This is a genomic window from Collinsella sp. TM10-22 (genome assembly GCF_003466125.1).
Taxonomy (GTDB): Bacteria; Actinomycetota; Coriobacteriia; order Coriobacteriales; family Coriobacteriaceae; genus Collinsella.
Genome location: NZ_QSOC01000003.1, coordinates 173,015 through 288,357, shown reverse-complemented (window position 1 = coordinate 288,357; position 115,343 = coordinate 173,015). Strand labels below are relative to the sequence as shown.

Below are 115,343 nucleotides of genomic sequence, written 5' to 3'. Positions count from 1 at the left end.
GACTTTGGCATCGCGCGCGCCAAGAACAGCCACCTCACGCAAGACAACAACGTGCTGGGAACCGCCCACTACGTCAGCCCCGAGCAGACCCGCGGTCAGGACCTCGGCCCCACCTCGGATATCTACTCGCTGGGCGTCGTGATGTATGAGTGCGCCACCGGCCGCGTTCCCTTTGACGGTGACGACGCTATCTCGGTCGCACTCAAGCAGGTCAACGAGCTGCCTATTCCGCCGAGCCAGATCAACTCCGGTGTCGATGCCGACCTTGAGCGCATCATCCTTAAGTGCATGGAGAAGGACCCGGCAAACCGCTTCCAGACCGCCGACGAGCTGCGTCAGGTGCTCAACAGCTACCTGTCCGGTCGTGCCGTCAACATTTCAGAGCCCACGCGCATCATCGGTGCCCCCGGTGAGCTGGGCGCCACCAAGACTCGCGAGCTTTCCGATCAGACGCGCGCCATGGTGCGTCCCGTCTCGGGCGTGAGCGGCCAGAATACCGCCCGTAGCTCGGTTTCGGGCTCCACCGGCTCCTACGAGGTCGAAAAGCCCAAGTCCAACAAAAACAAGATCATCGCCGCCGTGGTGGCAGCTGTTGCCGTCATCGGCATCGTGGTGGCCTTTGCCACAGGACTCTTTGGCGACGAACAGGTCACCGTGCCCGACGTGCTGGGCAAGGACCAGCAGACTGCCGTCGAGCTGATCAAGGAGGAAGGCCTTGAGGTCGGCACCATCGACCAGAGCTATAACGACGATGTCGACGAGGGCAAGGTTGCCGAGCAGACCCCCAACGGCAACACCAAGAAGCCCAAAGGCACCAAGGTGAACCTGGTGATCTCCAAGGGCCCCAAGCCCTCCGAGAAGGTTGAGGTTCCCCAGCTTGTCGGTCTAACCAAGGACCAGGCAGAGGCGGCACTGGCAAGCGTTGGCCTAAAGGGCAACGCCACCGAGGAGGCCAACGAGGCCGATGAGGGCCAGGTCTTTGAGCAGGTCACCGAAGCCGGTAAGGAAGTCGAGAAGGGCACGACCATCTCGTACAAGGTCTCGAGCGGCCCGGATACCACGTCCGTCCCCGACCTGACCGACATGACCGAGGCCCAGGCGCGAAACGCCCTCGATATGGCAGGCTTTGGCGTCGACGTGAGCTACCAGGAGAACGACTCGGTTACCGAGGGCACCGTGATCAGCTGGAACCCCAGCGGCAAGCAGAAGCCCGGTGCCACGATTACCGTCGTCATTGCCAAGAAGTCCGGCAAGGCCAGCGTTCCGGGCAACCTGTACGGCAAGAGCATCTCTGCCGCCGTCACCGCGCTCAACAACGCCGGTTTCTATAACATTGGCTTCTGTGACCAGAACGGCAATCCCGTGAGCGGTAACGAGGATGCCACCGTTACGGGCGTCTCCCCCACCGGCAAGCAGTCCACCGACAGCACGATTACGCTGACGGTTGCACTTTCTGGCTCGGGCTCGGGTTCGGGCACGAGCACGGGCGACGATTCCGGTACGACCAACTAGTCGCCACCCAACCGCTCATTACGGCTCTCGCCGCAAACATATTCGCTCACAGGCGCCCGCTTGCTCCCCCAGCAAGCGGGCGCTTTGTTTATCGACAGACCAGGGCTCCATAGCAACGCAAAGAGGCCCGCAAAAGCGAGCCTCCCAGGTGACAACAGAATATGTGATGCAGTAATTACTGGCCGCAGAACTTCACCATGATCTCGACCACGAGCTTCTCGGAGTTGAGCTGCTGTATCATGATGCCCTGCTGGAACAGCGGGATGTTGGCGCGCGTGTGCTCCGGATCGGAGTGCTCGACGAACTCCTTCTTATCCAAGGTGCAGACCGAGCGCGACAAAACGACTTCGAAGCGACCCATTACGGCATCGCGCATGCGCTACAATCTCGGTTAATCTGTTAACCACCCGAAAGCAGCAGGAGGCCCCATGCCCACACCAGGCAAGCGCCCATCCATGCGCCAGATTGCCGTCGCGGCCGGCGTATCCGTCGCCACGGTCTCCCACGTCATCAACGGCAGCGGCCGTTTTTCCGAAGACACCCGCAAGCGCGTGGAAGCCGCCCTCAAGGAATACGGCTACGTCACGAACATGGCGGCGAAGAGCCTCCGTATGGCCCAGTCCCGGACCATCGGCATGATCGTGCCGGACATCTCCAACGACTTCTTTTCCAAGATCGCCCTGCATGTGGAGCGCGAGCTGGCAACCGAGGACTACTCGGTCTTTGTTTGCAACAGCGCCAATGACCCTGCCCGCGAGCGCGACTACTTCCGCACGCTGGCAAGCAAGCAGGCCGACGGCATCATCTGTATCTCCGGCCTGCGCAGGCTCGACGGCGAGTTCGTCCCCCACGGAATCCCCGTGGTCTGCATCGACCGTGCGCCCGAAAACGACCTCGGTTTCCCACACGTGGGCTCCGACAACATCGGCGGTGGCTACATGGCGACCGAGCACCTCATCGAGCGCGGCTGCAAGGACATCCTGAGCATCTCGAGTTTTACCGCCAACTACCCCGGCAACGAGCGCCAGATGGGCTACGAGCGGGCGCTCGCCGCGCACGGAATGCCGCTACGCCGCGACTACCAGCTGTTTGTCTCGGGTAAGCAGCCGAGCATCATCGAGTCCGAAGAGCTCGTGACCGACTTCCTCTCCACGGGCTACCCCGTCGACGGCATCTTCGCCCATAGCGACCACGCAGCCGTGGGCGCGCTGCGTGCGCTCGTTGCCGCCGGCAAGCGCGTACCCGAGGACGTCCGTCTCATCGGCTTCGACGATTCCGTCTATGCGCAGCTTCCGACGCCGCAAATCAGCACTATCCGCCGCTTCCCCGAGCGCCTCGCGCACGAGGGATGTCAGGCCCTGCTCGCCCTGCTGCGCGGCGAAGAGCCCGAGATGGAGACGCTCGTCCCCGTTAAGCTCGTGCAACGCGCGAGCAGCTAGACAGCGGGCAGCGAATAGCCGCGTTTTTCTCTCGCATGTGTTCTATCCCACGCGCGACATGCAAAAAGCCCGCCACCACATTGAACTGCGCCCCAAATCTTGGACGCCCTAAATAGCGACTAGGCCGCGAGGGCCTGATTCCGGTACTCCTCCGGGGTCAGGCCCTTCAATCTTACCTGCCTCCGGCTCGTGTTCCAGTGGACTATGTATTCCTCCAGGTCGCGTTTGAAATCCTCGAACGTCTTCCACTCGCGGCCCCTGTAGAACTCGTCCTTGACGTGGCCGAAGAGCTGCTCGGTGGCGGCATTGTCGATGCAGTTCGCCTTCCTGGACATGCTCTGGACGATGCCGGCGGCCTCGAGCCTGGATGTGTATGAGGCGTGCTGGTACTGCCAGCCCCGGTCCGAGTGCATGGTCGGGGCGGCGCCCTCGGGGATCTTGGACAGCAGCTCGTCGAGCATCCTCACCTGCTGGGCCATGTCGGGCGTGGTCGATATGTCGCTCGCCACAATCTCCTTGGTGCAGAAGTCCAGCGTCGGGGCCCAGTAGGCCTTGCCGCCAGCCACCTTGAACTCGGTGACGTCCGTCCCCAGCTTCTGCCACGGGGCCCCGGCGTCGAAATCCCTCGCGATCACGTTCTCGAACGTTCTGCCGACGACGCCCTTGTACGAGTTGTACCTGTGGTAGGCCGTCTCGCGTCTGATCCCGCAGCGAATCCCCATCTCGCGCATCATCTTGAGCACGGTCTTGTCGGCTATCACGGCCCCCTCTTCCGCCCTGAGGCACATCGCTATCTGCCGGTGCCCGCAGCCGTTGGCGGTGCGCGAGAAGATCTCGGCGGCCGCCTCCCGGAGCTCGGGGCGCGTGGGCCTCGGCGGGTGCGCGAGGGCGTAGTAGTAGGTCGACCTCTTGAGCTCGGCGCATGCGAGCAGGTGCCCGAGTGCGTGTCCCTCGGCGCGCAGGGCCGCGACCGCTTCGGCCTTCGCCCTGGTCAGAGCCCGTCCCTCTCGACCAGGGCGCGTAATTTTTTTAGGTAGGCCACTTCGGCCTCGAGCCTACGGCACCGCTCCTCGAGCTCCTCCTCGCGGGTCCGCGGCCTCGCCCTGGAACCGCTCGGCCGGCCCTTGGGCCTCGGGCGCAGGGCCTCCGCGCCGCCCCGGCGGTATAGCGCGCACCACTTCTTGAGCGGCGACATCGACATTATGCCGAACGCCGCCATCGCCTCGGTCTTCGTCATGCCGCCGTCGACGACGGCGGAGGCGGCGACCTTCTGCTCGTATGTGTACCTGCCCTGCTTTCCGTCCATGCGCAGCAGCACCTCGCTCCCGAACGCGCGGTATATCTCCTGCCATCTTCTCACGGCTTCCGCGGGAAGCGAAAGGGCAATCGCGGCAGATTTATACCCGTGCCCGAGCTCGAAGAGCCCTATGGCCGCCTTCCTGGCCTCGACATCATGCTTCACCCTCAAATCAACGCGCATAAAGAAAGCCTCCCATTTCTCATGTCCAAGAAATGGGAGGCAGTTCACATGGGTGACGGGCTTTTCCACTACCAGCCGCGTGCTTCCTCCGCACACACGAGCTGACGAGCCTCGATCTGGCGAATCATATCGATGCGGCGCTGGTGACGGCCGCCCTCGAACTCGCCGGTGAGCCAGGCGTCGACGATCATCTTGGCCAGCTCGATGCCCACCACACGAGCACCAAATGCGAGCATGTTGGTGTTGTTGTGCTCGCGTGACAGACGAGCGGAATACGGCTCAGAGCAGGTGCAGCAACGGATACCGCGCACCTTGTTGGCGGCGAGCGAGATGCCCACACCCGTACCGCAGATAACGATACCGCGATCAACCTCGCCGGACATGACAGCGTCCGCCACGGCCTCACCCGCGATGGGATAGTCAAAGCGCTCGGTGCTGTCCGTGCCGAAGTTCACGACTTCGTAGCCGTACTTCTCCTGGATATACGCCGTGATGGCCTCCTTATACTCGACTGCGACGTGGTCGTTTCCAATACCGATCTTCACAAGAGACCCCTTTCCATAAGAACCATTCGCGCATGCCGCGCGCTCAATCCGCCCTAATTCGCCCTTCCGCTTCTAATACACCTCGCCGGCGCGCAGACGGCGCAGGCACTCCTCGTAACCAGCGTCCTTGCCAAACAGCGCACTGGTGCCCAGGATAAATCCGTCCGCGCCGATGGCGGACAGGTCGCGCACGCGCTCGGGCGAGCAAGCGCCGTCGATCATGAGCTTGAAGCCGAAGCGCTCCTTCAGCGCGGCAAGGCGACGCACCTTGTCGTTCGTGAACTCTATAAAGCTCTGACCGGCAAAACCCGGATTCACCGTCATGACCATCACGTAATCGCAGAGGTTCAGCATCTCCTCGATCTCGGAGATAGAGGTGTCGGGGTTCACGGCGATACCGGCGCTCTTGCCGAGGGACTTAATCGCGGCGAGTGTCTTGACCACGTAACGCTCGGACTCCGGATGGATGTAGATGATGTCCGCGCCGGCGGAGGCGAAAAGTTCAACCTTGCTGGAGGGATTCTCGACCATAAGGTGCACGTCGACGAGCTTGTTGGTGGCAGCTCGCACGGCCTTGATGTCTTCGAGACCCATGGCGAAATTGGGAACGAAGCTGCCGTCCATCACGTCGCAATGGAAGATGTCGATGCCGGCGGCGTCGAGGTCCTCGACGGTCGCACGCAGATTGCCGTAGTCGGCGCACATGAGACTGGGGCAGAGCAGCATGGTGAACTCCTTATCTGCTCGGTGGTTATCTACTCGTTGGTAATTAATCGTTTAACCTTTATCTACAGTCTGGCTGATTAATCGTTTAACCACGTTGTTAACCTGTAGTCTTTTCCAGATTCACAACGTTGCCATATTTGCCTATCTAGCTGGCATCATGCAGGAGCCCGCACCACGAAACGCTATCGTATTCCCTAGGAAGAAATCCCGCTACGCGGACAGCAGCAGCCAGGGGGCCGCAATCGCGCAGACCTGAGCCCGGACCCCCTACACTCCAGGCGTGATCAGGCGCGCGCGCTGGGCGATCTTTTCGTCATAGGACTCCGCGATAATCGCCACACCGTCAAACCCAAACGCGCGAACATTCGAGAACTGATGGAACTTCGAGCTGTCGCACAGCACGTACGCCTTATTCGAGTTTTCACGCACGATGCGCTTCTTCGCCGCCTCAACGTAGGAGGGCGTCATGACGCCGCGGTCCTCGTCAATCGCGTTGGTCCCGATAAACGCTTTATCGAAGTACAGGTCGCGCAGGATCGATTCGGTCATAGAACCGCAGAACGAGGAGTTCACATAGTTGAACTCGCCACCCACCACGATGAGCTGGGCGCGCGTCTCGCTCTTAATCAGGCACGCCGAGGCATCCGTCGTGTAAATTGTCACGTCGCGGTCGACCAGCAGGCGCAGCAGCGCCGTGCAGGTGGAACCCGAGTCCAGGTAGAGCGTGTCCCCGTCCTCAACAAGACGTAGGGCGACCTGGGCGATCTGGTCCTTCTCACTTCCGTGTAGGCCCGAACGCGTCGAGATGCTCACCTCGTGGACAGTCGAGACGAGCTTCACCGCGCCGCCCGAAAGATGCTCAACCTTGCCAAGCGCCTCCAGCTCTTTGAGGTCGCGGCGTAGCGTCGAAATAGAGACGCCCGGCAGCTCCTCCTGCAGCTCGGAAATCCTCACGAGGTCCGACTTCTGCAGGCACTCTACAATTCGCTCCTGGCGCTCATACGGGATCATATTGGGAACCTCTCCAAACCGCTCTGCTTCACGCTCGTTCATTTCTTTTCGAAAAGTGTAACGCATGCGCAGAAAAGTGGCCGCCACCTGTTGCGATGACGACCGCTTTAATCGATTGACCAACCCTCTCGTTCACAATTCGAACGAAGGTGAGGCGCCTCACGCAAGGGCGGGGCTCCTCGAGCGAGGATAACGAGCCCCAGGCGAGGCAGCGCGCGTCGAGTGAAATAGCATCCCAGAGGCGGCGCACCTCAAGCTCTTAGGCGAGCTGATCCTCCTTGCCGGTGAAGGCGAAGGCAAGAACACCGGCCACGACGGCGGAAATGAGCATGCCGACCATAGCCCAAGCGAAGTTCATGGGGTCGGAACTCACGAAAGCCGGGAACGTAGTGACGGAACCGAAGGTGAACGCAGTGGTGACGACCTTCATGATACCGAGGAACGCGCCGCCGACGGCACCGCCGATGATCTGCGCAAGCCAGACCTTCTTGTTCTTCACGAGCATACCGAACAGCGTGGGCTCGATGATGGCGGACAGGGCGATCGATACGACACCGGTCATCGCGAAGCTCTTGAGCTTCTGGTCGCGGGCCTTGAGGAACACGCCGAAGGCGCAGCCGATAACGGCGAAGTTGCAGGCGAAGGTGAAGGGGCAGATGTAGTCGAAGCCGTTCTGAGCGATGTTGTTGATCATGATGGGGTTCACGGCCCAGTGGATGCCCATGGACACCAGCACGGACCAGCCGCCGCCAACCAGCACGCCGGCGAACACGGAGCTGCGCTCGATCAGCCAGTTGACCACGAAGGCGATGGCCTCACCAGCGTAGACGCCCAAGGGACCGATGACGAGCATGGTGAGCGGAACCATAACGATCAGGGAGATGGCGGGCAGCACGACGAGCTTGAGCATCTCGGAAACGTGCTCATCGAGCCACTTGTACAGGTACGAGTAGACCCAGACAGACAAGATGGCAGGGATAACCGTGGAGTTGTAGTTCATGAGAACCACGGGGATGCCGAAGAAGTCCGTCATGGCGCCGTTGCCCGCGTCGCCCATGAGGGCGATGAAGTCCGGGTAGAGCAGGCACGCGCCGAGCAGCGCCGACAGGTACGGGCTCGCGCCGAAGCGCTTGCCGGCGGAGAAGCCGAGCAGCACGGGTAGGAAGTAGAACACGCTCATGGCCAGGGTGTACAGGATGGTGTAGGTACCCGTGCCCTCAGCGATGATGCCGAGCTGGGCGGCCAGGATAACGAAGCCGCGCAGGATACCGGAGCCGGCCATGGCGGGCAGCAGCGGGGCAAAGATGCCGGAGATCGCGGAGAAGACCTGGCTGACGATGCTCTCGCCCTCGTCCTTGGCAGCAGCGGAGATTTCCACGCCCGAACCCTTGACCAGCGGCTCAAACTTCTCGTACAGCTTCGGGACCTCAGTGCCGATGAGAACCTGGTACTGACCGGCCTTGTTCAGCGTGTTCACAACGCCTTCGACTTCCTTGACCGCAGCGTCGTCGCAAGCCGCGTCGTCTTTGAGATTGAGGCGCAGGCGCGTCGCGCAGTGCGTCATGCCCGAGATGTTCTCGGGACCACCGACGGCGTCCAGAATCCCCTGAGCCATCGCGTTCCAGTCGCGTTTCATTGGTTACCTCCCCATTGCGCAGAAGAGCTCGCGGACAAGCTCGGCTGCCTTAATCGCGTCGTTTGCATCGATAACGGATTGGATCTTCTCCATGCTTACGGCCTCGATGGCGTCGTTGAGCAGATGGATCATCTGGTCGTTCTGTGCAGCCTCGCCGGCAGCGGGCTCGATGACCGGGAACGTGTCGAAGTAGATTGCGCTGTCGTAACCGTGCTTCTTCACGTAGTAGAGGAACTCGAGGGTCTTCACCGGCGTGGACGTACCAATCATAAGGCCATCGTCGAAGCGACCGTTGCCGTCGTTTAGGTGAATGCCGTAGAGCTTGCCCTCGCGGCCGAACAGGTCGGCGGCCATGGCAGGGTTCTCGTGCTTCATGAGCATGTGGCAGTAATCCAGCGTGACGCCCAGGTTCGGGCGGTCTGCAGCGTTGAGAATCATGCCGGTCATACCCATGGAGTCGATGAACGCGTACGCGCGCTCCTCGTAGGGTTTGTACTCAATCGAGATCTTGAGGTCGGGCGCGTAGTCGCAAACCTTCTGGAATGCGGCTACGAGCTGGTCGAAGACGCGAGCGTAGGCGATCTGGAAGCTGTAGTCAAAGCCGTCGTGGCCGAGCCAGATGGTCACCGTGTTGCCACCGGCAGTGCGGCAGTAGTCGCACGCCTCGTAGCAGAGCTCAAGGGCTTCCGCGGCAAGGGCATCATCGGCATTGCCCAGGTCACCGTTGAGGAAGGCGTTCCGGAAGCGCAGCGCGCAGCCGTTCAGCTGCAGGTCGTGAGCTGCGAGCTTGGCGGCCATGTCCTCAGCCGTGACACCTGTGCAGTGCTCGGGGTAGTTGAGGTCGACGTGCGTGAGGCCCACGCTCTGGAACTCCGCGAACACGCGATCAAGATTCTTGTCGCCATCGCGAAAATAGGAGTTGATACGAGTTGCAAGCTTCATGCTTCTACGTCCTTTACCTTCGTCCTTGATCGTTTCTGCCCGTTCGAGCACCTGATCTATATCCGTAATTCGATAAGGGCCGCCGCCTGCGCGCCGGGGCTTACCCTGTGACATGTAGATTACTGCCACATAAGTTCATTTTCAATCAGTATTTTTCACTCTTTTTCTTATTGTGTCAGAGTTTTTCACCGTATAAAGCCATCTACCTTGTGGTTTTGCTGTTAATCAAGTTTGACCATTCTTGAAATTACCTGATTTTTTCTGAATTAATTTGCCGTTTATCGGTAAAAATCGACCGCTCACGGCTGACGGCGACGCAAGATGGAAGATACTTGCATGAGGAAAAGCACTGAATTCCCAGCGCCGATTCGAATGACGCGATTGGTGACGCGAGCGTCGACGGCCCGAATCTGCCGTCGGCCCCCACTAACCAAAAACGGCGCCGCTCACGCGACGCCGTCATATTCCCTGGTGCCCCTGGGCGGATTCGAAAACTCCCCCCCGCGGGGAAATTGGTGACGCGGGTGTCGACGGCGCTGAGCGCTCCGTGTTTTGGTATGTGGATATGGCAGCCATCAACCTTTCTCGGCATGTGAAACTCTAGGCACATATGAGCATACCTGAGCGACGCAACACATGCGCTCCATCTATCCCAACAAGCTCCAGCGGTACCCGCACTTCCCATTTCGTGTAGAAAAGGGCCTGTATATACTTCCCATTTCGTGTATTGAATCAGGTAACCACACTTCCCATTTCGTGTATACAGCAGCTAGATTGGGCAATCATGTCAGTATTCAGACGTACGGCCTACAATAAACTCCTCGATTGGAAAGCGAGCAATGGATCCCGAGCCATCATGCTCGAGGGGGCCCGCCGCGTTGGAAAAAGCACCCTTGCCCAAGAGTTTGCGCAGTCCAAATACAAATCCCACCTCGTGATCGACGAATCTGTTGCGAGTGAAAAAAGAAGACCGGAGACTCAACTGGTCTCCGGCCTCATTTCTAAAAAACGTCTCGTGGTTCTACTCGTGCTGTCGGGCTTCTACCAGCCTGCAGAAGTCGTTGACGCTCATGAGCCATTCCCTTTGCGCGGGCGTGTAGGTTTCGAACAGCGATGAGGGCACAACGAGGCTGAGCCTGTCCTTAGCCATAGCTCGTGTGTAATCCTCACTTACGGCGGGCTCAAGTGTTACAAGATGCTTGTCCTCGATTCTGTCAGCCTCATCAAGCACCTGACGCCAACGCTCCTTGATGGTTGTCTTGGCACCGAGCATCGTCAGTCGAGCGACAGGGAACTTGGGGTCCTGGTAATCGTCAATAGAGGGAAAGATGAAATCCGGCTTTGATTTGCCCTCGGTGTATTTCTGCGCCGAGTAGCGTATGCCCCTAGCATCGAATAGCATCGAGAGTTGATTCTCGAACGCCGTCCCCGCACGGGACTTGCGGCGCTGGAAGGCCGACATAGTGGTGCGCAGCACGCCATCAACATCAAGCGCCGAGCCAAGGTATGGCGCGAGGTCGCGCTCCAAGAGATGCCGCTCGAAGACGCGGAACAGCATCTCTTCGCGTTCGTAACAAGCGACCAAGCAGCCATCCGGGTCGCCCGTCCAATCGAGCTTTCCAAGGGTGGAAGCTGAGTAGGCTGAGAAGTCTGCCCCTTTGGGGAAGGACTCGCCGAATTTCTCGATCATACCGTCGAGGAAGTTCTCCGCTGCGATCGGCATGCTAACTTCGATGCCGATGGACTCCAAAATCCTTGCGGCGATCGACGTGATGCGCGTATCCTCCCGAGCAGAGGGCGTAAAACCCTTCTCGCCAACCCCGTCGAGCGCGAAGAGCCAGCGAACTTGAGATTCCGCCGTACTCCCCGCTCGGGCAAATAGGATTACGACCTCCTTGGCTTCGTGTAGGGCCAAAACCATGAGGTCGCCCGGACGGGCCATGCCCATGGCAGCATTATCGTTGTAGTAGAGCCTATACTCAGTTCTAGTTGGATGCTTCCTGCGGGCGTCGTACCAAGTGGTATAACCATGGTCGAATATAGGGTCTGCACCATCATCGAGATATGCGAAGGTAGTTCGCATCCCCTTTATGTCATCGTCTCCGAAAAGCGCGCGCAAAGGCCCCACGCCGTTGAATTCGTGCTGGTGGCTTTTATTGGCCCCCATGATGTCAACGCCCGCGAGGGTTTTCGCGACAGCACCGTCAAAATACGCGCCAAGTACTCCATAGTCCATCCTAGAACACCTCCATCATCAACTTCGCGACCGAGCGCACGACCGGCACGGTCACGGAGTTGCCGAACTGCCTGTATGCCTGAGTATCCGACACCGGGATGATGAACTCATCGGGAAATCCTTGCAGGCGCGCGCATTCGCGGGGAGTGAGTTTACGAGGGTTTTTTCCTTCCTGCCCGACCAGAATCTCGCTGCCATCCTTGTGGTACCGGGCGGAAAGCGTCCTTGTCGTGTCCTCTGGGCCGACCATCGAGTATCCAAAGCCGTGGCCCGCCGCCTCATGCTTTTCGCGATAGGCGCGCAGATAGGCCCATAGCTTATCCGAAATGGTGTAGCGTTCGTTTGGTTGCTCTTCGAGGATTTCCCCTAGCGTATGTCCCGGTCCCGGCACCTCAAGGTCATCCCACGAGAAGGGAACTTCCTCCCTGAACCCCACGATGTAGATGCGCTCCCTGTGCTGGCACGTCCAGTTTTTTGAATCAAGCACTTTCCAGAAAATATGGTATCCAAGGTCCTCCTCAAGCGTCTGTCGTATGACCTTGAAGGTCTTCCCGCCGTCGTGACTCGTAAGGTTCTTAACGTTCTCAAGCAAGAAGGCCTTCGGGCGCTTGTCGCGTATGATGCGAGCGACCTCGAAAAAGAGGGTTCCCTGCGTTTTATCCTCAAAGCCGGTGGGTCTCCCCAAAGATTGCTTCTTCGAAACGCCTGCAAGGGAGAATGGCTGACAAGGAAAGCCTGCGAGCAGGACATCGAAGTCCGGTATATCGTTTGATGCGACCTGACGGATGTCGCCCGCCGGGGTCTCTCCATAGTTCATCCGGTAGGTTTTCTGGGCGAACTTATCCCACTCGCAAGAGAAGACGCACCTACCGCCAAGCTCCTGGAACGGCATTCGTATACCGCCGATGCCCGCGAAGAGATCGCAGAAGGTAAAAGGCGCGTCGCTGCGCTCCCCTTGGTCAAATGGAGCCCCCGCATCGAGCGATGCGATAAAGGCGCATTCAGCCGCCGTTGGACTAGTATCCCCAGACTCCCAGCGCCGAACGGTGCGTTCACCAGACGAGCCCATACCAAGGGCGGCGGCGAACTCCTTTTGGGTGAGGCCGAGGTCAATTCTCTTTTGCGCTATATCAGCTGCATTTAGTTGCATGGGACGCCCATCTTGGTTGAAAAACGGTCAAACTGTCCTGTATTTACCACAGCGTTAGTCTATCACCCCGAGCGGACATGTCTTCCCCTTGCTTCAGTCCGCCTCTAAACCCCGTAGCATCAACTGGGCTTTAGGGCTTGGACACTCTACCGGAGGGCTCTAGACGCAATTGGTGACGCGGGTGTCGACGGCCCGAATCCGCCGGCGGCCCCCGCAAACCAGAAACGGCGCCGCTCCCGCGACGCCGTCATATTCCCTGGTGCCCCCGGGCGGATTCGAACCGTCGACACCCGCTTTAGGAGAGCGGTGCTCTATCCCCTGAGCTACGGAGGCATGTTGTATTAGTGTAGCAGATTTGCGCCACTACCATGCAGCGCATAGCCGCTCTTCGAGATAGTCATCTGCGACGTTCTTTAATGACTAGTCGTTTAAGAACGTCCCCAATGACTAGTTGCCTTTGTGAAAGAGGTTTTTGATGACGGAGGGGATGCTCTTGGCGCCTTTAGCGGTCACGTCGATAAAATCGGGCGAACGAACGAGCTTGTCCTCGTCAATGTACTTACGCACCGCGCGTAGCGTTTCCTTGTCATTGCGCGTCGAAAACGTAAAGTGGCCGTTCTCTTTGGTAAAGATCGCAAAACGCGTGATCTTCTTGGTGCCGCGCAAAACCTCGGCGGCGATATAGTCGATCTCGTCCCACGGGATCTGAATAAAGTCCTCGGGATTGCGCTCGTTATAGTACTCAAACGCCTTATTGCCCACCATTACGTTACCGTGACTGGTAAGACCCATCAGACAGGTTGCCGGCGTTGCCAGATCGACCGTGCTGTTCTGAGATTGCGCCATGCGCGCCTCGCCCTCCAAATAAAACAATCGGACCGCATCCAGTGTACCAACCGGGTGCGGTCCGTTTCAATGGCTTAAAAGCCCTTGCCTAGCAACTCTCTGTCTTAAGCCGAAGCGTGCTTACATGAAGCCGCAGACGCGACCGATGATGCCGACGGCGAAGAGAGCCAGGATGATGATGATCGGGCTGACCTTCTTCTTGAGGAGCTTGCAGACAAAAAGGGTCAGGCACACGGCAGCAAGGCCGGGGATGAGCTGATCGAGGTTAGCCTGAAGCGTGGTGACCTTCACCTGATCAAGGGCGTTAGCACCGATGGAGTTATACATCGTCAGTGCTTCCTTGACACCCTCAGAACCGGAGGGCAGGTTAGCCCAGTCGATAAAGGCGCCAGCAGACTGCGTGACCTTGGAGACGACCGGGGTGAAGGAGATGGACACCCAGCGCTCGACCAGGGCACCGATGATGAACATACCCAGGATGGAAGCACCCTCGGTGACCTTGCCCATCAGACCGCCGGAGAGATCCTTGGCGATGGAAGAGCCGACCTTGTAGCCAAACTCCTGCGTGTACCACAGGAAGGCGTAACGAATGATGTTCCACGCGAAGAAGAACAGCAGCGGACCGGCGATGCTGCCGGACAGGGCCAGGGAAGCGCCCAGAGCGCCCAGAATCGGGCGAAGGGTGAACCAGAAGGCGGGGTCGCCGACGCCGGCGAGCGGGCCCATCATACCGACCTTGACGCCCTGGATGGCGACGTCGTCGATCGGAGCACCGTTGGCGCGCTCCTCCTCGAGGGCGAGGGTAACGCCAATGACGGGGGCGGAAACATAGGGGTGAGTGTTATAGAACTCCAGATGGCGCTTAAGCGCGGCAATCTGGTCGTCCTTGCTGGTGTAGAGCTTCTTGATCGCAGGGATCATCGAGTAGCACCAGCCACCGTTCTGCATACGCTCGTAGTTCCACGAACCCTGAAGGAACTGATGACGGAAGCAAACCTTCTGACGATCGGACTTAGAAAGCTGAATCTTGTTCTCTGCCATATGTATCACTCCCTTCCTACTCGTAGTCATTCAAAATGTCGCCGAGCGGGTCGCCGGAGCCACCGCCCATGCCGCCACCCTGCTTGGCCAGGTCCTTAAGGCCAAGGTAGATGAGGGCGAGGGAGATGCCGATGAGGCCCAGGGCGATCAGCGTGAGCTGAGGGATGGCAGCCAGGACGAAGCCGAGGATGAAGAACGGCCAGGTCTCCTTGGTGGCCATCATGTTGATGACCATGGCGTAACCGACGGAAGCGACCATGCCGCCGCCGACAGCCATGCCGCCGGACAGCCAGTCGGGCATAGCGTTAAGCGCGTTGGTAACGGCCTCGGCCGGGATGATGCACAAAAGCACTGCCGGGATGGCGATACGAACACCCTGCATGAGGATGCCAGCGTACTGCCAACGCTCGATACCGGCGAAGTCGCCCTTCTCGGCGCAGGCGTCCATGCCGTGGACCATAGCGGTGGCCAGGGTACGGCAGATCATGGTCAGGAACAGGCCGGCGACGGACAGAGGCACGGCGACGGCGATGGCGGCGGTAACGGCCTTGCCGGAATCAGTAACACCGCCGTTGAGGGCAAGTGTCATGATGATGGCAGATGCGACAGAAGCCAGGGCGGCGTCAGGTGCGACGGCGGCGCCGACGTTAGCCCAACCAAGGGCCATCATCTGAAGCGAACCGCCCAGGAGGATGCCCTCCTGAAGGTGACCGGTTACGAGACCGATAAGCGTGCACGCAACGAGCGGCTGATGGAACTGGAACTGATCCAGAACGCCTTCCATACCGGCAAGCAGCGCGATAATCGCGATTAGAACAATAGTAAGCGCGGACATGTATCGGACCCTCCTTTACTATGCTTGAGCGGCCAGTTCGGCCTTAGCTTTCTTCAACATGGCGTCGAGATCCTCGGAGGAATCCGAAGGAACCTTGCGGACCTCGAACTTGACGCCCTTTGCCTTGAGAGCCTCGATGGTCTTGACATCGTCATCGCCCATAGCGACAGCGTTGGTGACGACGACCTTGCCCTTGGAGTGAGCCATAGAACCGATGTTGACTTCCTTGATATCGACGCCGGCCTCGATGGCCTTGAGCAGATCCTGCGGGTTCTCAAAGAGCAGCATGGCCTTGGTGTCACCAAAGCGCGTGTCCTTGACGACCTCGGCCATCTTCTTAATGGGCACGACGTTGGCATGGACTCCCGGAGGGGCAGCCTGCTCGATCATGGTCTTTCGAAGCTCGTCGTGGGCAACGCCGTCGGAAACCACGATGATGCGGTTGGGGTTGATCTGCTTGGTCCACGTGGTGGCCACCTGACCATGAAGCAGACGGGTGTCGATACGGACGTGGGCGATCTTGATGTGCCCGTCGCCGATGACCGTTCCCGGAGGGATGGCGCCTGCAGGAGCAGCAGCGGCCGCAGCCGGCTTCTTCTCCTCGGGCTCCAGAGACTCGGGCTTGACGCGCACGCCGGCCTTAGCCTCAGTCACGAGATGTTTTGCGATCGCATGTGCAGTGTTCTTTGCGTCAAAGCGCTGCGAATATGCCTCGATGAGCATAGGCAGGTTGACACCGGTGACGATAGCCCAGGAATCGTGGCCCTCGATGAGCCCGCTGATCTGGTTGAACGGCGTGCCGCCCCACAGATCGACGAGGAAGAGCACCTGCTCCTGGTCCTCGAAGGAAGCGATTGCCTCCTCGACCTTGGCGCGGAAGTCGTCGGGGCCCATGCTCGGCTCGAGCGAGACCACGGCTACAGACGGCTGATCGCCAAAGACCATCGAGCCCGTCTGCTTGATTCCAGCCGCCAAGTCACCATGGCTAGCAAGAACAATACTTACCATCACATAACCTCCTTTTTGTCTACGTAATTCCTACACGACAAAAAAGAGTATAGCTGCAAATACAGCAGAATTATATGAAAAACTGCAAAAGCTAGCATTATTTGTTTAAACGTCTTGTTTTGTTACAAGCTGATTACATTCCAGTATTTTGACTGATTTGCTGCTGAGGATTGATAGCTGATCTATTTACATGACCGAATTGAGCACGCTGTTCATTATTGCCGGTTTTAAACAGACACAAATGTGCTCGGGTTGAGGCCATTTCGTTTAAACAGATGGTGCTTGACTAATGGTAAGAAATATGCTCTAGCAAAGTAGTCGTTGGGGACGTTCTTTAATGACTAGTCGTTTAAGAACGTCCCCAACGACTAAATTAGGCGATGTGGAGGGGGTTGGCGGCGTCGACGGCATCGGGGGCATCGGAGAGGCCATCGGGGGCAGCGTCTGTCGGGTCCTCGTCGGGGGTCTCGATCTGCTTGATCATGACCTCCTGGCCCTGCAGCAGATAGGTCTCGCCGCTACCGCAATGGGGGCAGGTCTTGCCGTGCTCGACCGTCGCGTAGTCGCAGCCGCACGCGTCGCAATGCGTCACGGCCTCGACGGGCTCCACGATAAGCTCCGCGCCCTGCGCGATGGGCTTTTTATCTGCCGCCCAACGCCAAGCGTCAAGCAGCAGATCGGGAACGACGCCCGAGACCTCGCCCAGGAGCAGCGTCACGCTCGAAACGCGACTCACACCATTGGCGCGCGCCACATTCTCGACATCGCGAATGATATGATAAACGATTCCCAATTCGTGCAAGGTAGAAACCTTTCAACAACGGTTGATGCGATGTCAACTAAACGTCAGTGAGCGACGCTCCGCGCCGCTCACTGACTTGTTAGTTTCTTTTACTTCTTCCCAAATTTAATCTTGATCGCGCGTTTCAAAGCGTACTTGCCGAGGCTGGGGAGCTTTTGCTCGTACTTGACCATCGTGGAGCACTCGGGGCGGTCGCGATCCAGATGGATGGCATCGAACGCGCACTTGGTGGTGCACAGACCACAGCCGATGCACTTATTGGGGTCGACGATCGAGGCACCGCAGCCCAGGCAGCGAGCGGTCTCGGCGCGCACCTGCTCCTCGGTAAAGGTCTCGACGTACTCGCTAAAGGGCGCAGCCTTCTCGCGCTCGCGGTCGACACGTGCCACCTCGCGGCTCGCGTTGTCATAGCTCTCAATCACAACATCGTCGCGGTCGAGCGCGGTGTAGCGGCGCTGGTTGCGGCCGATGGTGAGCGTGGAGCCCGGCTGCACAAAGCGATGGATGGACACAGCGGCCTCGTGACCGGCAGCGATGGCGTCGATGGCAAAGCTGGGGCCGGTGTAGACGTCGCCGCCCACAAAGATGTCGGGCTCAGCGGTCTGGTACGTCTGCGGATCGGCAAGAGCACCCTGGCCGCGGCCAAGCTCCACCTTGGAGCCAGCCAGCAGGTCGCCCCACACAATGGACTGGCCAATCGACATGACGACGCGGTCGGCATCGACGCGGCGCAGGTCGTTCTCGTCGTACTCGGGCGCAAACCGGCCCTCGTCGTCAAAGACGCGCGTGCAGCGCTTGAAGGTGATGCCGCACACACGACCCGCATCGTCCAGGTGAACCTCCTTGGGACCCCAGCCGCAGCTGATGTGAGCACCATCCTCGATGGCTTCGCGACGCTCCTCCTCGCTGGCGGGCATCTGAGCCTCGCTCTCCAGGCAGAACATCTCAACATGCTCGGATCCCAGACGGCAGGCGTTGCGCGCGACATCGATGGCCACGTTACCGCCGCCCACCACGATGGTGCGACCGAGCAGTGCGTCGATCTTGCCACTGTTGACCTCGCGCAAAAAGTCGACGGCCACCGTCACATCCTCGGCGTCCTCGCCCGGAATACCGGCTAGGCGGCCGCCCTGGCAGCCGATGGCCACATAAAAGGCCTTAAAGCCTTGCTCGCGCAGCTCGTCGAGCGTCACATCGCGACCGACCTCCACGCCATAGCGGAACTCGGCACCCATCAGGCGAATAACCTCGACCTCGGCCTCGATAACGTCCTTCTCCAGCTTAAAGCTGGGAATACCGTAGGTGAGCATGCCACCCGGGCGCTCGTTCTTCTCGAACACGACGGGCTTGTAGCCCTTCTCGGCCAGATAGAAGGCGCAGGACAGACCGGCCGGACCGGCACCGATGATGGCGATCTTCTGATCGAAGCCGCCGGCGCGCGTCGGCGTCACCACGGGCGGGACATAACGGGTCGCGGCATCCAAGTCGCGCTGGGCGATAAACTTCTTGACCTCGTCGATCGCCACGGCGGCATCCACGCGGCCACGGGTGCAGGCGTCCTCGCAGCGGCGGTTGCACACGCGGCCGCAGATTGCGGGCAGCGGGTTCTCGCGCTTGATGAGCGCCAGCGCCTCGTCATAGCGACCCTGCGCCGCAAGCTTCAGATAGCCCTGAACAGCGACATGCGCGGGGCAGGCCGTCTTGCAGGGCGCCGTGCCGGACTCATGCGTCTCGATGCGGTTGACGTTGCGGTAGTTGGGCGACCACTTGGTGTGGTCCCACTTGGTGGCATCGGGCAGCTCCTGGCGCGGATACTCGGGCACCTGTCCGCCAGCCTTTTTGCTGCAGAGCTTCTGGCCGAGCTTGGCGGCCCCGGCCGGGCATACCTCAACGCAGCGACCGCAGGCCACGCACTTGTCCTTCTCGACCTTGGCGACATAGGCAGAGCGCGACAAGTTGGGCGTGTTGAACAGCTGCGAGGTGCGCAGGGCGTAGCACACGTTGACGTTGCAGTTGCAGATAGCGAAGATCTTGTTCTCGCCGTCGATATTGGTAATCTGGTGCACAAAGCCGTTGTCCTCGGCCTGGCGCAGAATGTCGTAGACCTCCTCGCGCGTCACATAGTGACCGCGGTCGGTCTCGACCACATAGTCGGCCATATCGCCCACGGCAATGCACCAGTCGCGTGGATCGTCGGCGCAGCCCTCGCCCATCACGCGACGGCTCGCGCGGCAGCTGCAGGTGCTGGCGGCATACTTGCCGTCGTATTTGTCAAGCCAGTGCTCGATGTGCTCAATCGGCACCGAGGTGCTCGAGGCGTCGATGGCCTTCTCGACCGGGATCACGTGCATGCCAATGCCGGCGCCTCCGGGCGGCACCATCGGCGTAGCACGGGACAGCGGACCCTTGGACGCCTGCTCAAAGAACTTGGCATAGACCGGATGCTCCTCGAGCTGGCCCATGCGCATGTTGAGGAACTCGGCAGAACCCGGCACCAGCATGGGCAGCACCCACTGCTTGGCGCGCTCGGGATTTTCCCAGTTGTACTCGAGCAGACCCGTGTAGCTCATGTCGTCGAGCATTTTTTCGATCTGGGCCTCGGGCATACCGGTGATCTTGACCATCTCGGGCAGCGTATAGGGACGGCGCATCTTCATCTTGCAGAGCACTTCGGCCTGCTCGTCGGTTGCGGCCTCGGCAAACGACCAGTACTCGTAGCCCAGCAGCTCGTCGCGGTGCAACAGGCGGTTGGTGCAGTGCTCGCACAGTTTGACGATAGCCTCGCGCGGATGCTCCGGCAGCGGCGGCACAAACTCCGCTCCGATATCGGGCTCGGTATAGCTAATCCCCGGTCCGTTGAGAATCATAGTCGTCCCTTCTCTTGCCACAGCCCGGCGAGACCGCGGCGCCCCTCTTTGTACGGGCTCGACATGCCCCCATGCCGTTCACCCGCTATTGTTGACATTGTGTCAAAAACAGTATTGACGAACCGTCAACAATATTCAAGACTGTTAGGCGAACGGTCGGGCCCAAACGGATGAAAGGCGGCAAACGTATGAGCGATAACACGGCAAACATCTCTGTCGCTGATGCCGTCCTCGCGTCCGACAGCACGGCAAAGCGCCTGACGGGTGACGAGCGCCGACGCGAGATTCTCGCCGCCGTGAGCGCCGTGAGCGCTGAGCTGGGCGTGTCCCATCTTTCGGTATCGGCCGTGACCAAGCGGGCTGGCTGCACGCGCTCACTGTTCTACCACTACTTTGCCGATATGGACGCCGCCGTCACCGCCGTTATGGACGAGGCGATCGACGGCTTTATCGCCGAGCTCGAACAGTGGAACGCCAGCCGCACGGTTGGCGACATCGAAGGCGCACTCGACACCGTCGCTCCGCTCTTTAAACGCCTGGTCGTGAGCGGCCACGAGTTGCCGAGCACCCTGACCTCCAGCAGCGGCGCGCTCTACGGCGGCTTTCTGCACAACGTGGTCCAGCGCGTGGCGCAATACATCTGCGACACCACCGTGGTGGATTTTGTCGCCCATCATGAGCTCCGCATTGACCATGTCTACGAGACGTTCTACACCCTCATTATGGGGTTGTTGATGTATATCCGCACGCACCCCGATGTGCCCGACGAGACGGTCAAGGAAATCATCGCCTCGACACTCCATATCGAGGGCTATACCGCCAAGTATCCGGAGCGCAAACCCCAGAACTGACGACATTTGGCCAAACTGCCCGCGATCAGAAGAGGGGCCGCGGGCGTGTGAAAGGAGAGCAGCATGCTGTTCGATGTTTGGGGTAGCAATACCCTTATCCACTGGGCCGGCTGGGCCATGGTCTTTATTGGCCTCATCGTGCTCAACGAGGTCGGCCGCCGCACCAAACTCGGCGCGGCCATCATCTTTGGCGTGGCTCCGCTGGCCATGACCATCTACTGCGTCGCCATCGCCATCGGCGTTTCGCAGGGTGCCGAGTGGGCGCTCACCAACCCCACCCATGTGTACCAGAACAGCTGGTTCCACTACGCCAAGGTGTACGCAGCGCTCGCCGGCTGCTGGGGCTTCATTGCCATTAAGTACCAGTGGGGCAAGATCGGCAAGGCGCACTGGTTCCGCGCATGGCCGTTTGTGATCGTCGCCATCAACATCATGATCGCCGTCGTGTCCGACTTTGAGAGCGCCTATCACTTCTTTGTCCTGGGCGAGTCCACCTGGGTCACCTCCGAAGGTGCCACGCAGCTGGCCGGCTGGAACAACGTGTTCAACGGCATCGCCGGCATCATCAACATCTTCTGCATGACCGGCTGGTGGAGCGTCTACGCCTCCGAGGACCAGACCGACATGCTGTGGCCCGACATGACCTGGGTCTACATCATCGCCTACGATATCTGGAACTTCTGCTACACCTACAACTGCCTGCCCACCCACTCCTGGTTCTGCGGCTTTGCGCTGCTGCTGGCGCCCACCGTCGCCGCCTTTATCTGGAACAAGGGTGGCTGGATTCAGAACCGCGCCTTTACGCTGGCTATTTGGTGCATGTTTGCCCAGGTGTTCCCCTACTTCCAGGAGGAGTCCATCTTTGTGACCCACTCCACGCTCGACGCAGGCGCCGCCACCGCGGTCTCGGTCGTCGCGCTGATCGCCAACATCGCCGCGATCATCTACATCGCCTACCGCGCCAAGAAGCTCGGCCGCAATCCCTACAAGCAGGATGTCTTTGAGGGCACCAGCGACTGGGAGAAGGCTACCGCCCGCCGCGCCAAGGTCGATTACGCGCACGCCGAGTAACGTGCCTGACGCAAACGCCGCTTGAATGTGAAGTCGCCTGGCCGACTCCGCGCAATGCAACGTATTGCATGCCCCCGGAAAGCGATTCGTCCGCTTTCCGGGGGCTTTTTGTTGTTGCGCGCATCCACGCACATATTCAAAACCTCTCGCACAGATAAAATCAGATTTCCAATTGCCTGGCAGCTCTATATGACCCTGTTTTTGGGTACATTGTTGTCCCGATATTGAGCTTGGGGGATATATGAAAGATGAGACGAGGGGCCAAGAGGACGCGGCCCAAGATGCAGAAGCTTGCGCTGAGGCCTTGGAGAGCTTAGACCGGATTTCACTCGATGAGATTGCGTTTGACGATTCGGACGTTGACGTGCAGGATGAGCCGGAAGCCGAGGCGCAGTCCGATGATCAGGATGCAGACGATGTTGAGCCTGCCGAAGATGAGGCAGATCACGAAGACACCGAAAGCGAGGCCGGCAACCAGCCCGAATCCGACACGGGCGAGGAAACCGTCTTGCTCAACAGCTTGCCGGCCGAGGATTCGCTGACCCGTGAGCTTCCTGGCCTAGGTTCCGCACCAGCCGTGGACGAGACCATCGCCATGGGCGATATTCCCCTGCCGTCCGTTCCCTCGGCACGCGAAGCCGAGGTTCGTCATCGCAAGATGTCGCCCAAGCGCCGCAATCTGATGGTCGCCGGTGTCGTGGCCGTCGCGCTCGTCGCCGGCGGTGCAGGCTATGCTGCCTGGAACGGATATCAGCAAGAGCAGGTTGCCGCTGTCGCCGCCAATGCCCACACGATGATGTCAGTGCAGATTGGCGTGCATGCCGCGGGCCTCGACTGTTCCACTGGCTCCAAGATTCCCGTACAGGTGAATGGGCAGGATTCTGACGGCTCCTCCGTGAGCGAAACGCTCTATGTTGACGAGCACGGCCGCGGCATCAAACTGCTGCCCGGCGATTACACGCTCTCCATCGCTGCCTCCCCCATCGCGGCCGACGGCACCATCTATACCGTCCCGACCACCAAGACGCAGGTCACCGTTAAGAGCGATGAACAGGATTTAAGTGCCCAGGCTACCTTTAAGCTCAAGGTGCCTTCGGCCGACACGGTAACCGACGACCAGATCGATGCCGCCGCCAAGTATGCCGAGGAGGGCGGTGCGAGCTCCGCCGCGGCTGCCAAGATACTTCAGCAGGCGGCAACCGCTCGCCGTGATGCCGCCGCTAACGCCGTGAGCGCAAGCGAGGCGCAGGCAGCCCGCGACGCCGATGCTCGGCATAAGGCAACGAACCTGTATCAGCTCGATATTCCCGTTGAGTGGTACGGCAAGGTCGCAACTTGGCAAAACGGCAGCACGCTGTGCATCTATCTTGCCGGCGATAGCAATACGCCGATTGTGACGCTCGTCGCGGTGCGCGACGGCGAGAGCTTTACGCCCGATGAGGGCGATACGGTTTTGGGCACGGCAAACCTTGGTAACGGCTACACGGTCTACGCCAGCGGCCCCGTCTATCCGTATGTGGTGCCCCAGACCATCAACGGGCGGGCGCAGAATCCCGTGTCGACCTACCCCATGGACACGGCCATTGAGCTTGTCGAGCTCACGACCGGCAACCGCTACACCTACAGCCAGATTAAGAACGTGCTGGTCGGCAAAGACGGCAAGGCCGACGCTGCCACCAAGCTCGAGTGCGACTACCTCGCCCAGATTCTCCTGCCGAGCATCAAGGCCCAGGACTAGCCGGGCGCATCATGGTGCTCCCCAACCGTGATGAAGGGGCCAGGAGGTCCTGGCCCCACAGATCCGTAGATGATTAGGCAAGGAGCCACTTCCATGCGGGAACAACGTGTACCACACCGTGCTCGCATGGAATATCGGCCTGCTCATCCATGGTAACGATTGCCGACTCACCAAGATCGAACTGGGCCATCGAGGCATCAAGCGCGGCAATTTCGCGCTCGCGCGTTTTCTCACTTGCCATATCCACACTAACCTGGATCAGGCTATAAGCCCGCATGAGAAGTGCGTCCCCAGCCACAAAGTCCACCTCATGGCTTTTGCTCTTCTCTTTGATCAGCAGGCGGCAGACCGATCCGATCCTCACCGCGGGAGTCCTTCTTCTTAGCGCGTTGAACACTGCGGTCTCGAGCCTCTGGCCCTGGTCCAATGCCGATGCGGGAGAGAATGCTCCAAACATCGCAGGATCGACAGCGTAGACCTTAGACGCAGACCGCATGTTATTTGCCAGTGAACGCGTGAACTCCGGCACGGAGAACAGCAGGTAGGCATCCTCATAATACTCAAGTAAGTCGCTGAGCGAATTACGACTGACGGGTATCTGCCTGCTCTTGAACTCGTTGTACACTTTGTTCACCGACAGCTCTCGTCCCGAAGATGCCATACACCGCGTTAGGAACAGCGATGCCAGGCGAGGGTTCTTGACGTCGTAACGCTCAACGACGTCCATAGCGACCGTTCGCGAAGCATATTCCTGTAGCAGCTGAATCGCGTCTGCGGGCGTCTGCTCAAGCGTCGCGATGAATCCCCCTCGTTCAAGATATCCGATCAGATGATGTCGAAGCAGCGCTGCATCGCTTGGGGAAAAGGTCGCATCTGGCTCGAAAACGCTCCCCGTCTTATATCGAACGTATTCCGAAAAGCTCAACGGAAAAAGCTCTCGTATAAGAGAACGACCCCTGAACTCGCTCTTAAGTTCTGAGGACAGCATCTTAGAAGAAGATCCCGTCACATAGACGGTCGCTTTCTCCGTATCGACTACACGCCGCAAAAACGCACCCCATTCGGGAATTTCCTGGATCTCGTCAAAGAAAATGTAAGCGCCCTCGGTTCGAGCAGCAGGATGCAGCGCATAGAACGTGTCGAGCACGTCCGCCAGCAGCGATGGCTCATACGGGCGCAAGCGCTCGTCCTCAAAATTAAAGTAAAGCATCCGGTCAAGCTCGACGCCCCGGCCCCGAAGCCGCAGCATCTCCTGATACAGGCGATACGTCTTTCCACAACGGCGGGCCCCCACAACCACATTTACGATGTTGTCGCGCTTTGGCTCCTGTGGGTTTCCCAGATCAAGGTCTCGCTCAAAGACCTGTGGAACCCCCTGCTGTTCAAAGTCCTTTATTTTCTGGGCGATCAAGTCGTTGAATGCCATGATTCTCCAATCTTGCTCTCTAGCTAATCAAAATTATACTGATTCTTGATTAGTAAAAGAGCAAGATTACGTGCAACTTGATTAATGGAGAATCAAGTTTTACTGTTGCCGAGCATCAAGGTCCAAGACTAGCAGCCCACGACGCCCAAATTAGCTACTTAACGCCAGGGGTCGGCCTCGAACATCGGCTCGCGCTCGGGGCGGCGATCGCTGTAGGGATCGTAGCCGTCGTCGTCCTCGTTCTCGGCACGGATGTAGGGGTCGCGCGGCTTGGGTGCCGGCTTAGGCGCAGGCTTGGGTGCGGCGGGTGCGTCATCGGTCGCCGGCGTGTTCGTCTTATTCTTGTCTATCATCTGCATATCTCCTCGCCATGTACTCATGCTCAACATCATCGATTGTCGCACGAAAAAGGGCAGCGGACCCATTGGATCCGCCGCCCTTGGCGTTTAGAGACGGCTGGTAGATTTTAAGGCATGTCCCGAAAATCTACTCGGCGTCGGGGACCTCGTAGGTGGCCGTCGGCGTGTTGTCGCACACGACGGTAAAGCCGCCGTCCTTGTCGACATCGACCGTCACCTGATCGCCCTCGCGCACCGTGCCGTCGATGATAGCGACTGCGATCGCATCCACGACCTCGCGCTGGACCAGACGCTTGAGCGGACGGGCGCCAAAGACCGGGTCCAGGCCGCCCACGGCAAGCATCTGCTTGGCCGCCGGGGTGATGGCAAGCGTCATGCGCTCCTTGGCCAGACGTGCGCGGACATCGGCAAGCTGGATATCGACGATCTTTTCGATTTGCGCCATGCCGAGCGGATGGAACACCACGATATCGTCGATGCGGTTGAGGAACTCGGGGCGGAAGGTCTGAGCCATGGCGGCGTCGACCTGATGGCGCATCTCCTCCTCGTCCTTGCCGGACAGATCGGCGATGGCCTTGGAGCCCACGTTAGACGTCATGATGATAATCGTGTTCTTGAAGGACACCTGGCGACCCTGACCATCGGTCAGACGGCCGTCGTCGAGCACCTGCAACAGCACGTTAAAGACATCCGGATGGGCCTTCTCCATCTCGTCGAGCAAGATCACGGAGTACGGACGACGGCGCACGGCCTCGGTGAGCTGGCCGCCCTCGTCGTAGCCCACGTATCCCGGAGGCGCACCGATCAGACGCTGGACGCTGAACTTCTCCATGTACTCGGACATGTCGATACGCACGAGCGCGCGCTCGTCATCGAACAGGCACTCGGCCAGCGCCTTGGCGAGCTCGGTCTTGCCCACGCCGGTGGGGCCCAGGAAGAAGAAGCTGCCGATGGGCTTGTCCGGATCGGAGAGGCCCGCACGGCTGCGGCGCACAGCTGCGGCGACGGCGGAGACGGCTTCGTCCTGGCCGATGACGCGCTTATGCAGCTCGCCCTCCAGACCTTTCAGCTTGTCGAGCTCGCCCTGCATCATCTTGGACACGGGCACGCCGGTCCAGGCGCTCACGACCTCGGCGATCTCATCGGAGGTCACCTGTTCGTTGAGGCCCTCGCCGTCCTGCTGCTTTTGCGCCTCGAGCGCGGCCTCGGAATCCTGAATCTGCTGCTGCAGGCCCGGAATCACGGAGTAGCGCAGCTCGGACGCACGGCCCAGGTCGCCGCTGCGCGTCGCGCGCTCCTCTTCGCTCTTGGCCTCGTCGAGCTGACCCTTGAGCTCCTGCACGTGGTCGATGGCGTTCTTCTGGTTGAGCCAGCCGGCCTTTTGCACGTTGAGCTTTTCTTGGACCTCGGCAATCTCCTGGCGCAGGGCTTCCAGACGCTCCTTGGAGGCGTCGTCGGTCTCCTTCATGAGCGCCTGCTCCTCGATCTGCAGCTGGGTGAGCTGGCGCGTGGTGGCGTCAATCTCGACCGGCATGCTGTCGAGCTCCATGCGCAGGCGACTTGCGGCCTCATCGACCAGGTCGATGGCCTTGTCGGGCAGGAAGCGGTCGGCGATGTAGCGATCGGAGAGGTCGGCGGCGGCCACGAGCGCGCTGTCGGTGATGTGCACGCCGTGGAAGATCTCGTACTTCTCCTTGAGGCCACGCAGGATCGAGATGGTGTCCTCGACGGTAGGCTCGCTCACCATAACGGTCTGGAAACGACGGGCGAGCGCCGCGTCCTTCTCGATGTACTTACGGTACTCGTCGAGCGTGGTCGCGCCGATCGCGTGCAGGTCGCCGCGGGCGAGCGCCGGCTTGAGGATGTTACCGGCGTCCATGGAGCCCTCGGTAGCGCCCGCGCCCACGATGGTGTGGAGCTCATCGATGAACAGGATGACCTTACCCTCGGACTTCTGCACCTCCTTGAGCACGGCCTTCAAGCGGTCCTCGAACTCGCCGCGGTACTTGGCGCCGGCGACCAGCGCGCTCATGTCGAGCTCGATGAGGTCGCGGTCGCGCAGGGTGCTCGGCACGTCGCCGGCCACGATACGCTGGGCGATGCCCTCGACGATGGCCGTCTTGCCGACGCCCGGCTCGCCGATGAGCACGGGGTTGTTCTTGGTGCGGCGGGACAGAACCTGGATGGTACGGCGAATCTCGTCGGTACGACCGATGACCGGGTCGAGCTTGCCGGCACGGGCGAGGTCGCAGATGTTGCGGCCGTACTGCTCCAGCGCTTCAAACTGGGTCTTGTCCTCGGCAGACGTCACGCGGTCATCGCCGCGCAGCTCCTCGTAGACCTGCTCGATACGCTCCTTGGTAACGCCGGCGTCGCGCAGCACGCGACCCGCCTCGCCCTTGTCCTCGGCAAGCGCCATCAGCAGATGCTCGGTCACCACAAAGCTGTCGCCCATCTTGGTGGCCTTCTTCTCGGCCTTTTCGATCACGCGGACGAGCTCGTTGGAAAAACCCATCTGCTGGCCTTCGCCCGAAACCTTGGGCGCGCGGTCGATGGCATCCTGTGTGGAACGTGCGAGCTGAGCTGGGTCAGCACCGATGCGCTCGATAATCACGGAGATATTGCGCTCGCCGGCACCGAGCAGGGCGGACAGCAGGTGAATCGGCTCCACCGCGCCAGCCTGCGCGTCGGCAGCCGTGCTCATGGCGGTCTGCAGCGCCTCGCGCGACGTCATTGCTAGCTTATCGATTCTCATGGAATCACCTCTCTTGGGGCGGCCGCCCTACGGGGCGGCTTCACGTTGTTCGAGAAGTATTGTTGCCAGGTTTGTACGATCTTATACACAAATCTAAGTCTCTATATATAAGATTTTCTGAGTGATTGAGAGATAGGGAGCAGGCACGCTCACCCGCTACGGCCTCGTCCCCTTACTATCTCAATCTGTAACATCTAGCGGCTGTTTATGGCTCTAGATGTTACAGATCGAGACGAAATGACCAGCGGCACCCGTTTGTCTCAATCTGTAACATCTACTCGGCAAATAGAGCTCTACCTGTTACAGATTGAGACAAACAAAAGACACCCGAATCGAAAATCTAAATCTGTAACACCAGGCCCACTTTTAGCGGCCAAGATGTTACAGATCGAGACAAACAGAAACCACCACAAAGGTTCCCCAATGTGGTGGTTCTTGTGCGCTAGATTGCGCCGTACTCCTTGAGGAGTTTGGCGATGTCGGTTCCCTCGACCTTCTTGAGCACTTCTTTGAGAGCAATCCGCTCAACCATAGGCAGCTTCATGCTGGTGATGGGCTCACCGTCGCGTAGTTTAACGCTGCTCATAAGGAGGTCACGCACGTCAAAGACCGAACCCCAGACCTCGGGTACGCCGCGGTCGACATCGCAGAGCGTGTAGACGGCTTCCATACCGGTGCGCATGGAGTACTCAGTCGTAAAGATCGTGTCACGCGGCGTCTCGGCAAACTGGCCCAGGAACGCGAAGTTCACGGCGCCATCGGGCACCACGTCGGGGCGGTCGCCTGCTTCACGCGGCATAAAGAAGGCGGTGATGTAGGGCATCATGACGGGCACGGTGTTGGCGTGATTTGCCGCCAGCTCAACAATCTTATCCTCGGGAACGCCCAGGTGATACAGCCATTCCTGGCAAATCTCCTCGCCGGTGCAGTCGCGCATGGCCTTCTTGACGTAGTTGCCGGGCTTGTCGGTAAACAGGCCATACACCCACACGCAAAGCTGGTCTTTGGGCTGATCGCGGAACTGCTGTTGGCGGTTGATCGTCCAGCTCATAAGCCAGCCCGAATCCTCGCAGGTCACAATGCCACCGGTCACGACGTGCCCGGTAAAGGGATCGCGATGGCAGATCTTTTGGATATAGGGCACAATCTCGCCGTCGAGCGTGGTGACCGTGGCGCTCATCCAGTTGCTCTTCTCGGGGTCACCGCAGAACTTATCGGGATGACCAAAGCTCGGATCTTGCGCTGCGATACGACGCCACATGTCCCAACCGCCACCGGGGCGAATCGTCGGATCCCATGCGGCGGGCTTATCCTGCGCGCCGATCGTCGAGTTTTCCACACAGCCGCCGTTGGTGATAAAGACCAGGTCATCCTCAGTGAGGTCGATGTTCGAAATCTCGCCTGCATGCGTCACGGTGATGCGACGCGCGACCTTCTTGGTGCTCGTACTGTAGGGGTTGCGCGCAAAGGCGGCCTGCTGGATGCGCTGAATCGTGTCCTGGCCGGTGCCAGTGACGGCGCGGCGCGGACCCTCGCCGCCGCCCACCTCAAACACCACGTTTTCGACCTTGGTGTCAAAGTGGAACTGCACGCCGTGCGCCTCGAGATAGCGCTGCATGGGCAGAATCATCGACTCGTACTGGTTGTAGCGGGTGAAGCGCAGGGCGCTAAAGTCGGGCAGACCCGCGATGTGGTGGATGTAGCGGCGGATATAGAGCTTCATCTCGAGCGCCGAGTGCCAGTTCTCAAAGGCGAACATGGTGCGCCAGTACATCCAGAAATTCGAGTTGAGCACCTCGTCGTCAAAGAAATCGGTGATGGGACGGTTCGCCAGCTCCTCGTCGGGCGTAAAGAACAGATCCATGATCTCGGTCGCTGCCTTGTCCGACAGGCCGAACTTGCCATCGGTGCCGCCGTCTTGGCCACGGTTCTTAGTCGAGCGGCACAGCGAGTAGTTGGGATCCTCCTTATTGAGCCAGTAGTACTCGTCGAGCACGGAGATGTCCGGATCTTCAATCGAGGGAATGGAGCGGAAAAGATCCCACATGACCTCAAAGTGGTTGTCCATCTCGCGGCCGCCGCGCATGACATAGCCCACGCCGGGGATGTCGGCACCATCGCAGGCGCCGCCCGCAACGGGGTCCTTTTCGAGGATATGGATGTGGCTTCCGGGCATTTGCGCATCGCGCACCAGATAGCAGGCTGCGGTAAGCGCGCCCAGGCCGGTGCCGATGATGTAGGCGCTCTTGTGGTCGATGCCCGCAGGCTTCTTGGGACGAGCAAAGGCTTCATAGTTTCCACTTGAATAGTACATGGTTCCTCCTTGCTAACGAAGTTCGTTAACAAGCTTTTGCCCTGATCAACGCAGCCTAGCCGATACAAGATCGTCACCTTGTACGATTTTTAATCAACGGGGGCGGATTGTACAAATCTGCTTGGCTTTGGTCTCCCAAGGTCATGCCGGGCCGGGTTTCGGTTTGGGAAGTGGGCTTCGCTAACTTCCCAAACCGAAACCCGGCCCGGCATGACGCACTTGGTCGCTTTGCGCTCCAACGTGAAATAGTCAAAATCTCGCCAGCGCTGCGTCAATCTGGCCTTCGCATATTTTGGAAACGCGCTCGGCTACTGTGCTCGGGTCCTCGGCCATGCCTGCGGCAATCCAGTCGAGCATTACACCTATAAATGCATGTGCGAAAAAGCGGGACAGAAAGTCCTTGTCGCCTTGTGAGATGTTCTTGCCCGCGGCGTGCTCTTCGACCACGCCTTCGATCAGGTCGAATGTCACGGGCTGCAGAAAACGCTGGATGCGCTCGGCGCTCACACAGTGATAGACGTTCATGATAAAGGGCTTGTTGTCGCGCACCGCGAGCATGATGTTTTCCAGGCCCACCTGCCAGGTATCGGCCGTCTTGTTGTTGGCGAGCGCGCGGCCGGCGTCTTCCTCACATGCCCATTCAACCAGGTCGTAGATGTCCTGAAAGTGATAGTAGAACGTCATGCGGCTGACCCCGCAGTCCTCAGTGAGGTCCGCGATGGTGATCTTAGTCAGTGGCTTTTGAAGCAGTAGTCGCTTAAGAGAATCTTCCAACGCGCGCTTTGTCAGTTGTCCAGCCATTGCTCTCCCGCCATCAAAGTTGAATCATGAAATATTCCCATGGTACCCCGCATGCAATCACCATCCACGAAGGGAACAGACACCTTTGTGGTGGTCGCGCTCTCTACTCTTTCGCCGAACCCGTGCTTCCCGATTCGGCGTTCCAGGGCATCTCATCCTCGAACAGCCATGTACGGGCAGATCCACTATCGCGTGCAGTCTGCGGGTCGGGTAAGCAGGTCTGTTTATAGGCATCTTGGATACACTTGCCCATAAAATCGTTGAGCTCGGTCTGGTCGCCCTCCATGACATAGGCGACATCGCCGTCCATGATGTAGATGCTCGGACCCTCATTGCCCTCGTAGCCCGGATCGTACGAAACATCACATAACTTGGCGCCATTCGTGGTGTCCAACTCGATGGACGAGCGGTATCCGCCAACCATGTCGTTCGCCTTTGCTCGATAGGACGCATATCCATACCAACGCTTGAAGGTTTTACCCTTGAGTAGCTCGGACGCCCTATCGATCAGGCTTGTATCCGTGGTATAGCGCATGGCCCCAAGCTGAATGCGCGGATAATTGCTAATTCCCAGCGCAGCCGGTTGCTCATCAAAATCAACAGTAATGGTCTCGGGCTTGTCGTCGCCGGTCAGAAGTTCGATAGATTGAATCACAGGCTTAACCACCGGTTCCGTCACCGCAGCAGGTAGCAATGCCATGCCGACAACGCCCGCGCCAACCACGGCGATCGCAAGCGCCAAGACAATCAATCCAATACGGGTTGAACGGCTCACGGCAAAACACCTCACAATACAAACCTGCGACGTGCGCTAATGATACCGCCAGCTAACACTATCACCAAAAGAAACCGTCCACTCCCCACCACCACGAAAGGGACAGGCCCTTTTGTGGTGGTTTTCGACTCTGGCGCTCAACTGTCTCGATCCATAACATCTAGCTGCCGTTTTGGACCTCAGATGTTACAGATTGAGATGAAATGTTCAGCAGCTCCCGTTTATCTAAATCTGTAACAACTACTCGGCAAATAGAGGTCCACCTGTTACAGATTGAGATAAACCTCGGACACCACCAAGGCGCCCGTCCCCAATGCGGTGCTTCGACAAAAAGAAGCCGCCCCGATAACAGGGGCGGCATCAAGCAAGTCTATTTATTAGCGTCCCTCAAGACCCAACGAGAGCGTCGCGGTAGCCCCGGACACACCTTTCCCTCGGGCGGCCCTCGCGAAGCGCGTGAGCACGAGGGAAAGGTGTGTCCGGGGCGCACAGCAACGTTACTCGGCAGCGGCCTTGAACTTGTTGTAGTTGATCAGACAGCCGGCCTTGACGATGGCACGCTCCTCCGCCGTCATATCGGCAATGTAGAGCTCAATCTGCTCGACCGCACCATCGCCGCGTACTACGTACGCGGCGATGTTCTTCAGGTCGCCATCGAGCGCGGCGCGGATACCCGGCACAAAGACGTAGTCGCCCACCTCAAAGTTGGGCTCCGTCTCCATCTGGAAGGGCACCATGCCCCAGTTCATCACGTTGGAGCGATAGCGCTTGGTGGCGTACTCGTGGACGATGTTGGCCAGACCGCCGATCACGCGCTGGCAGCTCGCGGCCTGCTCGCGGGCGCTGCCGTCGCCGGGCTTCTTGGCGTAAATCATGGAACCGAACTCGGTCGCCTTGGCATCGGCCGCGACACCCGCGCCGGCCAGCGCCTCAAACACACCGGCAAGCTCGACATCGAGCACCGACAGGTCACCCGCGGACTCGCCGGCAACGCGACGCTTCTCCACAGCGTCAACCTCCTTGGAGCGGCCCACGTAGGCAGGGTCGCGGCGGCTGAGCGTAAACTCGGCCAGGCCCAGCGGGTTGGAGCGGAAGGAGCTCGTCTCGCCCGAGGGAATGAGCTCGTCGGTCGTGGTGACCGGGTCCATGATCTTGGAGCACACCTTGAGCAGAATGTCGTCGCCGAGCGGCTCCATCGCAGGCCACGGCTTGATATTGGGACCTTCGACCAGCTCGTCGGCAGGCTCGGCCTTGCCAAAGCCCCAGTATACGCGCTTCTTGTAGGGAGCGTCGTCGAAGGTGTACTCGCAGGCCTCGTCCCAAGTCTCCTCGGGCAGATCGGTCGCCGGAGTGAGCACGCCGCCGTTGGCCGCGGTCGCCGCAATGGAGCGGGCGTCCATCAGGGCCACGGCACTCAGCTGGCCATTGCCCGGCTTGGAACCCTCGCGGTTGGGGAAGTTGCGCGTGGTGTGGCGGATGGACAGCCCGTTGTTGGCGGGCGTGTCGCCGGCGCCAAAGCACGGACCGCAGAACGCCGTGCGCACGATCGCACCGGCCTCCATGAGGTCGTACATATAGCCGCGACGCGTGAGCTCAAGCGCCACGGGCTGGCTTGTGGGATAGACCGACAGCGAGAACTCGCCGCAGCCGGTATTGGCGCCCTTGAGCACGCGGGCAGCCTGCACCACGGAGTCGTAGTTGCCGCCCGAGCAGCCGGCGATAACGCCCTGCTGCACGTGCAGCTTGCCGTCGACGATCTTATCGAGCAGGCTAAAGTGCGTCTTGCCCTCGCCGATCTTGGCGGCCTCAAGTTCCACCTCGTGCAGGATGTCCTCGAGGTTCTCGTTGAGCTCGTCAATCTCAAAGCCGTTGGAAGGATGGAACGGCAGCGCGATCATGGGCTTGATGCTCGACAGGTCGACCTCGACGCAGCCGTCGTAGTAGGCAACATCGGCGGGCTTGAGCTCGCGGTAGTCGTCGCCGCGGCCGTGCATGGTCAAAAACGCGTGCGTGTCCTCGTCGGTTGCCCAGATGGAGGAAAGGCAGGTGGTCTCGGTGGTCATGACGTCGACGCCGTTGCGGTAGTCGGTCGTCATGCTCGCGATACCCGGGCCCACGAACTCCATGACCTTGTTCTTGACGTAGCCCTTAGCAAAGACGGCGCGGATGATGGCGAGCGCCACGTCGTGCGGGCCGACGCCGGGACGCGGGGCGCCCGTGAGGTAGATGGCAACGACACCGGGATAAGCGACGTCGTAGGTGTCGCGCAGCAGCTGCTTGGCCAGCTCGCCGCCGCCCTCGCCCACGGCCATGGTGCCCAGGGCGCCGTAGCGGGTGTGCGAGTCCGAACCCAGAATCATCTTGCCACAACCGGCGAAGTTCTCGCGCATAAAGGAGTGGATGACCGCGATGTGCGGCGGGACGAAGATGCCGCCGTACTTCTTGGCCGCAGAGAGGCCAAAGACGTGATCGTCCTCGTTGATGGTGCCGCCCACAGCGCACAGCGAGTTATGGCAGTTGGTAAGCACGTAGGGCAGCGGGAACTGCTCCATGCCCGAGGCACGCGCCGTCTGGATGATGCCGACGAAGGTGATGTCGTGGCTCGCCATGGCGTCGAAGCGAATCTTGAGCGCCTCGGGGTCGCCGGACGTATTGTGTGCCTGAAGAATCGAATACGCGATGGTGCCACGCTTGGCATCCTCGGGCGTCTGCGTAATACCGCGCTCAGCAGCCTCGGCCGCAGGCACAACCTCGCTGCCACGGCGCAGGTAGATGCCGTCCTCGTACAGCTTGACCATACTGTCTCCCACTCTGCCCAAAAGATTTGGGCGCATAGCATACATTCGTTCAATATCGTGCCATAGAACGGTTGCGAGTGGGTTACGAATCTGCGCGTTCACTTTATCTCAGTAAAGCATAAGGCGAGCCGGGGGCGGGAAGACGGGTTTGGCGCACGGAATGTCCCCAAGTGCCGGCAGAAAAGGAACGTCCCCAAGTGCCGAAATGACGAGAGTGGATAATCTCCCACTTTGAGCCTGCACATAGGCCAAAAACGGGAGATTATCCACTCTCATTCTGTGGGCACTCATTTAAGTACGTCCCCAATGAGTGCCCGGCGGCGCCGGCGGAACTACAGGTCGCCGCCCGTGCCCAGTAACTTGCGCATGACTTGCTCGGGGTTGACCGAGCCATCGCGCGGGGCCAGTGCGGTGATCTTCTTCTGCATCTTGTACTCGTGCAGCTCGTCCTCGAGCTGGCGCACGCGGGCGCGGAGCTTCTCGTTTTCGCGCTCGCGCTCCTCGGCACGCTCCTTCATATCGAGAATGCGCACCACGCCGGCAAGGTTGATGCCCTCATCGGTCAGCTGGTTGATGAGCTCCAGGCGCTCGATATCGGCACGCGAATACAGGCGCGTGTTGCCGCCCGAGCGCTGGGGGTTCACCAGGCCCTTGGACTCGTAGACGCGCAGAGTCTGCGGGTGCATGCCGGTCAGCTCAGCCGCCACGCTGATCATGTACAGCGGTTTGTTCCTATTGTCCTCGGCCATGCTACCTGACCCCTTTCCGTTTCGCACGTCTACATCATAAGCCCGCGGACGCGGGCGGGCACACAGGCGCCCTAGTACGTCGCCTTGTAACGGTTGACCTTCTCGCGATAGTCGCGCGTGTCGGCCTCGCGCAGTTTGGTCATCGCGTCGCGCTCGTCATCGGATAGGTTCGTGGGAACCTGCACCCTGATCTCGACGAGCAGCGCACCCGTGCGGCCGCGGTGCTTAACGTCGGGCGCGCCCATTTCCTTAAAGCGGAACTTCTTGCCCGTCTGGGTACCCGCGGGCACCTTCAGACGAACCGTCGCGCCACCGGGCGTGGGCACGTCCACCGTGCAGCCGAGTGCCGCCTCGTAGACCGAAATCGGCACCTCCATGGTCACATCGGCGCCCTTGCGCTTAAACAGCGGGTGCTCCTCCACGTGCGTGGTCACGACCAGGTCGCCGCGCTCGCCGCCGGCGACGCCGTACTCGCCGCGACGCTTGTAGCGCAGCTTGCCGCCATCCACGGCGCCCGCAGGCACCGAGACCGTGATGGTCTGCTGCTCGCCCGTCGAGGGAATGCGGTAGGTGACCTTGTGCGTCACGCCGCGGAATGCGTCCTCGGCCGTTACGTCGACAGTCAGCGACAGGTCGCCGCCCTTGCGCGCGCGACTGCGGCCCGCGCCGGCACCGGCATTACCCGCGGCCCCGGCAAAGCCCGAGCCCCAATCGCTGCCCCAGGCGCCGTTGCCGCTAAAGATGCTGTCGAAGATATCACCCCAGCCGCTGGCGCCCGCGCCGGCGCCGTAGCCACCGCTATACGCGCCGCCCGCGCCCGGCATGCCGCCGAACATGAGCATCTGGTCGTACTCTTTGCGCTTCTTCTCGTCCGAAAGCGTCTCGTAGGCCTCGCTGATCTCCTTGAACTTGGCCTCGTCGCCGCCGGCATCGGGGTGATATTTTTGCGCGAGCTTGCGAAACGCGCTCTTGATCTCTTTGTCGGAGGCGCTCTTGGATACGCCCAGGATGTCATAGAAGGTTTTGCCTGCAGCCATCGTAGCTCCTCTCCTGTTTCATCCACCGTCCAACGGGCGGCGGCTCATACTGTCATATGGCACTAGGCCAGAAAGGGCCCCGGGTGTTGCCCCGGGGCCCTTCTCAATTACTCCTCGGTGCTCTCGGCCGTGTCGGCCGCAGCATCCTCGGGCGCCGCTTCGGGCTCCGGTGCGGGGCGCTTCTCGCCACCGTAGGTCACCGTCACCATCGCGGAACGCAGGATGCGGTCCGCCATGCGGTAGCCCTTCTGGTACACGTCGTTGACGGTCTCGTCGTACTGCGACGCGTCCTCGACGCGACCCACGGCCTGGTGCTCGAGCGGATCGAACGCCTCGCCCTTGGGGTCGATGGGCTCAACGCCCTCGTGTGCAAACACATCGAGCAGCTTGGCATGCACCGCATCGACGCCGTCGACGAACTGCTTAAAATCGTCGGCAAGCTCCTGGCTGCGGGCATGGTCGATCGCACGCTCGATATCGTCGACCACCGGCAGCAGCGCGGTGACGAGCTTCTCGGTCGCGCGCTCGCGCTCGGCGATGCGCTCGTTGGCGGTGCGACGACGGAAGTTCTCCCAGTCGGCCTGCAGACGGGCGGTGCGCTCGGTGGCGTCCTTTGCCTTGTCCTCGGCGGCCTTCTGAGCCTCTGCCGCAGCATCGAGCTCATGACGAACGTCGGCAAGCTCCTTCTGGGCCTGCTCGAACTTGAACTTAAAGTCGTTGTCGGCGGCTTCCTCACCGGCGCGGATAGCGGCTTCCACCATCTCGTCCTCGGTCATCGTCGCCTCCTTGTTGGAATCCTCTACCTGGTTCTCGGCAGCCTCGGCGGCCGGGGCCTCGTTGGCCTCGGTATCGTCTACGGCCTCTACGGGAATCTTCACGTCCTTCTCCTCAGAGTCAACGGGGGCGGCGCTGGTGGCAGCCGCCTCCGTGCGAGCTTTACAGTCGGACATGATTACTTGTCCTCGTCGTCTACAACCTCGTAGTCGGCGTCGACCACATCGTCGTCGGTCTGGGCGCCGGCGGCACCGTCGGTCTGCTGCTGAGCGTCGGCGTAGACAACCTGAGCCAGCTCGTAGGCCACGGACTGCAGGGACTCGCCAGCGGCCTTGATGGCCTCGACGTCAGAGCCCTCGAGCGCCTTCTTGGCGTCGGCGATAGCGGCCTCGGCCTTGGACTTCACATCGGCGGAAACCTTGTCGCCCAGCTCGGTGAGGGTCTGCTCGGTGGAGTAGCACAGGCTGTCGGTCTGGTTGCGGACCTCGACCTCTTCCTTCTGCTTCTTGTCCTCCTCGGCATGAGCCTCGGCGTCCTTGACCATACGATCGACTTCGTCGTCGGAAAGCGCGGTAGAGCCGGAGATGGTGATCTGCTGCTCCTTGCCGGTGCCCTTGTCCTTAGCGGAGACCTTGACGATGCCGTTGGCGTCGATGTCGAAGGTGACCTCGATCTGCGGCACGCCGCGGCGGGCGGCCGGGATACCGGTCAGCTGGAACTTACCAAGCGACTTGTTGTCGCGGGCAAGCTCGCGCTCGCCCTGGAGCACGTTGATCTCGACGCTGGTCTGGTTGTCGGCAGCGGTGGAGTAGACCTCGGTCTTGGAGGTCGGGATCGTGGTGTTGCGGTCGATCATCTTGGTCATGATGCCGCCCATGGTCTCGACACCCAACGACAGCGGGGTAACGTCGAGCAGCAGGATGCCCTCGACGTCGCCGGTGAGCACGCCACCCTGGACGGCAGCGCCGTCGGCAACGACCTCGTCGGGGTTCACGGACATGTTGGGCTGCTTGCCGGTCATGGTCTTGACGAGCTCCTGGACGGCGGGCATACGGGTGGAGCCGCCGACGAGGATGACCTCGGTCAGATCAGAGAGCTTGAGCTTAGCGTCGCGCAGGGCGTTGGTGACAGGCTGCTTGCAGCGCTCGAGCAGGTCGCGGGTGATCTTCTCGAACTCTGCGCGGGTCAGCGTGTAGTTGAGGTGCAGCGGGCCGGACTGGTTCATGGTGATGAACGGCAGGTTGATGGTGGACTGCTGGGCGGCGGAGAGCTCCTTCTTGGCGTTCTCGGCGGCCTCCTTCAGACGCTGCAGGGCCATGGGGTCCTGACGCAGGTCGACACCGTTCTCCTGCTGGAACTTGTCGGCCATCCAGTCGATGACGCGCTGATCCCAGTCGTCGCCGCCCAGGTGGTTGTCGCCCGAGGTGGACAGAACCTCAAACACGCCGTCGGCGAGGTCGAGGATGGAGACGTCGAAGGTGCCGCCGCCCAGGTCGAAGACCAGAATGCGCTGGTCGGAACCCTGCTTGTCCAGGCCATAGGCCAGAGCAGCAGCGGTCGGCTCGTTGACGATACGCTTGACGTTGAGGCCGGCGATCTTACCGGCGTCCTTGGTGGCCTGACGCTGGGCGTCGTTGAAGTAGGCCGGGACGGTGATGACGGCGTCGGTGACGGTCTCGCCCAGATACTTCTCGGCGTCGGCCTTCATCTTTGCGAGCACCATGGCGCTCACCTGCTCGGCGGTGTAATCCTTGCCCTCGATGTCGACGACGGCACGGCCGCCCTGACCCTCCTTAACCTCATACGGCACGGTCTTGAGCTCGGAGGTGCACTCGGAGTACTTACGGCCCATGAAGCGCTTGATGGAGAACACGGTGTTCTTGGGGTTGGTGACAGCCTGGTTCTTAGCGGCCTTACCCACGACGCGGTCGCCGTCGGCACGGAAGCCCACGACGGACGGGGTGGTGCGGTCGCCCTCGGCGTTCACGATGATGGTCGGAGAACCGCCCTCGAGGACGGCCATAGCGGAGTTAGTAGTACCAAGGTCGATACCAAGAATCTTGCCCATTAGAAATTCCCTCTCTCTTGTGCGTTTGCGCCGCCTCGGCGGTCTGTCGCGCGGTGCTTCGGCTTGTCTTTCAGGATGTAGTGTATCCCCTTATGGACCGGAATATACAAAATCTAAGTCAATTCATATAAGATTTCTTATTGCTCAGAGTTTAGGTTCGCAAAATCGCAGGCAGAAGCGCTATTTGAGTTCTCGGCAAATCTATTGAGATCTATGTAGAGATGGCTGAGGTTTGGGTCCCGGAGCTCTGCATGTCATTTCTAGCCCGTCCACAAATGGCAGGATACTTGCTCAATCGCTCAATATTTTGAGTCACCTTTAGCTAACATTTGCGCAGCTCGGCGACCCCACCTGCGTGTTTTTTAGTAAGCCGCGGCATACTCGGCGAACGGTATGAAGATGCCGGCCAGAGGGTATTGCAAACGGTCGCTCCCGTGGTATGTTTTTGCCCGAATCAAACCGACGCGCATCGCCTGTAGCGTCGGTCAACAGAGAGGAAACTACCATGGCTCATCCCGTAATTGATGCCGACGAGTGCATCGCTTGTGGCGTTTGCGTCGACTCCTGCCCCGCTGGCGTTCTGGAGCTCCAGGACGTCGCTACCGTCGCTGACGAGGACTCCTGCGTCGCCTGTGGCGCTTGCCAGGACGCTTGCCCCGCTGGCGCGATCACCGAGATCGTCGAGGAGTAACAACTCCCCCACTTGCACACTCAAAAGTACACCGTGCACAATAAGGAGGCCTCCGCATCGCCGCGGAGGCCTCCTTATTTTGTTTGTGCGGATAACTAATTTGGCACCGCCGCAGGTTGAGCATAAGTCAGCGAAAACGCCCCTAAGCGAGCAAGGTGACGTGAAAGAGGAGGGAAGCGTACTTCGGTACGCGACCGACGATTGAACGTCAGATTGCCGCTTAGGGGCGTTTGCAGCGTCGGCTACGATAGGTCGCCCTCGTAGGGCATAAGGTCTGCGAGGTAGCCTTTCTCCTTGAGCATAGTCTCGATCTCGTCGAGGGTCCGCTCGTCTTCCGCCGCGATGCGATGGAAGTGGTAGCCGCTCGTCACCGTCAGCAGCGGGAAACTCTTGCCGCTGGCAATACCCTCCAGATAGCGCTCGATATCGCGACGGTTGCGAATGTCCAGGTCGGCCGTGATCTTGCCATACACGCGGTGGTTGACAATCACGTTGAGCACGGCGCCGCCCGCGTCGACGATGCTCGTGAGCTCGTCACCCGCCTGCTCCACGCCATGGTGCACCTTGACCAGGCGCGTGGGCACCGCTGGGCTGCTCGGAGCCTCCTGCAGTACGTAGCCGCGATTGGTGGCAACGATGTCGTGCCCATCGGCACGCAGCAGGGCGATGTCCTGCACGACAACCTGGCGGCTCACACCCACCTCGCGCGCAAGCGCACCGCCCGATACGGGGCCTTTGGCTCCCTCGAGCACGCCCATGATGGCACGGCGACGCTCGCGGGCGTTCATTATTTACCGTCCAGCAGACGCAGGTGCTTAAGCGAGAGGTCGAGGATCGGCGCGGAGTGCGTCAGCGCTCCCGAGCTAATAAAGTCAACACCCAGGTCGGCCAGGGCGCGAATGTTGTCGGCGTCCACGTTGCCCGAGCACTCGGTCTTGGCGCGGCCGGCGATAAGCTCAATCGCGGCAGCCATGTCATCGTGGGTCATGTTGTCGAACATGATGATATCGGCACCGGCCTCCACGGCCTCGCGCACCATGTCCAGGTTCTCGCACTCGATCTCGACCGTCGTGGTAAACGATGCATGGGCGCGCGCCATCTCGATCGCACGCGTCACGCCGCCGGCGGCGTCGATGTGGTTGTCCTTGAGCATGACGGCCGTCGACAGGTTGTAGCGGTGGTTGCTGCCGCCGCCGATCTCGACCGCCGCCTTCTCAAACACGCGCATGCCCGGCGTGGTCTTGCGTGTGTCGACAAGCACGGTCTTGGTGCCCTCGAGCGCCGCGGCCATGCTGTGCGTGTAGGTAGCGATACCGCTCATGCGCTGCAGGTAGTTGAGTGCCACGCGTTCGCCCGAAAGCAGCACGCGCGCATCGCCGCGCACCTGGCCCACATGGTCGCCGGCGTGCACCTCGTCACCGTCGGCAACATCAAACAGCACCGAGCTCTGCGAATCCAGCAGCTCAAAGGTGCGGGCAAACACATCCAAGCCGGCGATGATGCCGTCGGCCTTGGCGATAAGCTCAACGGTAGCGGGACGCGCTGTGGGGCACACGCTCGCCGTGCTCACGTCCTCAAACGTAATGTCCTCGCGCAGAGCCTGCAGAATCAGATCATCGACGACGAGCTTCATGGTAATGGGATTCATGGTCTACTCCTCCACGGCCTGCGTGCCGGCGGCACGGGCCAAATCATCGATTGCCAGGGTGTCGGCGCTCAGAGCGCGATGGCGGCCATCGAGCGCGGGTTCGCCCGCCTGCTCCACGGCCAGCGACTTGCCGGTGCGCATGTACCACGCAGCGCGGCGACCCCAGACCAGCGCCTCGAGCAGGCTGTTGGAAGCCAGGCGATTCTTGCCGTGAACGCCGTTGCAGGCTGTCTCGCCCGCGGCATAGAGCTCGGGCATCGAGGTGCGGCCGTCCTTATCGACCCACACGCCGCCCATAAAGTAGTGCTGCGTGGGCGTGACGGGAATGGGCTCGTCCAAGATGTCGCGGCCGTCCTCCAGACAACGCGCGCGGATGTTGGCAAAGTGCCCGGTCACCACGTCGCGCTCGACGGGGGCAAAGCTCAGCCACTCGTGCTCGGTACCGTCGAGCTTCATCTGCTCGCGAATAGCGGCGGCGACCACATCGCGCGGCTGCAACTCGTCGGTAAAGCGCTCGCCGGCGGCGTTGAGCAAAATCGCGCCCTCGCCACGGCAGCTCTCGCTGATCAGGAAGGTGCGACCCGGCTGCGGCGAGAACAGCCCCGTGGGGTGGATCTGCACGTAGTCCAGGTGCTCCATCTTAATGCCATGCTCCTGAGCAATATAGCAGGCATCGCCGGTGAGCTGCGGGTAGTTGGTCGAGTGGTCGTATACGCCGCCGATGCCGCCCGTCGCCCACAGCGTGTGGCGGGCATGGATCTTAAACGGCTCGCCGGCATGCACGCCCTCGGTGGCATTTACCAGCTCGTCGGCGGGGCGGACCGAATCGCCCTCGTCCACGGCAACAGCGACGACACCAGTGCACACTGTGGCCCCATCGCGTTCGGCCGTCAGGATGTCAGTCATGGCCACGTGCTCAAAAATCTGCACGTTGTCCAGCTTGCGGACGGCCTGGAGCAGCTTGGTCGTGATCTCCTTGCCCGTAATGTCGGCATGGAAGGCGATGCGCGGGCGGCTGTGCGCGCCCTCGCGGGTAAAGTCGAGGCCGCCGTCGGCCTTGCGCTCAAAATCCACGCCCATGGCCAGCAGGTCGTTGATGACCGAGCGGCTCGAGCGGATCATGATGTCTACGCTCTCGCGGCGGTTCTCGTAGTGGCCGGCGTGCATGGTGTCCTCAAAGAAGGCATCGTAGTCCGAGCCCTCGGGCAGCACACAGATGCCGCCCTGAGCGAGCATCGAATCGCACTCGTCGACCGCGCCCTTGGAGAGCATGATCACGCGCGCACTCGTCGGCAGATTGAGGGCCGCGTACAGGCCTGCCACGCCGCAGCCGGCAATGACGACATCGCACTCCATGTCGGGGTATTGTTTGGTTTCCACAGGAATCCTCTCCCTTGAATGTGACATAAGGGACCGCCCCTCATGCCGCATTGTTCTAGCGCGCCGCGTACTCGAGCATGCGGTCGAGCGTGAGCTTGGCCTGATCGGCGGCCTCGTCCGACACGCCGATCTGCACCTCGCCCTCGCCCGTCTCCAGGCAGCGCACGAGCTTTTCGAGCGTGATGAGATCCATGTTGACGCAGGTGGGCTGCACCGCGGGGAAGTAGAACTTCTTGCCGGTGCCCTGGCAGCGGCGCTCGAGCTCGTAGAGCACGCCACGGACCGTCACGATAATGAATTCGCTCGCGTCCGACTCCTCGGCATACTTGATGATGCCGGCGGTGGAGCCAATGTAGTCGGCCTCGGCAAGGACATCGGCCTTACACTCAGGGTGCGCCAGCACGAGCGCGTCGGGATGCGCCTCTTGCGCATCGACGATCTGCTCGACGGTGATGATATGGTGGCGCGGGCAGTAGCCATTGTTGAGGATGACGTGCTTTTGCGGCACCTGCTCGGCTACAAAGCGGCCCAGGTTTTGATCGGGGATAAACAGGACGTGCTGCTGCGGCAGCTCGGACACGATCTTGACGGCGTTGGAGCTGGTGACGCACACGTCGCTCCAGCTCTTGATCTCGACCGTCGAGTTGACGTAGCAGACCACGGCCAGGTCGTCGCCATACTCGGCGCGGGCGGCGTCGACCGTCTCGCGCTTGACCATGTGAGCCATGGGGCAGTCTGCGCCTGGCTCGGGCAGCAGCACGGTCTTAGTGGGATTGAGCAGCTTGGCACTCTCGCCCATAAACTCCACGCCGCACAGCACGATGGCCTGCTGCGGCAGGCTCTTGGCGAGCTTTGCCAGGTAGAAGCTGTCGCCGACGTAATCGGCCACAGCCTGGACCTCGGGCGCCACGTAATAGTGTGCCAGGATCACCGCGTCGCGTTGGGTTTTTAGTTGCCGAATGGCCTCGACGAGCTCTGCGGGCACCAGTGCCGCACGCTCCGTTGCCGTCGTTGCCGATGCTAGGCCGGCCGCGATATCGCGTGCAAGCTCCGATGCATCCATGTTCGCGCTCTGTGCCATCAAGGCCCCTCTCTTTTGGCGAATCTTGGGGCTTTAGTATGACACCTAGGTTTACAGCTGACAAGACAGCTGTAAACCTAGGTGTAAAGTTGAAATAAAGATTCAATCATGTAGCAGGTCCATTTTCGAACTGACAAGCTGAGGATAGCCGAGCTCTCGATAGCGCAGGAGGCATCTTTCGCCACCGCAATACCGCTCGGCGCGAGTTGCACGACGTGGGGCGCAAATGGGACACGCCTCCGCGAGCGGTCCGCACCCAATGTGGCAAAATCGAACTACTAAGGGGGCTCAGAATGCTCAAAATCATCGCCTGCGACGACGACGTCGCCTTTCTAGATAACCTGCACCGCATGGTCAACCGCTGGTCTGCCGAGACGGGTACGGCGGTCGATGTTGCGCTCGTTACGCGCGGCGAGGACCTGCTGGCACGCCATGCCGCATCGCGCGCCGACATTATCATGCTCGACATGATCATGCCGCTCGTCAACGGCATGGACACCGCCCGCGAGCTGCGCCAATCCGATACCGCCGTACGCTTGGTGTTTCTGACCTCATCGCCCGAATTCGCGCTTGAGTCCTACGAGGTCCGCGCCTTCGACTACCTGCTCAAACCCGTGACCTACGAGCGCTTGGCGCAACTGCTCGACGAGCTGTCGAGCCTGCGTCCGGCAGCGACCGACGAGCTCGTCATCAAGACGTCCTTTGGCTACCATGCCCTGCGCCTATCCGATATCGAATATGCCGAGGCTCGCAACAAGCACGTGGTCTTCCACCTGCGCGATGGCCGCGATATCGAAGCGCTCGAGCCATTCCGCAGCATCGAGGACCGACTGGCCCAAAACGCGACCTTCTTTAAATGCCACCGCAGCTACCAGGTCAATCTGCGCAACATCGACCACTTTAACCGCACGGAAATCGTCATGCGCTCGGGCGCGTGCATACCGCTCGCGCGCAGCTGCAAGCAGGGATTCCAAGACGCCTACTTTGCGGTGCGGTTCGAGGGCGGGAGACGCTGATGCTTTCCTCGGCAGAACTGGTACTTTGGGCAATCCACCATGCGACGACGTTGCTCTTTGGCGTCTTTGCCTCGGCGGCGCTGTGCGGTGTCGAGATCAACCGCCGCCATTCGCTCGAACTGGTGGGGGTCGGCGCCGTAACCGGATGCGCATTCGGCCTCGCCAATGCCGTCGGCGGCGAGCTTTTCGCCCGACAGGCCTATCCACTCGTCGTGCATCTGCCGCTTGTCGTCTACCTGTGCGTACGCTATCGCCTGAGTCCGCTGCTCGCCATCCTGGGCGTTACCAGTGCCTACCTGAGCTGCCAGTTTAGCAACTGGATGGGCATCGCCGCATTCGCCGCCACCGATTCGCAAATCGCATACTACGCGGCGCGCATCATCACGACGCTCGGCGTCTTTGCGATCTTGCTGCATTGGGCCAGAGACATCGGTCCGCACCTGGCGGTCAAAAGCCCCGCCGAGCTGGAGATTCTGCTCATCCTGCCGCTCGTCTACTACATCTTCGACTACGCCACCAACGTCTACACCACGCTCTTCCACTCGGGCTCGGTAGTAACCGTTGAGTTTTTGGCGTTCGCCCTCTGCGCGTTCTACCTTATGTTCCTTGCCGTCTACCTTCGCGAATACGAGGCAAAGGAAATCGCCGAGCGCGAGCGCTGGATGCTCGCGACCCGCGACAGCGCGGCCATCAAAGAGCTCGAAGCCTGGCGCCAGTCCGGACGCGAGCTCTCGGTTCTCCGTCACGACATGCGCCACTACCTGCGCGGTCTAGCGGCCCTGATCGAAGAGGGTCACACCGATGAGGCACTCGAACGCATCGACGCGCTCTGCGAGACCAACGACCGCACCGCCGTGCGCCGCTACTGCGCCAACGAAACGGTCAACATTGCGCTCTCGTCGCTTTCCGCGGACATCAACGCGCACGGCATCACCGCCGACCTGCGCGCCGCCGTGCCCGAAACCGTCCACGTGGGCGATGTCGATCTGTTCAGTGTGGTATCGAACGCCCTGGACAATGCCATCGCCGCGGCGAGCGCCGCCCCCGAAGGCAAGCGGTTTGTCGACCTGGACCTTCGCTACGAAGACGGTCAGCTTCTATTGCTGGTTTCCAACACGTTTGGGCGTGCGCCGCACATGGTCGACGGCATGCCCGTGGCTCAGCACACTGGGCACGGCTTTGGCACCAAGAGCATTAAACTTGCCGTCGAGCGCATGAACGGCAACTGCCAGTTCCGCATTAACGGCGACCGGTTTGAGCTGCGCGCCGTGATGTAGGGGCCGCCGCCAGCCTCGCTACAGCGGTGCAGCCGCCGGGGTCAGCTGCTTAATGTAGGCCCACATGCGCTGCTTAGCGGCCTTGTCGGCGAGTGCCGCCTCAAAGCCGTCGAGCGCGAGCACGCGGCGGCCCTGCACATGGGCGACCAGGCCGGGCTTGAGCATGGCGGTATCGAAGTCATCGATCGCCACGAGCATATCGGCGTAGGTCTCGCGCATGGCATCAGCCGCGTTGTTGTCGAGCAGTAGCACCGCCTCGGGGTCCAAGGCCTCAAGCGCCTCGCGGAACAGCTCGCACGGCAGAGTCTCGCCCACCGCGACCGCTCCGTCACCCGCGCCGGCGACGCTTGCCAGCACGCAAAAATCCTCGGGCGCGTAGCCGATGGCCCCAAGCGCCTTGCGCAACGCCGCGCCATCCGGGCCGGCGGCAAGCTCGCCACCCAAACGTTCGGCCTCGTCCAAATCGCCTTTGACCAGTACGATCGGCGAGCACGCGTTGCCCGCGATACGCACACCGCGATCTGCAAGCGACGCGAGCTCCTGCTCAGTCGCCTGAGCGATGGCTTCTTTTTTCTGGCTTTGTGACGTGGGCATGCGCTCTCCAATCGTTTGCGTGCCCACCATTATATAAAAGAGCCGCCCGCGAGTGGTTGCTTTGCGGGCGGCTGGGTATAAGCACGGTCGTACTGAGTTTTACGCGGCTGAGCCGCATCACATTATGGAGGTCACCATGGCTGACATTAAGCAGATTACCCCCGAGAATTTCGATTCCGTCGTTAACGACAGCCTGCCCGTGCTGGTCGATTTTTGGGCACCGTGGTGCGGTCCCTGCCGCTCACTCTCGCCCATCGTTGACGAGGTTGCCGACGAGCTGGCGGGTAAGCTTGCCGTTGCCAAATGCAACGTCGACGACAACCAGGACCTGGCCATGAAGTATGGCGTCATGAGCATCCCCACGCTGATTGTGTTTAAGAACGGCGAGGAGATTGACCGCTCGGTCGGCGCGCTGCCCAAGGCGAGGCTGCAGGCGCTGCTGGAGAAGCACCTGTAATACGCTTGTTACATGTTGCCGTCTGTCTGCCGTCCATGAGCGCTTTTGCACCGCTCGCCGGAGATCCGGGTGCTGCGCCCGCGACCACGGATAGTATGGTAGTCACAAACAGCCCCCAGTGAACGGGTGCGGGCCGCACAGACTCGCACCCGTTTTCTTATGCAGCTGCGCGCAGAGCGGGCGTAGTAAAATCTGAACCACTGAACTGCCCCATACAAAAGGAGATTTCCCATGCATGATGTTGGAATGAACATGAGCCAGCTTGCCATGAGCGTCAAGCAGGTCGACGACACCATCGAGCTCGCTCACGAGTGGAGCCATCAGCTGCTGCATGCGACCGAGAATTTTAACATGGAGCGCATCGGCGCCAAGCTCGAGGCCGCCATGGCCGCGCTGCACGAGGCGCACGACGCACTCGAGGGCTACGAAGAGGCCATCGAGGCCGACCACAACTCCGTCGGCTCCGTGAAGCTGGTGTAAGGTGGCCGAACACGAGCACGGCTGCGGGTACGAGCACGAGCATCCGCACGGGGCGGACGGTGACGCGGGCTGCCACTGTAGTGGCTCCGGCTCCGAGCTCGTCCGTTTTTCGGTTACCGCACCCGACGACCTGCTGCGCCGTTTTGACGAGCAAATCGCACGCCGCGGCGACGTGGCCAACCGCTCCGAGGCGGTGCGCGACCTGATTCGCACATCGATCGCCAAGGAGCAGATGCGCACGCCCGATGAGCATGTTATCGGGTCGCTCACCATGATCTACGACCATCACACCGGCGATCTGACGCGCCGTCTGGACGAGGTGCAGCACGACTACACCGACGAGATCGTATCGACCATGCACGTGCATCTGGATCACCACAACTGCTTGGAGATTCTGGCGCTTAAGGGTCGCGGCGAGCGCGTCTACGAGCTGGCCGACCGTCTGCTGGGCCTGCGCGGCGTTAAGCACGGCGAGCTCACGTGTGCCGCAACCAGGCAGAGCCTGGGGCTGTAGCGCACCTACCAAAAAGTGACAGGTTTGTTTTGGCAGATTTAGAAGTTTTACCTACCAAAATAAACCTGTCCCTTTTTGGTAGGTTTTGATGAGGGAAGGTCGCATGCGGCATGTGCATATTCATGTGACGGGCATTGTGCAGGGCGTTGGCATGCGGCCGTTTGTGTATCGCGAGGCCATGGCGCATGGCATTTGCGGATGGGTGCTCAATGCAGGCGACGGCGTGCATATCGAGGCGCACGCTCCGGTCGATGCGCTCGATGCTTTTGTTGCCGCGCTTTCTGAGCATGCGCCTGCGGCGGCTCGCGTTGAGCATGTCTATATTGCGGATTTGGAGCCTGGCGACTGGGGCGCTGCCGATGAGCAGGGCTTTCGCATTGTGGCATCGCAAGATCAAACCGCTCACACCACGCTCATTTCGCCCGATATCGCCACCTGTGACGATTGCCTGCGTGAGCTGTTCGACCCCGCCGATCGGCGCTATCACTACCCCTTTATCAACTGCACCAACTGCGGGCCGCGCTTTACCATCATCCGCTCGCTGCCCTATGACCGAGCGGCCACGTCGATGGATCACTTTCCTATGTGCCCCACCTGCGCCGCAGAGTATGCTGACCCGCTCGACCGGCGCTTTCATGCGCAGCCCGATGCCTGCTTTGAGTGCGGACCGCACATTACGTGGCGTGAGGCGGATCGCGGCGTGGTGCCAGCGGCCGTCGACGCAACGCCGGCTATCGGCTCCACGCGCGAGGCCAGCGATGCAATCATCGACCGCTGCACCGAGCTGCTGGCCGGCGGCGGCATCGTCGCCATCAAGGGCCTGGGCGGATTCCACTTGGCATGCGACGCCGCCAACGAACAAGCGGTGCGCGAACTGCGCCGTCGCAAACGCCGCAGCAACAAACCACTTGCCGTTATGGTGCGCGGTCTTGCCGACGCCGAGTGTCTGTGTCATATCGATAGTGTTGAGCGCGACCTGCTGGCTGGCAGTGTTCGTCCCATTGTGCTGTTGCACCGCCGTGCAGCCGGCAACGACTCCCATGGCTCGCCCGACGCCATCGAGCTCGCGTCATCTGTCACGCACGACTTGCCCGAGCTTGGCGTTATGCTCCCCTACACCCCGCTTCAGCATTTGCTGCTCGCCGCAACCGCGTCGCGCGGCATGCGCGCACTTGTCATGACCAGCGGAAACCTGAGCGAAGAGCCCATCGAGACCGACGACGATCTTGCCTGGGAACACCTCGTTGCCGCCGGCATCGCCGACGCGTTGCTCGGCAACGACCGCGCGATCCTCTCGCGCTACGACGACTCCGTGGTGCGCGTGGTCGACGGCGCCATTATGCCCGTGCGCCGTGCCCGCGGATACGCTCCGCAGCCGTTACCGCTGCCGGCATGTGACGGCACTGCACCCTGCGTGCTCGCCTGCGGCCCGCAGCAAAAGACCACGATTGCGCTCACGCGTGAAGGGACGAACGGCGAGGCTACCTGTTTTGTATCGCAGCATATCGGCGATGTCGAAAACGGCAAGACCTTCGATGCCTGGAACGCCGCGCGCACGCGCCTGGAAGATCTCTTTGACTTGGCGCCCGCCGCCTTGGCCTGCGATTTACACCCCAGCTATCTATCGAGCCAGTGGGCGCGCGAGCAGGCACGAAAATGCAATCTGTCGCTCGTCGAGGTGCAGCACCATCATGCGCATATCGCAAGCGTAATGGCCGAGGCTATCGCCGCGGCCCAGCTTACAACCGACGCGCGTGTCCTTGGCATCGCCTTTGACGGCACCGGCGCCGGCACCGATGGGACCATTTGGGGCGGCGAGTTTCTTGTCGCCGACCTTGCTGACTTTGAGCGCGCAGCGCATCTGCGCACTTGGGCCCTACCCGGTGGCGTAGCGTCCGTACGCGACGCTCGACGCAACGCCTTTGCCCTGCTCAGCGAACTTTGCCTACTCGAGCACCCAGGCACCGCTCGGCTTTTGGACAGCCTCGACGAGCAAACGCGCAGCGTGACAGCCACCATGATCGAGCGCGGTATCAACAGCCCGCGTACCAGCAGCATGGGGCGTCTCTTTGATGCCGCGGCAGCGATTCTGGGCATCTGCGACAAGGCAACCTACGAGGGCGAACCCGCCATAGAACTCGAATCCGCCGCCTGGCGCGCGCTTGACGGCGAAATCAGCCGTTTCGCTGGCAATCAGGCGGGCGTATCGGCATCCGTCTCAACGTCGCTGGACAGTTTGTTCAGATACGTATTAACTACTAACCCCCTATCTGGCATTTTTGCCTCAGATTTTGCCAAAAAAGGCTCTCCGGACACCCTATTTGCGCCAAGCGCACCCGGCACAGGCCCCAAATCGACCCATTTTGAGTCCTCACAGACGACTTTTGCCACCCAGAGCCGCTCTAAAAAATACGTATCTGAACTAACTGTCCAGGCTGCCTCGGACAGCCCTTTCGTTCTGGACCCCAAGCCACTTTTTGAGGCACTTTTGAGCAGAATCGAGACCGGAGAATCCGCCGACCGGCTCGCGCTCGGGTTCCATATCGCCATCGCGCGCTCTTCGGCACGAATCGCACGCGAAATCTGCGCGCGCGAGGGCATCGATACCGTCGCGCTCTCGGGCGGCGTGTTCATGAACCGACTTTTGCTTCAGCTCCTTACCCACGAACTCAAAGACGTCGGTCTTGCCGTTTTGGTCCCCCACGCTGTACCCGTCAACGACGGCTGCATCGCCTACGGTCAGGCCGCCATCGCTCGCGCTCGCCTCGCGCAGACGGCGTTGCGATAGGCTGTTTTGCCAGCCTGCGCGCCGCCGTCTCACAGGTGTAACGCGTTTGCTCGTGACTCCCGCGAGCGCTACCATCATCTGATGGGTAATTAAGCGCCTATCCAGCGCAAAACGTATAAAAGGGGAACATTATGTGCCTTGCCGTTCCCGGTAAAGTAGTCAAACGCGACGACGACCTCAAGGCCACCGTCGACATGATGGGCATCGAGCGCCCTGTCTCGCTGAGACTCGTGCCGACGGCGCAGGTAGGCGACTATGTTCTCGTACACGCCGGCTTTGGCATCCAGATTGTCGATAAGCAGGAAGCACAAGAGACGCTCGAGCTGGTTAACGCCATGACCGAACTGGGCGAAGAAGACCAGTTGGCCATCAACCCGGCGGAGGCTTACTAGTGGCGCCCGAGCAGCCGGTTCGCTCCGGTATCGACTTTTCGGCATTTCGCGACCCCAAGCTGGCTCGCGAGCTCATCGATCGTATTCATGAGCTTGTCAGCGACCGCGCCATCAACCTTATGGAAGTCTGCGGCACGCATACCGTGAGCATCGGACGCTATGGCTTTCGCTCCATTATGCCGACGGGACTCAAACTGCTAAGCGGCCCGGGTTGCCCCGTCTGCGTTACCGCCAACCGCGATATCGACCATGCAATCGCGCTCGCCAAGATGGACGGCGCCATCATCACCACCTTTGGCGACATGATGCGCGTGCCCGGGTCGTCTACCTCGCTTGCCGCGCAAAAGGCGGCGGGGCGCGACATCCGCATCGTCTACTCTCCGCTCGACGCACTCGACATTGCCGAGCATAATCCCGAACGCCCGGTCATCTTTATGGGTGTCGGCTTTGAGACCACAACGCCCACCATTGCCGCCGCTATCCTGGAGGCTGACGCGCGCGGGCTCCAGAACTTCTCGGTCTACTGTGCTCACAAGACCACGCCGCCGGCTCTGCGTGCGATCTCCAACGACCCCGAGACGACCATCGACGGCTTTATCCTGCCTGGTCACGTCGTTACCATCACAGGCCTGGCACCCTTTAGGTTTTTGGTCGATGAGTTCGAGACCCCCGGCGTAGTCACCGGGTTTGAGCCGGTCGATATCTTGCAGGGTATTTGCATGCTGGTCCAGATGGTTGTCGAGAGCAGGCCGGCGATCGACAACGCCTACCGCCGCGGTGTCAATGCGAACGGCAACCCCGTGGCGCGCCAACTGGTCGAGCAGGTGTTTGAGCCGTGCGACACCACATGGCGCGGTCTGGGGCCGATTGCCGGCTCGGGCCTCGTCATTCGTCCCGAGTTTTCGCACTTTGACGCCCGTACCCGCTTTGACGTGCCTGTTGAAGCGACAATCGAGCCACGTGGGTGCCGCTGCGGCGACGTGTTGCGCGGAGCCATTACGCCGAGCGACTGCCCTCTGTTCGGCCACGCTTGTACACCCGAGCATCCCGTCGGCCCCTGCATGGTGAGCTCTGAGGGCAGTTGCGCGGCGTACTACCGTTACCGAGTCTAGCCCGAACGCCCTCCGCGCACTGACACCTCCCACGATTGGAGTTTTCGATATGTCCCATAGTGTCACCAATAGCACTGTCCTGCTGGGCCACGGCTCGGGCGGGCAGATGATGAAGCGCATCATCGACGAGGTCTTTCTGGATGCCTTTGGGTCGCCCGAGCTGCTTGAGGGCAACGATGCCGGCGTCGCCGCGCTGCCCGCGAGCGGGCGCATCGCCATGTCGACCGACAGCTTTGTAGTCTCGCCGCAGTTCTTCCCCGGCGGCAATATCGGCCGCCTCGCCGTATGCGGCACCGTCAACGACGTCGCGACCTCGGGCGCCAACGTGCGCTATCTGTCGTGTGGTTTTATCCTCGAAGAGGGCTATCCCATGGATAAGCTGCGCCAGATCGTGCAGACCATGGCCGAGACCGCGCGCGAGGCTGGCGTGGCGATCATCACCGGCGACACCAAAGTGGTCGAGTGTGGCGGAGCCGACGGCGTCTACATCAATACCGCCGGCGTGGGCGAGGTGCCCGCGGGCATGGCGCTCTCTGGCGCAAACTGTCAGCCCGGCGACGTCATCCTGGTGTCGGGTACACTCGGCGACCACGGCATCGCCATCATGAGCCAACGCGAGGGTCTGGCGTTTTCGAGCACCATCGAAAGCGATGCCGCGCCGCTCAACCACCTGATCGCCGACGTACTGGCCGCAGCGCCCGACACGCGCTGCTTCCGCGACCCCACGCGCGGTGGCCTGGCGTCCACACTCAACGAGTTTGCTCAGGCCAGCGGCGTTGCCATGGAGGTCGACGAGGATGCCGTGCCCGTGCGCCCCGACGTGCAGGCAGCCTGCGAGATGCTCGGCTACGATGTGCTGCAGGTGGCAAACGAGGGCAAGATGGTCGCCGTGGTGCCGGCTGAGCAGGCCGATGCCGCGCTGGCGGCCATGCGCGCCGCCCGCTACGGAGAGAACGCTGCCATTATCGGCCGCGTGCTGCCGCTTGCCGAGGGCGCCCGCCCCGCCGTGCGCGTACGCACCGGCTGGGGCTCGACCCGTATCCTCGACATGCTCGTAGGAGAGCAGCTGCCGAGGATTTGCTAACGACAAAGGCTCGGGGCTATTAAAGATATTCAGATTCCAAACATGCCCGGCACGCATGCCCAGTATCATGGGGTGCGTTTTACAACTCAAGCGGCAGGAGCACCCATGGCAGCAGCTTTTTCCCATGTGATCTTTGACCTGGACGGCACCATTCTCAACACGCTCGAGGACCTAGCGGCCGCCGGCAACCATACCTGCGAGACGCACGGCTGGCCCACGTTTGCCGTAGACGAGTACCGCTACAAGGTGGGAAACGGCATGCTCAAGCTGGTCGAACGCTTTATGCCTGCCGAGTATGCGGGCGACGGTCGCGCCTTTGAGCAGACGCTTGCCGAGTTTAGGGCTTATTACGGCGAGCACAAGGAGGACCACACCGCCCCCTATGCCGGTACGATCGAGATGCTCGACCGCCTGCGCGCCGCGGGTGTGCAGCTTGCCGTGCTCACCAACAAGGACCATGTCTCGGCCGCCCCGCTTATCGAGAAGTATTTTGGTTCCGAGCGCTTTGCGCTGGTACAGGGCCGCGTCGATGCGTTTCCGCCCAAGCCCGAAGCGCCCGTCACGCTGCATGTGATGCAAGAGCTGGGCGCCGATCCGGCGACCACGCTCTATGTGGGCGATTCCAATGTTGATGTTTTAACCGGCCACAACGCCGGTCTTAAGAGTGCGGGCGTCAGCTGGGGCTTCCGCGGTCGCGGCGAACTCGAGGCCGCCGGCGCCGACTACGTGGTGGACACGCAGGAAGAACTCGCGACGCTGATTCTGGGCGAGTAGCAAAGAGGCCACCGCTCAGATAGCTTCTTATTTACCCATGATCCCATCTTAATAAACTCACCAAACAAACGTCATCCTCTCCCTATGTATCAATGGAAAAAAGGGGTCTCAACACCAATTTGCCGCTCACCTGGCATTAGAGGCCGTCCAATTTGTTGCTCAACAAATTGGACGGCCTCATTGTTATGCTGGGCATGATCGACATTCCCATAGAACTCGAAGGGAAGGGACCCATGCCGTCTCCAGCAGAACCGGTATTTAACCGACGCAGCCTCACAAAGGCACTCGCCCTGAGCATGCTTGTCGTTCCCGCGGCTCTCACCACGGGCTGCATCGACGAAAAGAAACAGACCGCCAGGGCACTTGTCGGCAGCTATGAACTCACCCGCGCAGGCGACGCGTCCGCAAGAGCCCTGCAAGCATATGGCATGCGCATCATCTTCGAGTTCAAGGATGACGGAACAGGCATGTCCACCCTCTATCTTTACGGCGATCCTGCCCAAGAAGACGAGTTTACGTGGAAGCCTACCGGCAAAAACGAGGCGAGCATGACCATCAATTCAAAAGAAAGCGTGGTCGAGCTCGATTCCGAAACGATAACTATAGGGAACGATTCGGGCGACTCAATAACCATGAAACGCATATCACAAGACAATCTTGAAGCGAAGCTCGCCGAAGACGGCGAATAATAAGCCACCACACCTGCGGAGTCACAAAACGAGTCCACCCTATAGCCAAAACAAAGGAGAGCGACATGGCCGGCACCTGTCCAAAATGCGGCAACGAGCTCAAAGAGGGTCAACGCTTTTGCAGCAACTGCGGCCATAAAACGGCAGTCGACGACAGCCCCGACAAAGCCCCGACACCCATTGCGGGGGACGAAGCCCAGGAGACTTTTGACCCGGCGATCGATTCGGCCGACGCCAAGCCCGATGACCTTCCCAATACACCGACGGAATCGATTCGACAGGACGACCCGGCCCGAACAAGCGAGCCGGCAGGCGAGCCTGCGATGCCTAATCCGGTCAACCTTGAGCCGCCGCAGGCCCAGCAGTGTGATGCCCCTCACCCCGCTCGCCATAAAAAGCGCGTCATCATCATCGCTCTTGCGCTCGCTGCCATCGTCGCCGTTATTGTCGGCATCTCCATGACCCCGGGCAACAAGCCGACCATCGCCTCAAAACCGCAGCCGCAAGGGCCGCTATCTGGAGAATGGTGCGTTGGCACATGGTACGGAGTCGCGATGAGCACGACCGGTGCCGATAACCTTGAATGGGGCGACTACACCACCGTGACACTCACCATCGATGCATCTGGCGATGCCACAATTGCCGACGATGACGAAGAGATAGCCGACGGCACATGCACCATAAGCGACGATAAAGACACCGATGGTGGCACGGTATACAAACTTGCGCTCTATATGGATGACGCCAGCGCCGCCGCCTGGTTCTTTGGCCTCGACCATCCCATGGATGCAAGCTCGCTCGCCGTCGTAATGTTCAAGCACGATACGGACAACATCTTTGTTTTCTGCAAGGATAAGACCGTGGCTGATGATTCAGCTCCGGACAGTCTCGACAGCGATTTCGACGACTCAGATAGCTCTTTCGACAGCGATTCTTCATACAGCAGCGGCTCCTCGGCAACACTGGGACAACGAAATGCGCTTGGAGACGCCAAGTCATATCTCTCCAATGTAGGCGGCTTCTCCGAGTCCGGCCTGCGCGACCAGTTGGATTTTGAAGGTTACACCTCAAGCGAAATCGACTATGCCATCGAGCATTGCGGAGCAGACTGGCGCGAGCAGTGTGCCCAAAGTGCTCAACAGTATCTCGGCAATCTCGATATGTCCCGCTCGGAGCTATATGACCAGCTTGAATTCGAGGGCTTCACCCCCGACCAGATAGCCTACGGCCTATCCAGCGTCGGCTATTAATTCGACACGAAAGGAATGATCTACATGCAGGTAAACCTTAAAAAAACTGTAACCGCCGGAATGCTGGCCATCGCGATATGCCTTGCCCCGTTTACCACCGGCTGCTCCATCGGTGGTCCCGACGAGGCGACCCAACACGTTATCGATCTGATCTCAGATATCGGCGATGTATCGCTCGAATCGGCACCCGTCGTCGAGAAAGCGCTAGGCGCCTACAACGACCTCGACGAAAGACAGCAGTCGAAAGTCGAAAACCAAAACGAGCTCAAGGCCGCAGAGAAGAAGCTTGACGAGCTGACTGCCGCCACGGTCAACGAACAGATCGCTTCGATTGGAGAGGTCACACTCGAGAAAGAGGCGGCCATTGTCGATGCCAGAAATGCCTATAACGAGCTCAGCGTAAAGCAGCAGAAGCTTGTCGGGCTGACCGATGTCCTGGACAACGCAGAAAAGCAGCTTGACGAGCTCAAAAAGCAATTTGCCGTGGGCCAAAGCGTCAAAACCGAACAATGGAGCATCACGCTGACATCGGCTACGGTAAGCGACAAGCTCGAATCGGATAAATCCCGTACATATTGGACCACCGAAGACGGCCACGCGTTTTTGGTGCTTGAGTTTGACGTGACCGCGTTGACATCCGACAAGTTGCCGGTTGACGATTACGCCATCACCGACCTGGTTGCTAATTACGAAGGTAACGACTATACGGATTGGACCATGCAATACATAGCCAACGAAATGTGGCTCTATTACAGCCACACGTATCTTGACGCAAATTTGCCCGACCACGCGTTCGTCTATACGTATGTTCCCGAAAAAGCTATCAGCGAGGGCAGCCTATCGGTCGATTTGACCCTGGGCGGAGAGGAGAAGACCATCGTCATCCGCTAAACAGCTTCCCCGTTCCATATAACCCGGCATCTCGAAAGGAAAGACAATGGAATCGAATGCCCCTGACAAAACGACGGATAATAACTCGGCTGCAACTCCTGCACCTAAAAGCACAAACAAATACATGCCCTCTAAGACCTTCGTCGTCGCGGCGATTGGCATTATTGCGGTGCTGGCAATCGTATTTGCAGTAGTTATCCCCCGAGTCAAATATTCTCAAGCCCAAGCCGCTTTCGATGAAGGCAATTACGCGCTAGCACAGCAGCTGTTTAGCGATACCAACTACAAAGACGCCTCGGATCGCGCCCAGCTGTGCCAAGGAATGACATCGCTGAAAAAGGGAAACTACAAAGACGCTATCGACACGATTGAGCCTATCGTCGATAAAATCCCCGAAAGCGCAAAGCGTTACAAAGAGGCGTGCTATCTATATGCCAACGAACTCTATGATGGCGAGGACTACGAAAAGGCAGTGGGCTATTACAAAAAAGCCGATTCGTACAAAGACTCAAAGGACCGCCTGGAAGAAGCGAAAGCGCTTGCCCGTCAGCAAGAAATCGCAAACAACTGGGACAATTTTGTTGACGAGGCATACGACGCGCTGGACCTCGCCATGGATACTATCTGGGAAGGCGTTCCCGACATTGAATGCTATTACGGGGACAACCTAGATGACCTTTCCTATACAGTCACCTTCTCCGATCCAAGCGGAGTCCTGTCTGCAGCATGGAATAGCGAAGACCCAAGCGTCAAAGAAGCAATTCAGTCAGTAACGGATGGAATGGACGGGCTGAGCAGCGATTTTCAGGCAATCGGGCAAGACAATGGCATCGATGAAATCACCTGTATCGTCACTCTCGAATCCAACGGCGCAACTCTCTATAAATCCGTCAACGGAAATACCCAGTAGCCGACTATCTTTAAGATGCCCAACGACTGGATCGCATTTTCCCAACCGCCCAACGCAACGCCGATGCAAGGGACCAGCAACGGCAGCGCCGCGGGTAAAGGACGAACAGCGAGCGAAGTCCAGGACGAACAAGCTGGCATGAAAAAGGCGAGGCATAACCTTCTGGCCATGCCTCGCCTTTCTAAATGACGGATTGTTCGTCTTGGGCAGCGCGTAGCTCCCCTAGCCCATCATCGCGTTCATCATCTCGGTGGTTGCGGAATCGTCGGCAGACCACTCGTTGTCCTCGTTGGCGGAATACTTAAAGGTGACCTTGGTGTCCTTGGGCTTGGCGGCCTTGGTCACATCGAGCATCACTTGGCCGGCCATCTTGTACAACTCGTCCTCGGAAGGCGAACCATCAAGAGCGGCAACCTTTTCTTGGTATTTGGTGGCAAAATCCCCTTGAATCTGATTCATCGACTTACAGGTAATAGTCACTTCGGCAGTGGCGGTACCCTTATCTTTATCGACCACAATATTTTCGATTTTATAGTCGAAATCCTCGAGGTAGCTCTTGACGTATTCCTCGGTTTTAATTCCGACCCTCTTAAACTCTTTCCCTGCGACCTTATTCAGGCCATCCAGAAATGATTCATCGTTATTTTTAATCTCATCAAGCTGAGCAGTCAGATCTTCGCGAATAAGTTGCTCGACCGTGGGGCTACCGCAACCGGAAAGAGCGAACACACATGCAACCACTACAGCCATCAGGGGCGCAAGCAGCAGCTTCTTTTTCATGACATTCCTCCAAACAGGCGGCGCTGAGTTCCCCGAACAGCGCACGTCGAAACGATAAGCCCATGGTAACGGCTCGGCCCAAAGCCCTCCGCCACAAAAGCGCAGGCGGCTCAATTTGACGAACGAATGACCGCAAAGCAAGCCCTCTGCAATAAAATGCGCCTGCTCGGCCCATTAGACGATATGAGTTGGACATTGGGCCCCTCCCAGTGTAGCCCTATCGTGGGTCGGACGACAATGGTCGTACCGGCAACCACGGTAGCGCGCCGCATGTGGCAGAGAGGGGTCAGCCATGTCCAATTATGTCACAGCCGTCGGACTCGACGTCCACACCAGAAGCATCTCCGCGCGCGCCTTCGACCCCCCCCCTGATTGACCTTGATTGGCAACTTCGTCGCTAAGCCCTCGATCTTTCTTATAATTGGATAAACCGCTTACTTTTTGGAGACTCCCGTGCCCAGAGAATCTACGAACGAAGACAACCTCAAGCTGCTCGACTCCCTCATAGCCAATTGGGAAAACGAAACAATTGAGTTCAAAGAGGCGAGCAATGATTTCGATACCGACAGGATCGGTCGTTATGTCTCGGCCCTGAGCAACGAGGCGAACCTCGTCGACACAAAATCCGGGTGGCTGGTGTTCGGGGTCAAGAACAAGACCAGGGTGGTCGTCGGAACAGGATACGGCACCGACCCGAAGCGCATCGATACCCTCAAGCGTCAGATAAATGACGACACCGATCCGAGCATCACCTTTCGAAGCGTTAGGACGGTCGCTCATCCGAATGGCCGGGTCCTCATGTTCGAAATCCCCTCCGCCCCCAAGGGAATACCGATTGCATGGAAAGGGCACTGGTACGGCCGCGCTGGAGAGAATACTGAACCCCTCTCTCTCGACAAGATTGACGCGATCCGTTCCCAGAGCCACCTGATGGACTGGACCGCACAGACCGTCGAAGACGCAGAACTCTCCGACCTCTCGCCGGAAGCAATCGCCGTCGCCAGGAGGGGATTCGCCGAGCACAACGCCTCGCGCATCCCCATCGAGACGATCGAGTCCTGGACCAACGAGGAGTTTCTCAGGCACGCCGGCCTCGTTACGAAACGCGGCATCACGCGCGCCTGCATCCTCCTTCTCGGTAAACCGGAGGCGTCCTACCTACTCTCTCCCCTCATGGCCGAGCTCACCTGGAAGCTCGTCGGGCAGGAGCACGCCTACGAGCACTTCGGCATCCCCTTCGTTCTCTCCACGACACGACTCTACTCGAAAATCCGCAACATAAAGATTCGGCTCCTACCCCCAGGCGAGCTGATCCAGAGGGAGGTCGAGAAGTACGACCAGGGCAGCGTGCTCGAGGCCATGCACAACTGTATAGCGCACCAGGACTACACGAGACACTCGAGAGTCAGCGTCACGGAATACCCAGACCGACTCGAGTTTACCAGCGTCGGTTCCTTCTTCGAGGGCGCCCCCGACGAGTACGCGCTAGAGGGGCACATGCCCAGGAGCTACCGGAACCCGACCCTAATCCAGGCGATGACGCAGCTGAATATGATCGACCATCTCGGATACGGAATCGAGCGGATGAACCGCTCACAGGCCAACCGATACCTTCCCCTGCCCGACTACGACCTGAGCGATCCCCGAGAAGTAAAGCTGACCATTTACGGGCGCGTAGTCGACGAGGGCTACACGAGACTGCTCATGCAGGACACCGAGCTCCCGTTCGAAGACGTGCTCGCTCTCGATCGGGTCCAGAAGGGCCATCCCATCTCTGACGCCGCGTTGAGGCGCCTTCGCAACAAGGGGCTTGTGGAGGGGAGGAGACCGCACCTCAGGGTGGCGGCTGAGGTGGCGGAGGCAACCGGCACGCGCGCGGAATACATTAAAGCCCGCGGGCAGTCCGACGAGTACTGCTGCGCCCTCATCACCGACTATCTGAAGAAACACGGGCACGCGGACCGTTCCACCATCGACGCAGTCGTTTTCCCCTCGCTCTCATCGGAGCTGAACGATGAGCAGAGACGGAACAAGGTCAAAAACCTCCTCAGCAAGCTGCGAAAGGACCGCGTTATCCATTACGAGCCCAAGGGCGAGAACAAGGGATGGGCCCTCGGATAACTCGCTTTGAATTTATCCGAGCTAGACGGCCATTCGCTGCATTTTCAGACCATATGAAGAAAGGAATCGCAGCTCATGGCGCGGATACGCATTGTCAGATTTATCCGAACTAATCCGGATTCCCCCTCAAGCATCGCCATGTCGGTTGAAGATAGATGCGCCCTGCTTCCCGCGGTAGCCCCGCGAGAGGCAGGGCCGCTTTGCAACTTGACAATGTTCAGTCCATTAAAAAAGGGCGGCCGGATAACCCGACCACCCTTGCACACCCTTTGGATGCCGCAGCTTACTTGCGGACGACCTTGACGATGGCATCGCCGGCGGCGACAGCGGAGTCGGCCTCGACGGCGAGCTCAACATCGGCAAACTCGGCGGTGTTGGACACGGCCACCACGACGCAGTCCTTATAACCGGCAGCGGCGATCTTGGCGCGGTCGATCTTGAGCATGGGCTGGCCAGCCTTCACGACGTCATCGGCCTTGACGAAGCCCTCGAAGCCGTCGCCGTTCATGTTGACGGTATCGACGCCAACGTGCACCAGGACCTCGATGCCATTATCGGACTGCAGACCCACGGCGTGACCCATGGTGACGGTCACCTTGCCGTCGCAGGGGGCATAGACCAGGTCGTCCTCGGGCCACACGGCGCAGCCCTTGCCCAGAACCTCGCCACCAAAGACGGGATCGGGCACGTCGGCCATCTTGATGACCTTGCCCTTGACGGGCGAGCACAGCACGTCGGCGCCGGCAGAAGCAGAGATGGAGGACGGAGCAGCGGCAGCCGCGGGCTCAGCCTTCTTCTTGAACATGTCAAACAGACCCATACGTTTTCTCCTCTTGATTAAGCGCAACGTTATGCGCATGCCTATGGTGATTATAGTGCCAAATGGTTCAAATGCTAAGGTGGGGACTCGAATCGCGAGCCCATCCCAACGCTTTTCCCGGTGGCACTCATATTGTCGATTAAGCCAGGCCCTCGGCACCGTTGGACTTGATGATCTTCTGGTAGGCGTAGAAGCTGTCTTTGCGGCGTCGCTCGTAGGTACCGGTGCCGTCGTCGTACTTATCGACGTGGATAAAGCCGTAGCGCTTGCGCATCTCGCCCGTGCCGGCGGAAACCAGGTCGATGGGGCCCCACCAGGTGTAGGCGATCAGGTCGACGCCGTCGGCAATGGCCTCGCCCATGGCCTTGACGTGGCTCTGCAAGTAGGCGATGCGATACGGGTCATGGATGGAGCCGTCCTCCTCGACCTCGTCGTAGGCGCCCATGCCGTTCTCGACCACCATCAGCGGAATCTCGTAGCGGGCGTAAATCTCGTTGAGGGCGATGCGCAGGCCCAGCGGATCGATCTGCCAGCCCCAATCGGTGGACTCCAGATAGGGGTTCTTGCCGCCAAAGGTCATGTTGCCCTCGGTCATCTCGTGATCCTTGTGGGTGCCCACGGTGCCGGACATGTAGTAGCTAAAGGTGTAGAAGTCGACCTTGCCGTCGGCGATATCCTGCAGGTCGCCGTCCTCCATCACGAGCTCGACATCGTTTTCGGCCCAGAAGCGCTTGGCATAGAACGGATACTTGCCGCGCACCTGCACGTCGGAGCAGTACCAGTTCATGGTATTCATCTCCTGCTGCGTGGCGAACACGTCGGCCGGATCGCACGTGGCGGCATAGGAGAGGATGAAGCAGTCCATGTTGCCCATCTTAAACTGCGGATAGTGCTCGTGGGCATAGCGCACGACGCGGCCGCTGGCGACAAACTGGTGATGCAGGGCCTGCATACGGGTCTGCGGCGTGGTGTGGACCGCCGAAGCCGGGCCCTCAAAGCCCTGGATCATGCTGGTCCCAAAGAGGTTACCCATGTCCTGGGTGCCGCAGTTGATCTCGTTGAAGGTGAGCCAGAACTTGACCTTGTCCTGATAGCGGTCGAAGACGGTCTGGCAGTACTTCTCAAAGAAGCCGATGAGCTCGCGGCTCGCCCAGCCATTGTATTTCTCGACCAGGTGATAGGGCATCTCGTAGTGCGACAGGGTCACGAGCGGCTCGATATTGTGAGCGCGCAGGCAGTCGAAGACGCGGTCGTAGAAGGCGAGACCTGCCTCATTGGGCTCGGCGTCGTCACCGTTGGGGAAGATGCGGCTCCAAGAGATGGACATGCGGAACATGTTGAAGCCCATCTCGGCGAACAGCGCGATGTCCTCCTCGTAGTGATGGTAGAAATCGATGCCGTCATGGTTGGGGTAGAAGCGGTCGGAGTCGATGTCGATCGTAATCTGACGCGGCTCCTTGTAGCTGCCGCCCAAAAAATGGTCGTCGACGGAAGGACCGCGGCCGTCCACGTTCCAAGCGCCCTCAAACTGATTGGCGGCGGTAGCGCCACCCCAATAGAAACCCTCGGGGAATCCCATAAGTGCCTCCTCGCTCATGCGTGTTGCTGATGAAACGAGTATGCCGCCGAGTCGCTCCAGGCCAGGGCGAAGGCGCCGATTTGGACACTTCTTTTCGCAGACGCGCGCTGCAACAGCGCTGCAGCTGAAACTTTTTGACACCGAAGGAGCGAAGACGATCCGCCCCGCGCTTACCGGCGGTATGCCGCGGGGGTGCAGCCATACTTGTCGTGAAACTTACTGTAGAAGAAGCTCATGTTTTCATAGCCCACCGCATGCGCGGCCGCCCCGGCCGTGGCGCCACCGCGCAGAAGTTCGGCCGCACGCACCAGGCGTCGCTCCTGCACAAGCTGCCTAAAGGTCTTGCCCACATGCCGCTTGAGGAGCGCCGTCGCATAATTAGGGCTCAAGCCAAACTCCGCCGCCATCCCCTCGAGGGAGCACGCGGCGAATTCGCGATCGATATAGCCGAGCATTCCCGTCACCAGGGCAGTGGGCCCCGCCGCGCCGTCCGCCGCGCCGCGCACCAGCTCGCACTCGTAGCAATCCATGAGCTCGGCCAAAAACAGCTGAAACAGACGCAAGACGATTTCGGGACCGTTGGGGCTCGGGTCGTACAGCTCGCAGAGCATCTCCTGCATGTAGCGCCGAATCCGACGGCTCTCGCCGCAGTAAAAACGGACATGGCCCCGATGGTCCGTCTCGCTGTTGAGCGCGTTGAACAAAAACCGCGAGACCGCGCTCTCGCGCGAGAGGCTCGACTCGAGACTCCGGCGCAAAAAAGAGCGTGAAACGGTCATGCTCAGCATGATGTCGTCCTCGCCGAGCGCCGCCACGGCATGAGGGCAAAGGGCGTCGAGCAAAAGCACCTCGTTGCGGCGCAACTCGAGCCTCTCCCCCGCCACCGTCTGCGGGCAGCGTCCGCGATACACATAGCTCAGCTCCACGTAATCATGCACGTGCTCGGGAACTGCATTAAAGCGCGAGTTTTTCCTTATCGTCAGGCCACGCGGCATGCCGGGCTGGGCATAGGCAAACCCTGGCTGCCCAATCTTGCGCACTGGACGTCCGTCGATTTCGACATGCTCGGTCATAATCGACCAATCAAATGCCATGCCGTCTTTATAAGCGATCTCACTGGTGCTCAGTTCGCTGAGCCTACGCTCGAGCTCGTCGATCTCCATGGCTTGCCAATCGTTGATTTGGTCATAGTTCGTCGTGATTCAGATATTAGCAGAACGCGCCGACGCGTCCATAATCTGTGCTATGCAGCAGATCGATCGAGCCAAGGAGGATCCATGACCGCGTACTATCAGCAGGTGCTCGAGGGCACATACGACAACCACGTGCTTCCGTTTTTGTGGATGAAGGGCGAGAGCCATAAGACCATTGCCGAGTATCTGGAAAAGATCGCCGGCGCCGACATCCACGAGGTCTGTCTCGAAAGCCGCCCACACCCCGATTTTTGCGGCGAGGGCTGGTGGCGCGACTTGCGCTTTGTCATTGACGAGTGCAAGCAGCTGGGCCTTAAGCTCTGGATCTTGGACGACGCGCACTTCCCCACGGGCTTTGCCAACGGCGCCGTCAAGGAGGCCGTGCCCGAGCTCCGTAAGATCGTGCTCACGCACCGCACGTTCGACATCGTGGGCCCCACGTCCGCCGCGAACATCGCGCTCGCCAACATGCTCGACAAAACGGAGCGCTTCTACGGCGTGACATTTATGCAGGACGGCAGCCCCGTCGACGTCGCTTACCGAGTAATCGACGATGCAGACGGCAACCCCAGCCGCCTGGTCTTCGATGCACCTGCGGGCCTCACGCAGGCATGCGTGATGTTCACGAGCGGCAAGACCTCCTACAACGAGGACTACATCAATATGGTCGACCGCACCTCGGTGGCGCAGCTCATCGATGCTGTCTACGAGCCGCATTTTGAGCATCTGGGCGATGAGTTTGGCAAGACGATCCTGGGCTTTTTCTCCGATGAGCCCGGATTTGCCAACGAGAAGGGCACCACGGGCCCCGATGGCATCTCGGACACGCTCATCGGCAAGGTCACCGCGCCCCTACCCTGGTCGGCCGAGCTTGAGCGTCGCCTACGCGCGGCACTGGGCGAGCGCTACCTGGCCGAGCTCCCGCACCTGTGGGACCGCGAGCCGGCCGGCGCGCACGTACGCCACGTCTATATGGACATCGCGAGCACCCTCTATAAGGAGTGCTTCTGCGACCAGCTCGGAGACTGGTGCCGCGCGCGCGGCGTGCAGTACATCGGCCACGTTATCGAGGACAAGGACTGCCACGCGCGCCTGGGCGTGGGCGCCGGGCACTACTTCCGCGCCGTGGGCGGTCAGGACATGGCGGGCGTCGACATCGTGATCAACCAGCTGGTACCCGGCATGGACCGCGGCCTTCACAGCTACGGACGCGGCGTGTGGGACCTCGAGTTCTATAACTACGTGCTGCCCAAGCTGGGCTCCTCGGCAGCACACCTCGATCCCAAAAAGCAGGGGCGCTGCATGGCCGAGGTCTTTGGCGCATTTGGATGGCACGAAGGCCTACGCGAGATGAAGTGGATCGCCGATCATTTTTTGGTGCGCGGCGTCAATTGGTTTGTGCCGCATGCCTTTAGCATGGCCGCCTTCCCCGACTGGGACTGCCCGCCGCATTTCTATGCGCATGGCCAAAACCCCCAGTTTGCACACTTTGGGCAGCTCATGAGCTACATGAACCGTACGGCGAGCCTGCTGAGCGGCGGGCGCGCAACGACCCCGGTGGCGCTTCTCTACCATGCGGACGCCGAGTGGACAGGCGAGGCGAACTTTATGCAGCATGCCGCCTCCGAGCTTATGCGCGCGCAGGTCGACTTTGACATCGTGCCGGCAGAGGCATTTGAGGACGCAGGGCGCTATGCCGTTGAAATTGCCGCAGACGGTAGCGGCTTTGGCGTGAACGGCCAGGCATACCGCTGCCTGGTGATGCCCGGAGCCGAGTTTGTCGGCGGAGCCGTGCTCGACTTTGCCGCGCGCGCCGCAGCCGCAGGTGTTGCCGTGTACGCGCTGGATGAGTTGCCGAGCAAGCGCTACGACGGTGATATTGCAGCCCGCGAGGGCTTTGCCTCCGTGGATGCAGCCGCGGTCGCCGGCATCAAGCTCCTGGCAACCGCCGAGCTCGCAGGCACGCTTGCCGACGCCGGTATGCAGACCGTGGTTTGTGCCGAGTCCCAGCCCTGGCTGCGCGCACTGCGCTACGAGCGGGCGGGCGAGACCTATCTGATGCTCGTCAACGAGCATCCCAAGCAGGGTATCTCCACTCAGATTGCGCTTGCCGACGGCATACCCGTTGCAGGCGCGCGCCTCGACCTGCTCAACGGCACCGATCCCGCCGCCTTTGACGGCACGCTCGAGCTGGCTCCCTACGAGAGCTGCATCGTGGTCCTTGGGGCTACAGGTTCCGCCGGCGCGGCAACTGCTGGAGACGAAGCCACATGCGTCGACGAGCCCTGGGCGGTTGCCTTCTCTGCCCCTGGTACCGATGCCTTTGGCGAGTCTGTTGAGCTTGCAGACCTGCACGACCTTTCCTCGGCCGAGTTCCCCGGCAAGGCCGGCACGTTCCGCTACCAGGCCTCCTTTGTCCTGGGCGAAGCGGCCAGCCGCGCTGTCATCGACCTTGGGGAGGTCTTTGAGACCGCAACCGTCACCCTCGACGGCAAATCCCTCGGCACCCGCATCTGTCCGCCTTACCGCTTTGAGGCCGCCGCACTTTTAGCCGGTGAGCACGCGCTCACGATCGATATCATCAACACCCTCGACCACGCCGTCCCCGACGTGTTCGGCATGGCCGAGCCCTCCGAGCCCAGCGGTCTCTTGGGGCCCGTACGCGTGCTCGGGTAACGCCCCGGGCGCAAACGGCCCAACAAGGACAGCGCCCCTATGTTGAGCCCGCACAGCGTCGAGCGGTCCGTCGTTCATAGACCGGCGGACCAAAACTCCCAGCCAAGCCGAACGTTTTATTTATCGCTATGATTGGTTTATCGCGACGCAAACGCATAGGAGCCATATGGATATCAGGCGAAAGATCACGCAGGGCAAAAGCCTCACCCCCACCGAGCAACAACTTGGGCGAACGGCCCTCGCCATGGGCGAGGATGTGCGCGGGCTTTCCATTAAGGAATTTGCCGCGTGCGCCAACGTTTCGGTCGCGAGCGTGCACCGCTTTTGCAAAAAGCTCGGCCTCGAGGGATTCAAAGACCTCAAGGTCGAGCTCATCCGCCAGGCGACCGAGGCGGGCAACCGGCGCGACGTGGACATCAACTTTCCCTTCGATGCCACCTCCGCCCCTGCGCAGGTGATGGAGCGCATGGAGGGGCTCTACCAGACCACCTTGGCCGAAACGCAGGAGCTGCTCGACCCTGCACAGCTCGACCACGCCGCCAAGCTCATCATGCGCGCCGGCACCGTGGACATCTACACGGGCTCGCATAACCTGTATCCAGCGGGAATGTTCCGCGATCGCCTGCTTTCCGCCGGCAAAAGCGCGACGTGCCACGACAGCGTCGAGGCGCAGGTGCGCACGGCGCTCGCCTCGGGTCCCGACCATGTGGCAATCGTCATCTCCTACAGCGGCCTTGCCCCCAACCTCAAGGAGATCTTGCCGATCCTTAGCAGTCGACATGTCCCGGTCATCGTCATCGGCACGCCGTACTGTGCCCGCATTCACCCCGGCTTTGCCGCCTATCTCACGGTAAGCGACCACGAGAGCATGACGCACCGCATCACGCAGTTCGCCAGCCATATCGCCGTGCAATACGTACTCGATTCGCTCTATAGCAGCTACTTTGCCAAAGATTACGCCCGCTGCTCCGAGTTCTTAGAGCGCTCGTTCCCCTACACCCGCCTCCCCGGACTCAAGTAACAACGAGCGAGGATTATTGGACACTCAAATGACGAGAGTGGATAATCTCCCGTTTTTGGCCTGTATGCAGGCTCAAAATGGGAGATTATCCACTCTCGTTCTGGTAGTCATTGGGGACGTTCTTAAACGACTAGTCAAACAAGAACGTCCCCAACGACCATGCCCGATGAGTTACAGTAGGCGCATGGCCTCCTGGACGGCGCCGTAAAGGTTGGCATCGTTGCCAAGCTCCGCCACCTTTATCTGCGGCACGGGAATGCCGGCGAGCTGACCCTCGTAACCCTCGAGCGCCGCGGGCATCTGGGCACGCAGAGCATCGATCAGCTCGGGATGGCAGGAGATACCGCCCGCGATGACAAAGACCTCGGGGTCGAGCACTGCCTGCAGATTGATCAGATGGCCATCGAACATGCGGGCATAGCGGTCGAGCGCACGCTGCGCGGCCTTGTCGCCGCTGGCGATCCACTCAAACACACGGCGTCCGTCGACGGGAACGTCAGCAGGGAGTCCTTTCTCGGCAACGGCCATATCGCGGAGCGTCCGCCATCCGCCGGTGCCGCCAAAGAAGTTCCCCCAGTCCCCACGCGCATGTACATTGTTGCGCAGGAAGCTGAACTCGCCCGCAAAGCAATGCGCGCCGCGCAAGACTTTGCCGTCGATAACGATGCCGCCGCCAATGCCCGTGCCGATAGCAAGCACCACGCCAAAGCGGGTTCCACGCAGGGCGCCCGCCGCGTACTCACCGAGCGCGCAGCACTTACCGTCGTTGTTGACGGCCACGGGCATGCCCAGCGCCTCACGCATAAGGCGACCGAGTGGGCAGCCGTCCATAAAGGTGAGCGCTCCGCCGCGATGGATGGTGCCGTCAAGGTCTCCCTCGTAGATGCCGCCGGGCGCACTCACGCCCACGGCGCTCACACGCTCGCGATACGGCTCTACGAGCGAAATCAATGCCGCAACCGTCTCATCGGCCGAGGTAAACCCCGTAGGCAGGCTCCCGCGCACGCGCACGGAGAAATCCTCGCCCAGGACAGCCCACTTAACGGCCGTGCCGCCCACATCGATACCAAAGAATTCCTTCATAGCGTTTCCCATCCGATTCAATTGCCGACGCCCTTGCTCACTCGTTTATGCCTCAACCGTGCGCACGCGCAGCATCATGTACTGGCGGCTCGGCAGATCGATCCTAAATTTGCCCTCGAAGGTGCCCTCCAAGGTCTCCACCGTCATATTCCAGGTGTCGATCACATCAACGGTATAGCGCGCGCCCTCGGCGCCCTCAAATTCGCGATACGCCGGGCGGTTAAAGCCAAAGTACATGAGCACGTCATCGGAGCCCTGGCCCATCTCATCGGCCATGCAGGTAACGTCCCAGGTAAACGTACCGTCGATCACGCCAATCTCATCAGGCACCCAATCCATACCCGCGGGCAGCGCCTCCATGTATTTGCGGCAGAACGCAATGCGCTCGGGCGAGTCGCCGTAGAGCTTGCCGCCGTGCGCCCACCACAGCTTGGGTCCGCGGTCGACGTAGGTCTCACCGTGGGTCACATAACCGCCACGTAAACTGCCCTCCCAGAAACGACGCACGAGCTCCTGAGCGGTCAGGTTGCCCCAACCCCAGTTGATGTTGCCCTCATAGCCGACCTCGTCGATCAAAACCGGCTTGTTATACTGCGCGCGCAGCGTGGTAACGTCCTCGGCCGTGTTCTTAAGGTCGCACCTCTGGTAGCTCACATGCGTAATCCACGGATGGCTGTGGTCAAAGATCTCACGGCAATTGTGGATGCTGCGCAGATGACCATACGGGTCGTTCGCCATGATGATGCGGGCATAGCGATCCCAGTCCTCGGCCGGCTTCCACGGCATAAGATCCCACTCGTTGGCAAGGCTCCACCAGATGTTCTTGTATGCCGAGAAGCGGCGGGCGACATACGTCAGGTAGAAAACATCCTCCTCGCGCGTCATACGAGAGAAGCCCCAGTCCTCGGGCTTGTCGTACGGATGCAAAACGATGAGGTCCGCCTGGATGCCCAGCTCGTCGAGCTGCTCGATGCGGTGCTCAAGGTTCTCCCAAAACGGCTCATAGAAGCGGTAATGGTCGAAATCGCCCTTCTCGCCCTCGTAGGCATACATCGCCGGGTCCTCAACGTTATAGTCGTAGAACTTGGGAAAGACACACATGCGGATCTTGTTGAACGGAGAGGTGGCGAGCGTCTCGAGCGTCTGCTCCTGCAAGGCCGTATCCTGGTTGGTCCAGGCATAGCAAGTGGTGCCAAAGGGCAGGTAGCGCGTTCCATCCTCGTAGGCAAAGTTGGAATCCTCGTCGGTAATGAACGGAGCGTCGTGGGCAAGCACGTCTTTTGCCAGCAGCACACGACCATGGTTGTCGCCCGTAGCAGGCACGGCCTCAAAAGAGCCGGCGGTACCATCGAGCTCGGGGTCGTTGGAACTCACCGCGTAGTTCCAGACGCCGGCGCTCTCGGGCATAAAGTTAATTCGGTAGCAGCCATTGCCCTTGTAGAAGCCATGGACCTCAAAGCTGTCCTGGCCATCTGCGCGGGCGAACCGTGCCGACAGCTCGACCTCGACATAGGGATTGCCGGCCGCGGTGCCCGTGAGCTCGAGTTTAAACACCTTGTACTGCTCGACGGTGGTCATAATAGCGCCTCCAAGTTAAGCGATTGAATAGTCGGAGTCCGTCGGGCAACGCGAACGCTGCCCGACGGAAGGAAAGAGAGCGACGGATTACTTGGCGTTCTTGATGAGCATGATGAACACATAGCCCACGGCGATGAGCACGATGGAGATCGGGAACGCCATGAAATAGGAGCCGGTGGCGACAACGATTGCCGAGGTCACGATGGGGCCAAGGATCTGGCCGATGGTGTTGGCGATGTTGAGGATGCCCAGGTCCTTGCCGGCGTTCTCCTTATCGGGCAGAACATCGACATTGAGCGCCTGGTCGACGGAAGAGTAGATACCATAACCAAGTCCGGCCAGCAGCGCGAATCCGTACATGCCGATAACGGACTTAAGCAGCCAGGGCAGAGCGATGCCGATGCACATCATGATCGTTGCGACGAGGATGATGGGCTTGCGGCGGCCGATCTTGTCGGAGATAGCGCCCGAGGTAAGCGAGGCGACAAGCGACACGACCATGATCACGACGGACATGGAGGAGAGGACGGCGCCGGCTTCTGCCACGGGAAGACCGATGTACTTCTCGAGGATGTAGAGCTGATATCCGTTGATGCAGAAGTAACCGAAGATGAGGAGCAGGCGGCCAAAGAGCGCCAGATAAAAGTCGCGGCAGTTCTTGGTGGGCGGAACGAACATGAGCAGCAGCGACTTGAGATTGAGCTTCTCGGACTGCTCGCCCTCGTCAAGAGCGGCAGACTTCTCGCGCGGCCAAATGATGACGGCGAGGATGCCGGTCAGCAGCCAAGAGACCGTGCCGATGATAAAGCCAGGAACTGGGTTGGAGAGGAACTGCGTACCGATGATGGTGCCAATCGACTGGCCAGCCGTTGCACCGCCGCCATAGAATGCGGAGAGCGTGCCGCGCTTGTTAAGCGGAATGCGGTCGGAAAGCACGGCAACAGCAGGGGCAAGCATGCAGTTGAGGCCAATCTGCAGCACGCACCAGGAGGCGACGATCATGGGAAGTGTGGTCGCGACCGAAGTGCTCCAGAAAGCACAGCCGCAGATAAAACCGCCGAGAACGATAAACGGTGTGCGCTTGCCAAAGCGGCTGTGGCAGTGGTCGGAAAGCGCGCCGAAAACGAGATTTGAGAACAGGGCGAAGATTGAACCGACCGAGTTCATCGCCGCGAGAATTGCCTCGGGCTGACCAATATTAAGGCCGTTAAAACGCTCGGGGAACAAGACGTTGGAGCCGATCGTGCCCGACATCATCCACATAACGCCAAAGATAATAAAACCGATCATAAAGCGCCATGTCTCGGTTTTGGTCATGGGCTTTCCGGTGTCGGGGGCGATGGCGTTCTCGTCAATCGCTGCGGCGGTTTGATTTGCCATGGGATAGATCCTCTCTCTGATGGAATGCGCGAGGGCGCCCGTGCACCAAGGGTCAAGGGGTCAAACCCGCTGGATGCGGCGGCCGTGGAATGGGGTACGGCCGCGCGCGAGCGTCTGTTGGGTTGTTACTTACTAACTAGTAAGTAACTTCCACGACCTGTATAGTACGCTTACTAAGTACTTAGTAAGCTATAAGAGCGGTAAACGGTTGTTTTGAGCCGCTGAACGGCTGAGGTAAGCTATGGGGGTATACAAAAGGCATTTGGCGGCAATACTCGAGCCGCCCTAAATAAGGCAGCGCGATTTATATGGACACTCAGAAAACTCCCACACCCGCGGCAAAGAAACGCAGCGCTGCGGCGCAGGAACGCCTTGACCAGATTGTCTCGGCGGCCGTGCGGCTTATCAACGCGCGCGGCTTTAACGGCATGTCACTCCAGGCGGTAGCCGACGAGGTGGGCATCACCCAGGCGGGCGTGCTGCACTACGTGGGCAGCAAGCACGGGCTTTTGGTCGAAGTGATCCGTCGCTATTACGATCGCAGCTCAACCTTAGACGACTATCTCTCCCTCTTTCATCCTGGCGGGGCATTTGAGGGCCAGAGCCCCAAGATTCCCGAATACTGCCGTCTGCTCGTGGCGGAGAACAACAACCAGCCCGAGCTCGTCATGCTCTTCCAGATGCTCAATACCGAGGCCATGAGCACGGAGAGCCCCCTGCACGAGTATTTCAACGACCGCTCGCGCGGTGTTATCGAGCCCGAGCCCGATGTTAACTGGAGCGTTCCCGAGGGAATCGACGCCACCGAAGCCATCTCGTGCGCGCTGGCGGCGATGTATGGATTGGAAGGCCGTTGGGTGGCGCGACCCGACGAGATCGACTATCCCGCCGAGTGGTCTAAGTTTGAGGACATCCTCTTTCCCCTTCCCCTCTGGGAGGGCTACCGTTAAGAGCGGCAGTACGCAATCGCCATCACCAACCGCAACGGCTGTATTGATATAAAAAGGCCCGGGCTACCACCCGGGCCTTTTCTCTTGCGTTATTCCGTTTTCCTTAATGCGCCGGCGAAACCACGAGCAGAGCGTCGTGCTCAAAGGGATGCTGAGCCACACGCACGGTGCCGTTACCGTTGTCGCGAACAGGCAGCTTGGCGATGTGCTTGTCCTCCATGTCGAGGACCGTCGCCGTCCAGCCACGCGCGCCGTCGAGCTTAAACTTGAGCGCCGTGGTGCGCGGCAGGTACGTGACGACGCGATCGCCAACGCGCGCCACACGAATGGACTCGCGCGCGTCGTCGAGGAGCTCCTGCGCCGGAACCACGGCAAGTGCATCGTCGGCAGCCGTAGCGCCCAGGGCGGCAAGCACGTGCTCGATCGCGCCAAAGTCCCACACACCCGCAAACTGCAGGCACTCTTGCCAGCGGAAGGGCATGTCAAAGCCCTCGCCCAGGACCGAACCCTGGCTGCGCGATGTCTGCCAGTTCCACACGCCGTGTGCGCCATAGGTCACGCCGGCACTGGCGCCGGCAAGAATCGACGACCATACGCTCGCGCGGCAATCCTGCGCGGTAAAACGCCAGTAGACGTTGCGCGACGCACCCATCTGCTCGTAGCAAGGCTCGGAGTTGACCATCGGCTTTTTGGGATAGTTGGCGATAAAGTCCTGCGGCAAGTGCCATGCCTCGGGCTGGCCCTCGTAGTTGTGGCCGGGCTGGAACATATAAAAGTCCAGACGGTCCAGATACTGCGCCGGAATGGTGCGGTTGCCACGGTTGATATGCATGGCGTGCAAGGACTCGGGAGCCAGCTTGGTGACCTCGTCGAGTGCATCCCCGTAATAGGCGATAGCCTCGTCGGTCTTAAAGTCGGTGTCGCCTGTCACCACGTAGACGGGGTCGAACTCGCCCAGGTTCTCGACGACGCGGGCAACGTGGGCGCGAACCTCCTCGCGCGGCATGACCTCGGCACCCAGGCGCTCGGCGATCACGGAGCCCCAGGTACCGGGCACGTAGTTGCACCACATGAGCACGAGCGCCGGGCGAATGCCGTGCTCCACGGCTGCCTGGCACATGCGGCGGGCGCGGTCCCAGTACTCCTGGTTGGGTGCACTCCAATCAAAGTGCACGCCGTCCTCGCTCGCATAGGGCCAAATGCCCAGGTCGGGCAGGCAGCGGTCCCACTGCGGAAGGGTGTTGATCTGCAGTACGTTCATACCCTGCTCGGCACGGCGGGTGAGGTAGTAGTCCCAATCGTTCTCGGTGATGCTCGTAAAGGCACTCCAGCACGTATCGGCAAACCAAAAGAATGGTTTGCCGTCGCAGAGGAACCCGTCCTCACGGGTATTGACGGTCAGTTTTCCCAAGCTCATATGGCACCTTTCTCTTGGGGAGACTTGCTAGGAGGGAGGTAAAGAAGTCGCCTGCCGCATTATCACAGTAGGGTCTGCGGCTGCAGTTGCTCAGCTCAAATTGAACGCACGCGAAGCACAGGGCCCTTACGTCTCTCCTAAAAAGTCTACAGGAAGGCCCCGCCGGGCTTATGCCAAGCGGGGCCTGTCGTGTAGGGGGTCTTATTTAGACCAAGGCCGGGGCGACTAGGCCTCCATCTCGGCGAGCTCCTCCTTGGAGAAGCCGGTGACAAAGACGACGGCAGCGGCAATAGCAAAGGAGATTGCCATACCGACGATAGCCCAGACGGTGTTCATCTGGCCACCCTGCAGGTAGTTGGTGAAGACCAGGAAGTTGGAGGCACCGCCTGCGAGGTAATAGGTGACGCCCATGAGGCCCGAGAACACAGCGCCGATGGCACCGCCGATGAACATGCCGAGCATGGTGCGGCGGAAGCGCATGAGGATACCGAAGAGCGCGGGCTCGGTGACGCCGCCGGCGATGGCGGAGATGACGTAGCCCAGGGCAAGACTCTTCTCGTCAGCGCTCTTCATCTTGAGGAAGGCACCGAAGGCGCAGCCCCAGACAGCGGCCATAGCGCAGTTAGTGGAAACGAAGACGAAGGGATCGTAGCCAGCAGCGATGATCTGCACCTGAGCGAGCAGGATAACGGGCATGTGCATACCGCAGACCACGAAGAGCTGCCAGGAGGCGCCGAGGATGGCCATCACGATCAGGATACCGATGCCGCCAAGGTCAGCAAGCCCGAAAAGAATGTTGGCGATGAGGCTGCCGAGCTCGTTGCCGATCGGAGCGAGGACGATAAAAGCGATGGGAATCGTGACGATCATGGTGCAGAACGGCGTGAAGACCGTGGAGAGCACGTCGGGCATGACCTTCTTAAAGAACTTCTCGATGAAGTAGAGGACCGGCACCGAAAGGATGATCGGCAGGACGGACTGCTGATAGTTGGCAGCGGCGATCTGGATGCCGTAGACCGAGATGATTCCGCCGCCCTCCTGGGTGGCGACGCTCACCACGGACGGGGCCATAAGGGCACCGCCGAGAAGCATGCCGAGAACGGGGCTGGCGCCGAGCTTCTTAGCCGCAGCATAACCCAGGTAGATCGGGATAAACGTAAACGTGGCCTCATACAGTGTGGTGTAGAGGAACGTATAAGTCGGGTCCGTGTCCGAAATAACGCCCAGCATGGTGGGGCCAAGGACAGCCGCGATGGTGCGGAACAGACCGCCGGCCATGAGCAGCGGGATCAGCTGGGTCATGGAGCCCGACAGATAGTCGAGGATGATGTTGGGCAGGTTCTTGAGCTCGAACTTCTCCTTGGGAGCATCGAGATTCTCGTCAACGGCGGCACCCTGCTTGACGCCGGAGATGGCGACGAACTCGGTGAGCACCTTCGGCACGTTCTGGCCGATGATGACCTGGAGCTGACTGCCGGCGAACTGGCAACCCAGAACACCCTTGACCTTCTTGATCTTCTCCACGTCGGCCTTGCTGTTGTCCTTGAGCGTCAGACGCAAGCGCGTCATGCAGTTGGTGGCGACGGTAACGTTCTCCGCGCCGCCCACGAGCTCGAGGACATCGGTGGCAATCTGCTTGTTGTCTGCCATGGGACCCCTCCCCATATCTTCGTGTGCCTACTCGCTTGTGTAAGCACGCCTTTGGCTCGGCGACTATAACCCCTTACGGTTGCCGAACCCTTGGATACGCTGTCGTAAACAATTTGTTTACTGAACGTTTACGGGCTTTAGTTTACACGTAGTGCCTGATTTGTGGCAATTTTGCCGTCTGGAGTCCGGTGAACGGTAGGAAATCGGGGGTAAGCGTATTTAGACGGTAGAAGATCGTCTCTTTGACCAGATATTGATATATGGCTATTTACGTGGGCTTTTATTTTGATAAACACCTTTGTAACGAGCTAGCTCATCAACAATAGTCCTGCTAGTTAATAGTAAACATATGTTTAGTAGTTCATTGCGTGTTCAGTTTTACCGTTTACCGAGTTCATCTGCTCATTCTACAGTTCTGCATTAAACTAAACATGTTTAGTCTGTATTGCCGCCCTTGTTTAGTACTTGCGGCACAAAGGAGTAGCTCATGGAACTCAAATCGTGTACCTACGCAACCGTCACCACGCTGGGCGATTTTGGCCCCTGGATCAACAAAGTGGTGCTCGACCTGCCGTGCGTTGTGCGCGCCAACGACGTGAACGAGCACACGTTCAATATCTACTGTGCCCGCCATGAGCGCACGGGCGAGGTCCTGATGCGCAAGGAGCACGGGGCCGATCACGCGGCGCCCTCCGTGGGCTACGTGCCGGTGCTCGCCGCCTACCCCTGCGATGAGAACGGTCAGCGCCTGCCCAAGGGCACACACGTAGCGCTCGAGACGCCCGAGGTGCGTCTCACCAAAGAGATCGAGGGTGGCGTGCTGGGTTCGCGCTATATAGAGAACCACCTGCGCGTGACGCAGCTTGTGGCCCTCCCGGGCGAAGACGGCGATGACCCCACCGCGGGCCTCGTCTTCGATCGCAGCCGCGGCGACATCTGCCCCGCGCTCAAGGGCTGGCATAACGCCGTGCAGCAGACGCCCGTCGACGGCATCGCGCTCGAGTACGGCTATTTTGAGCCGAGCTTTGAGCCCGCTGACTCCGCGCTTTTCAACCCGTTTGCGCCCAAGGACACGCCCGCCGTCGAGAAGGCGCCGCTGATCGTGTACCTGCACGGCGCCGGCGAGGGCAAGGGCACCACACAGGGCGAGGGCGCAACGCGTGCCTACACCGGCAACCGCGTGACAGCGCTCTCGCAAAAGCAGATCCAGCGCTACTTTGGCGGCTTTGCCTGGGTTCTTGTGCCGCAGTCGCCCACGTTTTGGATGGACAACGGCGTCGAGCAGCTCGGTCGCTCCAACCAGAGCATCTACTCCCCCGTGCTCAAGGCGCTCATCGACGAGTTTGTCGCCGAGCATGCCGACCGCATCGACACCGATCGTATCGTGGTCGCCGGCCTTTCCAACGGCGGCTTTATGACCCTGCGCCTGTGCGCCGACTACTCCGATTTCTTCGCCGCGGGCCTTCCCTGCTGCGCGCCGTGGTACAACGCCACGGACGAGGACGTGGCCGCACTCTCCAAGACGCCGCTGTGGTTTACGCACTCCAAGGGCGACGAGCTCGTGTGCCCGCAGCTGACGGTGCTGCCGCTCACGGCGCGCCTGCGTGATGCCGGCGCCAACGTGCACCTCACCTACTTTAGCCATGTCGAGGACCTGACCGGCGTGTACCGCGAGGCCGACGGCTCGGCCAAAAAGATATTCAACCACGGCGTGTGGATCCACCAGTTCAACGACCTGTGTTATCAAGACTTCGACGGGGGCAACGTACTCATCGACGGCGAGCCGGTGGGCTGCTGGGAGTGGTCGGCCAGGGTTTCGAGGTAACCATTCCATCGGGTTGGTGGCGATGGGGGCGTGCGTCCCGTCTTGCCTTGCGCGTAACTGACTGAAAAAAAATCTTGGTTGGAGTTGTTCCTATGTCTCAGAATTTGACTCGAGTGATTGTTACCACCGATATGGAAGTCGATGATATGAACTCTCTGGTTCATTTGGCTCTGTATCTCAATGTGCTCGATGTGCAGGCTGTGGTGTACACGGCTTCGCAATATCACTTTCTTGGCGATGGTGTCCATACGCTGGGCGAGGTGAATCCGCATTGGCGGACCAAAGGCGTGCGCTCCTATACCTGGGACGTCGTTCCGCACGAGCCCGACCCCGAAGCTGGCTCGCTCATGGAGTACCGCCCATTCCCCAAGGGTTGGATCGAAAGCCTGTGGAGCAACGAGTATGCCCAGGCCTGGCCGCAGCTGCAGGCCAATGCCGCTGCCGCCGGCGAGCCGTCCTTCCCCACACCCGCTCAGATGATCGAGCGCACCTATATGGGCAACGCCGCCTTTGAGGGCGACGTACGCGAGGAAACGCCCGGTTCGCGCGTCATCGCCAACGCCATCATGGATGATGACCCCCGCGCGCTGTGGCTCCTTTCCTGGGGCGGTATGAACACTATCGTTCGCGCCCTCATGTCCATCGCCGAACAATGGCAGAACACACCCGAGTGGCCCGCCGTGCAGCAGAGGGTCCATCAGAAGGTGCGCGTGATGGGTGTTGCCGATGGCGTAGGGCAGGACAACTCATGGCTCGACCATGGACGCGAAATCTTTCCCGAGCTCGTCTTTTGGCGCGTGCCCTATAGGTACGGCGGCTATATCGACGCCAAGACGGCTCAGCCCGATACGCTGCCGCTATTTAAGGCCCCTTGGCCCGAGCAGAATCTCACGCAGGGAAACGGCCCCCTCATGGCGCGCTATATGCTCTATGGCGATGGCAGGGTCTACGAAAACGAGCCCGAGCGCTTTCAGTTTGGCAAGCATGCCCGTCTGGATTGGGGCCTGGAGGGCATGCCCGCGATGCAGTTTGAGCGCGGCGACTTTATGGCCGAAGGCGACAGCATGACCTATATTCCGCTGCTGCCGTTTGGCCTGCGCGGTATCGACGACCCCGACTTCGATACGCTACTCGGCCGCATGTTTCATGATGGGCGCCCCGATGCAGACGCACCCACCGTTTTTGCCGCCATCAGCACGCCTGCAGACGACAACCCCAATCCCTACCTGCGCGCCTATCAGGAAGACTTTGCCGCCCGCGCGCAATGGTGTGCCCATGATCCGGCAGCCTGCTCGCATCCGGCGCATATTGTCGAAGTTGTGGCCGATCGCAGTGCCGTAGCCGGCGAACGCGTCGCCCTTGCAGCGACCATCGTCGACCCCGACGACAAGGGCTTCGATGCGCATTGGGATGTCGCCGTGGACCCGTCGAGCTATGCGGGCGCCCAAGACCTGTCGCTGTGGCAAAAATGCACGCCGGACACCACTTTCGTCGTGCCCGCCGACGCACGGCCCGGCGATCGCTTCGCGCTCACCCTCACCGTGCAGACACGCGCCGAGCGCCCCTGCAGCCGCTACGCCCAGGTCGCCATCACCGTCGCGTAGCAACCGACGGCGCCCACATTCGGCAAGGAGTGTCCCCAGGCGCCGGCACAAAAGGAACGTCCCCAAGTGCCGCCTGTTCGCCGAGCGAGGATTTTTGGACACTCAAATGACGAGAGTGGATAATCTCCCACTTTGAGCCCGCAAACAGACCAAAAACGGGAGATTATCCACTCTCACTCTGCGGGCACTCATTTAAGTACGTCCCCAATGAGTACCCCCACGGCAACGGCACCGCCGATGTTTTGGCAACGACAGCGAAAACCCGCCAGAGCGAGCAAGGTGCCTTGAAACGAGGCGGCATTGACCTTCTGGTCATGCCGCCGAAGTTGAAAGGCAGATTGCCGCTCTGGCGGGTTTGCAGCGTCGAGCCGTTACGCGGTTCGTAGAACCGTGTAACTAACGAACTCCGTACTGCTCGTAGTAGGCGTCGATGGCGTCCTTGAGCTCATCGTCGATGACGACCTTGCCGTCGATCTCGTGGTTGTAGAGAGTCTCGACGACCTCGGCCATGGAGACGATGCTCGCGACGGGGAAACCGTACTTGGCCTCGATCTCCTTCTGCGCGGTGGTCACGCCACCCTTGCCGACCTCCATGCGGTTGAGGGACACGATCAGGCCCTTGATCTCGACATCGGCAGCAGCCTTGACCTTGGGATAGGTCTCGTCGATGGACTTACCGCTGGTGGTGACGTCCTCGACCATGACCACGCGGTCGCCGTCCTGGGGCTCATAGCCCAGCAGGTTGCCCTTATCGGCGCCGTGGTCCTTGGCCTCCTTGCGGTCGCAGCAGTACTTGACCTCCTTGCCGTACAGCTCGTGGTAGGCAATGGCGGTCACGACGGCCAGCGGAATACCCTTGTAGGCCGGTCCAAACAGCACATCAAAGTCGTCGCCAAAATTATCGTGGATGGCCTGGGCGTAATACTCGCCCAGCTTCTTGAGCTGATAGCCCGTCACGTAAGCGCCGGCGTTCATAAAGAACGGGGACTGACGGCCACTCTTGAGCGTAAAGCTGCCAAACTTAAGAACGTCGGACTCGACCATGAACTTGATGAACTCTTGCTTGTAAGCCTCCATGCGGGCTCCTCTCGTAATCGCGTACGTGCCTTCCAGTTTAGCGCAGGCGAAGCGTCGATGCGGGCGCGCTTTGAGGCCACGGCATTCTGTAAAGGCTTTGTCAGGGGCAACGGTTTTCCGAACAATGGGGGTTGACATGTCAAACCCCCTCATCAAGAATACGGGCGGATTAAAACGGGTACGAGATACCCAAAGCGCGCTGCGCCCGTCCATAAGGAGGTGTGCCATGGAAGGCAGTCATAGTCGAAAAACCTGCATGTCGCCCTCGGCACGCCGCGAGGATTCCGTATTCGCATAAGCGCCACGAGCCGATCGTCAAAACCACCACAAAGGTGCCTGTCCCCTTTGTGGTGGCTCGCAAGCATGACGTGAGCGACATCTAGGTTTTTTTGAAGCAAATACGACACGTACGCTAACTCCCTTCAACAAGGAGGACCCTATGCTGATGCTCAAAACCGCCACGGTACTCGAAGCCATCTCCAAGCGCCGCCGCACGGCGCGCCCTGCCGCTCACACCGGCCTTGCCAAGAACACCATATTCGCCGCCACCCATAGCGCCGATGACGCCCTCGTGCTGCTCGACGCCACGGCCGACGGGCTCACTGCCGAGCACGCCGCCGAGCGCCTGGACGCCGCCGGCCCCAACACCATCGAGGCGCCGACCAAGACGCTCGCCCGCCGCATCGCCGACGCATTCATCGATCCCTTCGCTGGCATCCTCGCCGCCCTCGCACTGGTCTCGCTCTACATCGACGTGCTCGCCGTGCCCGAGCTGCAGCGTGACCCCTCCACGGTCATCGTCATCGGCATCATGTTGCTGGTATCGGGCGGTATGAAGTTTATCCAAGAAGCCCGCAGCGGCAATGCGGCCGAGGCCCTCAAGGACCTGGTCTCCAACACCTGCTGTGCCCTGCGCGACGGTGAGCGCGTCGAGATCCCCTTCGACGAGCTCGTCCCCGGTGATGTGATCCGCCTCTCTGCCGGAGATATGGTGCCGGCCGATGCCCGCGTCATCACCGCGCGCGACCTATTTGTGATCGAGTCCGCGCTCACCGGCGAGAGCGAGGCCGTCGAGAAGACCGCTGCCATCACCGTCGTCGAGGGCGCCGACGGCTCTGCGCTGCCACTCTCTGCCTGCAAGAACATCGTCTTTACCGGCACCTCCGTGCAAAACGGCACCGCCATGGCGCTTGTCGTTGCCACCGGCTCGGACACTTACCTGGGCGGCATCGCCAAGATGCTCAACGGGCGCGTCGAGAAGAGCGCGTTTGACCGCGGCGTCTCGAGCGTCTCCATGCTGCTCGTACGCCTCATGCTCGTTATGGCGCCGGCCGTCTTTGCCATCAACGCCGCCACCAAGGGCAACGTCATCGACGCGCTGCTGTTCGCCACGAGCGTGGCCGTGGGCATCACGCCGCAGATGCTTCCCGTCATCGTGACCACGAGCCTGTCGCAGGGCGCCAAGGACCTCGCCCGTCGTCAGGTTATCGTCAAGGAACTGCCGGCGATCCAAAACCTCGGCGCGATGGACGTCCTGTGCTGCGACAAGACCGGCACCCTCACCGAAGACCGCATCGTGCTCGAGCGCTACCTCAATACCAACGGCAACGAGGACGCACGCGTGCTGCGCCATGCGTTTTTGAACAGCTTCTTCCAGACTGGCCTCAAGAACCTTATCGACCTGGCCGTCATCGACCGCGCCGACGTGACGCCCTCGACCGTCGCGCCCGATTCCATGCTGGGCCAGAGCCTGCGTGACCGCTATGCCAAGGTCGACGAGGTGCCCTTCGATTTCTCGCGCCGTCGCCTGAGCGTAGTTGTAGCCGACGCCCAAGGCAAAACCCAGATGGTTACCAAGGGAGCTGCCGAGGAGATGCTCGAGATCTGCTCCTTTGTCGAGGTCGATGGCATCGCTCAGCCGCTCACCGACGAGAAGCTCGCCCAGATTCGCAAGCAGGTCGCTGGGCTTAACGCCGAGGGCCTGCGCGTAATTGCTGTGGCGCAGAAGACCGATCCGCGCTGCGTGGGCGAGTTTGGCATCGCCGACGAGTGCGACATGGTGCTGATGGGCTTTTTGGCCTTCCTCGATCCGCCCAAAGCAAGTGCCGCGGGCGCCGTCGCCACCCTCGAGGCCAAGGGCGTCGCCGTTAAGGTCCTGACCGGCGACAATGACCGTGTCGCCGCCACCGTCTGCGAGCAGATCGGCATCGACGCGAGCAACGTCTTGCTGGGCTCCGAGATCGATGCGCTCGACGACGCCGAGCTTGCCGAGCGCGCCGAGAGCACCCATCTCTTCGCCAAGCTCTCGCCGCTGCAGAAGGCGCGCCTGGTGCGCGTCATGCGCGAGTTGCTCGGCCACACCGTGGGCTTTATGGGCGACGGCATCAACGACGCCGCCGCGATGCGTGCGAGCGACTGCGGCATCTCGGTCGACTCCGCCGTCGATATCGCCAAGGAATCCGCCGATATCATCTTGCTCCAAAAGGACCTGGGCGTGCTCGAGCGCGGCATCATCGAAGGCCGCCGCACCTACGGCAACCTGCTCAAGTACCTCAAGACCACGGTGAGCTCCAACTTTGGCAACGTGCTGTCCGTAACCGCTGCGAGCCTGTTCTTGCCGTTTTTGCCCATGAGCGCTCTGCAGCTGGTGCTGCTGTCGCTGGTCTACGAGATCGTGTGCATCGCACTGCCGTGGGACACCGTCGACAACGCCTGGACTGCCCGCCCGCGCGCTTGGGACGCTGCGTCCATCAAGGGCTTCATGCTCGAGCTGGGCCCCGTGAGCTCGCTGTTTGACATCGTGACCTTCGCCGCGCTCTTCTTTGTGGTGTGCCCCGCCGCCGTGGGCGCAAGCTGGTCCGAGCTTGCCGCCGCGGGCGACGTCGCGGGTATGGCGACCTTTGCGGCGCTCTTCCAGAGTGGCTGGTTTGTCGAGTCCATGTGGTCGCAGACGCTCGTGATCCACATGCTGCGCTCCCCGCGCCTGCCGAGCCCGCGCGACCACGCCGCGCCCGCGCTGTGCGTTCTCACCGTGCTGGGCCTGGCGCTCGTCACTTGGCTGCCGGCAAGCCCCATCGCCGATGCACTGGGGCTCATGCCGCTGCCAACGAGCTTCTTCGCGCTGCTCATCGGCATCGTCGGCTCCTACATCGCGCTCACCCAGCTGGCCAAGCGCCGCTACATCGCCCGCCACGGCGAGCTGCTGTAGCGTTGCCGGCACCATCGTCAAGAATGTCTGGGCCGTCGCGACCCACCCCTGCTGGCCGCAGCGGCCCAAAACAGCTAAAAAAGCCCCGTCCCAAATTAGCTAGTCTTGAGGCGTCCAGGACCAGAAGAAGTTAATGAGGGCCACGCACGAGGCGGCACCGGTCTTTTTGTTGATTGAGGCGATATGACGGTAGAGCGTAGAGCGCGAAAGGAAGAGCGTTGCAGCGATATCCTGAACGCTCTCGTGCGATGCGACCAAGGCCTCCAAAATATCGCGCTCGCGCTCTGTAAGCTCAAAGGCGGCGACAAAGGCATGGAGACGTTCGTCGAGCGTGAGCTCCGGCACCTCCGCGGAAGCGGGCTCGCTCTGAGCAGACGCGCGATCCGCGCCAAGATCATCGGCAGCAAACGCCAGCTCGCCGGGCACCGCAGCGTCATCTGCCCGATGCCCAAACTGTCCCAGCAGCGAAATCGCAATGCCCACAAACAGTACGAGCACCGCACCCACCGCCAGCAGCACGTTCTGGCTCGAGATAATCGCCACCGCCGGCGCCGTCACGAGCATCGCGCAAATGTTGCTGATGACACGACCCATGCACGGCCACAGATACGACCAGTGCGCATAAACCGAAATGGCAGCAAATTTCGTCGTAAAAAACACCACGAAGAAGCCCGAACCCAGATAGAAAATCGCCATGGTCGCAAGCACATTGCCGCCATTGCCGTCGACGAGCAAGACAAAGAACGAAAGCGTGGACAACATGGCAGTGCAAGTCATGGTGATGTTCATATACGAACGACCGTGCAGGTCAAACAAGGCGCCGGCAGCTAGAGCGCTCGCCGCCATCAACAGGCGCGGCCAATCGCCCAAATCGATGGCCCCGGCGGCATGCGAGGTCGTGAGCCCTGCATTGAGGGCGGCAAACACACCGGTAAGGCAGGCGGTTGCGACCGTCAGACGCACCACGGCGCGCCGAAAAGCCGCCGTTGATTCAGAATCGTCTTGCCACTTGGCGCCAAATTCCGACGCATCCACCGAAAGCTCGGCGATATCGGACTCGCGCCCAACCTCAGGCTCACCGTGTAGCTTGGCGCGACGGACGTTGTGGAGCAGTACCACCTGCGCAACCGCACAGGCAACAAGAACAAACTGCTGCGGAATCCCCGCAGGCATCACCATATGGTTGAGCACCTGCAGCAAAACGCCCAAAGCATACGAAAGTGCCAACACGCGCGCCAAATACGGCGTCCGTGCAAAGCGTCGCGCAAAGTTGGCATGGGCGGTCGATCCGCAGTAGCCCAGTGTGCAGAACGTCAGCAACCCGCCGGCAATGAGCATCTCAAATTGAGCCGCCATCATCAACAGCAGCAACGCCGATGCCAGCAACACGCCCGCGATGTCGCTTGTCGTATCGATCGCACGGGGACGGCGGTAGTACAGAAGGGGACGCACAAGAAAGCCGATTGCGCTCGCGCCGACGATGAAGCTCTCGTAGACAACGACCTCGCTCGGCGGCACAAACTCGGCAACGCGCACGTCAAAAAGATACTCGCCAGCCAAATACGTAAAATAGAACAGCGCTAGGCATATAATCTCCCGAATGCCCCGACGTAAGTATGCGGCTGTGTCTCCCATGCCTCTCATGAATCCCCCCCCCGCCGCTCAACTGTTTGGATTTCAATTTTAATAAAGAATCAGTCCCGATAACGAAGCCAAGCTCGAAATGCCGCGAATTTGACCCCAGTAGTCCACGGCGTGCAGCGTTTTTGAGCCGTCTGTCCCAGAAGGAGCACGACGTGGACTGCTTGCTCGGCAAAGAGTGTCCCCGGCGACCAGTCGTTTAAGAACGTCCCCAATGACTACCCTAGAGCTCTCAACCCTTCATCTATGGCATTTCTTTTAGCAGGCCCGCCATATATAGGGGCAAATACAATATCGCCTTTCCATCCACCACGTTGTCCCGGTGAAGCACGACCGCCCGAGCCAATCCATAGTTTTCAACGCTCATCAGGCGATCGAGGGCAACGTGCTTTGTGCTGTACCTACCCGATTTGACCTCGATAGGCAAAACGACGGGGCTCCGCTTATCCTCGATAATAAAATCGACTTCTCCAACCTTGGCCGCGTTAAAGTAGAACAACGAAGAGTAGCCGCATGCGCGCAGCTCCTGGGCGACCGCATTCTCAAAAGCCTGCCCAAAGTTGATCGATTCCCGCTGCGCAACAATGGCCTCGACATCAGCGGGAGAAAAAGTAGAGAACAGCAGCCCCACATCGCTCAGGTAGAACTTGAAAAAACTGTCTTCCCGCGAGAGACCCAAGGGGAACATGGGCTCGCTCACCCTCTTAACCGGGATCGCAACGCCCGCATTAACAAGCCAGTCAAAATCAGGCTGCAAATCCAAAAATCGTTTCCGCTTGTCTATCCCGGTAACGAGAAAGCGCTTGTTCTCTTTATTGAGCTGCGCGGGCATGGCATCGTAGATCGTCCTGATCCGTTGAGCATGCGCGGGGGCTTCGGCGTACCGTGCGATATCTGCGCGATATGCTTCGAGAATGCCCTGCTGACGAGCGCGCATCGCCTGTGTATCATGAGTTGAGACGAACAGCTGAACGGCCTCAGGCATGCCACCCACAAGGACATACCGATAATACGTCTCGATCAACCGTTCATGAATAAACGGAGGCACTTGTTCCCGTTTGCGATAACAGGCACGAACGACATCCCATAATGATTCGTCGACTCCCAGAGCCCAGGAGAATTCCTCGAAATCCATGGGAAACATCTCGAGGATATCGATAGTACCTACCGGCAACGACCGAAAATGGAACGCCTCAATCCCGAGCATGGAGCCGGAGTAAATGACATCGAAACGATCGTCTTGCGCAAGATAACGCATCCAGGTGATGGCGTCTCCGCAACGCTGCACCTCATCAAAAAACAGAAGCGTCTTTGTATCCGAAGCGATGGGCGATGAAGCCAGTGCGGTGATTCTCACAATGAGGTCATCGAGGCTCCTTGCCTCCCCTATGAGCTCGACCGCGTCGGGTCTCTCCACGAAGTCGATTTTCAGGAAGCTTCTATAGTTGTCACGGGCGAACTGCTCGACAGCGCTTGTTTTGCCAACTTGTCGAGCACCGGTAATAAGCAGTCCCTGCCCGGTTTTAGTCTGTTTCCAGCTTTCAATTTTCTCGATTATTTTACGCTTGAGCATAACTTGCCTCCCTTTTCCTATTTTAACTGGGATAACTGCAAAATTCCAATTGAGTATTTATATATTTCAACATAATCTCAATTGGAATTGACCTCTATTGAACATTTTTAGAAAGCGTTGATCGAATTTCCGACAGCGGGTGGGGCCATAACCAACCTGTCTCTCGAGAAGAGCCCCCCCCCACAAGGAGTGTCCCCAGGTGCCGGCAGAAAGGAACGTCCCCAAGTGCCACCCTTTGGCAAAGAGTGTCCCCGGCGACTAGTCGTTTAAGAACGTCCCCGATGACTGCCCAAAATGGGCCATGTGTCCCAGTTGTGGAGACTTCTTGAGCCGCTTGGGTATCGTGAAAGGCCGCGCACTCACCCATCATCAAAAGTGACACACGCTACCAGTTGATGGGAGGCAGCCATGGGCTTCTTTGACAAGATGTTCGAGAAGAAAGAATGCGCGATTTGCGGTACCGAGCTGGGTCTTTTGGGAAAGACCAAGATCAACGAAGGCTACCTGTGCAAAGAGTGCGCCGGCAAGCTCTCCCCCTTCTTTAGCGGCTGGCGCTCCAGCACCGCAGACGACATCCGTGAGCAGCTCGCCTACCGCGAGGCCAATGCCGAACGCCTGGCGTCGTTCAACCCCACGCGCACGCTTTCTGCCGGACGCACCAACATCATGCTCGACGAGGACGCGGGCCAGCTGATCATTACCTCGCAGAGCCGCTGGCGCGACGCCAACCCCGACATCATCGAGTTCTCGCAGGTACTCGGCTGCGACATGGACATCGACGAGCATCGCACCGAGGTCTATCGCGAGACCAAGGACGGCGAGCGCAAGAGCTACGACCCGCCGCGCTACGACCTGGATTACGACTTTAACCTGACCATCCACGTCAACACGCCGTACTTTACCGAGATCGGCCTGCGCGTGAACGACTCCACCATCGAGCAGCGCGGATCCGTTGAGTACCGCGAGGCCAAGCGCCAGGCAACCGAAGTCCGCGACGCGCTGGTGCAGCTGCGCCAGGAGACGCGCGATAGCGTCGCGGCCGCCAAGGCTCCCAAGACTGCAGTCACCTGTCCCTTCTGTGGTGCAACCACGATTCCCGATGCCAGTGGGCGCTGCGAATACTGCGGCGGCGCCATCGGCGCATAGTCCCCGGCGCAGAAAGGACCGATCATGGCCTTCGAGAGCGTCAACTATCAGTGCCCTGCGTGTGGCGGCCCCCTTCACTTTGCCAGCGCCGAGCAAAAGCTCGTCTGCGACTACTGCGATTCGCGCTTTGAAGTCGAAGAAGTCGAGGCCCTCTATCGCGAGCGCCAGGACAAGGCAGATGCCAAAGCTGATGCCGCAGCCGCGGCTCCCAAACCTGCTGCCGACGACGCCGTGCAGGAGCTGGCCCAAAACGCCGGCTACATCTGCTCGTCGTGCGGCGCCGAGCTGGTCTCGGACGGCACCGTCGCCGTTACCACCTGCCCATACTGCGGCAACTCCGCCGTAGCACCCGGCCAGCTCTCGGGCGACTTCTCACCCGACTTGGTGATTCCGTTTAAGCTCGGGCGCGATGACGTTATGGCCGCGCTCAAAGACCACTACAAGGGCAAAATCCTGCTGCCCAAGAGCTTTGTCACCGGCAACCACATCGACGAGGTCCAAGGTGTCTACGTGCCGTTTTGGCTCTACGGCGCCCGCGTTGACGGCGAAGTGTACTTTGACGCGACCAACGAGACCGTGACCGAGGAATCCGACCGCACCGTCACGACCACCGACCACTACGATGCCTACCGCAAGGGAAATATCTCGTTTAAGCGCGTGCCCGTCGACGGATCGTCCAAGATGCCCGACGGCCACATGGACGCCATCGAGCCGTTTGACTACGACGCACTGCGCCCGTTCTCGGTCGCTTATATGCCCGGCTACATCGCCAACCGCTACGACGAGGATTGCGAGACCTGCAAGGCGCGTGCCGAGCGCCGCATGGAGGAGAGCACGATCTCGGCCCTGCGCGAGACCGTCGTCGACGAATATGACGATGCCACGGTCGAAAGCAAGCAGCTCGACTACACCTGGGAAGACAGCGACTACGCCCTGTTCCCCGTGTGGATGCTTTCCACCTCGTGGAACGGCAAGAGCTATCTGTTTGCCATGAACGGCCAGACCGGTCGCATGGTCGGCGAGCTCCCCTGCTCCAAGCCCAAGCTCGCCATCGCCTCGGTGCTGTTCTTTGTGATCGGGTTTGTCCTCTCCCAGATTCTCTTTATGGGCGAATACGCCTTCGATCCGGATTACCTCACCTTTGATGTCGAGGGCATCCTCATCAACATCGTTGCGCCGCTGATCATCGTAATCATCGCGGACGTACTGCTGGTAGGCCAGCTCAAGACAGCCAACGAGGCCACCCACGCCGACTGCTACTGCGGCGAGCTCGACCTGACCGAGAAGCACGACACCTTCAGCCACACCGAGACCACCGTTGTCATGAAGGACAACAAGGACGATTAGCCATTCTGACCAATACCACCCGGCCTTTGACGAGAAAGGAAGATCACCATGGGACTCTTGAAAGCTGGATTGGGCGCTGCCGGCGGCGTCATGGCCGACCAGTGGAAGGAATTTATCTATTGCGAATCGATGCCCGCTGACGTCTTGGCCTGCAAGGGCAGCAAGCGCACCGGCGGCCGCAGCTCCAACACGCGCGGCGAGGACAACGTCATCTCCAACGGCTCGGTCATCGCCGTCAACGACGGCCAGGGCATGCTCGTGGTGCAAAACGGCAAGATCATCGAGGTCGCGCTGGAGCCCGGCGAGTTCGTCTTCGATACCGGCAGCGAGCCGAGCGTCTTCAGCGGCAACCTGGGCGACTCCATCAAGGAGACCTTCGCCAATATCGGCAGCCGTTTTACCTTTGGCGGCGACGCGGGCAAGGACCAGCGCGTCTACTTCATCAACACCAAGGAGATCATCGGCAACAAGTACGGCACCGCCTCGCCCGTGCCCTTCCGCGTGGTTGACAACAATATCGGCCTGGACGTTGACATCTCCGTGCGCTGCAACGGCGAGTATTCGTACCGCATCACCAACCCGCTGCTGTTCTACACCAACGTGTGCGGCAACGTGACCGATAGCTACACGCGCGATAAGATCGACAGCCAGCTTAAGTCCGAGCTGCTCACCGCCCTGCAGCCCGCCTTTGCCAAGATCTCGGAAATGGGCATCCGCTACAGTGCCATCCCCGGCCACACCACCGAGCTCGCCCGCGCGCTCAACGAGGTCCTCTCGGCCGACTGGCGCGACCTACGCGGCGTCGAGATCGTGAGCTTTGGCGTCAACTCCATCGCCGCCTCGCAAGAAGACGAGCAGATGATCAAGGACCTGCAGAAGGCCGCAGTCATGCGCGATCCCACCATGGCAGCCGCCAACATCGCCAGCGCCCAGAGCGATGCGATGCGCGCCGCGGCGGCCAACCCCAACGGCGCGATGGCCGGCTTTATGGGCATGGGCATGGCGGGCGGCATGGGCGGCATGAACGCCAGCCAGCTGTTCGCCGCCGGCCAGGCACAGCAGCAGGCCGCCCCACAGCCAGCTCCGGCACCCGCTCCCGCACCGGCTCCTGCCGCTGCCCCCGCGGCCGGCGCATGGACCTGCAGCTGCGGTGCCACCAACACCGGCAAGTTCTGCTCCGAGTGCGGTAGTCCCGCACCCGCCCCGGCACCGGCCAAGTGGTTCTGCCCCAACTGCGGCAGCGAAAACGGCGGCAAGTTCTGCAGCAACTGCGGAACGCCCAGGCCCTAACCCCTCTATCTGGTAATTGGCGGGGGGTCCGCCACCCCCGCATTTGCTTCTATGGGCTTTCACACAAGAAGGAGGACACCATGAAGACAACGTTCAAAAAGTCCGTACTCGCATTTCTGACATGCGTCCTGGCGCTCGCCTTTGCCCTGACGGGCTGCAGCGGCGGCGGCAAAGACCCCAAGGCCAACTTCGTCGGCAGTTGGAAACTCTCGGGTGGAACCCTAGAGGGCGAAGAGCTGACCGATGAGTATATGGATATGTTCGAGGAATGGGGCATCAGCTGCATCTTGGTCCTGGACGAAGACGGCACAGGCAGCCTCGATTTGTTCTCCGAAGTTTCCGACCTAAAGTGGGAGGCCAAGGACGCTACCACCGCGAGTATCACCGTCGACAAGGAGACGACCGACGTGAAGCTCGAGGACGGCAAGCTTGTCCTTGAGGACGACGAGGACAAGCTCATCTTTAGCAAGTCCGATAAGGACCTGTCCGGTACCGTGAAGAAGGATCGCGAGGCCGCCGAGAAGAAAGAGGAAGTCGAGGAGGCCGTCGAAGACGGCGATGTCCAGAGCGTCGAAATCTCCCCCGCCGTCACTGTCGCCGATGACGACCTGTGCACCATCACCATCACCGAGAAGTTCCAGGACGACTGGGGCGACATCGGCTTTGTCGTCAACATCGTCAACAAGAGCGACAAGGACCTGACCTTCTACGCCCCCACCGGCAAGACAAACGTCAACGGCACCATGAAGGAAGCCTGGTTCTCGGCCCACCTGATGCCCGGCACCAACGCCACCGAAGAGTTCACCTTCTCGAAGGGCACGCTTGACAGCTTCGACAGCCTAGTCAACACGACCATCGGCATCGACGCCTACCTGACCGATTCCTACGAGGATGTCGCTTCCTACAGCGCAACCATCGCGTAGCGACAGACATCGACAGCCGCGGATTGGCGGACAAACCCGCGCGCGTACCAGACGGGGCCGCAGGAAATGATTCTGCGGCCCCGTCGCTTTGCGTCGCAACGCTCTGCCCACGCAAACAGGCCGCCCGCCGATTCCAGGTGCGATGCGGCGGGCGGCCTGCTTTTTAGCGTCGAAGCGCGGTCGAGAGCATCGATTACGGACGCTCCATATTGGGGACGATGCTGCCCTCGGTCACCGCATGCACGGCCAGGCGCATGATATTGTCGTAGCCGGTCTTGCTCAGAATCTCCGAGATGCGGCGCTTGACGGTGCCCTCGCTCATAAACAGCTCGGCCGCGATCTCGCGACGACTCTTGCCCTCGCAGGCAAGGCGCAAAATCGACAGCTCAACATCATCGAGGGCCGCCGTGCCCGAGAAAATGCTCTCGGGCGGTTTGGGAAACGTGCAGTAGCCCGCCAGCGTGGAGCGCATCACGCCAAACAGCTCGTCGATACCGACATTCTTGTACACAAAGCTATCGACGCCCGCCTCGCGCGCCTGATCGACAAAGGTGATCTCGGGCATACCCGTCATAATGATGACACGGCACTCGGGCAGTTCCTCTTTAATACGCGCTGCCGCCACGATGCCATTGGAATCGTGCTCGGTGCACACGTCCATCAGTATCATGTCCGGGCGCTCCTTGAGCACGACATCGAGGGCTTCGGAAGCATCGGCTATCGCGGCGACAACGGTCATATCGGACTGGTCGCCAACGGAGCGTGCGAGACTCTCGCGCAAGATGGCCTGGTCTTCGACGATGAGCACGCGGATCATGAGCTTCTCCTTTAGACCGTGGCGTTGGAGTGCAGCGGAATGGATACCGCAAGCGTAAAGGGCGGGGCGGGGCGGACTTCCAAGCTGCCGCCCAGATCTTGCGCGACACGCCTCATACCTGGGATACCCGTTCCTTCGCGATACGATACGGGGGCTGGGGACCCGTCGTTAGAAATAGTCATGTGCGCGACGGCACCAGCATCCGTCCCCTCCTGCCACAGGCGCACGTGGACCTGATGTGCCTGCGCATGCTTGGTAGCATTGGTCGAGGCTTCGCGGATAATCTGCAAGAATGCTGCGGCGACACGTGCATCCTGGGGCAGTGCACCCTCGACATCGATCTGCACGCTCACCAGGCCGAAGGCGTGGACGATATCGCCCAGCTGCTCCGAAGGCTCGCCGGCACCGCCACGGCGCAGATCGGCGGCGATTGAGCGCAGCAACGGGTCAATCTGCTCGAGCGACTCGTCGTCCAAACGCCCCTCCTCCAGATAGCGATGGAGGATAGACAGGCGCTGGCCGATCACATCGTGAACGCGGGCACGCATGCGCAGATAAGCCGCGTTGTCGGCAACTTTTTTGACTTCTTCGATCTGAGCCTGGAGCTCTTTGCCCGCAAGCGCAAGCAGGTGGTTGGCCTGCGCCAGGCGGTCATGCGCATGCGCATACTCTGTCACATCCAGACCGATTATGCGCTCGAACGAACGGCCCGAGACCATAACGTCATCGCACACAAACAGGCGAATCTCGGCGGGAGAAACCTCGACCACAACGCGCGCCTCACCAAAGCGGTCTAAATTGATGCGCACGCGGCTCTGGCTGCTTTCGGGCATTTGCATACTGAGTTTGCGCAGGTCGTTCCATGTACCGCTCATATCGCCTAGGTCGGTGGGCATATGAAGCTCCACCAGGTTTTTGCGCATGCAGCGGTTCATGAGCAGCGGATGGCCCCTCGGGTCTAGATACAGAATGCCCACGGGAATCACGTTGATGGTTTCAATCGTCGAGAACGCGGTGATGTCCTCCTGGCGGTTACGGACGTCCATCAAAAGCGCTGCGATGGAGCGGAACAGGAAGAACGCTCCCTCTGCGATAAGGACAACGGCCCACGCCGAGCCCATGGCAAAAACCACCGGCGGTGTAACGGCGACAACAAGCAGCAGCTCGGCCAGCATGATAGGGCGACGATAGTGCACCATAAGGACCACGCCATAGGCAAAGATCGCGGCATTGAGCCACAGCACTCCGCCCATTGCCCTGGCGCAAACGTCAAGCGGCGCCACCAGATACGAGCCAGACGACGCGAATAAGATGAGCGCCGAAATCATCAGGTGAAGCACAAGGCTCGTCTCGTAGGCGCAAATCACCTTACGGTTATAGGACGAGCGGCGCGATGCGATGAGCGGGACGTGGATCGTCTGCAGACACGCAGCCAGGGCAAAGACAACATCGAGCGCAACGATTTGGGGAAGGATGAGCGAAATCTGCATCGTCACTCACCCGTCCGCGGCATCAAGACGATCATGCGCAGCTGGCCGGGCTCGCCCTCAAGGCGGTATGCCACGTTGCGCCCTTGCAGAGCGCTTTCGAGCTCTTGTGCAGCGGGCGTCTGCGAAAGATCGTCCTCATCGTTGGAAAAGAGCGTGGCGCGCAGCTCGACACTGCACGAGTCGTGGTCGCCCAAGTGATACATAAGCGCCGGATGATCGGTGGTGTAGGCAAAAAACGCAAAGTCGTACACGCAGTCGTACAGCGCGCTTACCGTACTGGCGTGCAGTGGGCGGCGTATGGCGACAATCGAGGCGCAGTCGACATCGATGGTGCGCAGATCGCTTGCGAGCTCGTTGGCAATCAGCTGAATACGGTCGCGGTCAAAGCCGCTCTCCTCGTGCTGCGCCAGCGTAAGTGACCCTTTGCGCTTGCAATAGGCAACGAGCATTTTGGCGCACTGCAGCATGCGGTAACGCTCATGCGAGGACGCCTCGTCGGTAAGCGGAGGCAGCGAGCTCAGCAGGCTGTACATCTCATCGAGCGCGCGGGCAAGCGCCCGGTCCACATCTTGAACCAGCAGCGCCTCGGCCTCCTGGTCTGCCAAATGCGCCTTAAGGTCATAGTCTGCCGCGAGCAGTTCGTTTTGACGTTGCAGTTCCATACGCCGATACGCCAGCTCGCGATTGAGCTCGTTGAGCTCCGAGACCTCCTGGGCAAGGAGAGCCGACCCGCCCAGCAGCGGAAAAGCTCGATACATCACATCGGGGGCAGACGCCACGGTAAAGGCGTGGGCACGCCCGTACTCCTGCGAACGAAGCTCTTCGCGCACATCTGGCGTGATTGGTCCCGACATCGGCGTGGCATATGCCGCCTGCAAGTCGCGCGTCAGGACCTTGAGGTCGAGCGGCAGGGTATCGAAGATGCCGGCGATATCGTGATACGACGGGATGACGCCGCAATCGAGGCAAATTTCGAGTGTTACTACGCACAGCACGCAATAGACCAGCGAAAGGTTGAGTTTCCACGCCCAGGGCACACGCAGGGCATACGAAGCGGCAAAGAACGCACCGCCCAGCAACACGAGTGCCGCCGTGCCCGAAAAGCGCTGAATTCTATAAGACGAGGACCGTCCCACCAGGACAAAAAAGGCAACGATGTTAAAAGCCGTCCACGCCAGAAAGAGAAAGTAACCCCAGCCATACGTGTAGTCGTTGCTCCAGGTTTCGCTTGCGCGGTCAAAGTGGAATATCTGCCGGTGCCAATCGTTGGTGAGCACAAACGCGATAAGCAGGGCGGCCGTAATCCACAAGGCCGTGCGGTAGCGGCGGCCCGCGCGATGTTGCTCCACACCCGCGAGGCGCATGCCGCATAGCTGAAAGAGCAGCGGGATGAGCGTCATGGGCACGTAGTACAGGTACCAAAGCAGCGTGGCGTAGCTTGGCGTGAATGATTTGTACTTAAAGATGACCTCAATCATCCACAGGGCGCAGATGGCAGCGATGGCAACAAGGCGGCGGCGCAACACATAGTCCAGGCAGCGCAGGTAAGCGAGAACGCCCCAGATTGAAAACGTGACTGCGGCGACAAGTAGCGGAAAGGAGCTCGTATGAGCGAGCTCGTCCGCGACCTCTTTGGACACCTCACCATAGACGGGCACGGTGTTGGAAAGCTTGGGGTCCGAGGCGAACAGCGCCGGCAAGACCGCTAAAAGCATAAGGAACAGCGCGGTGATGGCGCCGGCGATAGCAAAGACGCGGCGGCGGTATACACGATGCGATATGCCAACAAGGAATCGCGGCATGGCAAAGAGCTTGCCGCCCCTGGGATCCGCCGCGGGTGCGGATCGGGCGGCCGCGTGACCGATATGTCGCTCGCGGGTACCCATAGTGCTTTTAGTGTACCGACAGATGGGCCCAAAAATCGGGCCACATGTCCCAAAATCCGCAGACGGCAAGGCGCCCGGCGGGCATAAGCTGCTCGCCGGGGGATCGGTTCGACGAAGAGGCCTCAGCCGTAGCAACGGATTGCCCAGCGAGAGATTTCCCAAGTACCAACTCAAACACTACATGTTTAATCTGTTTCGTTAATTGAAATGCGTAAATATGGTTAACCAAAGAATTGATATTTGGTTAAATAGTAACTGTATATTTGGTTAAACGTACTGGTAAACAATGGTGATAATTAGGCAAGTAGTCATTGGGTGTTCTTAAACGACCAGTCAAACAAGAACGTCCCCCAATGACTAATCGACAGCGAGGGTCTCCTCTAGGTATTCCTTAAAATACGGAAGGTCAAAGCCAACCCTTCCTCGGCCGCGCTCACCAATAATCCCTTGCTCAATCAGGCGAGCGCGGTATTGCGACGCATAATTGCTCTTTACGCCCATTCGCTCTGCAACGTCCGCAATCTTGCTCTCGCCCCCGTCTGCAAGCATTGCCTCCAAGAACGCTTTATCGCCTTCGGACAGTTCGTAATACGTCGGCGCCAACACGCGCTGTTCCATGTCAGAACGCGCAAGCGCAATGCCCCTTGCAGCATCTTGGGCGGTTATCTCTTCTGCCTGAGGCCGTATATCCCAAGAGCGGAAACCGACGAGCTGCATAAGAAACGGAAAACCGCCGATGGCATCTACCATCTTCTGAAGGCCGTCAGCACTCACGCGCCTGCCACCGCCCTCGATGGTCTCCTTCAATGCAACGGCAATTTCCTTGTCACTAATATTCCCCAAGTGGTGCTGAACTGATCGACGCAAAAATGAAACGGACTGGTTGCGCAGCAGCATTGACACCTGATGCGGCAGCCCCGCCATCAGCACTCCCACACGTCGGCCTTCGCGCACAAACATCTGGTACGTAGAGGCAAAACTAATCATTTCATCGAACGAAGCCGACACCTCATCGATCGTGAACAGCAAACCGATGTCATATTTGTCCAAAGCTTTTATAAGGCGAGTCATCCGCGTGCGCCAGTTTGCCGAAGGTGCCTGCTCCGGCTCCCATTCCACGCTAAATAGCTGGCCCACACTCAAACCTCTGAGCCTAGGATTTAAGCCGCTATCGATATACTCAGCCGCAACTTCACGCGTTTGCTCGTAAATGTCTTCCAGCATTCCAGGAGCAGCAGCCACGCCAACCGAAATCCAACCATGCCTTTGCGCCTCGGAGCTAAGGTATGAGAGCAGGGCCGTTTTACCTGTTCCTCGTGCGCCAACATAGATTGTTGCCAAGTTGGGATCGCCGGGGCCGCGGTCGAGCGCTCGCACAACATCATTAATAAGATACGTGCGGCCGGCCATAATTGGCGGGACGATGCCAAATGTCGGCGTAAACGGATTAATGGGCACATCCATGGAACACTCCCCCGTCAGCTCTATCCTGCTTTCACTAATTTTGCAAGTTTTAACTTCTTTTGCAAGCCTTAACTTCTTTGGCTTTCTTTCACTTCTTTTAACAAAGCGCCCGGCGGGCATAAGCTGCTCGCCGGGCGCCTTGGTTAGGAAGCTATAAAGCATGCCTTTCGAAATGCGGCGGTCAGGTCCACCTCCTAAGGGCCTGAGGTGCTCAAGATTGGGGGCGACAAGCCCGACGAAGCGTACTTAGGTACGCGAGGAGGGTTGGAGCCCCAAGGTTGAGTGCCTCAGTGCCCTTAGGCCAGGTCTTCGCCGTTGGTGGCGATAACCTTCTTATACCAATCAAAGCTCTTCTTCTTGGAGCGCTTGAGGGTGCCGTTGCCCGCGTCGTCGCGGTCGACGTAGATAAAGCCGTAGCGCTTGGACATCTCGCCGGTGCCGGCAGAGACGAGGTCGATCGGGCCCCAGGTGGTGTAGCCCAAAAGGTCCACGCCGTCCTCGGTCACGGCATCGCGCATGGCGGCGATATGCTGGCGCAGGTAGTCGATACGGTAGTCGTCGTTGATAGAGCCATCCTCCTCGACAACATCCTTGGCGCCCAGACCGTTCTCAACCACAAACAGCGGCTTCTGATAGCGGTCGTACAGGTCGTTGAGGGTGATGCGGAAGCCCAGCGGATCGATAGCCCAGCCCCACTGGCTCTCCTGCAGATAGGGGTTCTTGGCGCCGGCGAAGGCGTTGCCCTGGGTCTTCTCGACATCGGGGTTGTCGGCACCGGCAGAGCAGCGGGTGCTGTAGTAGCTAAAGCTGATGAAGTCGACGGTGTTGGCGGCCAGGATCTCGCGATCCTCATCGGTCATTCCGACGTCGATGCCCAGACGCTCGAGCTTCTTGACGGCATAGGCCGGGTAGTAGCCGCGGCTCTGGACGTCGACAAAGAAGTAGTTGTCCTGATTGTCGAGCTGCGCCTGGCGCACATCGCCCGGACGGCAGCTGTAGGGGTAGTAGGTGCCGGCAGCGAGCATGCAGCCGATCTTGACCTCGGGGTCGATCTCGTGGGCGATCTTGGTTGCCCAGGCGCTGGCGACGAGCTCGTTGTGGGCGGCCAGGTACTCGACGGCCTCCTTGTTCTCGCCCTCATCAAAAACCAGGCCGGCACCCATAAACGGCAGGTGCAAGATCATGTTGATCTCGTTGAAGGTGAGCCAGTACTTCACCAGGCCCTTGTAGCGGGTGAAAATCGTGGTCGCGAGGTTCTTGTAGAAGTCGATGAGCTTGCGATTGCGCCAGCCACCATACTCCTTGATGAGGTGAATCGGGCAGTCGAAGTGCGTGATGGTCACGAGCGGCTCGATACCGTGCGCCTGACACTCGCGGAACACGTCCTCGTAGAAGGCCAGGCCGGCCTCGTTGGGCTCGGTCTCGTCACCGTTGGGGAAAATGCGGGTCCACGCCAGGCTCATGCGGAAAGTCTTAAAGCCCATCTCAGCAAAGAGGGCAATGTCCTCCTTGTAGTGGTGGTAGAAATCGATGCCGGTCTGCGCGGGGTAGTAATAGCCGTCCTCGAAGTCGAGCATCTTGCGCTGGCCGGAGACCACCGCATAGCGCTCGGGGCCGTGCGGCGCCACGTCCACGTTGGCCAGGCCGCGGCCATCCACGTCGTAAGCGCCCTCGCACTGGTTGGCAGCCGTCGCGCCGCCCCACAGGAAGTCTTTACGGAAAGCCATGCATCAATCCTTTCACACGCTGTTTGTCGTGGTTTCAGTATCCCCGTAAGCAGCGCGCTACTCAACGGCAACGACGCAGGCCGACACTTCTTTTCGCCCCAACGGCCTCATCCGCCCGCAGCGACTGACACTTCCTGATACCTCGCTTCCTCCCCTGGCAACAGGTTCGCCTCTCGAAGTTTTTCCTCCACAGGAACCCGTCCCCGGGAAGGAAAGGAAGTGAGGGGCCGGGCGGCAATGACTGCGGCTAAGCGTACGTGATGGCCTCCAAACGAAGAAGCACGGGAGAGCTATAGCGCATAATGGCGACCTCGTCGCCGTTGAGACGGCAGTCGCGCACCCACGCGCCGTTCTCAACGGTCCCCGTCTCGAGCGACGCCACATCCACATGCGGCTCACCCGCCGCGTGCGACTCGAGCGCCAAGCCGCAACGAAGCGCAAGCAGGTACACGGCGCCGTCGGCGGCGCGAAGGGCCGCACACGCACCGGGCAGGGCACCCTCATCAAAGCTCACCTTAATTGCTATGGAACCCATATCGAGCAGGCCCTCGGCTGCCACCTCACTCGTCACGGCATCGAGCGTCGCGTACGCGGCATCGTCCTCGGCAAGTTCAAATAACTGAGCCAGCCCACGCGTGACCTCCGCATATTCCTCCCGGTCCTGAGGCGTGAGCAAAGCGGGGTCGCTCGTATCCATGCCAAAGAGAATACCCGCCGAATCGCCAAAGGGCTCGCCCATCTCCTCGTAGCCAAAAGGAGCGAAGCACAGGGCATGGTGATGGGCCACCGCCCAGACCTGGCGCGCGGCGGCGTAGGCGTGCGTCGCGGTCTCGGGGATAAAGAGCGGGTTGTCCTCGCACGCATATCCGTCGCAGACCTTGCAAAACGCCGGGATGTAGATATCGGGGCCCAGCATGTCGATGCTCGGGGCGGCATGCTTCCACACGCCCATCACGCGCAGGTTGGGACCGCCCGTGGGAAAGCGCCCAGGCTTGTGACCCTTGTCGAGCCAGCAATTGCAGGCCGTGGGCAGCGGATGCTCGGCGCGGCCCGCTGCGGCGACCGTCTCCACGTAGCGAGCCATGTGGTAGGTGGTAAACATCTCCTCGGCATGCTCGCCAAAAACCTGTTCCCACGAACCAGAGCCGGCGCCCGCTTCAAGGGCTTCCGCAAGCTCAGACGCCAGGGAGGTAGGATCGACCGCAAGCGCCTCGATCAGCTCCGTAGGCACGCTCTCCGCAAAGGCGGCATCCGCCCAAGGCGAGTGCTCACGTGCCGCGACCATCTGGCCGCACTCGTTTTCTACCTGCACGAGTATCACCGTATGATCTTGCGCATCCACCTCGCGCAGGTGCGCCATCAAAGCCGCGTAGGCGCCGGCATCCGCCGCGCGCGTCTCCTCGCAATAGAGCGAAAGCGCCGTGATCTCAAAGTTATGGAACTCGGCATAGCGAACCTTGTTCTGCCCGGGCACCATCTGCGCACGGCGAAAACGCTCGATATCGCGTTTGACCCACGCGGGCGCATAGTAGCACTGCGCATTTTTGTACGCGCCAAACCACAGCACGCCCAGGTGCAGCCCGCGCTCGCGGGCAAGCTCGAGCATCATGTCCACTTGGCCAAAGTCAAACTCGCCCTCTGCGGGCTCCAAAAGCTCCCAGGTAACCGGGGCGAGCACGGTATTCATACCGAGCGCCCGCGCGCGATCGAGAGCATCCGCAAAAGCGCGGCGCCCACCCGAGGCGGAGTTATGGCACTCGCCCGCAAACAGCGTATAGGGCCGGCCGTCCACCATCAGGCGTTGCCCGCCGCCAGCACAGGTGTACAACTGCGGAATCTCCGCCATGGCAACTCCATTCTTCCGTTTTGTTTCAACCCCCTGAGGGCCGAGCCGTGTTGAGAGCACCGGACGCGCGACCAGGGCCTACCTGTCGTCCGTGCGAGCCCGCCCCTCCGATGGGAGATGGGTTAAAGGACGGCAAACGAGGCGAGATCGACCGAACCGACGCCCTCGATAGCCAGGTAGAGTGCATGGTCACCGGCAACGGTCTTCGTCAGGGATGCGACCACCGTGCACCAGCCCTCGCCTGGCACGAGCTCGACGCGCGTCAACTCAGCGCCATCCGGCGCGTCCAAGCGTACACTCACCACACCGGCAAGATCCCCGCGCACCTCGAGCTCCACCGTGCGCTCCGCACCGGAAAACGCCAGGTATTTGTAGCCCACGCCCGCTCCATCGCAGAGGTTGGCCACATGGGTACGTGCCGAAGTCACACAGCCCGCATCGACTTCCTGGGTAATCACCGGATGGTTATCGGCGATTTCCAGATTGCCGGAATAGTGAACCGCGCCGGCCGGCCCCACCAAGTAGCAGCAAATACTCGCCGGGTACGCGCGCCCGCAAGGAAGCGCTCCGCCATTGAGCCCACAGCTCGTTATCTCTACTTGTTCGATATGTCCATCGGAAGCAATCTCGATGGGCTCAGCGCACCCCTGGCGCGCGTGCTGCGCACCGTGCGTATGACGGTGATAGAAGATGTAGTCGCGCCCGGCAATGCGCGCCATGCCGCCATGGTTGTTGCCCAGGTCCATCACAGCGGCGTCCTCGGCCTCGTGCCCGGGCAGGCCCACATCGCCGTTGGAAACGAGCACGCCGCCGTAGGTTACCGGACCTTCCGGCGTTGGCATCGTGGCCCAGCAGAGCTCATGTCCGTTTTCGCTCGAGTAGACAAAGTAGTAGCGCCCGTCGAGCACGCGGATGCTCGAGGCCTCAAAGAAGGCATGCCCTTCAAAACCCGTGTCCGCCGCCTGCGTCACTGCCGGAGCCAGATGCTTGGGTGCCGCAGCCATCGTGCGCATATCGGCGCCGAGCCGCACCACGTAGCCGCCCTCCATGGAACATGCGGGCATGCGCGAGCTCGGCTTCTTGGCGCCAAACCCATAGTAGAGCCAGCAACCCCCGTCCCCGCAGGGAAGGACTGCCGGGTCAAAGGGCATACCCCAGCCCTCCTCGCCCGCAAACGGCGAGCCGTCGGGCTTGGCAATAGGGCCCAGATAGCGGTAGCGTCCCGCCGGCTCATCGCACACGGCGACCGACATGATGCAACCGCTCGTCATGCTTAGCGTGAAGTAATACAGATAGAACCGCCCGTCGGCACCCCGGCACACATCGGGCGCGCCGTACCTGGTTCGATCGACATTGGCCGGGTCATCCTCTTTGCGCCAGATGGTCCCCTCAAACGTCCAGGAGCCCAGATCGTCCACCGGAGCTGACCAGCACACGTAGTCACCCGGGCAGTATGCGGTGCCCTCGGGTGCGTCATGGCTTCCATACACGTAGACTCGGTCACCAAAGACATGCGGTTCGCCATCGGGGATATACTCCCATCCCGGCAGATACGGATTGGTTGCGATATGAGCCATGTCAGACCCCTCCTATCGATATCGGGCGCGGTACCGGACGGACGCCGGCGACAAGACCGAACGCCTGCCGCGCACCGCGTGCACCATTCGTTAAGCAAATGCAGCTAGACGAGCTCGAACTCCCCCACCAACAGGTCGCGGCTGTTAGGCCCCGCCATGACCTCAAACGCGCCGGGCTCGCTTGCCCAGCCGTGCTCGGGCGTCCAAAAACGCAGAGCCTCCTCGCGCAGGATAAACGTCACCGTGCGGCGCTCACGCGGCGCAAGCTCAACACGCGCAAAGTCACGCAGTTCGAGCATGGGGCGCACGCGCGTTGCCACCTTGTCGTGGATATAGAGCTGCACGACCTCAGTACCAGCAATATCGCCCTCATTGGTCACGTCGATTGAGACCTCGAGGACACCGTCCACCGTAAGCTCGTCCGCACTCAGGCGCAGGTTATCGTAGCGCGCCGTATGATACGAGAGTCCGTAGCCAAAGGGGAACATCGCATCGTTAGGGCAGTCCATATAGCGGCTCACAAAGCGACCGCTATGCGTTGATGTCTTAGCGGGACGTCCGGTGGAGAACTGCGCATAGTAGAGCGGCTCCTGGCCCACGTTATGTGGGAAGCTCACCGTGAGCCTGCCGCTCGGATTGACCGTTCCAAAGAGCACGTCGGCTACCGAACGCCCACCAGCCGTACCGGGGAACCACGCCTCTACGATTGCATCGCAATCATCGATCACGTCAGTGAGGGAAAGAGGACGCCCGTTAAAGAGCACGAGCACCACAGGCTTGCCGAGCGCGCGCACGCGCTTGAGCAGGCGCTTCTGCGGAGCCGGTATGGTAATGTCCGTACGCGCTCCGCCCTCACCGCTCTGCAGCATGTGTTCTCCGAGCGCCATGACCACCACGTCGCTCGATGCGGCCAGCTCGAGCGCCTCGGCAGCCATCGTCTCTAGATCCGCGCCCTCGCCCGTCGGCGCACCGAACGCGGGAATCTTGCCAAACTCCCCAAGCTCGCTGTAGTCGTCGAGCGTGGGACAGCCTTGGGCCCACGCAAAGCCGTCGTCGCCCATTACCTCGGCAAATGCCTCGGCAAGCGTTACGGAATGAGTTTTATCGGCATGAATCGCCCACATGCCGATGATGTCTCGGCTGTTGGCATAGGGACCGATGAGCGCCACGCGCGGAGCGTTGCCCCCGGTCGTAAGCGGTAGCAGCCCACCTTCGTTTTTAAGGAGCACGAGGGCCTCGTCGCACGTTTTACGCGCGCTCTCAAGACGCTCCGGCGTGCACGTGACCTCCGTACGGCGCTCGGGCGAGCACGTACGATACGGGTCCTCAAACAGACCGAGTCTGTTCTTGAGCTCGAGCACGCGCATGCAGGCGGTATCGATCTGCTCGAGCGAAACCTCACCCGTTTCGATGAGGGCCTCAAGCTCATGTGCGTAGCAGGGCGTCTTCATGTCGATGTCCACGGTGGCATTCATGGCGAGCTTGGCCGCCTCGCGACGGTTTGCCGCCACACCGTGTGCCCTGAGCTCGTCGATCGCCGCGTAATCGGTGATGATGGGACCGTCAAAGCCCCACTCGTCGCGCAACACGTCGTGCATGAGCCAGCGGTTTGCCGTGGCGGGGATGCCATCGATGGTGTTGAAGCTCGTCATCACCAAATCGCAACCGGCCTCGACCGCCGCACGGTACGGAGGCAGGTACTCGTTGCGCAGGCGCCACTCGCTCATATCCACTGTGTTGTACTCGCGACCCGCCTCGGGCGCACCATAGCCCGCAAAGTGTTTGACGCAGCTGGCCAAGCTCTTCTGCGGCGTACCGTCACCCTTAAAGCCCTCGACCATCGCGCGAGCGAAGCGGCTGCTTAGGTACGGATCCTCGCCCGGCATCTCCAGGCAGCGACCCCAACGGGCATCGCGCACCACGTCCACCGGCGGGCTAAAGGTCACCATGCAGCCATCGGCCACGGCCTCTTCGGCAATAAGGTTGTAATCCTCGCGGATAAGCTCTGGGTCCCACGTGGCTCCCAGGCCCAGGGGGATTGGATAGCAGGTTTGATAGCCATAGATCACATCGGCCATAAAGACGAGCGGGATCTTAAGACGGCTGCGCTCAAGATATGCATCTTGGATACGATGCACTTCCTCGGCGCCCAACACGTTGAGCACGCTGCCGCATACGTCAACATCTTCTTGCGTCACGCCCAGCTTGGCACGCGGACCAACCGCTACGGCATCGGTGCCAAAGCACCCACCGTCAAGCTGCACCAACTGCCCGATCTTCTCGCGCAGGGTCATACGCCCCAAAAGGTCAACGAGCTCGGATTGCTTCATGGCTACCTCGTTTCTGTTGTGTGCCCTTATGGGAGGACGCCGGATTCGTGTAGGGGTCAGCGCCCTCCCATAAGGGCACACGGGGCGCATCTGGCGCCGCGCCCCGTGTGCTGGCGTCCAAAGACGCCGGTTTCCCAGAACTAGTTGTTCTCGAGGATCATGTCGTCGTTGAAGCCGAAGGTCAGCGTGCCCACAAAGGTGAGGACGGAGGCGACGGCGAGCGCGATGACGTCCTCCATACCCACCGAGCCGATGATGGCCGGGATGGTGATGAGCGAGGTGGTCATGAGCGCGGGCTGGTGCAGGCCAAAAGCGGCAGCAATGGCACCGCAGATGCCGCAAGAGACGATTGCGATCACAAACGGGCGCTTGTACTTGAGGACGGCGCCGTAGATGGCGGGCTCGGTGATGCCGGCGAGGAGCGCAGAGATGGCGGCAGCGCCGGCGAGCTCCTTGAGCTCGGTGTTCTTGGTCTTGAGGAAGATGGCAAGGACCGCGAAACCCATGGCAAAGTTGGTGCCGACGGTAATGGGCAGGATGACGTCATAGCCGAGCATACCGATGTTCATCTGGATGATGGGGATAAAGGCCCAGTGCATACCAAAGATGATGAGGCAGGGCCAAAGCAGACCGATGAGGAAGCCTGCGGGCAGCGGGGCAACCTCAAGCAGGGAAACCAGGCCGTTAGCGATGAGACCACCGATGAAGTCGGTGACGGGGCCGATGATGTAGAGGGTGAGCGCAGTGGCCACGACGAGGGTCACGACGGGAACGATCAAGCCCTTGAGGATATCGGGGACGACCTTATTGAGGCCCTTCTCGATCCAGGACTGCGCGTACACGGCAAAGATGATGGGGATAACCGAGCTCGTGTAGCTGATGAGCGTTACCGGGATGCCAAAGAGGTCAACCGGGTCGCCGGCGCTAAAGAGCGTGGAGAGCGTGGGGTAGCACAGCGCAACGGCGATGGCCATGGCCGTCCAGTCGTTGCACTTGAACTTCTTGGCCGCAGTGCGGGCAAGGAAGACCGGCATGAAGTAGAACACGCCGTCGCCGATGGCGTAAAGCAGCTGGTAGGTGGTGGACTCGGCCGCGAGCCAACCAAAGGAGTTGGCCATGATCACAAAGGCCTTGAGAAGGCCGGCGGCGGACATGGCGGGAAGCATCGGCATAAAGATGCCGCTGATGAGCTGGATGGCGCGGTTAACGATGCTGCCACCGGCCTCGTCCTCGACCTCGCCGCCAAGCTGGATGTTGGAAACCTTGGGCAGGGCGTCATACACGTCGGTAACGTGATTGCCGATAACAATCTGGTACTGACCGGCGGCCACTAGAACGGAGATAACGCCCTCGGTCTGGTTGAGCTTCTCGGTCTGGGCCTTCTTCTCGTCGTTGAGGGTAAAGCGCAAACGGGTAATGCAGTGGGTGACGGACTTGACGTTGTCCTCGCCACCGACGAGTTCAACGATGGTACGGGCGAGAGCCTCGTAATCGCGTGCCATGTGAAACCTCCTTGTTTCACTCGTTACAAAGATATCTGCAGCCCCGGCGCCTTGGAGCTTAACAGCAGGTTGCGCGGCGATGCCGCGATGTCTGCCGACGCAAAGCCGGCCAGTTGGGCAGTTAGACGGGTGCCCGGCCTCCGTATCAATGTCCCGGGCAGAGCCGGTTGATATGCATCATCAGATAGAGCAGCTCTTCGTCCGTGCAGTGCCAGCCGCAGGTTGCCCTCATGTATTCGTCGATTGCGCGTGCACAGGCGTACGCGTCTGAAAACTCGCTGGTCGCTCGTTTGAAAAGATCGCTATTGCGCGTCTCCTCGTCCTCACCCTTGATAAGGCGGCTGATAAGAAAGCGCATATGGGTCACAAAGCGCGCATAGCTATATGAGCAGCGGTCGATGGTCTCGCCAAGCGTACGCTCGATAATCCCGGTAACCGCATCGATGACCTCGGTACTCTTTACGACCAAGTCCATGTTGCCCTTTGCGCCCGCGTTCTCGTCATCGACCATCTCGGCGTTGACGATATGCAGCGCAATCGAAGCGGCCTCGGTCTCAGGAAAATCAACGTCCTCGGCCACAGCCATAACGAGCTTGACGCCGCGGCGACCGACCTCAGCCTCGCGCGGATAGACGAGGCGGACTTCCTCGTAGAGCGGGTTCTTGATCGAAGCTCCCTTGCGGGCGCGGTCGATGGCAAACTGAAGGTGGTCGGCGAGCGTAAAGACTAGATTGGGATTGAGCGTGCAGTTGAGCTCGTTGCGTGCGATATCCACGATACCCGACGCGATAATGATGACATCGTCCGAAAGCGATGCGACAGCATCGTACATCTCAGGGCTGATATCGCGGAAGCTCCGCTGGATGGAGCTTTCGTCCTCAATATAGGAAGGGGCGCCGCGAAAGCCAAGGCCCTTGCCAAACAACACGAGCTCGCGCCCGGCATCGTCCTCCGCAAGGACAACGTTGTTGTTTATTGCCTTGGTTATCAGCATGAAAAAACTCCCCTGGGCTCCACTTGGACATCTCACCACACCGGCTCTCGAGTCGGCGGTTGCTATGACATGTGCTCGTGGCGCCTCCCGAGGAGTAACGCGGTGCAGTTGCCAGTATAGAGGTTTTGCTGAGTTATTAAAGTGATTTTATAGAAGTTACCGTTCGCCCCTGTTTTTCCACCGTTCATCCCTTGACCCCCCCCAAGGCAAAGGCAACCAAAGGCGCACCACAAAGGGGACAGGCACCTTTGTGGTGGTTCGAGACAAGGACCCTAGTCCACAGTGATGTCGAGGTTCTTGCCGGTGAGGCCTACGTAGCCGCCCTCGGCAGCAGGTCATTTGACCGAATAGGAAAAAAAGGAAAAAATAGGAAAAAAAGGAAAGGAGACTTATGACTGAGACCATCTTCTCCCCCTCATTTGGAAATCGCCCCTCTTATCTAGTCGGGCGCGAAACGGTAATTTCGACATTCATATCCGGCCTTGAGCAGGAGCCGGGCAATCGCGACCGAGCCATGCTCATGCTTGGTCAGCGAGGCAGTGGCAAGACAGTTCTTCTGTGGGAACTTGCCGATCGCGCACGCAAGCTCGGCTTCGTTGTCGCCACGCCTACCGTGGCCTCCGAGGATATGCTCGAGCGCATTGTTGAAAAAATCCAAGAGGCAGGCGAGCCCTATGCCAACAAACGCCATCTTCCTAAACTCACGAGCGGCAGCCTGAGCGTCTTCGGCTTCTCAGCCGGTCTTGAGTTCACACGAGACGTGCAGGAGACCAAGAGCTTTCAGTTTAAACTCACGCAGCTTGCGCGCAAACTGACCGAGCAGGGCCATGGCATCCTCATCCTTATCGATGAGCTCCAGGCAAATTCACCCGAGATTAGGCAGCTCGTCACCGCCTATCAAGAGCTGGTCGGCGAACGACTCAACGTCGCGCTCGTCATGGCGGGCCTTCCGGGAGCCGTCTGCGCAACACTCAATGACCGCGTGCTGACATTTCTCAACCGCGCTCGCAAGGTCACGCTCGATCCGCTTTCAGTCGGAGATGTCGACGCCTATTATCAGCGGGCTTTTGAGGAGCTCGGCCTTGATATTCCAAGCGACCTTCGCCTCCGCGCCGCTCACGCGACCCAAGGTTCGCCCTATATGCTGCAACTTATTGGCTATAACATCGCCACTCGCTGCAAGGTCGGAGAGCGCGTAGCACAAGAGCAAATCGACGGAGCCATCGAAGCGTCCAAGGTCGATTTCGAAAATGATGTTTGTGAAACGACGCTTGCCGCGCTATCTGATCAAGACGTCGCGTTTCTCGCTGCGATGACCGACGACAAAGACGGCGCGTCGCGCATCTCCGATATTGCCGAGCGAATGTCGGTCACACCCGACTATGCGCAAAAGTATCGCCGGCGCCTTATTGACGCCGGCGTGATCGAACAGGCTCGCCGCGGCTACGTGCGCTTCGCCGTTCCATACATGGCTGACTACCTACGCAGCCAGCTCTAAACAGCCACCACAAAGGGGACAGGCACCTTTGTGGTGGTTTGGGCCCGTTTTATCTCAATCTGTAACAGGTAGACCGTCAAAATCGGGTTTGGTGTTACAAATCGAGATTTTCGGGCGGCCTTCTACGGTATGTCTCAATCTGTAACAGGTAGTAACGATTTAGCCCGCTAGATGTTACAGATCGAGACGGAAGATTCTAGTCCACGTTGATGTCGAGGTTTTTGCCGATGAGGCCCACGTAGCCGCCTTCGGCTGCCTTGGGGCTGTCAGCGTGGCAGAGGACCCACTTGTCGGCCTTCCAGTAGCAGTAGCTGTCACCGGCGGCAGGCATGTCGGCTGCGGCCTCGGGGCGCGGCCCGTTGGTGCCGGCGGGAAGCGCGACCATCACCTGGAAACCGCCGTCGTCGACCATGCAGGGCGTGTAGTGGAGCGTGGTGTTGAAGACCTCGACAACCTTACCCGCCGGCACGCGGAACGCCTTGACGCACGAGGTGTCGAGCTTACCGCCCTCGATCTCCCAGCGATGTGCTACAAGCAGGATAAAGTCGCGAGCGCCCAGGTTAAACTCGCTGGCGCGGTGATACTCCAGGCAGTTGAGCTGCGTGTTGTGGCCGTTGCACCAGCCCAGCTGGAAAGGACGGCCGCCAAACATGAGAAAGCCCAGTTTGTCGGCATCCTTGACGCCCTCGAGCTCCGGCGCGCTTGCTACGTACTTGCTGCCCTCGGGGATGGGCGTGGCAGAGAGCGCCTCGACAAGTGAAGCGGTCAGGCCGGACGGAACGTCATCCCACACGCGACCATAGGAATTAAACTCGGTATCGTTGACAGAGTAGATATGCATGTTCGCTCCTGTTCGTTTATGTGACAATACGAACATTCTAGAACAAACATAAGCGATTTTGAACGCCCATCCCGACCACTCAACAAAAAGGCGCCCCCGCATAAGCGAAGGCGCCCAATGCGCGCGTTTTGGGCGATAAAGCCCTTACGCCTGCTGATAGTGCAGGTGCTTCTCGTCGATATCGGCCAGGTCGCGGTCGAGATAACGGCGCGCACGCCAGTTGGCCATGGGGAGGTTCTGGTCCAGGTAGTTGCCGCACTCCTCGGGAGCAGCGCCGGGGATATCGCCCTCAAAGTCGGCGACAAACTCGAACAGCTCACGCACGAGCGGCAAGATTTCCTCGCTCGTCACTTCGCCAAATACGACGAGGTAAAAGCCCGTGCGGCAGCCCATGGGACCAAAGTAGACAATGCGGCTCGACCACTCGGCATGGTTGCGAAGGAAGGTGGCGCCCAGATGCTCAATGGTGTGGCACTCGGCCGTGTTCATGACCGGCTCTTTGTTGGGCGTGGTCAGGCGCAAGTCAAACGTGGTGACGGCAGCACCGGTCGCCGGATCGCGGTCGATGCGGCTCACATACACGCCGGGCTCAAGCAGCAGATGGTCAACGGAAAAGCTGGCGATGCGCTCCATGGCAGATCCTCTCGGTAGTCAATTTGGGACGGGGCTCTTTTAGCTGGTTCGAATGGTCGCACCAATCATACCAGTCAAAAAAGCCCCGTCCCAAATAAGCTGCCTAGGACGGGGATCACTGAGTTTTTAATCCCCGTCCCAGAAAAATCATTCTAGGCCGTGTAAGCGATTGTAGCGTCGACGGCGTGGCGCCAGCCGGCGATCTTTTTGGCGCGCTCGTCGACGGACATGGTGGGCTCCACGATGCCGCGGGCGCCATAGACGTCAACGACATCGCGCGCGTACATGCCCAGCGCAATGCCGCAGGCCCAAGCTGCGCCCAGACCGCTCATCTCGTCATTGCTCGCAATGCGGATGGGCGAGCCGACCAAGTCGCTCTCAAACTGCATCAGGTACGCATCGCGCGTGGGGCCGCCGTCAACACGAAGCTCGGCCAGTGCGGCGCCCGAATCCTCGACCATCGCATCAATGACGTCGAAGATCTGATAGGCGATCGACTCATCGGCGGCCTTTACGAACTCCGCGCGACCCGTGGTGCGCGTCATGCCAAAGACGCAGCCCTCGGCATCACTTGCCCAGTGCGGCGCGCCCAGGCCGGTAAACGCCGGCACAAAGTAGACGCGGCTCGCCGGATTGGCGGCGTAGCACAGGTCGGTGACCTCCTCGGGGTTGTTGATGAGCTCCAGGTCGTCGCGCAGCCAGGTCTTGACGGCGCCGGCGTAGCTCACGTTGCCCTCGAGCACATACTCGGTCACGCCGTTCATACGCCATGCAAGCGAGCTCGAAAGCCCCTGCGAGCTCGCGACAAACTCGTCGCCGACGTTCATCATGACCGAGCTGCCGGTGCCATAGGTCGCCTTGGCCATGCCGCGGCTGTGGCAGCCTTGCGCAAACAGGGCCGCATGGCTGTCGCCCAGCACGCCGTGCACCGGCACGGGGGCCGGCAAAAAGCCGCCCAGGTCCGTTGTGCCGAACAGGCCGTCGGAATCGGTCACCTGCGGCAAGCACGCCGGATCAATGCCAAAGGCCTCGCACACCGGCTCGCTCCAACAGCCACGGCGCAGGTCGAAGAGCTGCGTGCGGCTGGCATTGGACCAGTCGCAGCGGAACTCCGCGCCGCCCGTGAGCGTCCAGACCACCCAAGTATCGATGGTGCCCAGACACAGCTCGCCCGCCGCCGCGGCCTCGGCAGCCGCCGGAACGTTCGCGAGGATCCAAGCCATCTTGCCCGCCGGATAGTAGGGCGAGAGCACCAGACCTGTCGTGTCGCGCACCAGCTCGGTCACGCCCTCGCGGGCGGCCAGCTCGTCACACAGTTCACGGGCGCGGGCGCACTGCCACACCACGGCGTCGCACAGCGGCTCGCCCGTCGCACGGTTCCAGGCAACGGTGGTCTCACGCTGGTTGGAAATGCCAATGCCGGCGACGTCGGCCGGGTCGACCCCGGTCTCCTCCACCACGGCGCGCGCCACGGCCAGAACGTTGGCCGCGATCTCGGCCGGATCATGGCTCACCCAGCCGGCCTCGTTGACGATCTGGCGATGCGCGCGGTCGGCACGATGAATCAGATGGCCGCCCTCGTCCACCAGCAGCGCCTTGGTGCCCTGCGTGGATTGATCGATTCCGATGATGTAGCGGCCCATGGCCACCCCTTTCAAAATGAATGTGACAAAGGGACTGTCCCTTTGTCACATTCCAATTACTCTGCGGGAAGGAACTCGGCGACGGTCTGCGCGATTCCGGCACCCGTCAGGCCATAGTGCGCAAAGACCTCGGGACTCGTGCCGGTGATGACCGGCGCGTCGGGCAGGCTCAGACACTTAACCGGACGAGGGCAATGCTCGCCCACGACCTGCGCGACCATGGAGCCCAAGCCGCCAAAGGGGCTGTGCTCCTCGACGGTCACGACGGCGCGCGTGGCACCGGCGGCCTCAATTACGGCCTCGGCGTCGAGCGGCTTGACGCAGTACATGTCGAGCACGGTAGCGGAGATACCCTGCTCGGCCAGCAGGTCGGCGGCGTCCACGGCATGGCGGACCATCTCACCGGTGGCGACAATCGTCACATCGGTGCCACGACGCACCCAGGTGGCGCGATCCATCTGGAACGGGCACTCGTCCTCGGTATACACGTCCTCGACCGGGTTGCGGCCCACGCGGATGTAGGCCGGCTTGTTGTCGGCAACCAGGGCGCGCACGAGCTCGGCAGTCTGGAAACGATCGCTCGGCAGATATACGCGCATGTTGGGAATCGCGCTCATGGCAGCGATATCCTGCGCGGAGTGATGGCTCATGCCCAAGGCGCCGTAGGACACGCCGCCCGAGATACCGATGAGCTTAACGTTGGTGTTGGAGTACGAGACATCGACCTTGCACTGCTCATACGAACGCGTGGTCACAAAGGACGCCGGCGAGGCGGCCCAGGCCTTCTTGCCGCACGAAGCCATGCCGGCGGCGATGCTCACCAGGTCCTGCTCGGCGATGCCGACCTCGACGGACTGCTGGGGATACTGATCAAAGAACGGCGTGAGCGATGCGGAGCCGCGGGAGTCGGAGCACAGGACGACGATGTCCTTATCGGTCTTCGCGGCCTCGAGCAGCGTGTCGCAGATAACCTTGCGGTTGGCGATCTTGTTAGCCATTGATGGCCTCCTTATGAGCAGCGAAATCGGCGATGATCTGGGCATATTCCTCATCGTTGGGCAGGTGATGATGCCAGGCGGCCTTGTCCTCCATAACGGGCGAGCCATAGCCCTTCACCGTGTTGAGGATGATGACCGTGGGCTTGCCCTTGGTCTCGGTGGCCAACGTCAGCGCGGCATCGATGGCTTGGACGTCGTTGCCCGGAATGGACAGCACGTTCCAGCCGAAGGCGGCCCAGCGCTCCTCCTGCGAATCCTGCTTCATGACGTCCTCGGTGCTGCCACTGATCTGCAGGCGGTTGCGGTCCACGAGCGCGCACAGGTTATCGAGCTGGTAGTTGCCGCCGCTCATGGCGCCTTCCCAGACCGAGCCCTCGGCAAGCTCGCCGTCGCCCATGATGGTGTAGACGCGGTAGTCGCGACCGTCCATCTTGCCGGCGAGCGCCATACCCACCGCCACGGGCAGGCCGTGACCGAGCGAGCCGGAGTTCATCTCGATGCCCTTGAGTTTATTGTTGGGATGGCCGATGTAGGGGCTGCCGAACTTGGAGAAGCGGGCCTTGACGTCATCGAGGTCCAGATAGCCCTCGTGGCACAGCACCGCGTAGTAGGCCTCCATGGCGTGGCCCTTAGAGAGCACAAAGCGGTCGCGGTTGGGGTCGTCGACGGTCTCGGGCGAAATGTTGAGGTGGTTGGCATAGAGGGTCATGAGGGCGTCGATCACCGACATGTCGCCGCCGATGTGGCCGCCGGCGCCAGCCATGATGATATCGACGCAATCGCGGCGAAGATCCCAACGCAGGGACTCAAGCTCTTCGATAGTTGCCATTTCTACTCTCCTCGCAGGTAGGCTTTGACGTCTTCTTCAATCGGGTCGTACAAGTCGGGCTGGATGCCAATGTACTTGCACGCCTCGTAGAGCACCGGTACCACGTTGGCGTGAATGGCGACGCAGTGGTGAATGTAGGGGCCCTCGACGATCTTGGCCTCGAGGCGCTTGAGGTTGTCGACCTCAACCCACAGGTAGGTGCCCATGCCGGCCGGCCCGTCGATGCCGCGGGCGTTGCCGAGCAGCAGCGAATACTCGCCGTTGTCGCCATCAAAGCGGGCAAGGGTGAGGTCGCCGTGCTTGGCCTCGGCCGTCAGTGCGCCGGGGTGATCGAAAGCCAGTGGGTAGGTGAGCTTGGGCTTGACAGCCGCGCAGCTGCAGGGCCAGGGGCCGCAGTGCTGCAGCAGCTCACCGTTCTCGTTATCGGGATGGCGCACGGTCCAGTCGGCGAACATGCCGCGGTGACGGCCCAGGTCGGCGGCCTCGACCATCAGCGCGGTAATGGCGCCGTGGATATCGGTCTCGCACACGACGGGGATACCCATCTCATTGAGGATGGCGTTGGCGGCGCAGGGCATAATGCCCAGCTCGTCCTGCAGGGCGTTCCAGCACTGGATGGCGCCGGCGTTGCAGCCGTACTTATCGACCAGGCGCTTCATGGCGATAGCAAGCCCTGCGACCGCGGGGACCTTGTCCTCGGGAATGCAGATCTCAAAGCTATCGTTGATGTGGGCAAGCATGGCGGCCATGGCCTGCTCGTCGGCCT

Annotated in this window: 93 protein-coding genes and 1 tRNA gene (2 of these 94 running past the window's edge); 33 read left to right on the top strand and 61 right to left on the bottom strand. The window is 60.3% G+C overall.

The window, feature by feature from the left end; genetic code table 11:
* Positions 1 to 1,512, top strand: partial view of a Stk1 family PASTA domain-containing Ser/Thr kinase gene (pknB, locus tag DXD94_RS04665; RefSeq protein WP_117735397.1) — the 3' portion only. Its footprint begins 450 nt before the window's first position; only the last 1,512 of its 1,962 coding nucleotides appear in the window; its start codon lies off the left edge, out of view; it ends in the stop codon at positions 1,510 to 1,512.
* Positions 1,513 to 1,687: 175 nt separating this feature from the next.
* Here pknB and DXD94_RS04660 read toward each other — a convergent pair whose 3' ends face one another.
* Positions 1,688 to 1,888, bottom strand: a complete 201-nt coding sequence (locus DXD94_RS04660) for a hypothetical protein (protein ID WP_117763372.1) — start codon at positions 1,886 to 1,888, stop codon at positions 1,688 to 1,690.
* Positions 1,889 to 1,940: 52 nt separating this feature from the next.
* Between DXD94_RS04660 and DXD94_RS04655 the strand changes: the two genes are divergently transcribed.
* Positions 1,941 to 2,951: a LacI family DNA-binding transcriptional regulator gene (locus DXD94_RS04655; RefSeq protein ID WP_117763371.1), complete on the top strand. Its 1,011-nt coding sequence runs from the start codon at positions 1,941 to 1,943 to the stop codon at positions 2,949 to 2,951.
* Between the two features lie 119 nt (positions 2,952 to 3,070).
* On the opposite strand, the gene DXD94_RS04650 is transcribed toward DXD94_RS04655, so the two are convergent.
* From DXD94_RS04650 to DXD94_RS04620, 7 genes are all read right to left on the bottom strand, one after another.
* Positions 3,071 to 3,913, bottom strand: coding sequence for an IS3 family transposase (locus DXD94_RS04650; RefSeq protein ID WP_233540320.1), 843 nt, complete (start codon positions 3,911 to 3,913; stop codon positions 3,071 to 3,073).
* A 29-nt stretch (positions 3,914 to 3,942) separates the two neighbouring features.
* Positions 3,943 to 4,500, bottom strand: a complete 558-nt coding sequence (locus DXD94_RS04645) for a helix-turn-helix domain-containing protein (RefSeq protein WP_304485479.1) — start codon at positions 4,498 to 4,500, stop codon at positions 3,943 to 3,945.
* Positions 4,500 to 4,976, bottom strand: coding sequence for a ribose 5-phosphate isomerase B (rpiB, locus tag DXD94_RS04640; RefSeq protein ID WP_117763369.1), 477 nt, complete (start codon positions 4,974 to 4,976; stop codon positions 4,500 to 4,502). Before rpiB ends, DXD94_RS04645 begins: the two co-directional genes overlap by 1 nt.
* A gap of 72 nt (positions 4,977 to 5,048) precedes the next feature.
* Positions 5,049 to 5,702 (bottom strand): ribulose-phosphate 3-epimerase, encoded by a 654-nt coding sequence (locus DXD94_RS04635; RefSeq protein ID WP_117763368.1) that lies wholly within the window; start codon positions 5,700 to 5,702, stop codon positions 5,049 to 5,051.
* Between the two features lie 267 nt (positions 5,703 to 5,969).
* Positions 5,970 to 6,755 (bottom strand): DeoR/GlpR family DNA-binding transcription regulator, encoded by a 786-nt coding sequence (locus DXD94_RS04630; protein ID WP_233540319.1) that lies wholly within the window; start codon positions 6,753 to 6,755, stop codon positions 5,970 to 5,972.
* A gap of 217 nt (positions 6,756 to 6,972) precedes the next feature.
* Positions 6,973 to 8,349: a PTS transporter subunit EIIC gene (locus DXD94_RS04625; protein WP_117763367.1), complete on the bottom strand. Its 1,377-nt coding sequence runs from the start codon at positions 8,347 to 8,349 to the stop codon at positions 6,973 to 6,975.
* Between the two features lie 3 nt (positions 8,350 to 8,352).
* The gene (locus DXD94_RS04620; protein ID WP_117763366.1) at positions 8,353 to 9,291 is read right to left on the bottom strand and encodes a sugar phosphate isomerase/epimerase; all 939 of its coding nucleotides are present in this window, start codon (positions 9,289 to 9,291) and stop codon (positions 8,353 to 8,355) included.
* Positions 9,292 to 10,075: 784 nt separating this feature from the next.
* Between DXD94_RS04620 and DXD94_RS09960 the strand changes: the two genes are divergently transcribed.
* Complete coding sequence (locus tag DXD94_RS09960; RefSeq protein WP_368146379.1) at positions 10,076 to 10,408, top strand: AAA family ATPase; 333 nt, start codon at positions 10,076 to 10,078, stop codon at positions 10,406 to 10,408.
* On the opposite strand, the gene DXD94_RS04615 is transcribed toward DXD94_RS09960, so the two are convergent.
* From DXD94_RS04615 to DXD94_RS04575, 9 genes are all read right to left on the bottom strand, one after another.
* A complete protein-coding gene (locus DXD94_RS04615; RefSeq protein WP_117763365.1) occupies positions 10,313 to 11,527 on the bottom strand; it encodes a type II restriction endonuclease in 1,215 nt (404 codons plus the stop codon). The genes DXD94_RS09960 and DXD94_RS04615 overlap by 96 nt on opposite strands.
* 1 nt (position 11,528) lies before the next feature.
* Positions 11,529 to 12,677 carry a DNA (cytosine-5-)-methyltransferase gene (gene dcm / locus DXD94_RS04610; RefSeq protein WP_117763364.1) on the bottom strand — a complete coding sequence of 383 codons (1,149 nt, stop codon included), beginning with the start codon at positions 12,675 to 12,677 and terminating at the stop codon, positions 11,529 to 11,531.
* 257 nt (positions 12,678 to 12,934) lie between these two features.
* Positions 12,935 to 13,010: transfer RNA gene (locus tag DXD94_RS04605), tRNA-Arg, on the bottom strand.
* 114 nt (positions 13,011 to 13,124) lie between these two features.
* Positions 13,125 to 13,523, bottom strand: a complete 399-nt coding sequence (locus DXD94_RS04600; RefSeq protein ID WP_117735463.1) for a DUF956 family protein — start codon at positions 13,521 to 13,523, stop codon at positions 13,125 to 13,127.
* Positions 13,524 to 13,643: 120 nt separating this feature from the next.
* The gene (locus DXD94_RS04595) at positions 13,644 to 14,564 is read right to left on the bottom strand and encodes a PTS system mannose/fructose/sorbose family transporter subunit IID (RefSeq protein WP_117735396.1); all 921 of its coding nucleotides are present in this window, start codon (positions 14,562 to 14,564) and stop codon (positions 13,644 to 13,646) included.
* Between the two features lie 16 nt (positions 14,565 to 14,580).
* The gene (locus DXD94_RS04590; RefSeq protein WP_117735395.1) at positions 14,581 to 15,399 is read right to left on the bottom strand and encodes a PTS mannose/fructose/sorbose transporter subunit IIC; all 819 of its coding nucleotides are present in this window, start codon (positions 15,397 to 15,399) and stop codon (positions 14,581 to 14,583) included.
* 18 nt (positions 15,400 to 15,417) lie between these two features.
* The gene (locus DXD94_RS04585) at positions 15,418 to 16,407 is read right to left on the bottom strand and encodes a PTS sugar transporter subunit IIB (protein ID WP_117735394.1); all 990 of its coding nucleotides are present in this window, start codon (positions 16,405 to 16,407) and stop codon (positions 15,418 to 15,420) included.
* Between the two features lie 373 nt (positions 16,408 to 16,780).
* Entirely contained in the window at positions 16,781 to 17,209 is a 429-nt protein-coding gene (locus DXD94_RS04580; RefSeq protein WP_117735393.1) for a hydrogenase maturation nickel metallochaperone HypA, read from the bottom strand.
* An 89-nt stretch (positions 17,210 to 17,298) separates the two neighbouring features.
* Positions 17,299 to 20,076, bottom strand: a complete 2,778-nt coding sequence (locus tag DXD94_RS04575) for an FAD-dependent oxidoreductase (protein WP_199568387.1) — start codon at positions 20,074 to 20,076, stop codon at positions 17,299 to 17,301.
* Positions 20,077 to 20,264: 188 nt separating this feature from the next.
* Between DXD94_RS04575 and DXD94_RS04570 the strand changes: the two genes are divergently transcribed.
* The 3 genes from DXD94_RS04570 (at position 20,265) to DXD94_RS04560 (ending at position 23,736) form a co-directional block, all read left to right on the top strand.
* Entirely contained in the window at positions 20,265 to 20,927 is a 663-nt protein-coding gene (locus tag DXD94_RS04570; RefSeq protein WP_117735392.1) for a TetR/AcrR family transcriptional regulator, read from the top strand.
* 63 nt (positions 20,928 to 20,990) lie between these two features.
* Positions 20,991 to 21,998: a DUF5692 family protein gene (locus DXD94_RS04565; RefSeq protein ID WP_117735391.1), complete on the top strand. Its 1,008-nt coding sequence runs from the start codon at positions 20,991 to 20,993 to the stop codon at positions 21,996 to 21,998.
* Between the two features lie 241 nt (positions 21,999 to 22,239).
* Positions 22,240 to 23,736, top strand: coding sequence for a hypothetical protein (locus tag DXD94_RS04560; RefSeq protein ID WP_117763363.1), 1,497 nt, complete (start codon positions 22,240 to 22,242; stop codon positions 23,734 to 23,736).
* Positions 23,737 to 23,809: 73 nt separating this feature from the next.
* Here DXD94_RS04560 and DXD94_RS04555 read toward each other — a convergent pair whose 3' ends face one another.
* The 11 genes from DXD94_RS04555 to dnaK all read right to left on the bottom strand — a co-directional run bounded on the left by DXD94_RS04555 (position 23,810) and on the right by dnaK (position 39,592).
* Positions 23,810 to 25,162, bottom strand: a complete 1,353-nt coding sequence (locus tag DXD94_RS04555) for an ATP-binding protein (RefSeq protein ID WP_117763362.1) — start codon at positions 25,160 to 25,162, stop codon at positions 23,810 to 23,812.
* Positions 25,163 to 25,320: 158 nt separating this feature from the next.
* Positions 25,321 to 25,515 (bottom strand): hypothetical protein, encoded by a 195-nt coding sequence (locus tag DXD94_RS04550; RefSeq protein WP_233540318.1) that lies wholly within the window; start codon positions 25,513 to 25,515, stop codon positions 25,321 to 25,323.
* Between the two features lie 133 nt (positions 25,516 to 25,648).
* A complete protein-coding gene (gene clpB, locus DXD94_RS04545; protein WP_117763361.1) occupies positions 25,649 to 28,276 on the bottom strand; it encodes an ATP-dependent chaperone ClpB in 2,628 nt (875 codons plus the stop codon).
* Positions 28,277 to 28,718: 442 nt separating this feature from the next.
* Entirely contained in the window at positions 28,719 to 30,590 is a 1,872-nt protein-coding gene (locus DXD94_RS04540) for an oleate hydratase (protein WP_117735387.1), read from the bottom strand.
* 249 nt (positions 30,591 to 30,839) lie between these two features.
* Positions 30,840 to 31,391 carry a TetR/AcrR family transcriptional regulator gene (locus tag DXD94_RS04535; RefSeq protein WP_117735386.1) on the bottom strand — a complete coding sequence of 184 codons (552 nt, stop codon included), beginning with the start codon at positions 31,389 to 31,391 and terminating at the stop codon, positions 30,840 to 30,842.
* Positions 31,392 to 31,494: 103 nt separating this feature from the next.
* Positions 31,495 to 32,166, bottom strand: a complete 672-nt coding sequence (locus DXD94_RS04530) for a hypothetical protein (RefSeq protein ID WP_147326618.1) — start codon at positions 32,164 to 32,166, stop codon at positions 31,495 to 31,497.
* A 497-nt stretch (positions 32,167 to 32,663) separates the two neighbouring features.
* Positions 32,664 to 34,964 (bottom strand): hydratase, encoded by a 2,301-nt coding sequence (locus tag DXD94_RS04525; protein WP_117763360.1) that lies wholly within the window; start codon positions 34,962 to 34,964, stop codon positions 32,664 to 32,666.
* Positions 34,965 to 35,296: 332 nt separating this feature from the next.
* Positions 35,297 to 35,713: a heat shock protein transcriptional repressor HspR gene (locus tag DXD94_RS04520; protein ID WP_055250809.1), complete on the bottom strand. Its 417-nt coding sequence runs from the start codon at positions 35,711 to 35,713 to the stop codon at positions 35,297 to 35,299.
* A gap of 71 nt (positions 35,714 to 35,784) precedes the next feature.
* Complete coding sequence (locus DXD94_RS04515) at positions 35,785 to 36,750, bottom strand: DnaJ C-terminal domain-containing protein (RefSeq protein ID WP_117735383.1); 966 nt, start codon at positions 36,748 to 36,750, stop codon at positions 35,785 to 35,787.
* A gap of 107 nt (positions 36,751 to 36,857) precedes the next feature.
* Positions 36,858 to 37,700, bottom strand: coding sequence for a nucleotide exchange factor GrpE (locus DXD94_RS04510; RefSeq protein WP_117735382.1), 843 nt, complete (start codon positions 37,698 to 37,700; stop codon positions 36,858 to 36,860).
* 2 nt (positions 37,701 to 37,702) lie between these two features.
* Positions 37,703 to 39,592: a molecular chaperone DnaK gene (gene dnaK / locus DXD94_RS04505; RefSeq protein WP_117735381.1), complete on the bottom strand. Its 1,890-nt coding sequence runs from the start codon at positions 39,590 to 39,592 to the stop codon at positions 37,703 to 37,705.
* A 505-nt stretch (positions 39,593 to 40,097) separates the two neighbouring features.
* Between dnaK and DXD94_RS04500 the strand changes: the two genes are divergently transcribed.
* Entirely contained in the window at positions 40,098 to 40,283 is a 186-nt protein-coding gene (locus DXD94_RS04500) for a DUF362 domain-containing protein (protein ID WP_006235216.1), read from the top strand.
* Positions 40,284 to 40,525: 242 nt separating this feature from the next.
* Here DXD94_RS04500 and DXD94_RS04495 read toward each other — a convergent pair whose 3' ends face one another.
* From DXD94_RS04495 to nadA, 4 genes are read right to left on the bottom strand one after another with little or no spacing between them, the layout of a single operon-like run.
* On the bottom strand, positions 40,526 to 41,071 hold the full coding sequence (locus tag DXD94_RS04495; protein WP_117763359.1) for a transcription repressor NadR: 546 nt from the start codon (positions 41,069 to 41,071) through the stop codon (positions 40,526 to 40,528).
* On the bottom strand, positions 41,071 to 41,931 hold the full coding sequence (gene nadC, locus DXD94_RS04490) for a carboxylating nicotinate-nucleotide diphosphorylase (RefSeq protein WP_117763358.1): 861 nt from the start codon (positions 41,929 to 41,931) through the stop codon (positions 41,071 to 41,073). Before nadC ends, DXD94_RS04495 begins: the two co-directional genes overlap by 1 nt.
* Before the next feature lie 3 nt (positions 41,932 to 41,934).
* Positions 41,935 to 43,311: an L-aspartate oxidase gene (locus DXD94_RS04485; protein WP_233540317.1), complete on the bottom strand. Its 1,377-nt coding sequence runs from the start codon at positions 43,309 to 43,311 to the stop codon at positions 41,935 to 41,937.
* 55 nt (positions 43,312 to 43,366) lie between these two features.
* Entirely contained in the window at positions 43,367 to 44,392 is a 1,026-nt protein-coding gene (gene nadA / locus DXD94_RS04480; RefSeq protein WP_117742905.1) for a quinolinate synthase NadA, read from the bottom strand.
* Positions 44,393 to 44,685: 293 nt separating this feature from the next.
* On the opposite strand from nadA, the gene DXD94_RS04475 reads away from it, so the two are divergent.
* Together DXD94_RS04475 and DXD94_RS04470 are read left to right on the top strand one after the other, a co-directional pair.
* A complete protein-coding gene (locus DXD94_RS04475; protein ID WP_117763356.1) occupies positions 44,686 to 45,408 on the top strand; it encodes a LytTR family DNA-binding domain-containing protein in 723 nt (240 codons plus the stop codon).
* Entirely contained in the window at positions 45,408 to 46,685 is a 1,278-nt protein-coding gene (locus DXD94_RS04470) for a sensor histidine kinase (protein WP_117763355.1), read from the top strand. Before DXD94_RS04475 ends, DXD94_RS04470 begins: the two co-directional genes overlap by 1 nt.
* An 18-nt stretch (positions 46,686 to 46,703) precedes the next feature.
* On the opposite strand, the gene DXD94_RS04465 is transcribed toward DXD94_RS04470, so the two are convergent.
* Positions 46,704 to 47,279 carry a hypothetical protein gene (locus tag DXD94_RS04465; RefSeq protein ID WP_117763354.1) on the bottom strand — a complete coding sequence of 192 codons (576 nt, stop codon included), beginning with the start codon at positions 47,277 to 47,279 and terminating at the stop codon, positions 46,704 to 46,706.
* Positions 47,280 to 47,415: 136 nt separating this feature from the next.
* Here DXD94_RS04465 and trxA point away from each other — a divergent pair, with 136 nt between their 5' ends.
* The 12 genes from trxA (at position 47,416) to DXD94_RS04405 (ending at position 58,620) form a co-directional block, all read left to right on the top strand.
* Positions 47,416 to 47,736 (top strand): thioredoxin, encoded by a 321-nt coding sequence (gene trxA / locus DXD94_RS04460; RefSeq protein ID WP_117735375.1) that lies wholly within the window; start codon positions 47,416 to 47,418, stop codon positions 47,734 to 47,736.
* A 231-nt stretch (positions 47,737 to 47,967) separates the two neighbouring features.
* Positions 47,968 to 48,216 (top strand): hypothetical protein, encoded by a 249-nt coding sequence (locus DXD94_RS04455; RefSeq protein ID WP_117763353.1) that lies wholly within the window; start codon positions 47,968 to 47,970, stop codon positions 48,214 to 48,216.
* A 1-nt stretch (position 48,217) separates the two neighbouring features.
* Positions 48,218 to 48,730: a nickel-responsive transcriptional regulator NikR gene (nikR, locus tag DXD94_RS04450; RefSeq protein ID WP_117763352.1), complete on the top strand. Its 513-nt coding sequence runs from the start codon at positions 48,218 to 48,220 to the stop codon at positions 48,728 to 48,730.
* Positions 48,731 to 48,833: 103 nt separating this feature from the next.
* Positions 48,834 to 51,518, top strand: coding sequence for a carbamoyltransferase HypF (gene hypF / locus DXD94_RS04445; protein ID WP_117763351.1), 2,685 nt, complete (start codon positions 48,834 to 48,836; stop codon positions 51,516 to 51,518).
* 131 nt (positions 51,519 to 51,649) lie between these two features.
* On the top strand, positions 51,650 to 51,910 hold the full coding sequence (locus DXD94_RS04440; protein ID WP_117763350.1) for a HypC/HybG/HupF family hydrogenase formation chaperone: 261 nt from the start codon (positions 51,650 to 51,652) through the stop codon (positions 51,908 to 51,910).
* Complete coding sequence (hypD, locus tag DXD94_RS04435) at positions 51,910 to 53,022, top strand: hydrogenase formation protein HypD (RefSeq protein ID WP_117763349.1); 1,113 nt, start codon at positions 51,910 to 51,912, stop codon at positions 53,020 to 53,022. The genes DXD94_RS04440 and hypD overlap by 1 nt, the downstream gene beginning before the upstream one ends.
* 49 nt (positions 53,023 to 53,071) lie before the next feature.
* The gene (hypE, locus tag DXD94_RS04430) at positions 53,072 to 54,106 is read left to right on the top strand and encodes a hydrogenase expression/formation protein HypE (RefSeq protein WP_117763348.1); all 1,035 of its coding nucleotides are present in this window, start codon (positions 53,072 to 53,074) and stop codon (positions 54,104 to 54,106) included.
* 105 nt (positions 54,107 to 54,211) lie between these two features.
* The gene (locus DXD94_RS04425) at positions 54,212 to 54,880 is read left to right on the top strand and encodes an HAD family hydrolase (protein WP_117763347.1); all 669 of its coding nucleotides are present in this window, start codon (positions 54,212 to 54,214) and stop codon (positions 54,878 to 54,880) included.
* A 152-nt stretch (positions 54,881 to 55,032) separates the two neighbouring features.
* A complete protein-coding gene (locus DXD94_RS04420) occupies positions 55,033 to 55,569 on the top strand; it encodes a hypothetical protein (protein ID WP_117763346.1) in 537 nt (178 codons plus the stop codon).
* A gap of 65 nt (positions 55,570 to 55,634) precedes the next feature.
* On the top strand, positions 55,635 to 56,819 hold the full coding sequence (locus DXD94_RS04415; RefSeq protein WP_117763345.1) for an Ltp family lipoprotein: 1,185 nt from the start codon (positions 55,635 to 55,637) through the stop codon (positions 56,817 to 56,819).
* Positions 56,820 to 56,843: 24 nt separating this feature from the next.
* Positions 56,844 to 57,710, top strand: a complete 867-nt coding sequence (locus tag DXD94_RS04410; protein WP_117763344.1) for a hypothetical protein — start codon at positions 56,844 to 56,846, stop codon at positions 57,708 to 57,710.
* Between the two features lie 46 nt (positions 57,711 to 57,756).
* A complete protein-coding gene (locus DXD94_RS04405; RefSeq protein ID WP_117763343.1) occupies positions 57,757 to 58,620 on the top strand; it encodes a tol-pal system YbgF family protein in 864 nt (287 codons plus the stop codon).
* A 222-nt stretch (positions 58,621 to 58,842) separates the two neighbouring features.
* Here DXD94_RS04405 and DXD94_RS04400 read toward each other — a convergent pair whose 3' ends face one another.
* Positions 58,843 to 59,400, bottom strand: coding sequence for a hypothetical protein (locus DXD94_RS04400; protein WP_117763342.1), 558 nt, complete (start codon positions 59,398 to 59,400; stop codon positions 58,843 to 58,845).
* Positions 59,401 to 59,853: 453 nt separating this feature from the next.
* Here DXD94_RS04400 and DXD94_RS04395 point away from each other — a divergent pair, with 453 nt between their 5' ends.
* Positions 59,854 to 61,521 carry an RNA-binding domain-containing protein gene (locus tag DXD94_RS04395; protein ID WP_117763341.1) on the top strand — a complete coding sequence of 556 codons (1,668 nt, stop codon included), beginning with the start codon at positions 59,854 to 59,856 and terminating at the stop codon, positions 61,519 to 61,521.
* A gap of 283 nt (positions 61,522 to 61,804) precedes the next feature.
* Here DXD94_RS04395 and DXD94_RS04390 read toward each other — a convergent pair whose 3' ends face one another.
* From DXD94_RS04390 to DXD94_RS04380, 3 genes are all read right to left on the bottom strand, one after another.
* A complete protein-coding gene (locus DXD94_RS04390) occupies positions 61,805 to 62,341 on the bottom strand; it encodes a PTS glucose transporter subunit IIA (protein WP_117763340.1) in 537 nt (178 codons plus the stop codon).
* A 139-nt stretch (positions 62,342 to 62,480) separates the two neighbouring features.
* Positions 62,481 to 63,920 carry a glycoside hydrolase family 1 protein gene (locus tag DXD94_RS04385; RefSeq protein ID WP_117763339.1) on the bottom strand — a complete coding sequence of 480 codons (1,440 nt, stop codon included), beginning with the start codon at positions 63,918 to 63,920 and terminating at the stop codon, positions 62,481 to 62,483.
* A 170-nt stretch (positions 63,921 to 64,090) separates the two neighbouring features.
* Complete coding sequence (locus DXD94_RS04380) at positions 64,091 to 65,083, bottom strand: helix-turn-helix domain-containing protein (RefSeq protein ID WP_117763338.1); 993 nt, start codon at positions 65,081 to 65,083, stop codon at positions 64,091 to 64,093.
* 114 nt (positions 65,084 to 65,197) lie between these two features.
* Here DXD94_RS04380 and DXD94_RS04375 point away from each other — a divergent pair, with 114 nt between their 5' ends.
* Both DXD94_RS04375 and DXD94_RS04370 read left to right on the top strand, forming a co-directional pair.
* Positions 65,198 to 67,789, top strand: a complete 2,592-nt coding sequence (locus DXD94_RS04375) for a glycosyl hydrolase (protein ID WP_117763337.1) — start codon at positions 65,198 to 65,200, stop codon at positions 67,787 to 67,789.
* A 166-nt stretch (positions 67,790 to 67,955) separates the two neighbouring features.
* Positions 67,956 to 68,810, top strand: coding sequence for a MurR/RpiR family transcriptional regulator (locus tag DXD94_RS04370; RefSeq protein ID WP_117634523.1), 855 nt, complete (start codon positions 67,956 to 67,958; stop codon positions 68,808 to 68,810).
* A 171-nt stretch (positions 68,811 to 68,981) separates the two neighbouring features.
* Here DXD94_RS04370 and DXD94_RS04365 read toward each other — a convergent pair whose 3' ends face one another.
* The 3 genes from DXD94_RS04365 to DXD94_RS04355 form a co-directional block, all read right to left on the bottom strand.
* Positions 68,982 to 69,893 carry an ROK family protein gene (locus DXD94_RS04365; protein ID WP_117763336.1) on the bottom strand — a complete coding sequence of 304 codons (912 nt, stop codon included), beginning with the start codon at positions 69,891 to 69,893 and terminating at the stop codon, positions 68,982 to 68,984.
* 45 nt (positions 69,894 to 69,938) lie between these two features.
* Positions 69,939 to 71,471 (bottom strand): DUF5605 domain-containing protein, encoded by a 1,533-nt coding sequence (locus DXD94_RS04360; RefSeq protein ID WP_117763335.1) that lies wholly within the window; start codon positions 71,469 to 71,471, stop codon positions 69,939 to 69,941.
* 87 nt (positions 71,472 to 71,558) lie between these two features.
* On the bottom strand, positions 71,559 to 72,851 hold the full coding sequence (locus DXD94_RS04355; RefSeq protein ID WP_117763334.1) for an MFS transporter: 1,293 nt from the start codon (positions 72,849 to 72,851) through the stop codon (positions 71,559 to 71,561).
* Between the two features lie 308 nt (positions 72,852 to 73,159).
* Between DXD94_RS04355 and DXD94_RS04350 the strand changes: the two genes are divergently transcribed.
* Positions 73,160 to 73,801, top strand: a complete 642-nt coding sequence (locus DXD94_RS04350; RefSeq protein WP_117763333.1) for a TetR/AcrR family transcriptional regulator — start codon at positions 73,160 to 73,162, stop codon at positions 73,799 to 73,801.
* A 103-nt stretch (positions 73,802 to 73,904) separates the two neighbouring features.
* On the opposite strand, the gene DXD94_RS04345 is transcribed toward DXD94_RS04350, so the two are convergent.
* Both DXD94_RS04345 and DXD94_RS04340 read right to left on the bottom strand, forming a co-directional pair.
* The gene (locus DXD94_RS04345; RefSeq protein ID WP_117763332.1) at positions 73,905 to 75,218 is read right to left on the bottom strand and encodes a DUF4038 domain-containing protein; all 1,314 of its coding nucleotides are present in this window, start codon (positions 75,216 to 75,218) and stop codon (positions 73,905 to 73,907) included.
* 225 nt (positions 75,219 to 75,443) lie between these two features.
* The gene (locus DXD94_RS04340) at positions 75,444 to 76,868 is read right to left on the bottom strand and encodes a PTS transporter subunit EIIC (RefSeq protein ID WP_117763331.1); all 1,425 of its coding nucleotides are present in this window, start codon (positions 76,866 to 76,868) and stop codon (positions 75,444 to 75,446) included.
* A gap of 487 nt (positions 76,869 to 77,355) precedes the next feature.
* Here DXD94_RS04340 and DXD94_RS04335 point away from each other — a divergent pair, with 487 nt between their 5' ends.
* Positions 77,356 to 78,693: a prolyl oligopeptidase family serine peptidase gene (locus DXD94_RS04335; protein ID WP_117763330.1), complete on the top strand. Its 1,338-nt coding sequence runs from the start codon at positions 77,356 to 77,358 to the stop codon at positions 78,691 to 78,693.
* 92 nt (positions 78,694 to 78,785) lie between these two features.
* On the top strand, positions 78,786 to 80,297 hold the full coding sequence (locus DXD94_RS04330; protein ID WP_117763329.1) for a nucleoside hydrolase-like domain-containing protein: 1,512 nt from the start codon (positions 78,786 to 78,788) through the stop codon (positions 80,295 to 80,297).
* A gap of 396 nt (positions 80,298 to 80,693) precedes the next feature.
* Here DXD94_RS04330 and pyrE read toward each other — a convergent pair whose 3' ends face one another.
* Positions 80,694 to 81,374: an orotate phosphoribosyltransferase gene (gene pyrE, locus DXD94_RS04325; RefSeq protein ID WP_117742933.1), complete on the bottom strand. Its 681-nt coding sequence runs from the start codon at positions 81,372 to 81,374 to the stop codon at positions 80,694 to 80,696.
* A gap of 439 nt (positions 81,375 to 81,813) precedes the next feature.
* Between pyrE and mgtA the strand changes: the two genes are divergently transcribed.
* Complete coding sequence (gene mgtA / locus DXD94_RS04320; protein ID WP_117763328.1) at positions 81,814 to 84,582, top strand: magnesium-translocating P-type ATPase; 2,769 nt, start codon at positions 81,814 to 81,816, stop codon at positions 84,580 to 84,582.
* Between the two features lie 99 nt (positions 84,583 to 84,681).
* On the opposite strand, the gene DXD94_RS04315 is transcribed toward mgtA, so the two are convergent.
* Positions 84,682 to 86,226 carry a helix-turn-helix domain-containing protein gene (locus tag DXD94_RS04315; protein WP_117763327.1) on the bottom strand — a complete coding sequence of 515 codons (1,545 nt, stop codon included), beginning with the start codon at positions 86,224 to 86,226 and terminating at the stop codon, positions 84,682 to 84,684.
* A gap of 241 nt (positions 86,227 to 86,467) precedes the next feature.
* Positions 86,468 to 87,796 carry an ATP-binding protein gene (locus DXD94_RS04310; protein ID WP_117735655.1) on the bottom strand — a complete coding sequence of 443 codons (1,329 nt, stop codon included), beginning with the start codon at positions 87,794 to 87,796 and terminating at the stop codon, positions 86,468 to 86,470.
* Positions 87,797 to 88,204: 408 nt separating this feature from the next.
* On the opposite strand from DXD94_RS04310, the gene DXD94_RS04305 reads away from it, so the two are divergent.
* The 4 genes from DXD94_RS04305 to DXD94_RS04290 all read left to right on the top strand — a co-directional run bounded on the left by DXD94_RS04305 (position 88,205) and on the right by DXD94_RS04290 (position 92,502).
* Entirely contained in the window at positions 88,205 to 88,942 is a 738-nt protein-coding gene (locus DXD94_RS04305; RefSeq protein WP_117763326.1) for a DUF4428 domain-containing protein, read from the top strand.
* A 24-nt stretch (positions 88,943 to 88,966) separates the two neighbouring features.
* Entirely contained in the window at positions 88,967 to 90,289 is a 1,323-nt protein-coding gene (locus DXD94_RS04300; RefSeq protein WP_117763325.1) for a hypothetical protein, read from the top strand.
* Positions 90,290 to 90,337: 48 nt separating this feature from the next.
* Entirely contained in the window at positions 90,338 to 91,579 is a 1,242-nt protein-coding gene (locus DXD94_RS04295; protein WP_117763324.1) for an SPFH domain-containing protein, read from the top strand.
* An 80-nt stretch (positions 91,580 to 91,659) separates the two neighbouring features.
* Positions 91,660 to 92,502 (top strand): hypothetical protein, encoded by an 843-nt coding sequence (locus DXD94_RS04290; RefSeq protein ID WP_117763323.1) that lies wholly within the window; start codon positions 91,660 to 91,662, stop codon positions 92,500 to 92,502.
* Between the two features lie 193 nt (positions 92,503 to 92,695).
* Here the strand turns inward: DXD94_RS04290 and DXD94_RS04285 are convergent, their stop codons facing one another.
* The 10 genes from DXD94_RS04285 to DXD94_RS04240 all read right to left on the bottom strand — a co-directional run bounded on the left by DXD94_RS04285 (position 92,696) and on the right by DXD94_RS04240 (position 108,135).
* The gene (locus tag DXD94_RS04285) at positions 92,696 to 93,319 is read right to left on the bottom strand and encodes a response regulator transcription factor (protein WP_117763322.1); all 624 of its coding nucleotides are present in this window, start codon (positions 93,317 to 93,319) and stop codon (positions 92,696 to 92,698) included.
* A gap of 11 nt (positions 93,320 to 93,330) precedes the next feature.
* A complete protein-coding gene (locus DXD94_RS04280) occupies positions 93,331 to 94,809 on the bottom strand; it encodes a sensor histidine kinase (RefSeq protein WP_117763321.1) in 1,479 nt (492 codons plus the stop codon).
* Between the two features lie 2 nt (positions 94,810 to 94,811).
* Positions 94,812 to 96,695, bottom strand: a complete 1,884-nt coding sequence (locus tag DXD94_RS04275; RefSeq protein ID WP_117763320.1) for a histidine kinase N-terminal 7TM domain-containing protein — start codon at positions 96,693 to 96,695, stop codon at positions 94,812 to 94,814.
* A 357-nt stretch (positions 96,696 to 97,052) separates the two neighbouring features.
* The gene (locus DXD94_RS04270) at positions 97,053 to 98,159 is read right to left on the bottom strand and encodes an ATP-binding protein (RefSeq protein ID WP_117735670.1); all 1,107 of its coding nucleotides are present in this window, start codon (positions 98,157 to 98,159) and stop codon (positions 97,053 to 97,055) included.
* A gap of 296 nt (positions 98,160 to 98,455) precedes the next feature.
* Positions 98,456 to 99,886, bottom strand: coding sequence for a 6-phospho-beta-glucosidase (locus DXD94_RS04265; RefSeq protein ID WP_117763319.1), 1,431 nt, complete (start codon positions 99,884 to 99,886; stop codon positions 98,456 to 98,458).
* Between the two features lie 247 nt (positions 99,887 to 100,133).
* A complete protein-coding gene (locus tag DXD94_RS04260; protein WP_117763318.1) occupies positions 100,134 to 101,732 on the bottom strand; it encodes a beta-galactosidase in 1,599 nt (532 codons plus the stop codon).
* 122 nt (positions 101,733 to 101,854) lie between these two features.
* Positions 101,855 to 103,309 (bottom strand): family 43 glycosylhydrolase, encoded by a 1,455-nt coding sequence (locus DXD94_RS04255; RefSeq protein WP_117763317.1) that lies wholly within the window; start codon positions 103,307 to 103,309, stop codon positions 101,855 to 101,857.
* A 104-nt stretch (positions 103,310 to 103,413) separates the two neighbouring features.
* Positions 103,414 to 105,639 (bottom strand): beta-glucosidase BglX, encoded by a 2,226-nt coding sequence (gene bglX, locus DXD94_RS04250; protein WP_117763316.1) that lies wholly within the window; start codon positions 105,637 to 105,639, stop codon positions 103,414 to 103,416.
* Between the two features lie 140 nt (positions 105,640 to 105,779).
* Positions 105,780 to 107,141 carry a PTS transporter subunit EIIC gene (locus tag DXD94_RS04245; RefSeq protein WP_117763315.1) on the bottom strand — a complete coding sequence of 454 codons (1,362 nt, stop codon included), beginning with the start codon at positions 107,139 to 107,141 and terminating at the stop codon, positions 105,780 to 105,782.
* Positions 107,142 to 107,286: 145 nt separating this feature from the next.
* On the bottom strand, positions 107,287 to 108,135 hold the full coding sequence (locus DXD94_RS04240) for a PRD domain-containing protein (protein ID WP_117763314.1): 849 nt from the start codon (positions 108,133 to 108,135) through the stop codon (positions 107,287 to 107,289).
* A gap of 391 nt (positions 108,136 to 108,526) precedes the next feature.
* Here DXD94_RS04240 and DXD94_RS04235 point away from each other — a divergent pair, with 391 nt between their 5' ends.
* Positions 108,527 to 109,633 carry an AAA family ATPase gene (locus DXD94_RS04235; protein WP_117763313.1) on the top strand — a complete coding sequence of 369 codons (1,107 nt, stop codon included), beginning with the start codon at positions 108,527 to 108,529 and terminating at the stop codon, positions 109,631 to 109,633.
* Between the two features lie 196 nt (positions 109,634 to 109,829).
* Here the strand turns inward: DXD94_RS04235 and DXD94_RS04230 are convergent, their stop codons facing one another.
* From DXD94_RS04230 to DXD94_RS04205, 6 genes are all read right to left on the bottom strand, one after another.
* Positions 109,830 to 110,474 (bottom strand): DUF4867 family protein, encoded by a 645-nt coding sequence (locus DXD94_RS04230; protein WP_117763312.1) that lies wholly within the window; start codon positions 110,472 to 110,474, stop codon positions 109,830 to 109,832.
* A gap of 144 nt (positions 110,475 to 110,618) precedes the next feature.
* Positions 110,619 to 111,107: an S-ribosylhomocysteine lyase gene (locus DXD94_RS04225; RefSeq protein WP_117763311.1), complete on the bottom strand. Its 489-nt coding sequence runs from the start codon at positions 111,105 to 111,107 to the stop codon at positions 110,619 to 110,621.
* A gap of 152 nt (positions 111,108 to 111,259) precedes the next feature.
* The gene (locus tag DXD94_RS04220) at positions 111,260 to 112,750 is read right to left on the bottom strand and encodes a glycerol kinase GlpK (RefSeq protein WP_117763310.1); all 1,491 of its coding nucleotides are present in this window, start codon (positions 112,748 to 112,750) and stop codon (positions 111,260 to 111,262) included.
* A 56-nt stretch (positions 112,751 to 112,806) separates the two neighbouring features.
* The gene (locus DXD94_RS04215) at positions 112,807 to 113,748 is read right to left on the bottom strand and encodes a transketolase family protein (RefSeq protein WP_117735643.1); all 942 of its coding nucleotides are present in this window, start codon (positions 113,746 to 113,748) and stop codon (positions 112,807 to 112,809) included.
* Entirely contained in the window at positions 113,741 to 114,577 is an 837-nt protein-coding gene (locus tag DXD94_RS04210; protein ID WP_199568381.1) for a transketolase, read from the bottom strand. Before DXD94_RS04210 ends, DXD94_RS04215 begins: the two co-directional genes overlap by 8 nt.
* 2 nt (positions 114,578 to 114,579) lie before the next feature.
* Positions 114,580 to 115,343, bottom strand: partial view of an L-fucose/L-arabinose isomerase family protein gene (locus DXD94_RS04205; RefSeq protein WP_117763309.1) — the 3' portion only. 637 nt of this gene lie beyond the right edge of the window; only the last 764 of its 1,401 coding nucleotides appear in the window; its start codon lies off the right edge, out of view; it ends in the stop codon at positions 114,580 to 114,582.

Bases quoted from the DNA above. Each gene is read 5' to 3' on its own strand.
- DXD94_RS04660 (WP_117763372.1), bottom strand. From the start codon at position 1,888: ATGCGCGATGCCGTAATGGGTCGCTTCGAAGTCGTTTTGTCGCGCTCG.
- DXD94_RS04655 (WP_117763371.1), top strand. From the start codon at position 1,941: ATGCCCACACCAGGCAAGCGCCCATCCATGCGCCAGATTGCCGTCGCG.
- DXD94_RS04635 (WP_117763368.1), bottom strand. From the start codon at position 5,702: ATGCTGCTCTGCCCCAGTCTCATGTGCGCCGACTACGGCAATCTGCGT.
- DXD94_RS04630 (WP_233540319.1), bottom strand. From the start codon at position 6,755: ATGAACGAGCGTGAAGCAGAGCGGTTTGGAGAGGTTCCCAATATGATC.
- DXD94_RS04625 (WP_117763367.1), bottom strand. From the start codon at position 8,349: ATGAAACGCGACTGGAACGCGATGGCTCAGGGGATTCTGGACGCCGTC.
- DXD94_RS04620 (WP_117763366.1), bottom strand. From the start codon at position 9,291: ATGAAGCTTGCAACTCGTATCAACTCCTATTTTCGCGATGGCGACAAG.
- DXD94_RS09960 (WP_368146379.1), top strand. From the start codon at position 10,076: ATGTCAGTATTCAGACGTACGGCCTACAATAAACTCCTCGATTGGAAA.
- DXD94_RS04615 (WP_117763365.1), bottom strand. From the start codon at position 11,527: ATGGACTATGGAGTACTTGGCGCGTATTTTGACGGTGCTGTCGCGAAA.
- dcm (WP_117763364.1), bottom strand. From the start codon at position 12,677: ATGCAACTAAATGCAGCTGATATAGCGCAAAAGAGAATTGACCTCGGC.
- DXD94_RS04600 (WP_117735463.1), bottom strand. From the start codon at position 13,523: ATGGCGCAATCTCAGAACAGCACGGTCGATCTGGCAACGCCGGCAACC.
- DXD94_RS04595 (WP_117735396.1), bottom strand. From the start codon at position 14,564: ATGGCAGAGAACAAGATTCAGCTTTCTAAGTCCGATCGTCAGAAGGTT.
- DXD94_RS04590 (WP_117735395.1), bottom strand. From the start codon at position 15,399: ATGTCCGCGCTTACTATTGTTCTAATCGCGATTATCGCGCTGCTTGCC.
- DXD94_RS04585 (WP_117735394.1), bottom strand. From the start codon at position 16,407: ATGGTAAGTATTGTTCTTGCTAGCCATGGTGACTTGGCGGCTGGAATC.
- DXD94_RS04575 (WP_199568387.1), bottom strand. From the start codon at position 20,076: ATGATTCTCAACGGACCGGGGATTAGCTATACCGAGCCCGATATCGGA.
- DXD94_RS04570 (WP_117735392.1), top strand. From the start codon at position 20,265: ATGAGCGATAACACGGCAAACATCTCTGTCGCTGATGCCGTCCTCGCG.
- DXD94_RS04565 (WP_117735391.1), top strand. From the start codon at position 20,991: ATGCTGTTCGATGTTTGGGGTAGCAATACCCTTATCCACTGGGCCGGC.
- DXD94_RS04560 (WP_117763363.1), top strand. From the start codon at position 22,240: ATGAAAGATGAGACGAGGGGCCAAGAGGACGCGGCCCAAGATGCAGAA.
- DXD94_RS04555 (WP_117763362.1), bottom strand. From the start codon at position 25,162: ATGGCATTCAACGACTTGATCGCCCAGAAAATAAAGGACTTTGAACAG.
- DXD94_RS04550 (WP_233540318.1), bottom strand. From the start codon at position 25,515: ATGATAGACAAGAATAAGACGAACACGCCGGCGACCGATGACGCACCC.
- clpB (WP_117763361.1), bottom strand. From the start codon at position 28,276: ATGAGAATCGATAAGCTAGCAATGACGTCGCGCGAGGCGCTGCAGACC.
- DXD94_RS04540 (WP_117735387.1), bottom strand. From the start codon at position 30,590: ATGTACTATTCAAGTGGAAACTATGAAGCCTTTGCTCGTCCCAAGAAG.
- DXD94_RS04535 (WP_117735386.1), bottom strand. From the start codon at position 31,391: ATGGCTGGACAACTGACAAAGCGCGCGTTGGAAGATTCTCTTAAGCGA.
- DXD94_RS04525 (WP_117763360.1), bottom strand. From the start codon at position 34,964: ATGGTCAAGCTGTACGAGGACGGCATCTACCTGCGCCGTGGCAGCGAG.
- DXD94_RS04520 (WP_055250809.1), bottom strand. From the start codon at position 35,713: ATGGCCGAGGACAATAGGAACAAACCGCTGTACATGATCAGCGTGGCG.
- DXD94_RS04515 (WP_117735383.1), bottom strand. From the start codon at position 36,750: ATGGCTGCAGGCAAAACCTTCTATGACATCCTGGGCGTATCCAAGAGC.
- DXD94_RS04510 (WP_117735382.1), bottom strand. From the start codon at position 37,700: ATGTCCGACTGTAAAGCTCGCACGGAGGCGGCTGCCACCAGCGCCGCC.
- dnaK (WP_117735381.1), bottom strand. From the start codon at position 39,592: ATGGGCAAGATTCTTGGTATCGACCTTGGTACTACTAACTCCGCTATG.
- DXD94_RS04500 (WP_006235216.1), top strand. From the start codon at position 40,098: ATGGCTCATCCCGTAATTGATGCCGACGAGTGCATCGCTTGTGGCGTT.
- DXD94_RS04495 (WP_117763359.1), bottom strand. From the start codon at position 41,071: ATGAACGCCCGCGAGCGTCGCCGTGCCATCATGGGCGTGCTCGAGGGA.
- nadC (WP_117763358.1), bottom strand. From the start codon at position 41,931: ATGAATCCCATTACCATGAAGCTCGTCGTCGATGATCTGATTCTGCAG.
- nadA (WP_117742905.1), bottom strand. From the start codon at position 44,392: ATGGCACAGAGCGCGAACATGGATGCATCGGAGCTTGCACGCGATATC.
- DXD94_RS04475 (WP_117763356.1), top strand. From the start codon at position 44,686: ATGCTCAAAATCATCGCCTGCGACGACGACGTCGCCTTTCTAGATAAC.
- DXD94_RS04470 (WP_117763355.1), top strand. From the start codon at position 45,408: ATGCTTTCCTCGGCAGAACTGGTACTTTGGGCAATCCACCATGCGACG.
- DXD94_RS04465 (WP_117763354.1), bottom strand. From the start codon at position 47,279: ATGCCCACGTCACAAAGCCAGAAAAAAGAAGCCATCGCTCAGGCGACT.
- trxA (WP_117735375.1), top strand. From the start codon at position 47,416: ATGGCTGACATTAAGCAGATTACCCCCGAGAATTTCGATTCCGTCGTT.
- DXD94_RS04455 (WP_117763353.1), top strand. From the start codon at position 47,968: ATGCATGATGTTGGAATGAACATGAGCCAGCTTGCCATGAGCGTCAAG.
- hypF (WP_117763351.1), top strand. From the start codon at position 48,834: ATGCGGCATGTGCATATTCATGTGACGGGCATTGTGCAGGGCGTTGGC.
- DXD94_RS04440 (WP_117763350.1), top strand. From the start codon at position 51,650: ATGTGCCTTGCCGTTCCCGGTAAAGTAGTCAAACGCGACGACGACCTC.
- hypE (WP_117763348.1), top strand. From the start codon at position 53,072: ATGTCCCATAGTGTCACCAATAGCACTGTCCTGCTGGGCCACGGCTCG.
- DXD94_RS04425 (WP_117763347.1), top strand. From the start codon at position 54,212: ATGGCAGCAGCTTTTTCCCATGTGATCTTTGACCTGGACGGCACCATT.
- DXD94_RS04415 (WP_117763345.1), top strand. From the start codon at position 55,635: ATGGCCGGCACCTGTCCAAAATGCGGCAACGAGCTCAAAGAGGGTCAA.
- DXD94_RS04410 (WP_117763344.1), top strand. From the start codon at position 56,844: ATGCAGGTAAACCTTAAAAAAACTGTAACCGCCGGAATGCTGGCCATC.
- DXD94_RS04405 (WP_117763343.1), top strand. From the start codon at position 57,757: ATGGAATCGAATGCCCCTGACAAAACGACGGATAATAACTCGGCTGCA.
- DXD94_RS04400 (WP_117763342.1), bottom strand. From the start codon at position 59,400: ATGAAAAAGAAGCTGCTGCTTGCGCCCCTGATGGCTGTAGTGGTTGCA.
- DXD94_RS04390 (WP_117763340.1), bottom strand. From the start codon at position 62,341: ATGGGTCTGTTTGACATGTTCAAGAAGAAGGCTGAGCCCGCGGCTGCC.
- DXD94_RS04385 (WP_117763339.1), bottom strand. From the start codon at position 63,920: ATGGGATTCCCCGAGGGTTTCTATTGGGGTGGCGCTACCGCCGCCAAT.
- DXD94_RS04380 (WP_117763338.1), bottom strand. From the start codon at position 65,083: ATGGAGATCGACGAGCTCGAGCGTAGGCTCAGCGAACTGAGCACCAGT.
- DXD94_RS04375 (WP_117763337.1), top strand. From the start codon at position 65,198: ATGACCGCGTACTATCAGCAGGTGCTCGAGGGCACATACGACAACCAC.
- DXD94_RS04370 (WP_117634523.1), top strand. From the start codon at position 67,956: ATGGATATCAGGCGAAAGATCACGCAGGGCAAAAGCCTCACCCCCACC.
- DXD94_RS04365 (WP_117763336.1), bottom strand. From the start codon at position 69,893: ATGAAGGAATTCTTTGGTATCGATGTGGGCGGCACGGCCGTTAAGTGG.
- DXD94_RS04360 (WP_117763335.1), bottom strand. From the start codon at position 71,471: ATGACCACCGTCGAGCAGTACAAGGTGTTTAAACTCGAGCTCACGGGC.
- DXD94_RS04355 (WP_117763334.1), bottom strand. From the start codon at position 72,851: ATGGCAAATCAAACCGCCGCAGCGATTGACGAGAACGCCATCGCCCCC.
- DXD94_RS04350 (WP_117763333.1), top strand. From the start codon at position 73,160: ATGGACACTCAGAAAACTCCCACACCCGCGGCAAAGAAACGCAGCGCT.
- DXD94_RS04345 (WP_117763332.1), bottom strand. From the start codon at position 75,218: ATGAGCTTGGGAAAACTGACCGTCAATACCCGTGAGGACGGGTTCCTC.
- DXD94_RS04340 (WP_117763331.1), bottom strand. From the start codon at position 76,868: ATGGCAGACAACAAGCAGATTGCCACCGATGTCCTCGAGCTCGTGGGC.
- DXD94_RS04335 (WP_117763330.1), top strand. From the start codon at position 77,356: ATGGAACTCAAATCGTGTACCTACGCAACCGTCACCACGCTGGGCGAT.
- DXD94_RS04330 (WP_117763329.1), top strand. From the start codon at position 78,786: ATGTCTCAGAATTTGACTCGAGTGATTGTTACCACCGATATGGAAGTC.
- pyrE (WP_117742933.1), bottom strand. From the start codon at position 81,374: ATGGAGGCTTACAAGCAAGAGTTCATCAAGTTCATGGTCGAGTCCGAC.
- mgtA (WP_117763328.1), top strand. From the start codon at position 81,814: ATGCTGATGCTCAAAACCGCCACGGTACTCGAAGCCATCTCCAAGCGC.
- DXD94_RS04315 (WP_117763327.1), bottom strand. From the start codon at position 86,226: ATGAGAGGCATGGGAGACACAGCCGCATACTTACGTCGGGGCATTCGG.
- DXD94_RS04310 (WP_117735655.1), bottom strand. From the start codon at position 87,796: ATGCTCAAGCGTAAAATAATCGAGAAAATTGAAAGCTGGAAACAGACT.
- DXD94_RS04305 (WP_117763326.1), top strand. From the start codon at position 88,205: ATGGGCTTCTTTGACAAGATGTTCGAGAAGAAAGAATGCGCGATTTGC.
- DXD94_RS04300 (WP_117763325.1), top strand. From the start codon at position 88,967: ATGGCCTTCGAGAGCGTCAACTATCAGTGCCCTGCGTGTGGCGGCCCC.
- DXD94_RS04295 (WP_117763324.1), top strand. From the start codon at position 90,338: ATGGGACTCTTGAAAGCTGGATTGGGCGCTGCCGGCGGCGTCATGGCC.
- DXD94_RS04290 (WP_117763323.1), top strand. From the start codon at position 91,660: ATGAAGACAACGTTCAAAAAGTCCGTACTCGCATTTCTGACATGCGTC.
- DXD94_RS04285 (WP_117763322.1), bottom strand. From the start codon at position 93,319: ATGATCCGCGTGCTCATCGTCGAAGACCAGGCCATCTTGCGCGAGAGT.
- DXD94_RS04280 (WP_117763321.1), bottom strand. From the start codon at position 94,809: ATGCAGATTTCGCTCATCCTTCCCCAAATCGTTGCGCTCGATGTTGTC.
- DXD94_RS04275 (WP_117763320.1), bottom strand. From the start codon at position 96,695: ATGGGTACCCGCGAGCGACATATCGGTCACGCGGCCGCCCGATCCGCA.
- DXD94_RS04270 (WP_117735670.1), bottom strand. From the start codon at position 98,159: ATGGATGTGCCCATTAATCCGTTTACGCCGACATTTGGCATCGTCCCG.
- DXD94_RS04265 (WP_117763319.1), bottom strand. From the start codon at position 99,886: ATGGCTTTCCGTAAAGACTTCCTGTGGGGCGGCGCGACGGCTGCCAAC.
- DXD94_RS04260 (WP_117763318.1), bottom strand. From the start codon at position 101,732: ATGGCGGAGATTCCGCAGTTGTACACCTGTGCTGGCGGCGGGCAACGC.
- DXD94_RS04255 (WP_117763317.1), bottom strand. From the start codon at position 103,309: ATGGCTCATATCGCAACCAATCCGTATCTGCCGGGATGGGAGTATATC.
- bglX (WP_117763316.1), bottom strand. From the start codon at position 105,639: ATGAAGCAATCCGAGCTCGTTGACCTTTTGGGGCGTATGACCCTGCGC.
- DXD94_RS04245 (WP_117763315.1), bottom strand. From the start codon at position 107,141: ATGGCACGCGATTACGAGGCTCTCGCCCGTACCATCGTTGAACTCGTC.
- DXD94_RS04240 (WP_117763314.1), bottom strand. From the start codon at position 108,135: ATGCTGATAACCAAGGCAATAAACAACAACGTTGTCCTTGCGGAGGAC.
- DXD94_RS04235 (WP_117763313.1), top strand. From the start codon at position 108,527: ATGACTGAGACCATCTTCTCCCCCTCATTTGGAAATCGCCCCTCTTAT.
- DXD94_RS04230 (WP_117763312.1), bottom strand. From the start codon at position 110,474: ATGCATATCTACTCTGTCAACGATACCGAGTTTAATTCCTATGGTCGC.
- DXD94_RS04225 (WP_117763311.1), bottom strand. From the start codon at position 111,107: ATGGAGCGCATCGCCAGCTTTTCCGTTGACCATCTGCTGCTTGAGCCC.
- DXD94_RS04220 (WP_117763310.1), bottom strand. From the start codon at position 112,750: ATGGGCCGCTACATCATCGGAATCGATCAATCCACGCAGGGCACCAAG.
- DXD94_RS04215 (WP_117735643.1), bottom strand. From the start codon at position 113,748: ATGGCTAACAAGATCGCCAACCGCAAGGTTATCTGCGACACGCTGCTC.
- DXD94_RS04210 (WP_199568381.1), bottom strand. From the start codon at position 114,577: ATGGCAACTATCGAAGAGCTTGAGTCCCTGCGTTGGGATCTTCGCCGC.